107 protein-coding genes (1 of these 107 only partly in view) are annotated in these 113,247 nt (G+C 66.9%); 72 read left to right on the forward strand and 35 right to left on the reverse strand.

What is annotated here, in order from left to right; all coding sequences use genetic code 11:
• Positions 1-15 precede the first annotated feature (15 nt).
• The gene (locus E1832_RS09450) at positions 16-1,668 is read right to left on the reverse strand and encodes a class I adenylate-forming enzyme family protein (RefSeq protein WP_133359501.1); all 1,653 of its coding nucleotides are present in this window, start codon (positions 1,666-1,668) and stop codon (positions 16-18) included.
• Here E1832_RS09450 and E1832_RS09455 point away from each other — a divergent pair.
• Both E1832_RS09455 and E1832_RS09460 read left to right on the forward strand, forming a co-directional pair.
• A complete protein-coding gene (locus E1832_RS09455) occupies positions 1,662-2,468 on the forward strand; it encodes an alpha/beta fold hydrolase (RefSeq protein WP_133359502.1) in 807 nt (268 codons plus the stop codon). The two genes, E1832_RS09450 and E1832_RS09455, sit on opposite strands and share 7 nt — an antisense overlap.
• Positions 2,469-2,570: 102 nt before the next feature.
• On the forward strand, positions 2,571-3,722 hold the full coding sequence (locus E1832_RS09460) for an amidohydrolase (RefSeq protein ID WP_133359503.1): 1,152 nt from the start codon (positions 2,571-2,573) through the stop codon (positions 3,720-3,722).
• Positions 3,723-3,771: 49 nt separating this feature from the next.
• Here E1832_RS09460 and E1832_RS09465 read toward each other — a convergent pair whose 3' ends face one another.
• Positions 3,772-5,397 (reverse strand): class I adenylate-forming enzyme family protein, encoded by a 1,626-nt coding sequence (locus tag E1832_RS09465; RefSeq protein WP_165978847.1) that lies wholly within the window; start codon positions 5,395-5,397, stop codon positions 3,772-3,774.
• A gap of 164 nt (positions 5,398-5,561) precedes the next feature.
• On the opposite strand from E1832_RS09465, the gene E1832_RS09470 reads away from it, so the two are divergent.
• The 12 genes from E1832_RS09470 (at position 5,562) to E1832_RS09525 (ending at position 18,951) form a co-directional block, all read left to right on the forward strand.
• Positions 5,562-6,221: a TetR/AcrR family transcriptional regulator gene (locus E1832_RS09470; protein WP_133359505.1), complete on the forward strand. Its 660-nt coding sequence runs from the start codon at positions 5,562-5,564 to the stop codon at positions 6,219-6,221.
• 70 nt (positions 6,222-6,291) lie between these two features.
• The gene (locus tag E1832_RS09475; protein WP_133359506.1) at positions 6,292-7,335 is read left to right on the forward strand and encodes a TRAP transporter substrate-binding protein; all 1,044 of its coding nucleotides are present in this window, start codon (positions 6,292-6,294) and stop codon (positions 7,333-7,335) included.
• A 42-nt stretch (positions 7,336-7,377) separates the two neighbouring features.
• Positions 7,378-8,001: a TRAP transporter small permease subunit gene (locus tag E1832_RS09480; RefSeq protein ID WP_133359507.1), complete on the forward strand. Its 624-nt coding sequence runs from the start codon at positions 7,378-7,380 to the stop codon at positions 7,999-8,001.
• Entirely contained in the window at positions 7,998-9,287 is a 1,290-nt protein-coding gene (locus tag E1832_RS09485) for a TRAP transporter large permease (protein ID WP_133359508.1), read from the forward strand. The genes E1832_RS09480 and E1832_RS09485 overlap by 4 nt, the downstream gene beginning before the upstream one ends.
• Before the next feature lie 10 nt (positions 9,288-9,297).
• Positions 9,298-9,807, forward strand: a complete 510-nt coding sequence (locus tag E1832_RS09490) for a MaoC/PaaZ C-terminal domain-containing protein (protein WP_165978848.1) — start codon at positions 9,298-9,300, stop codon at positions 9,805-9,807.
• Positions 9,804-10,430 (forward strand): DJ-1/PfpI family protein, encoded by a 627-nt coding sequence (locus tag E1832_RS09495; RefSeq protein ID WP_133359510.1) that lies wholly within the window; start codon positions 9,804-9,806, stop codon positions 10,428-10,430. The genes E1832_RS09490 and E1832_RS09495 overlap by 4 nt, the downstream gene beginning before the upstream one ends.
• 7 nt (positions 10,431-10,437) lie before the next feature.
• Positions 10,438-12,636 (forward strand): N,N-dimethylformamidase beta subunit family domain-containing protein, encoded by a 2,199-nt coding sequence (locus E1832_RS09500; protein WP_133359511.1) that lies wholly within the window; start codon positions 10,438-10,440, stop codon positions 12,634-12,636.
• 65 nt (positions 12,637-12,701) lie between these two features.
• Positions 12,702-14,252: an ABC transporter substrate-binding protein gene (locus tag E1832_RS09505; protein WP_133359512.1), complete on the forward strand. Its 1,551-nt coding sequence runs from the start codon at positions 12,702-12,704 to the stop codon at positions 14,250-14,252.
• A 62-nt stretch (positions 14,253-14,314) separates the two neighbouring features.
• Complete coding sequence (locus tag E1832_RS09510) at positions 14,315-15,283, forward strand: ABC transporter permease (RefSeq protein WP_206021033.1); 969 nt, start codon at positions 14,315-14,317, stop codon at positions 15,281-15,283.
• Positions 15,284-15,293: 10 nt separating this feature from the next.
• Complete coding sequence (locus tag E1832_RS09515) at positions 15,294-16,133, forward strand: ABC transporter permease (protein WP_133359513.1); 840 nt, start codon at positions 15,294-15,296, stop codon at positions 16,131-16,133.
• A complete protein-coding gene (locus E1832_RS09520; RefSeq protein WP_133359514.1) occupies positions 16,133-17,746 on the forward strand; it encodes a dipeptide ABC transporter ATP-binding protein in 1,614 nt (537 codons plus the stop codon). The genes E1832_RS09515 and E1832_RS09520 overlap by 1 nt, the downstream gene beginning before the upstream one ends.
• A 17-nt stretch (positions 17,747-17,763) precedes the next feature.
• A complete protein-coding gene (locus E1832_RS09525; protein ID WP_133359515.1) occupies positions 17,764-18,951 on the forward strand; it encodes a M20 aminoacylase family protein in 1,188 nt (395 codons plus the stop codon).
• 36 nt (positions 18,952-18,987) lie between these two features.
• On the opposite strand, the gene E1832_RS09530 is transcribed toward E1832_RS09525, so the two are convergent.
• The 5 genes from E1832_RS09530 to E1832_RS09550 are packed head-to-tail and all read right to left on the reverse strand — an operon-like array spanning position 18,988 to position 24,536.
• Positions 18,988-20,649: an amidohydrolase gene (locus E1832_RS09530; RefSeq protein WP_206021034.1), complete on the reverse strand. Its 1,662-nt coding sequence runs from the start codon at positions 20,647-20,649 to the stop codon at positions 18,988-18,990.
• Positions 20,650-20,708: 59 nt separating this feature from the next.
• Positions 20,709-21,737: an ABC transporter substrate-binding protein gene (locus E1832_RS09535; protein ID WP_133359517.1), complete on the reverse strand. Its 1,029-nt coding sequence runs from the start codon at positions 21,735-21,737 to the stop codon at positions 20,709-20,711.
• Positions 21,738-21,765: 28 nt separating this feature from the next.
• Positions 21,766-22,566: an ABC transporter permease gene (locus E1832_RS09540; RefSeq protein WP_133359518.1), complete on the reverse strand. Its 801-nt coding sequence runs from the start codon at positions 22,564-22,566 to the stop codon at positions 21,766-21,768.
• Entirely contained in the window at positions 22,559-23,458 is a 900-nt protein-coding gene (locus E1832_RS09545; RefSeq protein WP_133359519.1) for an ABC transporter permease, read from the reverse strand. The genes E1832_RS09540 and E1832_RS09545 overlap by 8 nt, the downstream gene beginning before the upstream one ends.
• 4 nt (positions 23,459-23,462) lie before the next feature.
• A complete protein-coding gene (locus E1832_RS09550) occupies positions 23,463-24,536 on the reverse strand; it encodes an ABC transporter ATP-binding protein (RefSeq protein WP_133359520.1) in 1,074 nt (357 codons plus the stop codon).
• A gap of 346 nt (positions 24,537-24,882) precedes the next feature.
• Here E1832_RS09550 and E1832_RS09555 point away from each other — a divergent pair, with 346 nt between their 5' ends.
• The 4 genes from E1832_RS09555 (at position 24,883) to E1832_RS09570 (ending at position 28,608) form a co-directional block, all read left to right on the forward strand.
• Entirely contained in the window at positions 24,883-25,875 is a 993-nt protein-coding gene (locus E1832_RS09555) for a TRAP transporter substrate-binding protein (RefSeq protein WP_133359521.1), read from the forward strand.
• A 78-nt stretch (positions 25,876-25,953) separates the two neighbouring features.
• A complete protein-coding gene (locus E1832_RS09560; RefSeq protein WP_133359522.1) occupies positions 25,954-26,451 on the forward strand; it encodes a TRAP transporter small permease in 498 nt (165 codons plus the stop codon).
• Positions 26,448-27,722: a TRAP transporter large permease gene (locus E1832_RS09565; RefSeq protein WP_133359523.1), complete on the forward strand. Its 1,275-nt coding sequence runs from the start codon at positions 26,448-26,450 to the stop codon at positions 27,720-27,722. Before E1832_RS09560 ends, E1832_RS09565 begins: the two co-directional genes overlap by 4 nt.
• Positions 27,723-27,732: 10 nt before the next feature.
• The gene (locus E1832_RS09570) at positions 27,733-28,608 is read left to right on the forward strand and encodes an isocitrate lyase/PEP mutase family protein (protein WP_133359524.1); all 876 of its coding nucleotides are present in this window, start codon (positions 27,733-27,735) and stop codon (positions 28,606-28,608) included.
• A gap of 63 nt (positions 28,609-28,671) precedes the next feature.
• On the opposite strand, the gene E1832_RS09575 is transcribed toward E1832_RS09570, so the two are convergent.
• Genes E1832_RS09575 through E1832_RS09585 form a run of 3 tightly spaced genes read right to left on the reverse strand, consistent with a single transcriptional unit; the run spans position 28,672 to position 31,910 of the window.
• On the reverse strand, positions 28,672-29,379 hold the full coding sequence (locus tag E1832_RS09575; RefSeq protein ID WP_133359525.1) for a DUF1028 domain-containing protein: 708 nt from the start codon (positions 29,377-29,379) through the stop codon (positions 28,672-28,674).
• Between the two features lie 12 nt (positions 29,380-29,391).
• The gene (locus E1832_RS09580) at positions 29,392-31,185 is read right to left on the reverse strand and encodes a gamma-glutamyltransferase family protein (protein ID WP_133359526.1); all 1,794 of its coding nucleotides are present in this window, start codon (positions 31,183-31,185) and stop codon (positions 29,392-29,394) included.
• A 17-nt stretch (positions 31,186-31,202) separates the two neighbouring features.
• Complete coding sequence (locus tag E1832_RS09585) at positions 31,203-31,910, reverse strand: GntR family transcriptional regulator (RefSeq protein WP_165978849.1); 708 nt, start codon at positions 31,908-31,910, stop codon at positions 31,203-31,205.
• Between the two features lie 118 nt (positions 31,911-32,028).
• Between E1832_RS09585 and E1832_RS09590 the strand changes: the two genes are divergently transcribed.
• From E1832_RS09590 to E1832_RS09645, 12 genes are all read left to right on the forward strand, one after another.
• Positions 32,029-33,021: an ABC transporter ATP-binding protein gene (locus E1832_RS09590; RefSeq protein ID WP_133359528.1), complete on the forward strand. Its 993-nt coding sequence runs from the start codon at positions 32,029-32,031 to the stop codon at positions 33,019-33,021.
• Positions 33,018-34,016 (forward strand): ABC transporter ATP-binding protein, encoded by a 999-nt coding sequence (locus E1832_RS09595; RefSeq protein ID WP_133359529.1) that lies wholly within the window; start codon positions 33,018-33,020, stop codon positions 34,014-34,016. The genes E1832_RS09590 and E1832_RS09595 overlap by 4 nt, the downstream gene beginning before the upstream one ends.
• Before the next feature lie 39 nt (positions 34,017-34,055).
• Positions 34,056-35,828, forward strand: coding sequence for an ABC transporter substrate-binding protein (locus tag E1832_RS09600; RefSeq protein WP_133359530.1), 1,773 nt, complete (start codon positions 34,056-34,058; stop codon positions 35,826-35,828).
• 69 nt (positions 35,829-35,897) lie between these two features.
• The gene (locus E1832_RS09605) at positions 35,898-36,845 is read left to right on the forward strand and encodes an ABC transporter permease (RefSeq protein ID WP_133359531.1); all 948 of its coding nucleotides are present in this window, start codon (positions 35,898-35,900) and stop codon (positions 36,843-36,845) included.
• On the forward strand, positions 36,845-37,726 hold the full coding sequence (locus E1832_RS09610; RefSeq protein ID WP_133359532.1) for an ABC transporter permease: 882 nt from the start codon (positions 36,845-36,847) through the stop codon (positions 37,724-37,726). Before E1832_RS09605 ends, E1832_RS09610 begins: the two co-directional genes overlap by 1 nt.
• A 39-nt stretch (positions 37,727-37,765) precedes the next feature.
• Entirely contained in the window at positions 37,766-39,418 is a 1,653-nt protein-coding gene (locus tag E1832_RS09615) for an amidase (RefSeq protein ID WP_133359533.1), read from the forward strand.
• A gap of 84 nt (positions 39,419-39,502) precedes the next feature.
• On the forward strand, positions 39,503-41,044 hold the full coding sequence (locus tag E1832_RS09620; RefSeq protein ID WP_133359534.1) for an ABC transporter substrate-binding protein: 1,542 nt from the start codon (positions 39,503-39,505) through the stop codon (positions 41,042-41,044).
• Positions 41,045-41,147: 103 nt separating this feature from the next.
• Positions 41,148-42,089: an ABC transporter permease gene (locus E1832_RS09625; protein WP_206021035.1), complete on the forward strand. Its 942-nt coding sequence runs from the start codon at positions 41,148-41,150 to the stop codon at positions 42,087-42,089.
• Positions 42,086-42,919 (forward strand): ABC transporter permease, encoded by an 834-nt coding sequence (locus E1832_RS09630; RefSeq protein ID WP_133359535.1) that lies wholly within the window; start codon positions 42,086-42,088, stop codon positions 42,917-42,919. Before E1832_RS09625 ends, E1832_RS09630 begins: the two co-directional genes overlap by 4 nt.
• On the forward strand, positions 42,919-44,742 hold the full coding sequence (locus E1832_RS09635; protein WP_133359536.1) for an ABC transporter ATP-binding protein: 1,824 nt from the start codon (positions 42,919-42,921) through the stop codon (positions 44,740-44,742). Before E1832_RS09630 ends, E1832_RS09635 begins: the two co-directional genes overlap by 1 nt.
• 41 nt (positions 44,743-44,783) lie before the next feature.
• A complete protein-coding gene (locus E1832_RS09640) occupies positions 44,784-45,734 on the forward strand; it encodes an acetamidase/formamidase family protein (RefSeq protein ID WP_133359537.1) in 951 nt (316 codons plus the stop codon).
• 13 nt (positions 45,735-45,747) lie between these two features.
• Positions 45,748-46,710, forward strand: coding sequence for a Gfo/Idh/MocA family protein (locus tag E1832_RS09645; protein WP_133359538.1), 963 nt, complete (start codon positions 45,748-45,750; stop codon positions 46,708-46,710).
• Between the two features lie 267 nt (positions 46,711-46,977).
• Here E1832_RS09645 and E1832_RS09650 read toward each other — a convergent pair whose 3' ends face one another.
• A complete protein-coding gene (locus tag E1832_RS09650) occupies positions 46,978-47,844 on the reverse strand; it encodes a polysaccharide deacetylase family protein (protein ID WP_133359539.1) in 867 nt (288 codons plus the stop codon).
• A 33-nt stretch (positions 47,845-47,877) separates the two neighbouring features.
• Positions 47,878-48,492, reverse strand: coding sequence for a TetR/AcrR family transcriptional regulator (locus E1832_RS09655; protein ID WP_133359540.1), 615 nt, complete (start codon positions 48,490-48,492; stop codon positions 47,878-47,880).
• A 143-nt stretch (positions 48,493-48,635) separates the two neighbouring features.
• On the opposite strand from E1832_RS09655, the gene E1832_RS09660 reads away from it, so the two are divergent.
• The 8 genes from E1832_RS09660 (at position 48,636) to E1832_RS09695 (ending at position 56,110) form a co-directional block, all read left to right on the forward strand.
• Complete coding sequence (locus E1832_RS09660) at positions 48,636-49,694, forward strand: ABC transporter substrate-binding protein (RefSeq protein WP_133359541.1); 1,059 nt, start codon at positions 48,636-48,638, stop codon at positions 49,692-49,694.
• 61 nt (positions 49,695-49,755) lie between these two features.
• A complete protein-coding gene (locus E1832_RS09665) occupies positions 49,756-50,565 on the forward strand; it encodes an ABC transporter permease (RefSeq protein WP_133359542.1) in 810 nt (269 codons plus the stop codon).
• Positions 50,565-51,359: an ABC transporter ATP-binding protein gene (locus E1832_RS09670; RefSeq protein ID WP_133359543.1), complete on the forward strand. Its 795-nt coding sequence runs from the start codon at positions 50,565-50,567 to the stop codon at positions 51,357-51,359. Before E1832_RS09665 ends, E1832_RS09670 begins: the two co-directional genes overlap by 1 nt.
• Positions 51,356-52,123 (forward strand): SDR family NAD(P)-dependent oxidoreductase, encoded by a 768-nt coding sequence (locus E1832_RS09675; RefSeq protein WP_133359544.1) that lies wholly within the window; start codon positions 51,356-51,358, stop codon positions 52,121-52,123. The genes E1832_RS09670 and E1832_RS09675 overlap by 4 nt, the downstream gene beginning before the upstream one ends.
• Positions 52,120-52,851, forward strand: a complete 732-nt coding sequence (locus tag E1832_RS09680; RefSeq protein WP_133359545.1) for an SDR family NAD(P)-dependent oxidoreductase — start codon at positions 52,120-52,122, stop codon at positions 52,849-52,851. The genes E1832_RS09675 and E1832_RS09680 overlap by 4 nt, the downstream gene beginning before the upstream one ends.
• A 14-nt stretch (positions 52,852-52,865) precedes the next feature.
• Positions 52,866-53,831 carry an agmatinase gene (speB, locus tag E1832_RS09685; protein WP_133359546.1) on the forward strand — a complete coding sequence of 322 codons (966 nt, stop codon included), beginning with the start codon at positions 52,866-52,868 and terminating at the stop codon, positions 53,829-53,831.
• A gap of 262 nt (positions 53,832-54,093) precedes the next feature.
• A complete protein-coding gene (locus tag E1832_RS09690) occupies positions 54,094-54,891 on the forward strand; it encodes an HAD-IIB family hydrolase (protein ID WP_133359547.1) in 798 nt (265 codons plus the stop codon).
• Complete coding sequence (locus tag E1832_RS09695; protein WP_133359548.1) at positions 54,884-56,110, forward strand: glycosyltransferase family protein; 1,227 nt, start codon at positions 54,884-54,886, stop codon at positions 56,108-56,110. The genes E1832_RS09690 and E1832_RS09695 overlap by 8 nt, the downstream gene beginning before the upstream one ends.
• Positions 56,111-56,166: 56 nt before the next feature.
• On the opposite strand, the gene E1832_RS09700 is transcribed toward E1832_RS09695, so the two are convergent.
• The 9 genes from E1832_RS09700 to E1832_RS09740 all read right to left on the reverse strand — a co-directional run bounded on the left by E1832_RS09700 (position 56,167) and on the right by E1832_RS09740 (position 67,678).
• On the reverse strand, positions 56,167-57,915 hold the full coding sequence (locus E1832_RS09700; protein WP_133359549.1) for a sugar phosphorylase: 1,749 nt from the start codon (positions 57,913-57,915) through the stop codon (positions 56,167-56,169).
• 111 nt (positions 57,916-58,026) lie between these two features.
• A complete protein-coding gene (gene urtE / locus E1832_RS09705) occupies positions 58,027-58,722 on the reverse strand; it encodes an urea ABC transporter ATP-binding subunit UrtE (protein ID WP_133359550.1) in 696 nt (231 codons plus the stop codon).
• 1 nt (position 58,723) lies between these two features.
• Positions 58,724-59,464 carry an urea ABC transporter ATP-binding protein UrtD gene (gene urtD, locus E1832_RS09710; RefSeq protein ID WP_133359551.1) on the reverse strand — a complete coding sequence of 247 codons (741 nt, stop codon included), beginning with the start codon at positions 59,462-59,464 and terminating at the stop codon, positions 58,724-58,726.
• Positions 59,461-60,720, reverse strand: a complete 1,260-nt coding sequence (gene urtC / locus E1832_RS09715) for an urea ABC transporter permease subunit UrtC (RefSeq protein ID WP_133359552.1) — start codon at positions 60,718-60,720, stop codon at positions 59,461-59,463. Before urtC ends, urtD begins: the two co-directional genes overlap by 4 nt.
• A 1-nt stretch (position 60,721) precedes the next feature.
• Complete coding sequence (gene urtB / locus E1832_RS09720) at positions 60,722-62,686, reverse strand: urea ABC transporter permease subunit UrtB (protein ID WP_133359553.1); 1,965 nt, start codon at positions 62,684-62,686, stop codon at positions 60,722-60,724.
• A 60-nt stretch (positions 62,687-62,746) separates the two neighbouring features.
• A complete protein-coding gene (gene urtA, locus E1832_RS09725; RefSeq protein ID WP_425358965.1) occupies positions 62,747-64,027 on the reverse strand; it encodes an urea ABC transporter substrate-binding protein in 1,281 nt (426 codons plus the stop codon).
• 534 nt (positions 64,028-64,561) lie between these two features.
• Positions 64,562-65,413: an HTD2 family dehydratase gene (locus E1832_RS09730; RefSeq protein ID WP_133359554.1), complete on the reverse strand. Its 852-nt coding sequence runs from the start codon at positions 65,411-65,413 to the stop codon at positions 64,562-64,564.
• A 4-nt stretch (positions 65,414-65,417) separates the two neighbouring features.
• The gene (locus E1832_RS09735; protein WP_133359555.1) at positions 65,418-66,515 is read right to left on the reverse strand and encodes a CaiB/BaiF CoA transferase family protein; all 1,098 of its coding nucleotides are present in this window, start codon (positions 66,513-66,515) and stop codon (positions 65,418-65,420) included.
• Positions 66,515-67,678 carry an acyl-CoA dehydrogenase family protein gene (locus E1832_RS09740; protein WP_133359556.1) on the reverse strand — a complete coding sequence of 388 codons (1,164 nt, stop codon included), beginning with the start codon at positions 67,676-67,678 and terminating at the stop codon, positions 66,515-66,517. Before E1832_RS09740 ends, E1832_RS09735 begins: the two co-directional genes overlap by 1 nt.
• A gap of 214 nt (positions 67,679-67,892) precedes the next feature.
• Here E1832_RS09740 and E1832_RS09745 point away from each other — a divergent pair, with 214 nt between their 5' ends.
• From E1832_RS09745 to E1832_RS09760, 4 genes are all read left to right on the forward strand, one after another.
• A complete protein-coding gene (locus E1832_RS09745) occupies positions 67,893-68,285 on the forward strand; it encodes a LysR substrate-binding domain-containing protein (protein WP_245513928.1) in 393 nt (130 codons plus the stop codon).
• 108 nt (positions 68,286-68,393) lie between these two features.
• Positions 68,394-69,158: an energy-coupling factor ABC transporter ATP-binding protein gene (locus E1832_RS09750; RefSeq protein ID WP_425358966.1), complete on the forward strand. Its 765-nt coding sequence runs from the start codon at positions 68,394-68,396 to the stop codon at positions 69,156-69,158.
• Complete coding sequence (locus E1832_RS09755) at positions 69,133-69,747, forward strand: energy-coupling factor transporter transmembrane component T family protein (protein WP_133359558.1); 615 nt, start codon at positions 69,133-69,135, stop codon at positions 69,745-69,747. The genes E1832_RS09750 and E1832_RS09755 overlap by 26 nt, the downstream gene beginning before the upstream one ends.
• Before the next feature lie 27 nt (positions 69,748-69,774).
• Positions 69,775-70,320, forward strand: coding sequence for a biotin transporter BioY (locus E1832_RS09760; protein ID WP_133359559.1), 546 nt, complete (start codon positions 69,775-69,777; stop codon positions 70,318-70,320).
• A gap of 107 nt (positions 70,321-70,427) precedes the next feature.
• Here E1832_RS09760 and E1832_RS09765 read toward each other — a convergent pair whose 3' ends face one another.
• Positions 70,428-71,735: a Glu/Leu/Phe/Val family dehydrogenase gene (locus tag E1832_RS09765; RefSeq protein ID WP_206021037.1), complete on the reverse strand. Its 1,308-nt coding sequence runs from the start codon at positions 71,733-71,735 to the stop codon at positions 70,428-70,430.
• Positions 71,736-72,024: 289 nt separating this feature from the next.
• Between E1832_RS09765 and atpD the strand changes: the two genes are divergently transcribed.
• The 20 genes from atpD (at position 72,025) to E1832_RS09865 (ending at position 89,623) form a co-directional block, all read left to right on the forward strand.
• Positions 72,025-73,449: a F0F1 ATP synthase subunit beta gene (atpD, locus tag E1832_RS09770; RefSeq protein ID WP_133359560.1), complete on the forward strand. Its 1,425-nt coding sequence runs from the start codon at positions 72,025-72,027 to the stop codon at positions 73,447-73,449.
• Positions 73,446-73,850: an ATPase gene (locus tag E1832_RS09775; protein WP_206021038.1), complete on the forward strand. Its 405-nt coding sequence runs from the start codon at positions 73,446-73,448 to the stop codon at positions 73,848-73,850. The genes atpD and E1832_RS09775 overlap by 4 nt, the downstream gene beginning before the upstream one ends.
• Entirely contained in the window at positions 73,847-74,197 is a 351-nt protein-coding gene (locus tag E1832_RS09780) for an AtpZ/AtpI family protein (RefSeq protein WP_133359561.1), read from the forward strand. Before E1832_RS09775 ends, E1832_RS09780 begins: the two co-directional genes overlap by 4 nt.
• Positions 74,187-74,471 carry an N-ATPase subunit AtpR gene (locus E1832_RS09785; RefSeq protein WP_133359562.1) on the forward strand — a complete coding sequence of 95 codons (285 nt, stop codon included), beginning with the start codon at positions 74,187-74,189 and terminating at the stop codon, positions 74,469-74,471. Before E1832_RS09780 ends, E1832_RS09785 begins: the two co-directional genes overlap by 11 nt.
• Positions 74,472-74,475: 4 nt before the next feature.
• Positions 74,476-75,213: a F0F1 ATP synthase subunit A gene (locus E1832_RS09790; RefSeq protein ID WP_133359563.1), complete on the forward strand. Its 738-nt coding sequence runs from the start codon at positions 74,476-74,478 to the stop codon at positions 75,211-75,213.
• Positions 75,214-75,241: 28 nt separating this feature from the next.
• Positions 75,242-75,538 (forward strand): F0F1 ATP synthase subunit C, encoded by a 297-nt coding sequence (locus E1832_RS09795; RefSeq protein WP_133359564.1) that lies wholly within the window; start codon positions 75,242-75,244, stop codon positions 75,536-75,538.
• Between the two features lie 3 nt (positions 75,539-75,541).
• Positions 75,542-76,315 carry a F0F1 ATP synthase subunit B family protein gene (locus E1832_RS09800; RefSeq protein WP_133359565.1) on the forward strand — a complete coding sequence of 258 codons (774 nt, stop codon included), beginning with the start codon at positions 75,542-75,544 and terminating at the stop codon, positions 76,313-76,315.
• Positions 76,312-77,826, forward strand: coding sequence for a F0F1 ATP synthase subunit alpha (locus tag E1832_RS09805; RefSeq protein WP_133359566.1), 1,515 nt, complete (start codon positions 76,312-76,314; stop codon positions 77,824-77,826). The genes E1832_RS09800 and E1832_RS09805 overlap by 4 nt, the downstream gene beginning before the upstream one ends.
• Entirely contained in the window at positions 77,813-78,727 is a 915-nt protein-coding gene (locus tag E1832_RS09810; protein ID WP_133359567.1) for a F0F1 ATP synthase subunit gamma, read from the forward strand. The genes E1832_RS09805 and E1832_RS09810 overlap by 14 nt, the downstream gene beginning before the upstream one ends.
• 144 nt (positions 78,728-78,871) lie before the next feature.
• Positions 78,872-79,570 (forward strand): GntR family transcriptional regulator, encoded by a 699-nt coding sequence (locus E1832_RS09815; RefSeq protein WP_133359568.1) that lies wholly within the window; start codon positions 78,872-78,874, stop codon positions 79,568-79,570.
• A gap of 10 nt (positions 79,571-79,580) precedes the next feature.
• A complete protein-coding gene (locus E1832_RS09820; protein WP_165978851.1) occupies positions 79,581-80,600 on the forward strand; it encodes an ABC transporter substrate-binding protein in 1,020 nt (339 codons plus the stop codon).
• Positions 80,601-80,662: 62 nt separating this feature from the next.
• Positions 80,663-81,430, forward strand: coding sequence for an ABC transporter ATP-binding protein (locus tag E1832_RS09825; protein WP_133359569.1), 768 nt, complete (start codon positions 80,663-80,665; stop codon positions 81,428-81,430).
• The gene (locus E1832_RS09830) at positions 81,423-82,250 is read left to right on the forward strand and encodes an ABC transporter permease (protein ID WP_133359570.1); all 828 of its coding nucleotides are present in this window, start codon (positions 81,423-81,425) and stop codon (positions 82,248-82,250) included. The genes E1832_RS09825 and E1832_RS09830 overlap by 8 nt, the downstream gene beginning before the upstream one ends.
• Before the next feature lie 2 nt (positions 82,251-82,252).
• Positions 82,253-83,509, forward strand: coding sequence for an FAD-dependent oxidoreductase (locus E1832_RS09835; RefSeq protein ID WP_133359571.1), 1,257 nt, complete (start codon positions 82,253-82,255; stop codon positions 83,507-83,509).
• A gap of 97 nt (positions 83,510-83,606) precedes the next feature.
• A complete protein-coding gene (gene eutB, locus E1832_RS09840) occupies positions 83,607-84,614 on the forward strand; it encodes a hydroxyectoine utilization dehydratase EutB (RefSeq protein WP_133359572.1) in 1,008 nt (335 codons plus the stop codon).
• Positions 84,604-85,590 carry a cyclodeaminase gene (locus E1832_RS09845; RefSeq protein ID WP_133359573.1) on the forward strand — a complete coding sequence of 329 codons (987 nt, stop codon included), beginning with the start codon at positions 84,604-84,606 and terminating at the stop codon, positions 85,588-85,590. The genes eutB and E1832_RS09845 overlap by 11 nt, the downstream gene beginning before the upstream one ends.
• A gap of 103 nt (positions 85,591-85,693) precedes the next feature.
• Positions 85,694-86,179, forward strand: a complete 486-nt coding sequence (locus tag E1832_RS09850; protein WP_133359574.1) for an Lrp/AsnC family transcriptional regulator — start codon at positions 85,694-85,696, stop codon at positions 86,177-86,179.
• 109 nt (positions 86,180-86,288) lie between these two features.
• Positions 86,289-87,764, forward strand: a complete 1,476-nt coding sequence (locus tag E1832_RS09855; protein WP_133359575.1) for an NAD-dependent succinate-semialdehyde dehydrogenase — start codon at positions 86,289-86,291, stop codon at positions 87,762-87,764.
• Between the two features lie 36 nt (positions 87,765-87,800).
• Complete coding sequence (locus E1832_RS09860; protein WP_133359576.1) at positions 87,801-89,171, forward strand: aspartate aminotransferase family protein; 1,371 nt, start codon at positions 87,801-87,803, stop codon at positions 89,169-89,171.
• Between the two features lie 254 nt (positions 89,172-89,425).
• Positions 89,426-89,623: a hypothetical protein gene (locus E1832_RS09865; RefSeq protein WP_133359577.1), complete on the forward strand. Its 198-nt coding sequence runs from the start codon at positions 89,426-89,428 to the stop codon at positions 89,621-89,623.
• 104 nt (positions 89,624-89,727) lie between these two features.
• Here E1832_RS09865 and metG read toward each other — a convergent pair whose 3' ends face one another.
• From metG to E1832_RS09880, 3 genes are all read right to left on the reverse strand, one after another.
• Positions 89,728-91,440: a methionine--tRNA ligase gene (metG, locus tag E1832_RS09870; protein WP_133359578.1), complete on the reverse strand. Its 1,713-nt coding sequence runs from the start codon at positions 91,438-91,440 to the stop codon at positions 89,728-89,730.
• Between the two features lie 81 nt (positions 91,441-91,521).
• On the reverse strand, positions 91,522-92,763 hold the full coding sequence (locus tag E1832_RS09875) for an MFS transporter (protein WP_133359579.1): 1,242 nt from the start codon (positions 92,761-92,763) through the stop codon (positions 91,522-91,524).
• A gap of 108 nt (positions 92,764-92,871) precedes the next feature.
• Complete coding sequence (locus E1832_RS09880; RefSeq protein WP_133359580.1) at positions 92,872-93,516, reverse strand: ImuA family protein; 645 nt, start codon at positions 93,514-93,516, stop codon at positions 92,872-92,874.
• Positions 93,517-93,706: 190 nt separating this feature from the next.
• Between E1832_RS09880 and E1832_RS09885 the strand changes: the two genes are divergently transcribed.
• On the forward strand, positions 93,707-94,753 hold the full coding sequence (locus E1832_RS09885) for an aldo/keto reductase (RefSeq protein WP_133359581.1): 1,047 nt from the start codon (positions 93,707-93,709) through the stop codon (positions 94,751-94,753).
• Positions 94,754-94,805: 52 nt separating this feature from the next.
• Here E1832_RS09885 and E1832_RS09890 read toward each other — a convergent pair whose 3' ends face one another.
• On the reverse strand, positions 94,806-95,795 hold the full coding sequence (locus E1832_RS09890; protein ID WP_133359582.1) for a GlxA family transcriptional regulator: 990 nt from the start codon (positions 95,793-95,795) through the stop codon (positions 94,806-94,808).
• 77 nt (positions 95,796-95,872) lie between these two features.
• Here E1832_RS09890 and bcoG point away from each other — a divergent pair, with 77 nt between their 5' ends.
• The gene (bcoG, locus tag E1832_RS09895) at positions 95,873-96,790 is read left to right on the forward strand and encodes a 3-dehydrocarnitine:acetyl-CoA trimethylamine transferase BcoG (RefSeq protein ID WP_133359583.1); all 918 of its coding nucleotides are present in this window, start codon (positions 95,873-95,875) and stop codon (positions 96,788-96,790) included.
• A 34-nt stretch (positions 96,791-96,824) separates the two neighbouring features.
• Complete coding sequence (locus E1832_RS09900; RefSeq protein WP_133359584.1) at positions 96,825-98,300, forward strand: carnitine 3-dehydrogenase; 1,476 nt, start codon at positions 96,825-96,827, stop codon at positions 98,298-98,300.
• A gap of 172 nt (positions 98,301-98,472) precedes the next feature.
• Here E1832_RS09900 and E1832_RS09905 read toward each other — a convergent pair whose 3' ends face one another.
• On the reverse strand, positions 98,473-99,333 hold the full coding sequence (locus E1832_RS09905) for a helix-turn-helix domain-containing protein (RefSeq protein WP_133359585.1): 861 nt from the start codon (positions 99,331-99,333) through the stop codon (positions 98,473-98,475).
• A 105-nt stretch (positions 99,334-99,438) separates the two neighbouring features.
• Here E1832_RS09905 and E1832_RS09910 point away from each other — a divergent pair, with 105 nt between their 5' ends.
• The 3 genes from E1832_RS09910 to E1832_RS09920 are packed head-to-tail and all read left to right on the forward strand — an operon-like array spanning position 99,439 to position 101,445.
• Entirely contained in the window at positions 99,439-99,642 is a 204-nt protein-coding gene (locus E1832_RS09910; protein ID WP_133359586.1) for a DUF2061 domain-containing protein, read from the forward strand.
• The gene (locus tag E1832_RS09915) at positions 99,635-100,531 is read left to right on the forward strand and encodes a fatty acid desaturase (RefSeq protein ID WP_133359587.1); all 897 of its coding nucleotides are present in this window, start codon (positions 99,635-99,637) and stop codon (positions 100,529-100,531) included. The genes E1832_RS09910 and E1832_RS09915 overlap by 8 nt, the downstream gene beginning before the upstream one ends.
• A gap of 20 nt (positions 100,532-100,551) precedes the next feature.
• Positions 100,552-101,445 carry a DMT family transporter gene (locus E1832_RS09920; protein WP_133359588.1) on the forward strand — a complete coding sequence of 298 codons (894 nt, stop codon included), beginning with the start codon at positions 100,552-100,554 and terminating at the stop codon, positions 101,443-101,445.
• Positions 101,446-101,771: 326 nt separating this feature from the next.
• On the opposite strand, the gene E1832_RS09925 is transcribed toward E1832_RS09920, so the two are convergent.
• The gene (locus tag E1832_RS09925; protein ID WP_133359589.1) at positions 101,772-102,500 is read right to left on the reverse strand and encodes an NUDIX hydrolase; all 729 of its coding nucleotides are present in this window, start codon (positions 102,498-102,500) and stop codon (positions 101,772-101,774) included.
• 29 nt (positions 102,501-102,529) lie between these two features.
• Positions 102,530-102,928 (reverse strand): DUF983 domain-containing protein, encoded by a 399-nt coding sequence (locus E1832_RS09930; RefSeq protein ID WP_133359590.1) that lies wholly within the window; start codon positions 102,926-102,928, stop codon positions 102,530-102,532.
• Positions 102,929-103,126: 198 nt separating this feature from the next.
• Here E1832_RS09930 and E1832_RS09935 point away from each other — a divergent pair, with 198 nt between their 5' ends.
• The 4 genes from E1832_RS09935 to E1832_RS09950 all read left to right on the forward strand — a co-directional run bounded on the left by E1832_RS09935 (position 103,127) and on the right by E1832_RS09950 (position 105,283).
• Positions 103,127-103,756: an EF-hand domain-containing protein gene (locus E1832_RS09935; protein WP_165978852.1), complete on the forward strand. Its 630-nt coding sequence runs from the start codon at positions 103,127-103,129 to the stop codon at positions 103,754-103,756.
• 118 nt (positions 103,757-103,874) lie between these two features.
• Positions 103,875-104,438 carry an RNA polymerase sigma factor gene (locus E1832_RS09940; RefSeq protein WP_245513931.1) on the forward strand — a complete coding sequence of 188 codons (564 nt, stop codon included), beginning with the start codon at positions 103,875-103,877 and terminating at the stop codon, positions 104,436-104,438.
• Positions 104,431-104,799 (forward strand): hypothetical protein, encoded by a 369-nt coding sequence (locus E1832_RS09945; RefSeq protein WP_133359592.1) that lies wholly within the window; start codon positions 104,431-104,433, stop codon positions 104,797-104,799. Before E1832_RS09940 ends, E1832_RS09945 begins: the two co-directional genes overlap by 8 nt.
• Before the next feature lies 1 nt (position 104,800).
• Positions 104,801-105,283: a periplasmic heavy metal sensor gene (locus tag E1832_RS09950; RefSeq protein ID WP_133359593.1), complete on the forward strand. Its 483-nt coding sequence runs from the start codon at positions 104,801-104,803 to the stop codon at positions 105,281-105,283.
• 19 nt (positions 105,284-105,302) lie between these two features.
• On the opposite strand, the gene E1832_RS09955 is transcribed toward E1832_RS09950, so the two are convergent.
• The 6 genes from E1832_RS09955 to E1832_RS09980 form a co-directional block, all read right to left on the reverse strand.
• Entirely contained in the window at positions 105,303-106,712 is a 1,410-nt protein-coding gene (locus tag E1832_RS09955; protein WP_133359594.1) for a diguanylate cyclase domain-containing protein, read from the reverse strand.
• A gap of 177 nt (positions 106,713-106,889) precedes the next feature.
• On the reverse strand, positions 106,890-109,094 hold the full coding sequence (locus tag E1832_RS09960; RefSeq protein WP_133359595.1) for a 3-hydroxyacyl-CoA dehydrogenase NAD-binding domain-containing protein: 2,205 nt from the start codon (positions 109,092-109,094) through the stop codon (positions 106,890-106,892).
• Positions 109,095-109,117: 23 nt separating this feature from the next.
• Entirely contained in the window at positions 109,118-110,329 is a 1,212-nt protein-coding gene (locus E1832_RS09965; protein ID WP_133359596.1) for an acetyl-CoA C-acetyltransferase, read from the reverse strand.
• A gap of 11 nt (positions 110,330-110,340) precedes the next feature.
• Positions 110,341-110,979, reverse strand: coding sequence for a glutathione S-transferase family protein (locus tag E1832_RS09970; protein ID WP_133359597.1), 639 nt, complete (start codon positions 110,977-110,979; stop codon positions 110,341-110,343).
• A 318-nt stretch (positions 110,980-111,297) separates the two neighbouring features.
• Positions 111,298-111,510 carry a hypothetical protein gene (locus E1832_RS09975; RefSeq protein WP_133359598.1) on the reverse strand — a complete coding sequence of 71 codons (213 nt, stop codon included), beginning with the start codon at positions 111,508-111,510 and terminating at the stop codon, positions 111,298-111,300.
• A gap of 63 nt (positions 111,511-111,573) precedes the next feature.
• Positions 111,574-113,247: the 3' portion of an acyl-CoA dehydrogenase C-terminal domain-containing protein gene (locus tag E1832_RS09980; RefSeq protein WP_133359599.1), read on the reverse strand. 108 nt of this gene lie beyond the right edge of the window; only the last 1,674 of its 1,782 coding nucleotides appear in the window; its start codon lies off the right edge, out of view; it ends in the stop codon at positions 111,574-111,576.

Below are 113,247 nucleotides of genomic sequence, written 5' to 3' on the forward strand. Positions count from 1 at the left end.
CGCCGCCCGGCGCCGTCACGCCGCGCCCGCCGTCGTCGCGCCGCGCGTCCGGATCGCGGCGCGGTCAATCTTGCCGTTACCCAGGCGCGGCAGGGCGGCGGAGACGGCAAACACCTTTGGAATCTTGTAGTTCGCCAGCGATGCCGCGCAATGCGCCTTGAGCGCCTCGCCGGTTACCGTGGCGCCGGGCCGGCATTCGATGGCGCAATGCACCGCCTCGCCGAAAACCTCGTCCGGAATCCCGAAGACCACCACCTCGGCCACCGCGGGGTGGGTCTCGATCGTCGCCTCGACCTCGCGCGGGTAGACGTTGTAACCGCCGGATTTGATCATCTCGCGCAGGCGGCCCTTGATCGAGACATTTCCGTCGGGGCGCAGACAGGCGAGATCGCCGGTCCGCAGCCAGCCGTCCACGGTGAAGGCGTCGCGCGTCGCCTGCTCGTTCCCCCAGTAGCCGCGCAGCACGCAATCGCCGCGGGCCTGAATTTCGCCGATCTCGCCGGTGCCGCAGCTGCGCCCGGTCTGGTCCGCGATGCGGGTTTCGAAGCGGGGATCGAACCGGCCGATACTGTTGAGCAGCACCTCGTCCGGCGCGCCCGGGTCGGAATAGGACAGCGAACTCATCACCTCGGTCTGGCCGTACTCGACGAAGATCTCGGCGCCGGTTGACCGCAACCGCTCAAGGGTGGGCGCCGAAACCGCGCCGCCGCCGATGCAGATCGACCGCAGCGAGGACAGATCGCGGGTGTCGAAATCGGCATGGTTCACCGCCATGGTGAACATCGCGGGCACCTGGAGCCAGGTCTGTACCCTTTCGCGTTCGATCAGGTCCAGAACGCCGGCGGGGTTGAACCTGGCCTGGAATATCAGGGTGCCGCCGCCGATCAGGCAGCCCATCGTCGTGTTCATGATCGCGCCGACATGGTTGATCGGCAGGTTCGAAAGATAGCGCCGGGGTTCGCCGTCGAGGTGGTCGTGCTGGCCGTGCGACGCGCCGATCAGCCCCCCGTGATGCAGCGCGGCGCCCTTGGGCCTGCCGGTAGAGCCGGAGGTGAAGACGATCACCGCCACGTCCCTGGATGTGGCCGGGCTCCGGCGCGGCGTGGCGGGGCCTTCGGCAATCGCCGCCAAAGGCACCTGGTGCACCGGAATGGCGCCGGCGGCATCGGCCGCGCGGGTGGCCAGGTCGCCTTCGCCGGGGGCCGGGGCATGGAGCAGGATGGTCGGCTGCGTGGTCTCGATCACATGGGAAATCTCGTCACGGGAATAGCGCGGATTTACGCCCACGTAAATAGCGCCGAGGCGGGAGGCGGCCATCAGCGTCAGGACATAGGGAATCCCCGGCGCGGCGATCAGCGCGATGCGGTCCCCGGGCCGGACGCCATGCCGATCCATCCAGGCAGAATATCTGTCAACATATTGATTGGCGGTACTAAAAGTAAGGCGATTACGACCTTCCACCGCGAACTCTGCCTGCGGTGTTCGATTCGAAAAATACTCCAGTACGGCATCGAGCGTTTCGGGAAAGGGAGCGGGCGTGGGCATTGATTCGACCTTTGTTATCCGGGTTCGCCGAATTGGCGCATTGACTTCATGCAAAAAATTAACACAAATGTAAAAAACTTCAACCGTGATGATATGGACGAAATCGGGAGGGTCAGATGGCATTGATGACTGTGAACGGCGCGGATCTTTTCGTCGAGGAATTCGGGGCCGGGGAGGACGTGGTGATCTTTACCCACGCGCTGTTCTTCAGCGGCCAGATGTACGCGCGGCAGATCGCGCGGCTGTCCGGGCGCTATCGCTGCGTGACGGTCGACTGGCGCGGCATGGGCCGCAGCGGCAAGCCGCTGGGCGGGTATGACGTCGACAACCTGTGCCGCGATGTGATCGGTGTCGCCGATGCGCTGGGCATCGACCGGTTCCATTGGGTGGGCATGTCGGTGGGCGGCGTCGCCGGCATCCGTCTTGCGGCGCAGATGCCGGAGCGGTTCCGCTCGCTCGCCATCGGCGGGGCCTCGGCCGAGGCCGAACCGATCGAAAAGGTGGTGAAATACGAAAGCCTTTTGCTGCAAGGGTTCGCGCGCGATCCCGAAAGCGTGGTCGACGGTCTGTTGCCGATCCTCTACGGCGAGCCGTTCCGCACCGATCCGGCGCGTGCGGAGAGTCTTGCGCGCGAACGCGCGCTGATCGTGGCCAATGACGGACCGGCGGTGGCGCGCGCCTCGGCGCCGATTCTGCGCCGGGTCGATATTCGCCACATGCTGCCGCATGTCGCCTGCCCGACCTATATTTTCTGCGGCGCGCTCGACGGGGCGAATCCGCCGGAGAAATCGCGGACCATCGCGCAGGGCATACAGGGCTGCCGGCTGGAGGTGTTCGACGGCATCGGTCATCAGCCCAATGTGGAGGCGCCCGATCTGCTTGCCGAACGGCTGCTCGCCCATCTCGGGGACGCCGCAGCGTGACGGATGCCTGGCGGGCGCGGTGCCCGCCCGCCCGGTTCGCCCGGCATCGCGCCGGCGGCAGATATGAGGATGATACAGCATCAGCAAGGGGATAGTGGGCGGATGTTTCTGACCAATGAGGACATGATCGAACTGGTCGCGTGGCGGCGCAAGCTGCATGCGATGCCCGAGCTTTCGGGCGAAGAGGCCGAGACCGCGCGCGAGGTGAGGCGCGCGCTGTCGGCGACCGGCCCGGACCGCCTGATCGGCGATCTGGGCGGGCATGGTCTCGCGGCGGTCTACGAGGGCGCCGAGCCCGGCCCGACGGTGATGTTCCGCGCCGAGCTGGACGGGCTTGCCATCGAGGAGGTCTCTGATCTGCCCTATCGCTCGCAGGTGCCGGGCAGGGGCCACCAGTGCGGCCATGACGGGCATATGGCGACGCTGATGGCGCTGGCGCGCGGCCTGTCCCGCAAACGGCCGCGCCGCGGCCGCGCTGTTCTGATGTTCCAGCCCGCCGAGGAAAACGGCGCGGGCGCCGCCGCGGTCGTGGCCGACCCGGCCTTTGCCGCGATCAAGCCGGACTACGCCTTCGCCTACCACAACATGCCGGGCATGCCGCTGGGGCACGTCGCGGTGGCGGAAGGGCCGATCACCTGCGCCTCGCGCGGCATGAGGATCATCCTGACCGGGCGCACCGCCCACGCCTCGATGCCCGAAACCGGGGTCTCGCCGGTGCCCGCGGTGCTGAAACTTCTGCCCGCGCTCGGCACCCTGAACGGCGGCATGCTGCCGTCGCCGGATTTTGCGATGACCACGATCACCCACGTCGGGATCGGTGAACCCGCCTTTGGCATTTCGCCGGGCAACGGCGCGGTCTGGCTGACGCTGCGCAGCCTGACCGACAGCCGGATGGAGGCGCTGTGCCTGGATGCCGAGCGGCTGGCGGCCGAGGTGGCAGCCGAGACCGGCCTTGGCGTCGAGATCGAGTACGACAACGTGTTCGCCGACTGCTCGAACGATCCCGAGGCGGTCGCCTACGTCCGCCGCGCGCTGGAGGCCGAGGCCATTCCCTTCGATACCGGCGACCTGCCGTTGCGCGGATCGGAGGATTTCGGCGGCTTCGGCAAGGACGGCAGCCGGATCGCGCTGTTCCTGCTGGGATCCGGCGAGAACCGCCCGCACCTGCACAACCCCGACTATGATTTCCCCGACGACCTGATCGGCATCGGCGCGCGGGTGTTCAACCGCACCCTGCGGGACATTCTTGGCTAACGGGACGGGGGCTGCCCGCCGCGCCGCAGGGCCGGCCGGGCGGCGGCGCTCAGCGCCAGATCCCGTCCTCGGCGTCAAAGGCGCCGAGGCGCAGGTCTTCGACGCCCGCCACCAGCGTCTTTTTCTCGATCTTGTTCGACGCGGTGCGCGGGAAGTCGTCGACGTAGGCGATGTAGCGCGGCACCTTGAATTTCGCCAGGTGTTGGCGGGCGTGGTCCAGGATCGCCTCGACCGGCACCGCTTCGCGGGCGACACTGTTCTTGAGCTGGACGTAGATCTTGACCTCTTCGCCGCGCACCGGGTCGGGCACCGCCACGGCGGCGGCGTCCTCGATGCCGGGCAGGGCGCAGACCGCCGCCTCGACCTCGCGGGCCGCGATGTTTTCCTGCGAGCGGCGGATCATGTCCTTCAGCCGGCCGACGAGGTAGAGAGCCCCATCCTCGTCGGCGCGGAAAAGGTCGCCGGTGCGGAACCAGCCGCCGTCGCGGAACACCTCGGCGTTGGCCTCGGGGCGGTTCCAGTACCCCTGGAAGATCGAGCGTCCGCGCACCCAGAGTTCGCCGGTTTCGCCGGGTTTGACCGGCTGCCCGGCCTCGTCGCGGATCGTCGTTTCGCGGCAGGGCGCGGCGAAACCGACGCTGCCGGAATCGTACATGTCATTCAGTTCGGGCGGCATCCATGTGCCAAGCCCGATCTCGGTCATCCCGAAAGCCTCGCGCGCGGTGACGCCGAACCGGCGGCGGAACGCGCGGCAGGTCTCGGGCGGCCAGCCGAATGTGGCCACCTGTTTCAGCGCGGTCTGCGCCTCCTCGGGGCGCGGCGGCTGGCGCGTCATCAGAAGCGGGAACATGCACCACTCGATCCGGTGGTCCAGAATCCAGTCCAGGAACCGCGACGACGACAGCCCCGGCGCGATCACCAGCGTCGCGCCGGTCAGCAGCGCCTTCAGCGTGATCCACTGCGGGTCCATGTAGAAATAGGGCTGCGCCGAGAGGATCCGGCGGGCGGGCTGCGCATCCCAGGCGATGGCGGCGCGGGCGAGAACCAGCCAGTAGTCATGGGTCAGCATGCAGCCCTTGGGAAAGCCGGTGGTGCCCGAGGTGTACTGGATGTTGGCCAGATCGTCGGGGGTGGCGGTGCTGTCCAGGGGGGTGTCCGGGGCGTCCGCCGCGATCCGGTCGAAGGCGCCGCCGCCCTCGGCCACGTCGGCGATGGTGATCTGCGCGCGCAGGTCGTCCGGCAGGCCGGCGATCACCTGTGAATACTCCGCATCGTGCAGCAGCAGCCGGGCGCCGGAATCCTCCAGCACATAGGCGATCTCGCCGGGGGTATAGCGGGTGTTGACCGGAACATGCACCGCGCCCAGCCGCGCCAGCGCGATGAACAGGGCCGGATAGGCCAGCCGGTTGGGCAGCATCAGGCCGACGCGGTCGCCCTTGCCGATGTCCATCGCCGAAAGCGCATGGGCATAGCGATGGGTCAGCGCCCCGAACCCGGCATAGGTGGCGCGTTCGCCCCGCTCGAAGACCTCGATGGCGATCCGGTCGCCGAAACGGGCGCAGGCCGCGGTGACGGCATCGCCGATCGACTGGCGGACAAAACCGTCACCAAGCCGGCGCGTGCGTTCGAGCGCGCCGGCGATTCGGTCCGGGGTGGGGCGGGGATGGGTCGACATCAGCGGATTTCCCGACAGGCGTGTAAAAGTTATCTTTGAATTCGCCATAAAGTGACAGATATGTCAATACTGGGCCTCTCCGCTGTGCCTTGGTGTGCCGGTTGTCATTCACGGTTCGGGGCCGGATAACGGAGAGAAGACCGAAACGGGTAAGGAGTAGAGTTATGGCGGCGGAAGCCAAGCAGTCGAAGCGATATTCGAAGCGCCGGGAGTCGATCCTGGTCGAGGCGTTGCGCGTGTTCTCGGAGCGCGGGCTGGAATCGACCGGCATCAAGGAAATCGCGACCAGTCTCGGGCTCACGCATCCGGCGCTCTATCATTACTTCGCGTCCAAGGAGCAGCTTGTCTACGAGGCGGTGAGCAAGGCGATCCAGGATGAGATCGCGGCGATGGAAAGGGCCATTGAATCGCTGCCCGCGCATCCTGGGTTGCAGTTGTATACCCTTGCAAAGGCACAGGTTTTTCATGAACTGGACGGGCGAATATATGTGCCGTTCGTGAATGCCTTTCTCTACGGGCCGCTGCGCAATGCCGCCAAGCTGTCGGACGAGCAGCGCGACGACATCCTGCGGCTGCAGCGCCGGATCGTCGGCCTGTACCGCGATGTCATCGCGGCGGGCCAGAAGACCGGGGAGTTCGCCGCCGGCTCGCCGACGATGTCGGCCTTTGGGGTGCTCGGGATTCTGTCCTACGCGGTGTTCTGGTTCCGCCCGGACGGGCAGATGGACGCCGAGTCGGTTGCCAGCGCCATGGCGGCGCAGGCGGTGCGGTCGGTCAGCAAGCTGGTAGAGGTCGGCGAAGAGGTGCCGCCCGGCCCCGTCTGATAAATATTGACAAACTTGTAAAACAAATTAATGCTGAGCCTCACGTGGAGTGACACAGGGGAGGTTCACCATGAAACGAGTCAGGTCCGCCATTGGTGCGGTTTGTCTGGCCGCAGGCATCGCATCGGCCGCGTCGGCAGATGAACATTTCAAGGTCGTCGGGACCTGGGGCACGGGGGCGATGTTCCCCGAGCATGAGGCCCCGTTGTGGCGCACCGCCTTGCCCGAGGCCTCCGGCGGGAAGATCACCGCCGACATTCAGGCGATGACCGATCTCGGCCTAAAGGGGTTCGAGACGATCAAGCTGCTTCAGACCGGGGTCTATGACGCCGGCTTCGGGGCCTATACCTATATCGCCTCGGGCAACCCGGTGTTCGAGGGCATCGACCTGGCCCTGGTTTCGGGTTCGACTGCGGAGAACCGCAAGCTTGTCGCGGCCTATGAGCCGGTGGTCGCCGAGGCTTTTGACACGATCCACGGCGTCAAGCTACTGGGAAGCTATCCGTTCCCGGCGCAGATCCTGGTCTGCCGCGACGCCTTTGCCGGATTGGATGATCTCAAGGGGCGCAAGATCCGGGTCTATTCGACTACGCTGGGCGACATGGCCGAGGGGCTTGGCGGCGTCAGCGTCACGATCCCGCTGGGCGATGTGGTTCCGGCGCTTCAGCGCGGCGTGATCGACTGCGGCGTGTCCAGCGGCATCAGCATGTATACGGCGAAATGGCAGGATGTTGTGAAATACGTCTATGAGACGCCGGTGTCCGCCGGCATCGCCTTTCTGGCCATGAACAAGGCCCGCTGGGAGGCGCTGGACGCGGATACCCGGGCACTGATCGAGACCGAGGTCGATACCTTTGTCGACAAGGCCTGGGCGGCGCTGGCCGACTCCGAAGAGCAGGGCGTCGCCTGCCTTACCGGGGAGGGGACCGAATGCCGCTATGGCGCGCCGGCCGACATGACGCTGGTGCGCGCGGGCGAGGGCGACGCCGCCGTTCGCAAGCAACTGCTCGCCGATTTCGTGCTCAAACGCTATGCCGATCGCTGCGGTGACGACTGTACCGCGCGCTGGAACGAAACCGCCGGCGCGGTGATCGGAGCCGAGGCGCGCCGCTAAGGCGCGCCGACCCTCACAACCTCACATCAGGGAAACACGGTGATGATGAACCGAAACCTGCTTTGCGGGCACGGCACGATTGTGCGCATGGCCCAAGTCCTGGTCTGGATCTGCGGTGGCGCGCTGATCGTGATGTCGGTCGTCATCACCGTCGAGGCGCTGATGCGGAAGTTTCTCAGCCATTCCTTTGGCGGCGTCGATGAGATCACAGCCTATGTCTTTGCCGTCACCACCACCTTTGCGTTTCCCTTCGCGATCCTGCAGCGCGCGAACATCCGCATCGACATCCTGCGCAACCTGTTCGGGGTCCGTGTCCGGCTGTTGCTGGATGTGATGGCCTGGGCGGCCTTCACGCTGGTCTTTGCGCTGATCGCCTACAGGGCCTGCGCGCTGGCGCTGCAATCCTATGCCGAGGGCGCCCGCTCGATCACGCCGCTGCGCAGCTATCTTGCCATCCCGCAGGGGGCCTGGGCGGCCGGTCTGGTCGCCAGCGTGCTGGCCTCGCTGTCGCTGGCGCTGCGCGCTGTGGCGCTTTGGCGCAGCGGCCGGGCCGCCGCCGCCGCCGCGCTGCTGTCGCCCTCTGATGAGGTGGCGCAGGAGTTGTCCCACATCGCACCCGCATCCGGCGCCCCGTCCGATGCCCGCCTGTCCGGAGATATGTCATGATACCGACGACGATCCTGCTGTTGCTCGGCGCGCTGGCCCTGTCGGTCTCGGTCGCCGCCTCGCTCGGCATCCTCGCCTATGCCCTGATCTGGTTCTTCACCGAGGTGCCGCTGGACCGGATGATCGGAGAGATCGCCTGGCAGTCGATGTCCTCCGACACGCTGGTGGCCATCCCGTTCTTCATCCTTCTGGGCGAGATCCTGCTGCGCGCCGGCATTGCCGAGCGGATGTATGCCGCGCTGGTCGAGTGGCTGTCCTGGCTGCCGGGCGGCACCATGCACGCCAATATCGGCGCCTGCGCTCTGTTCGCGGCCTCCTCCGGGTCCAGCGTGGCGACGGCGGCGACCATCGGCACCGTCTCGGCCCCCGAGATCGAAAAGCACGGCTACAGCCCGCGTCTGTTCCTGGGCTCGCTCGCGGCGGGCGGCACACTGGGCATCCTGATCCCGCCCTCGGTGTCGCTGATCGTCTACGGCGCGCTCACCGAAACCTCGATCCCGCGGCTCTACATGGCCGGGATGCTGCCCGGCATCGTTCTGGCGGTGATGTTCATGGCGCTGATCGCCGGCGGCTGCCTGATCCGCCCCGAGGCGGGCGGCACCCCGGTCAAGACCACATGGGGCCGGCGCATCCGGGCGGTGCCCGACCTGTTCCCGCCGCTGCTGATCTTCGCGCTGGTGGTGATCACGATCTATGTGGGCATCGCCACCCCGACCGAGGCCGCCGCCTTTGGCGTGGTCGGCGCGCTGGGCCTGGCGGCCACGCATCGCAGGCTGACCGTTGCGATGCTGGCCGAGGCGATCGAGGGCACCATGCGCACAACCGCCATGGTCACCGCGATCATCATGACCGCGCTGCTGCTGAATTTCGTGATGACCTTTCTCGGCATCTCGCGCCAGATCGTCGACGTGGTGGTCGGCCTCGACCTCAGCCCGGCGGCGCTGATCATCGCGATCGTGCTTTTCTACCTGGTGCTCGGCTGTTTCATGGAAGGGTTCTCGATCCTTCTGGTGACGGTGCCGATCATCGTGCCGATCGTGGTGTCGCTGGGCTACGACCCGATCTGGTTCGGCGTGGTTCTGACGCTGCTTCTCGAGGCGGCGTTGATCACCCCGCCGATCGGCATGAACCTCTATGTCGTCCAGGGCGTGCGGCCGGGCGGCGAGCTCAGCGACGTGATCCTCGGCTCGATCCCCTTCGTCGTCGTCATCTTCCTGATGATCCTGATCCTTCTGGCTTTCCCGGACCTCGCTCTGTGGTTGCCGTCCCTTGCCTTTGATTCCTAGGAGAACACCCGTGAGTATCGACCTTTCCGACCGCCAGTCCCTGCAACATCACATCGGCCAGCAGATTGGCGTGTCGAGCTGGCATCCGATCAGCCAGGCGGATATCGACACCTTTGGCCGTCTCACCCGCGACGAGGACGCCATGCATATGGACCCCGCGTGGGCTAGGCAGCACAGCCCGTTCGGCGTGACCATCGTCTACGGGTTCCAGACCCTTTCCATGCTGACCGCGATGATCAACGAGATTCTCGACCGGGGATCGCAGGAGGCCTACAAGCTCAACTACGGGTTCGACCGGGTCCGGCTGATGGCGCCGGTCGCCGTCGATACGCCGATCCGCGGTGTCGCCAAGCTGAGCAAGATCGAAGACCGCGGCCCGGACCGCTTTCTAGTCACCATCGGAATGACCGTCGAGATCCAGGGGCAGGAGAAGCCGGCGGTGGTCGCCGACTGGCTGTTCATGGTCGTGAACGGCGCAGAGCAGGAGCGCCGGCCGCAGATGGCCGGCAGCTCGACATGAGGACGCGGATCGGATTCCTGGCGTTTTCAGGGGTCGAGGAGCTCGACCTCGTCGGGCCATGGGAAATGGCCACGATGTGGCGCGACTATGCCGCCGGGCCCGAATGCCTGGTGGTCGCGCAGCAGAAGGGTCCGGTGCGCTGCGCCAAGGGGCTGGAGATCACCGCCGAGGAGGATTTCGAGAGCTGCCCGGCGCTGGATGCGCTGGTTGTGCCTGGCGGGTTCGCGGCCTTTGACGAGGCGCAGAACCAGACCCTTCTCGACTTCGTGCGTGCCGCCGCCGCCGGGGGGCGCAACGTGCTGTCGGTCTGTTCCGGCAGCTTCATCCTGCTTGCAGCCGGGCTGCTGGGCGGGCGGCGCGCCACCACGCACTGGAAGGTTCTGGGACAGTTGCGGCAGGCCGGCGTCGAGGTGGTCGAAGAGCGTTTCGTGCGTGACGGCAACATCTGGTCCAGCGGCGGGGTCTCTGCCGGCATCGACCTGATGCTGCATTTCATCGCCGAGACCGCCGGCGCCGAGGCCGCCGCCTCGGTTCAGCACAACGCGGAATATTACCCGGCGCGGCAGGTCTATGGCCGGGCGCATCAGGCGCCGGACATGCCCGCCTACATGAAGAGGTTGTGAGATCGCCATGAGCAATACGCATTTCAAGGATGTCGTCGGCTATACCGACCCGATGTCGGTCCAGCCGGGCGAAACGCTGCACCTGAAGGCGTCCACCACCGCGGATCAGGTCCGGGTCGGCGTCCGCCATGTTGCGGCTGCCGGCTGGTCTGACGGGACCGGGCCGGACGTGACGCTGGAGGCTGTGGAGGGGTTCGAGGATCGCGTCCTTGCCGGGCGGCTTTTGCCGGTACCGCTGGGATCCTGGGCGCAGGCCCCTGTGCCCGAGGCGTTCCGCAGGGCCGAGGCGCGCGCCGTCGGTCTGTTGCTGATGCCCACGGCCAGGCGCCCGCGGCCGCAGGCGCTGGTCCAGTTCTGCGGCGTGGCGGGGCGGCCTCTGGGGGGACTCATGCTTGACGGCGAGGGTCATGTGGTCCTCGCCGATGCCTCCGGCGCGCCGCTGCTGCGCAGTGCCCGGCCGCTCGAACGGGGCAGGTGGGTGGCCATCGGCGCGGCGCTGGCCGCGGCCGGCGGCGGTCTCGAGCTGGCGGTTGCGCCGCTGTTCGGGGCGGCGGATGTGTCCCGCGCCGATGGCGCGCTGGAGGGTTTGGAGACGGCCGAGACGCTGACGCTGGCCGCCGTGGTCGCGGCGGGCGTGCCGTCCCGGGTGGCAGATGCGCGCTTTGCCGAGCCGCTGCTCGCCACGGCTCCGGCCGGTGAGATCGCCACGGCGCTGGCCAGCGGGTCGCAGGGCTGGCGCCATCTGACCCGCGCCCATGGCGCCGGTGCGATCCTGTCGCGCTGGGATTTCTCGCACGCGCCCGAAAGCGTCCGGGTCGCCGATGCCGGCCCCGCCCGCTGCGACGCCACGCTGTTCAACACCCCCTCGCGCGCGGTCACCGGCCCGTTCTGGGACGGCAGCGCCTTTGACTGGCGGCAGCGGCCCGGACACTACAACGCGGTGCATTTCCATGCCGACGACCTGTCCGATTGCGGCTGGCCGGATGCCATTGCGCTGGAGATCCCGGACGATTGCCCCTCCGGCCTTTATGGGGCGGAGCTGAAGACCGACAAGGGCGTCGATGTGGTGCCCTTCGTGGTGCGGGCGCGGCCCGCCGAACGGGCGCCGATCGCCTTGCTGCTGCCCACCTTCACCTATCTGTCCTACGGCAACGCCCCGCCGGAGATGCGCGGGCCGGACCACGGCATCGCCTGCTATCGCGACGAGACGCCGGTCGACGGCCACCCGGGGTTTGGCCGTTCGCATTACGACCGCCACGACGACGGCGCGCCGGTGATGCTGTCCTCGCGGTTGCGGCCGGTGACCTCGATGCGCTTTGGCAGCCAGCCCTGGGGGATCGTCCCCGATACCTGGCTGCTGACCTGGCTGCGCCAGAACTTTGGTCAGATCGACGTGCTGACCGACGAGGATCTGCACCGCGACGGGCTGGATGCGCTGACCGGGCACCGGCTGGTGATCACCGGCAACCACCCCGAATACTACTCGACCGGGATGCTGGATGCGCTCGACGCCTTTTGCGACGGGGGCGGGCGTTTGATGTATCTGGGCGGAAACGGTTTCTATTGGCGCGTCAGCGTGTCCGAGACCGTGCCCGGACAGATCGAGGTGCGCCGCACCGAGGACGGCACCCGCGCCTGGATCGCCGAGCCGGGCGAAGGGCATCACCAGATGGACGGGCTCTATGGCGGGCTGTGGCGCCGGCTGGGGCGGCCGCCGAACCGGCTGGCCGGCGTCGGATTCGCCGCGCAGGGCTTTGATGCCAGCGGGTATTTCCGGGTCTCGCCGGATGCGCGGTCCGGGCCGGGGGCCTTCGCGCTCGAAGGGATCGGCGACGAGTTTGGCCGCCATGGCTGGCTCGGCAACGGCGCCGCCGGGCAAGAGATCGACCGGGCCGATCCGCGGATCGCCCCCGATGCCGGGGTTCATGTTCTGGCCAGAAGCACCGGCCACCCGCCCTCGATGCTGCGCACCAAGGAAGAGATGCTGTCCTACGTGCTGCCCTTCGACGATCCCAAGGCGCGCGCCGACGTGGCGATCCGCCTTGCCGGGGCGTCCGGCGCGGTCTTTTCGGTCGGCTCGATGGCCTGGGTCGGGGCGCTGCTGGATGGCGGCGCCAGCGACGGGCGAAACGACGTCGCGCGGATGACCGGGAACGTCATCCGGCGGTTCCTCGATCCGGCCCCGTTCCGGGCCGCCGAAACCTGAAGTCCCAAGGCAACCAGCCGGTGGCCAGAACGGCTGCGGCGAACCCAACACAGGAGGTATGTAATATGCGATTGAGGACAGTGATCTGCGCGGTTTTCGCGGCGACCGTGGCGATGGCCGCGCCAATAAGTGCCCAGGAGAGGGGCGGCAGCCTGAAGGTCGCGTTGTTCCCCGAACCGCCGACGGTGGTGGCGGGGCTGTCCGGCCTGGGCTCGGCCAGCATCGTGTCGAGCAAGATCTACGAGGCGCTGGTCACCTATGACACCGACCTGAACCCGCTGCCCTGGCTGGCGACCTCCTGGGAGACCTCCGAGGACGGGCTGGTCTGGACCTTCAACCTTGCCGAGGATGCCAAATGGCATGACGGCACCCCCTTTACCGCCGCCGACGTGGTGACCTCCTATCAGGTCTTCTCGGTCGAGAACGACCGGCTGAAACTGATCTCGGCCAAGATCGACGGGGTCGAGGCGGTCACCGAGCATCAGGTGCGGTTCATCCTGAAGGAGAGCATCCCCTCGTTCATCTACATGATGAATTACGGCAACCTGCCGATCATTCCCGCGCATCTCTACGCCGCCGGCAATTTCCGCGAGAACCCGGCCAACGCCACGCCGATCGGCACCGGCGCGTTCAAAGTCGCCGACTGGGAAAAGGGCAGCTACATCCATCTGGTCCGGTTCGAGGACTACCGCGACGGCAGCCGGCCCTATCTCGACGACCTTTACTTCGTGACCATCCCCGATGCCCAGGGCGTCGCCGTCGCCTTTGAGGAAGGCAGCGTCGATGTCGCCTCGGCCTCGAACCTGGAAGGGTTCGACGTGGCGCGGCTGTCCGCGATGGACGGGGTGGAACGCACCAACCACGGCTGGGAAATGCTGGCGCCGCACGGCTTCATGTGGGTCAACACGCAAAAGGCCCCGCTCGACCGGGTCGAGCTGCGCCAGGCGCTGAACTATGCGCTCGACAAGGATTTCATCCGCGACGTGGTGTTCAACGGGCTGGCGACCCCGCCGCGCGGCGCCTTCGACTCGCGCACCAAGTTCTTTGATGCCGGCGTCAACGCCTATGCGTTCGATCCGGAAAAGGCGCGCGATCTGGTCGCCGCCTCGGGCTACGACGGCGCGGTGCTGAAACTGTCGACCGCGCCCGTCGGCTCGGCCTGGGCGCGTCTGGCCGAATACGAGGTTCAGGCCTGGAAAGAGGTCGGCATCAATGTCGAGCTCGATAACAACGATGTCGGCGGCTACCTGAAAAAGCTGGCCGAGCGCAGCTATGATCTGGGCAACATCTATCTCTATCAATACGGCGATCCCTCGGTCGGTGTGACCCGCAACTTCTATTCGTTCAACGATGTGCCCGGCTCGCCCTGGAACAACGTCGGCCGCTATGTGAACCCCGAACTGGACGCGCTGCTGACGCAGGCGGACGCGGTGAATGATCCGGCCGAGCGTGCCGCGCTCTATGCAAAGGCGCAGCAGATCATCGCCGATGACGCGGTGCAGGTCTGGACCGCCGAGCTGCAGTTCCCGACGCTCTACCGGTCGCGGGTCAGGAACCTGGTCACCACCGCATTGGGGCTGAGCGACAGCTTCGCCAACGTTTGGGTCGAGCAGTAATCGAGGCCCTGGCGGGCCGGCGCGAACATGCCGGCCCGCCCACCAACCCCGGAGAGAAATTGGTGTTGAAGACCGTCGTTTCCGAAACCGCCAAACGTCTGGTGGTGATCCTTTTCGTCGTGACCGGAGCCTTTCTTCTGGTGCGCGCCGCCCCCGGCGATCCGGCCGCCTTCATGGCCGGCGAAGCCGGCTCGGGCGATCCGGCCTTTATCGCGCATCTGCGGGCGCAGATGGGTCTGGACAGGCCGTTGCCGGTGCAGCTGGGCTATTACCTGCGCGATCTCGCGGCGCTGGATCTGGGGCAATCCTACCGCGAGGGGCGGCCGGTGTTCGACATGATCGCCGAACGGCTGCCCAATACGCTGGCGCTGGCCGGTGCGGCCTTTCTCCTGGCCCTTGTGATGGGCACAGCCGCCGGATTCCTCGCCGCGATCCATCGCGGCCGCCTGATCGACCGGCTGATCTCGATCGGCTCGGTGCTGTTCTTTTCCTCGCCCTATTACTGGGTCGCGCTGATGGCGATCCTGCTGTTCTCGGGCAAGCTCGGCTGGTTTCCCTCTCATGGGACCCAGACCATCGGCGCCGGCTATACCGGGATGCGCGCGCTGGCCGATTATCTGCACCATCTGGTGCTGCCGGCAACCGCCTCGGCGCTGTTCTCGATGGCGATCTATGCCCGGCTGGTGCGCGCCTCGATGATCGAGACGGCCAACGCGCTGTTCGTCAAGGCGGCCCATGCCAGGGGGATGGCGCCGGTGTGGATATGGCTGCGCCACGTTCTGCGCACGTCGCTGCTGCCGATCACGACGATGGCGGGCGTACAGGCCGGCCAGCTGGTGGCCGGCACCATCCTGACCGAGACGGTCTTCGCCTGGCCCGGCATCGGGCGGCTGATGTACGAGGCGCTGGGCGCGCGCGATTACAACGTGGTGATCGGCGTTTTCCTTGTCACCTCGATGATCGTGATCCTGTCCAACCTTGTGGTCGATCTGCTCTACCGCTTCGTCGATCCGCGCACCCGCGCCGCCTGAGGAACCCGCCATGCCGATCTGGAAATCCCTGTTGTCGCGGCCTGACGCGATCCTCGCCCTGATCCTGCTGGGGGCGGTTGTCCTCGCCGGCGTGCTGGCGCCGCTGATCTTTCCGGGCGGGCCGTGGCGGATGGTGGCCCGCCCGTTCATCGCGCCCTTTACCGATATGGGCCATCCGCTGGGCACCGATGCGCTGGGGCGCGATCTGGCGGTCGCGCTGATCTACGGCGCGCGCACCTCGCTGGAGATCGGCTTGGTCTCGACCTGCGCGGCGGTCCTGTTCGGCACCGCCATCGGCGGTATCGCCGGGTTTTTCGGCGGCCGCGTCGACAGCCTGCTGATGCGCAGCACCGAGATGTTCCAGACCGTCCCCAGCTTTGCGCTGGCGATCCTGCTGGTGGCGATCTATTCGCCCTCGCTGCTGTCCATCATGGCGGCGATCGCGGTGGTCAGCTGGCCGCCGGTCGCCCGGCTGGCGCGGGCCGAGTTCCTGTCGATGCGTCGGCGCGAATTCGTGCAGGCGGCGCTGTTGTCAGGGCAGTCGAACCTGCGCGTGGCCTGGTCGCAGATCCTGCCCAACGTGCTGTCACCGCTGATCGTGATGGCGGCGCTGATGATCTCGATGGCGATCCTGTTCGAAAGCGCGCTGTCCTTCGTCGGCCTCGGCGATCCGCAGGTGGTCAGCTGGGGCTATCTGATCAGCGCCGGGCGCGGGGTGATGGCGCGCAGCTGGTGGCTGACCTTTCTTCCGGGTTTCTCGATCATGCTCACCATCGTGTCGATCAGCATTCTGGGTGATGCGATCGGCGACAGCCAGGATCCCCATTTCGAGCGCAAGGAGACCGAATGATGACGGACCCAATTCTTGACGTCAGGGATCTTTGCGTCGATCTGCGGGGCGGATCGCGGATCGTCGAGGACATCTCGCTTTCGGTTACGCCGGGGCAGACCGTCTGCCTGGTGGGAGAGAGCGGATCGGGCAAATCCATGATCGCCAATGCGATCATGGACCTGCTGCCGGGATCGTTGCTGGCGGTGAGCCGCGGGCAAATCCGGTTTCATGGCGCCGATCTGCGCCTGTGCGGCCATCGGGCGCTGCGCGAGCTGCGCGGCCGGCGGATCAGCATGATCTTCCAGGATCCGATGTCGGCGCTGAACCCGGTGCGGCGGATCCGCACCCAGTTCGACGAGGTGTTCTCGGCCCACGGGGTGGAGCCCGAGGGCGGGCGCGAGGCGCGAATGCTGGAGCTGCTGGAGCTTGCGCATCTGCCGACCCCGCGCCGCATCCTCGACGCCTTTCCGTTCGAGCTGTCCGGCGGGCAGCGGCAGCGGGTGATGATCTCGATGGCGATGGCGCTGAACCCCGATCTGCTGATCGCGGACGAGCCGACCACCGCGCTCGATGTCACCACCCAGGCGCAGATCCTGCAATTGATTGCCGAGTTGCAGCGGGCCTTTGGCACCGGCGTTCTGTTCATCACCCATGATTTCGGCGTGGTGGCCGAGATCGCCGATCGGGTGGTGGTGCTGCGCCATGGCAAGATCGTCGAGCAGGGGCCGCTGGACGAGATCCTGCGCGCTCCGCGCGCGGCCTATACCCGGACGCTGATCGACGCGGTGCCCGCCTGGAACCCGCGCGCGGGGGGGCTTTCGACGCCGGCGCTGGTATCGGCGCGGGCACTGGGAAAGGTGTTCAAGGGGGGCGCCACCGCGCTGGACGAGGTATCGATGGATCTGCTGGCAGGCGAGACGCTGGGCATCGTCGGCGAAAGCGGGTCGGGCAAGTCGACCCTGGCCAAATGCCTGATCGGACTGGAGGAGCCGGACCACGGCGGGATCGTGATGGACGGCACCGACATCACCGCGCTGCCGGCGGCGCAGAAACGCCTCAGACGCCACAGGATGCAGATGGTGTTCCAGGATCCCACCGCGGCGCTGAACCCGCGCCACATGATCGGGCGCACGCTGGCCGACGTGCTGAAGGTGAACGGCTGCGCCCGCCCCGATCTGCGCGCGCGGGCGCTGGCGCTGCTCGACGACGTGAGGCTGGACCGCAGGCTGATCGACCGGTTTCCGCATGAGCTGTCCGGCGGTCAGCGCCAGCGGGTCTGCATCGCCCGCGCGCTGGCGGCAAACCCCGAGGTGCTGATCGCCGACGAGGCGCTCTCGGCGCTCGATGTCTCGGTGCAGAAACAGATGCTGGCGCTGTTCCAGGATCTGAAGGAGGCGCGGGATCTGGCGATCCTGTTCATCACCCACGATCTGCGGGTCGCCGCCGAGATCTGCGATCACGTGGTGGTCATGCGTCACGGCGGCGTCGTGGCCCGCGGCACGCCCGAGGCGGTACTCGCGGCCGGACGCCATCCCTACGTCGAGGAGCTGCTGGCGGCGATTCCCGGCCAGGACTGGTTCCCGGCGGGGGGCGCGGCGGCCGCCCGCGGCGCCGGGCGTTGTGCAATTTAACCGAGGAAATGCAGGAAATGAATGTAGCACCAAGACCCGCGATTGCGTCGATCCTTCCCGATGCGATCGACTGGCGGCGGGATTTTCACCGGCACCCCGAACTGATGTACGAGCTGCCGCGCACCGCCGGTATCGTCGCCGCGCGGTTGCGGGAGTTCGGATTTGACGAGGTGATCGAGGGCGTCGGCCGGACAGGGGTTCTGGGCCTTCTGCACGGCGCCAACGGCGCCGCCGCGACACCTGAGCGGCGCGTGTTGTTCCGCGCCGACATGGACGCGTTGCCGATCGAAGAGGCCAGCGGCGTGGCCCATGCCTCGGAGGCGCCGGGGCGGATGCACGCCTGCGGCCATGACGGGCACACCGCGATCCTGCTGGGCGCCGCCCGGCTGCTGGCGCAGACCCGCGCCTTCGACGGCACGCTGGTGTTCTGCTTCCAGCCCGCCGAAGAGGGGCAGGCCGGCGCCCAGGCGATGATCGACGACGGCATGCTGGAGCGGTTTCCGGTCAAGGGCGCCTATGCGCTGCACAACTGGCCGGGGATGCCGGTGGGGGAATTCGGCGTCATGCGCGGCGCGGCGATGGCCTCGGCCGACGGGGTGTTCATCACCGTGCGGGGCAAGGGCGGGCACGCCGCTGCGCCCAATACCGCGCGCGATCCGATCGTCGCCGCGGGCCATATCATCACCGCGGTGCAGACCATCGTCAGCCGCGTCGTCGATCCTTTCGAAAAGGCGGTGGTCTCGATCACCGCGATCAACGGCGGCGATGCCTTCAACGTGATCCCGGACACGGTCGAGATGAAATGCGGGTTCCGCTGTTTTTCCGAAGACGTGGGCAGGGTGATCGAGGAGGAGCTGTGGCGGATCTGCGAAAAGACCGGCGAGGCCTTTGGCGTCGCGGTCGAGGTGAAGCGTCCGCCGCTCACCCCCTATCCGCCGACGGTCAACCATCCCGCTGAGACCGAGATCGCGTTGGTGGCGATGCGCGCGGCGGTGGGCGGGGACAGGGTCAGCGACGATCTGCCCCCGGTCATGGGATCGGAGGATTTCGCCTTTGTCCTGCGCCAGGTGCCGGGCGCCTATGTGCTGATCGGCAATGGCGGGTCCGCCGCGCTGCACAATCCGGGCTATGATTTCGACGACGGCGCCATCGCGCCCGGAATCGCCTATTGGAGCGAGCTGGCCGCGCGCGTTCTGCCGCTCTGACCGGCTGGCAGGTCCGGGTCCGGGCCGGGCGGCGCCTCAGGCCTCGTAGGTGACGCGCCCGCCGGCGATGGTCACCTGCGCGCGGGCCTTGTCCAGATCGCCTGGCTCCAGCGCCTCCAGATCGTGGGACATCACCGCGATGTCGGCCATCATGCCGGGGGTCAGGCGCCCCTTGCGGTCCTCGTGAAATTCGACCCAGGCGTTGTCGGCGGTGTAGGATTTCAGCGTATCGTGCAGGCTCTGGCGCTGATCGCGCCAGGGCGGCGGCATCGGGACCGGCGCCACGGCGGCCTTGACGTTGGGCATCACGTCGACCGGGATCACCGGCCAGTCGGTCGAGAAGATCACCGGCGCGCCGGTTTCGCGGATGTCCTGCCAGGCATAGGCGGTGGGGATCTGGTGCGGGTGCAGCATCCGGCCCGCCCCATCGGGCGGAAAGACGCCGCCAAAGGGCGCATGGCCCGGCTGGATCGAGGCGACCACGTCCAGATCCCGGAACCGGGGCAGGTCGTCGGGATGCAGCACCTCGATATGTTCGATGCGATGCCGGCTGTCGCGTTTGCCGTTGGCGCGCTGGGCGGCCTCATAGGCGTCCAGTGTCTGACGCACACCCAGATCGCCGATGGCATGGACCGAGATCTGTAGCCCCATCGCATCGGCCTTGATACAGGCGGCCTCGAAATGGGGATAGTCGAAGACGGCATCGCCCACGGTGTCGAGGCCGGGGTAGGGCTCCAGCATCAGCGCGGTGGAGCTTTCGACCACGCCGTCGATGAACATCTTGACGCGATTGCACCAGACCCAGTCGCCCTGGTATCGCGCGCGCATCTCTTCGGCCTCGGCAAAGCGGTCGAGGCTGTCGAAACTCTTGAAATGGAACGGCACCTCGACCCGGCAGAGCAGCTCGCCCTCCGCCTCCAGTTCGGACAGCAGTTCGAGCGTGTAGAAATTGCCGTCCATATTGTGCAGTCCGGTGATCCCGTGGCTGGCGCAGTGTTTCAGCCCCTGGACAATGGCGGCCTTGTCGAGCGCGCGTTCGGCGGCGGTGGCCGGCGGCACCGGGTCGGCGCCGGTGACCATGCCCAGCAGGTCGCGGCCGCCGTGCCGGGTCAGTTTCAGCACCGGGGCAAAGGCGCTCGCCTCGCGCAGCTCTCCGGTGGCGGTTCCGTCCGCGGCCATGAGGATCTCGGCGCCCTGATCGACCTCGCCGCCATGCAGCAGCCCGGCCAGTTCCAGCGCCCTGGTATTGGCCCAGATCGTGTGGTGATCGGGGGCAAACATGGCAAAGGGGCGATCCGGCAGAACCCGGTCGAGATCCTGCCGCGTGGTGTAGTGGCCGGGGGCGATGATCGCGTAATCGGCCTGCACCGCAAAGACGACCTGATCGTCCGGGTGTCGGGCGGCCCAGTCGCGCACCGTCGCGGTGAGCGCGTCGAGCCCCTGCACTCCGTAGAGGTCGAGGCAGGCCAGTTCGACCGCGCCGCCGAACAGATGCACGTGGCTGTCGATGAAGCCGGGCAAGACCGTCGCGCCGCAGGCGTCGATCACCCGTGTGCCGGGTCCGGCCAGGGCGCGAATCCCGCCGCTGTCGCCGATGGCGGTGATCCTGCCGCCGGAGACGGCCAGCGCCTCGGCCGTCGGGCGCTCGGCGTCAAAGGTCATCAGGCGACCGTTCAGGATCACGATGTCGGGGGTCATGGGCAGGGCTCCGTCAGAGGGGGACGGGCGGCCCGGATGAGGGCCGCCCGAGAGGTCTTTTATTTCTGAAGTTCGGTCCAGATCGCGGTGTAGATCTTCTGCGCCTCGGGCGGGCAGGTTCTGGACAGGACGCCGGCCGCCTTCAGCTCGTCCGAGGGGTTCACCTCGGGCGCGGTCTTGAGCTCGTCATCCATGAAGGCGTCGGAGCCCTTGATGCCGTTGGCGTATTTGGCGAAGTTGGACAGCATCGCGGCGTTCTCGGGCGCCATGATGAAGTTCAGGAACAGCTTGGCGTTCTCGACGTTCTGGGCGTCGGCGAGGATGGCGGCGTTGTCCATCCACACCGGATAGCCGTCGATCGGATAGCCATAGGCGATATCGGGATTCTGCAGGCGGGCGCGCATCGAGGCGCCGTTCCAGTTCACGCCGGCCGCCAGATCGCCCTTGGCGTATTTCTCGATATTGCCGTAGTCCATCGACAGCCAGTGCTGCTTGGCCTCGACCAGTTTGTCGCGCACCTTTTTCAGCACCTCCTTGTCGGTGGTGCACTGCTCGCCGCCCATGTAGTAGATGGCGGTGGACATCACATCCATCATCTCGGGCACGACGTTGATCTTGCCCTTCAACTCGTCCGGGGGATCGAGATAGAGCCCGGCGGTATTGATATCGCCCTTGAAGACGCTGGTGTTGACGGTGATGCCGACGGTACCCCACTGCCACGGCACGGTATAGTTGCGGCCGGGATCGAAATCGACGTCGACCCACTGCGGGTCCATATGCTGGAAGTTCTCCATCTCGTTGGGCTTTGACTCCATCAACAGCCCTTCGGAGATGAAGATCGGGATGTAAGTGCCCGAGGGAACGACGATATCGAAGCCGTGACCGCCGGCCTTGATCTTGGCCAGCGCGGTGTCGTTGCTGTCGAAATCGGTGATCGTCACATCGATGTCATAGGCTTTTTCGAATTTCTCGATCAGCTCGGGGCTGGTGTAGTTGCCCCAGTTGAAGAGGTTGAGCTTGCCCTCGGCTGAGGCCGTGCCGGCGATGGCCAGCGCGGCTAGGGTTGCAAAGGATGTCGTCAGTTTCATGGTCTTGCTCTCCTGTTGGTTCTCTTGGTTATTTTCTTGTCCGGCTGAGAAAGAAGAAGGCGATCACCAAGATCACGGAAATGGCCAGTAGCGCCGTCGAGATGGCGTTGACCTCTGGCGTGACGACTCGGCGCAGCTGTCCCAGCATGTAGGTCGGCAGTGTATCCTGACCGGCGGATTTCACGAACTCGGTAATGACCACGTCATCCAGAGAAATGACGAAAGCCAGCATCGCGCCGGCCAGGATGCCGGGCCAGAGCTGGGGCAGGGTGACCCGGCGAAACACCTGCCAGGGCGTGGCGTAGAGATCCATCGCCGCCTGTTCCAGGCTCAGGTCCATCCCCTGAAGCCGGGCCCGGATCGGCATGTAGGCGAAGGGGATGCAAAAGGCGGAATGCGCGATGATGAGATAGAACAGGCCGGTATACCCTGTGCCCACCTTGATCATCGCGAAGAAGATCAGCAGTGCCACGGCGGTGACGATTTCCGGCACCATCAGCGGCTGATTGATCAGCGCAAAGGCGAAGGTATAGCCGCGAAAGCTGCCCTGCCGGGTCGTCGCCAGCGCCGCCAGGACCGCGCAGATGGTGGCGATGCCGGCCGCCCAGGCCGCAATCACCAGCGAGCGGATGGTCGCCGCCTGGACCTGATCGTTCTGCCAGGCGGTCTGATACCAGCGCCAGCTGAACCCCTCCCATATGGCGATCGAGGTGCCGGCGTTGAACGAATAGACCACCAGCAGGATGATCGGCAGGTAGAGCACCACGAAACAGGCCATGGCGATGGTGGAAAAGCCGGTCTGGCGGCGGATGTCGAACCCCTTAGCCATGCCGCACCTCATCGTCGCCGGCGGCCCGGACATAAAGGATCAGCGCCACCATCACGATGGCCAGCAGCGTCAGCGACAGCGCCGCCCCCAGCGGCCAGTTGCGGCCGGCGCCGAATTGCAGCTCGATCAGGTTGCCCAGCATCAGCTGCTTGCCGCCGCCCAGAACCCGCGGCGTGACATAGGCGCCCAGCGAGGGCACGAATACCAGGATCGAGCCCGCGATCACCCCCGGCTTGACCAGCGGAAAGATCACCCGGCGCAGCACCTGCCAGCGGGTCGCGTAAAGGTCATAGCCGGCCTCGACCAGGCTGAAGTCGAACCGCTCCATCGAGGCGTAGATCGGCAGCACCATCAGCGGCAGATAGACATAGGCCATCCCCAGCAGGATCGAAAATTCGGTGAACAGCATCTGGATCGGCTCGTCGATGATCCCCAGCGCCATCAGCGCGCTGTTCACGGTGCCCTCGGCGCGGATCAGCTCCATGATGGCGAAGGTCCGGATCAGCAGGTTGGTCCAGAACGGGATCATGATCAGGAGCATCCAGAAATCGCGCTTTTCCTTCGGTCGGGTGGCGATGAAATAGGCGGTGGGAAACCCGAAGATGAAGGTCAGCACCGCAGTCATGAAGGACAGTTTGATCGACCGCCAGAAGATCGACAGATGCGCATCGGCAAAGCCGAGCTGTTCGGTGAAGAAATCGCGTTCCAGCACCACGCTGAACCAGGCGTCGGGCGAAAAGTGCCAGACGACGCCGCCGTAATCCCCCGACGCGAGGAAGGAATAGATCACCACGATCAGCAGCGGGCCGGATGCGGCAAAGAGCAGCACCGCCAGGGCCGGGGACAGGAGCAGCCAGCGCGAGCGGGGAGTGAGATCGGTGCCGTCGCTCATCACCTCAATCCCTCAGAACCTGGCCGACGCCGGGGGACAGGATCACGCCCACGCGATCGCCGGTCCGGTGGGTCTGGGCCTGATCGGGCTGGTTCTGCTGGCGCAGCACGAACCGCGTCCCGTCGTCCAGCATTACATGAAAATGGGTATCGGTGCCGAAATAGACGATGTTCTCCAGCGCGCCGGCCAGGGTTGCCCCCTCGACAGGGCCCGGGCTGGCGTGTTCGGGGCGCACGGCCAGCGTGACCGACCCGGGGGCCATGCCGTCCTGCGGCGCGCGGACCTGGGCCTCGGCCCCCGACGCCAGCCGCACCCGGGCCTGATCGCCCTCGACCGACAAGAGCTCGACAGCGAGGAAATTGGTGTCACCGATGAAGTCGGCGACGAACCGTTCCGCCGGGTGGTCATAGATGTCGCGTGGCCCGCCGATCTGGCGGATCTTGCCGGCGTTCATCACCGCGATCCGGTCGGACATGGTCAGGGCCTCTTCCTGATCGTGGGTGACAAAGACAAAGGTGATCCCGGTTTCCGATTGCAGCCGCTTCAACTCCAGCTGCATGTCCTTGCGCAGTTTGAAATCCAGCGCCGAGAGCGGCTCGTCCAGCAGCAGAACCTTGGGGCGGGGCGCCAACGCCCGGGCCAGCGCAACCCGCTGCTGCTGGCCGCCGGAAATCTCCGAGGTCTTGCGGCCCGCCATCTCGGTCATCCGCACCAGCGCCAGCATCTCGTCGACGGTGGCCTTTACCTCGGCGCGCGGCTTGTTCAGCATTTCCAGCCCGAAGGCGATATTCTGCGCCACGGTCATGTGGGGAAACAGCGCGTAGGACTGGAACACCGTGTTCACCGGGCGCCTGTAGGGCGGCAGGCTGACCAGGTTCTGCCCCTCCAGCGTGAGCGTGCCGCTGGTGGGCGCGATAAAGCCGGCGATCACCCGCAGCAGCGTTGTCTTGCCGCATCCGGACGGCCCGAGAAGGGTAAAGAACTCGTTCTCGCGGATTGTGACCGAAACCTCGTCCAACGCGGTAAACGGGGCCCCGCGGCCGGTGAAGACCTTGCTGACGGTGTCGATTTCTATCATGCGTTGATCCCCGGTTTCGCAATTTGATCAAAACTCAGGTTCCATGTGAAATCAAGCGTTCAGAGCGGGGCGGCGCGCACCGGAGCAGTTAACCTGTTGTTGTGCAAGCAAACTAGGCAGGTCGAATTTATGCGGCGGCCCCGGCGCGGCGGGCATCGGGGCCGGGCGGTCGAATTCACTGGAGGGCAGGGGCGCCGCGCCCGGAGTCCCGCGGCACAGGGGCGGTTGTGCGGGCAGGGCGAGGGCGACGCCGAATGCTGCGATGCAGCAGCAAATCTTTGCTCAAGCGTCTTGTCTAAAGGGAAATTTTCCGCAAACGTCCGTGCAGGGAAATAGGGAGGAAATCATGAAAACCTTTGTGACCGGGCTCGCCTCGGCGGCATTTTTCGCGGCCAGCGCGCTGGCGCTTCAGGCCGCCGAGACCACGATGCGCATCTCGCTTCAATTGCCGATGAAGAGCCATCTCGGCCAGAACCTGAAGATGTTCAAGGATGAGGTCGAGGCGACATCGAACGGCGATATCGCGGTCGAGATCTACGACAGCGCCCAGCTTTACAAGGACAAGGAAGTGCCGCAGGCCGTCGGCTCCGGCGCGATCGAGGCGGGCGTCGCCTCGCTGACGCGTTTTGTCGGCGATGTCCCGATGGTCGATATCTTCTACCAGCCGTTCCTTTTCGACAGTGAGGAGAAGGTGCGCAAGGCGGTGGCCCCGGGCAGCCCGGTGCGCGGCCCGATCGACGAGGCGATCCAGGGCACCGGCTCGACCGTGCTGTGGTGGCAAGCCTATGGCGGCGCCATCATGCTGTCCAATGGCGGTCCGATTTCCAGCCCCGAGGCCATGCAGGGCAAGAAGGTGCGGGTGTTCGGCAAGACGCTGGGCGATTTCACCACCGCCGCCGGCGGCGCGCCGACCATCATCTCGGGGTCCGAGCAGTATCTGGCCTATCAGCGCGGCACCGTCGATATCGGCATGACCGGCGTGTCCGGGGTGCAGTCGCGGTCGCTGTGGGAGGTGATGGACACGATCACCGTGACCAATCATGCGGACATCGAATTCATCGTCGTGGTCAATACCGACTGGTGGAACGCTCTGCCCCAGGCGCATAAGGACATCATCGCGGCCGCCGCGCGCAATGCCGAGAACTCCGTGCGCGATGAGATGTCGGCCATCGAAGGGCGCGCCTATGCCGCCGCCAAAGAGAATGGCATGACCATCTACACCCCCACCGCCGACGAGCTTGCCCAGTGGCAGGCCGTGTCGCAGCCTGTCTACGACGCGTTCCTGGAAAAGACCGGCGATGCCGGCAAGGCGATGCTGGAGGCCGCGCGGGGGTTCTGATCCGCGCGATTTCACCGTCTGCCTGTTCACGCGGGCAGACGGGCCCCACAGACGGCCCCCTCTGACAGGACAGATCCAATGCGTCTGGTGACCGCGATCGAAACCGCCACCGCCTGGCTGGCGGCCAGCCTGCTGACCCTGAGCGGCGGTATGCTGACCTATGAGGTGGTGGCGCGCTATTTCTTCAATGCGCCGACGATCTGGGCGGCCGAGCTGAGCCAGCTGTGCCTGATCTGGGCCTGTCCGGTCGCGATGGGCTGGGCGCTGACACACCGGCGGCACATCCGCGTCACCGCGGTGACCGCGCAGTTGTCGCCGAGGCTGCGCCAATGGGCCGAGGTGCTGTCGATCCTTGTCATCCTGGTCTTTTCGCTGGTGGTTCTGGCCTATGGCTTCGAGATATTCTTTGACAGTTTCGAACGGCAGCGGACGACCGGCACGATGCTGGACATGCCGTCCTGGATCCCCGAGGCCTCGGTTCCGGCCGGTTTCGCCCTGCTGATCCTGTCCTGCCTGACCAATCTGTGGCGGGCGCTCAGCGGCACTCTGCCCGATGAGGAAGGGGTGATGGAATGACCGTCATCGTGATCCTGGTCGCGCTGTTCGCGCTGCTGCTGGTCGGTGTGCCGGTGGCCTATGCGCTGGGCATGCTGGGGCTGTCGATGCTGTATCTCGGCGGGTTCTCGCCGCTGATGGCGCCGCAGGCGATCCTGTCGACGATGGACGGTTTCATCCTGCTGGCGGTGCCGCTGTTCCTGCTGATGTCCAATATCCTGCTGAAGGGCGGGGTCGGGCGCGACCTGTTCGCCGCAGTGCAGGCCTGGGTCGGGCACTGGCCCGGCGGGCTGGCGGTGGCGACGATCATCTCCTGCGGCATCTTCGCCGCCATCTCGGGCAGTTCGGTGGCCACCGCCGCCACCATCGGCACCGTCGCGGCGCCGGAAATGATCTCGCGCGGGTACAACCGGCGGTTCGTTTACGGGCTGCTGGCGGCGGGCGGAACGCTGGGCATCCTGATCCCGCCCTCGATCCCGCTAATCATCTATGGCTTCGTCACCGAGGAATCCGTCATCGCGCTGTTCATGGCCGGCATCGGACCGGGCCTGGCGCTGATCGCGCTGTTCATCCTCTATTCCATCCTCTCGGCGCGGTTCCTGCAAAGCTATACCCCGGTCGAGCCGGTCAGCTGGCCCGAGCGCTGGCGCGCCACGCTGCGGGCGGCGCCCTCGGTCGTGCTGGCGGCGGTGATCCTGGGCGGTATCTATTCCGGCGCCTTTACCCCGACCGAGGCCGCCGCCATCGGCTTTTCTGTGGCGCTGTTCATCACCGGCGTGATCCTGCGCAGCCTGACCTGGGCCAAGCTGTGGGGGGCGATGGTGGATTCGATGTCGACCACCGTCTCCATCCTGCTGATCATCGCCGGGGCCAAGATCTTCGGCAAGGCGATCACGCTCTATCGCATCCCGCAGGACATCTCGGCGTTCCTGTCGGACTGGGTGGCCACGCCGCTGGGGCTGATCGTCGTGGTCTCGGTGGTGCTGCTGCTGATGGGGCTGGTGTTCGAGGCGCTGTCGATGGTGCTGATCATGACGCCGGTGTTGCTGCCGGCGGCGCTGGCGATGCATTTCGATCCGATCTGGTTCGGGATCTACATGGTCATCCTGGTGGAATGCGCGCTGATCACGCCGCCGGTCGGACTGAACCTCTATGTGATCCAGTCGGTGACGAAATCCTCGCTCGGCGAGGTGTCGCGCGGCACCCTGCCGTTCCTCGTGCTGATGCTGCTGACCGTGGCGCTGCTCTATCTTTGGCCCGACCTCGCCCTTTATATTCCCTTCAAACTGTGACCCTGACCCCATGACCCGATCCCAACCCGACAAGCTGCGCGCGCTGCTGGCGCGCCCCGGCCTGATCACCATGCCCTGCTGTTTCGATCCGCTTTCTGCCAAGCTGATCGAGCAGGAGGGGTTTGCGCTGACCTTCATGTCGGGCTTTGCCTCGGCCGCCGCCCGGCTGGGGGCGCCCGACACCGGGTTGATGTCCTATGCCGAGGTGCTGGACCAGGGGCGCAACATCTGCAACGCGGTGTCGGTCCCGGTGATCGGCGACGGCGACACCGGCTATGGCAATGCGATGAACGTGAAACGCACGGTGAAGGGGTTCGCGCAGGCGGGCTTTGCGGCGGTGATGATCGAGGATCAGGTCGCCCCCAAACGCTGCGGCCATACCGCCGGCAAATCGGTGGTCACGCGCGACGAGGCGTTCGAGCGCATCCGCGCCGCCGCCGATGCCCGCGCCGAGGGGCATGACATCCTGATCCTGGCACGCACCGATGCCCGGCACGAGCACGGCCTGGACGAAGCCATTGCGCGCGCCCGCGAATTCAGGCGTCTGGGCGCGGACATCCTGTTCGTCGAGGCGCCCCGCGACGAGGGCGAGATGCGGCGCGTCTGTTCCGAACTCGAGGGGCCGAAAATGGCCAATATCGTCGAGGGCGGGCTGACCCCGGCGCTGGCGCCGAAGGAACTGGAGGCGATGGGGTTCAAGATCGCGGCCTATCCGCTGACGGTGATGGCGGCGGCCATGAAGGCTATGGTGGCGGCGCTGGACGCCTTCAAGACTGGCACCCCGCCGGCGGAACTGCTGATGCCCTTTGACGAGATGAAGACCCGGATCGGGTTCGACGCCTATTTCGATGAGGAAAAGCGCTACGCCGTCGACCGGACCGGCTGAGGGCGAAGGGCAGGTCGCGGCCCGGCCCATCCGCTCCGCAGGCGTTGCGGTGCGGCTTCGGTGTCACCCGGCGCTGCCTTCACGCTCTGCGATCCTGCGGTCCAGGTTCGACCGATCGGTCACCCCGGCGAAGTTCTCCGCCGTGCCGAAGCCTTCGGCGAACAGCAGATAGCGCTCGCCGGCGACCTTCAGCAACCGCGCAAGATCGGCCAGCGGATCGGGGTGGTCGTCGGTGCGCAGGTCGAGCCAGGGGTAGTCCTGGCCGCGGTGAATGCGCAACGCGGCGGACTGGCGGCCGCGCTTGTCGCCGCCGGCATCCTCGCCTGCGGCCATCGCCAGAAGCAGACGCTCGGCAAAGGGCAGGCCGGGATTGTCCAGATAGCACGAAAGCGTATCCGCGATCACCCGCGGTCCGGCCAGCATGTTGCCCGCCACCGAAACGCCCGGTGCGCCGCAATGACCGGCCCAGTCGACGCAGTCGGCGCCGGTATGGGCGGCGATCTCGCCGCTGGTGTCGATCATATGGGCCTGGCGCTGGGGCGCGCCGGAATCGCGGGCGATGAAATCCGCCAGAACCTCCTGCGCGCCTTCTCCGCCCTGCAACCGAAGGGCCCCTTCGACCCCCCACATCGGATTGATGAAGGCCTGGGTGGCGACCGCAGCCCCGGTGCGGATATGCGGCACCAGCGCACCAACGGCGAAAAAGCGGCTGGCCACGGCGATTCCCAGATGGCCGGTCGCCGGGTCGCGGGCGACGATGGAATAGGTCATGTCACCGCCTCCCTATCTGCCGACCGCATAGGCCTGCATCAGCCGCGGGGTTGCGGCGGCGCGCAGCAGCCCGTCGGCATCCCGCGCGGCGGCGGTCAGCCGGCCGATGGCCCAGGGTTCGGACACGTTGACATCGTGACCGCGCCCGCGCAGCTCGGCGATCACCTCGGCGCCGGCCGAGGGTTCGATCATCATCCGGCCGGGGTTGGCGACGCGGGGATAGAACGAGCCGGTGAAATGCTCGGAATGGAACAGCGGGGCGTCGATCACCTCCTGCATGTTCTGCTGCCCGTGCACGAGGCGCAGGAAAAAGATCAACTGCCACTGGTCCTGCTGGTCGCCGCCGGGGGTGCCGAAGGCCAGGTGCGGCCTGCCGTCCCTGAGCGCCAGCGAGGGGGTCAGGGTGGTGCGCGGACGATGCCCCGGGGCCAGGCTGGTGGGCAGCCCCTCGTCGAGCCAGAACATCTGGGCGCGGGAGTTGAGCGCGAAGCCCAGGCCGGGGATGATCGGCGAGGATTGCAGCCAGCCGCCCGAAGGGGTGGCCGAGACCATGTTGCCCCAGCGGTCGATCACGTCGACATGCACGGTGTCGCCGCGCCGGTTCGACAGATGCGCCATGGTCGGCTCGCCCGCATCGGCGCCGACGGACACCCCGGCGCTGGCGCCTGCGCGGTCGATGGCGGCCCGGGCCAGATGCTCCAGCCCCGGAAGGACGCCCGGCCGCTGCTCCAGCGAGGCGGCTCCGGTGATCAGTTTGCTGCGCCCGGCTGCGTAATCGTCGGACAGCAGCCGCTCCATGGGGATGTCGAAGAAATCGGGGTCGCCGTAATAGGCCTCCCGGTCCGCGTAAGAGAGTTTCATCGCCTCGATGACGGTATGGATGAAATCCGCGCCCATCAGCGGCATATCCGCGATGCCGGCGTGTTTCAGCAATTGCAGGCTTTGCAGCAGGACCGGCCCCTGGCTCCAGGGCGCCGTCTTGCAGACGGCCCAGTCGCCATAGTCGAGGGTGAGCGGCTCTTCCCAATGGGCGTGCCAGCCGGCGAGGTCATCGGCGCTCAGTACGCCCTTGCGCCGTTCGCCGGTGCCATCCATGACGCAGGCGTCCTTGAGATAGCCGCCGATCGCCTCGGCGATGAAGCCGCGATAGAAGGCGTCGCGCGCCTTGTCGATCTGCGCCTCGCGGCCGGAAACCGTCTCGGCCTCGGTCAGCAGCCGTTCCCAGGTGTCGGCAAGGGCCGGATTGCGGAACAGGCGGCCGGTGGCGGGGGCCTTGCCGCCCGGCATCCAGGTTTCGGCCGAGGTCGGCCATTCCTGTTCGAACAGCTCGCCCAGGCTTTCGATGGCGAGCGAGACACGCTCAAGCACCGGATGGCCCTGGCGGGCATAGTAGATCGCCGGTTCCAGCACCTCGCGCAGCGACATCGTGCCCTGATCGCGGAGCATCAGCATCCAGCCGTCGAAGGCGCCGGGGATCACGGTGGCCAGCAGCCCGGAGCCGGGGATCAGGTCCAGCCCCTCGTCGCGGTATTTGGCGATGGTTGCGCCCTGCGGCGCGCTGCCCTGACCGCACAGAACCTTTACCTTGTCCTCTTTGGCGGAATAGACGATCGCGGGCACCTCGCCGCCGGGTCCGTTCAGATGCGGTTCGACAACCTGCAGCACAAAGCCCATCGCCACCGCGGCGTCGAAGGCGTTGCCGCCCTTTTCGAGCAGGCCGAATCCGACCGAGGAGGCCAGCCAGTGGGTGGATGTCGCGACGCCGAAGGTGCCGGTGATCTCGGGGCGGGTAGTGAAAGCGGCCATTTGGGCTCCGTCTTGCGTTATCGTTTTCGAAGGTCGTTGAAGACCGAGGGGCCCACCGCCTGATAGAGCGAGGGGGTCCAGCGGCTGAGGACATGGGCGAGGTGATCGGATATCGCGTGTTCGGCGTGATCGGGGTCGCCACAGGTCAGTTCCTCAAGCAGGGCGCGATGTTCGACATCAACGCCGGCCTCCTGATAGAACCGGCGTGGCACCTCGACGCTGCTGAGGGTAAAGCGGTGAATGTGCAGGGCACAGCGCAGCAGCAGCGGCGAGAGCAGGTCCATATCCGCGGCGGAGGCCAGCGAGCAATGGAAGGCGCGGTCCAGCTCGCTGCTCCGGTAGAGGTCATCCTGTTTGTGCGCCTCGGCCATTTGCCGGATCACGCCGTCGATCTTGTCCTGATGCTGCGAAAAGTCGGCGGTGGCAATCTTGCGCGCCACGCCGCGCTCGATCGACAGGCGGATGCGCACCATCTCGACCGCCTCCTCGAGGCTGGTCTCGGTGACCCGGGTGCCGCGATAGCCGGACCGCTTGACCAGGCCGTCATCGTCGAGGCGCAATAGCGCCTCGCGGATGGTGCCCTGGCTGCATCCGAACCGTCCTGCGAGATCCTGTTCCAGCAGTTGCTGGTCGGGGAGGAGTTGCCGGAACAGAATCGCCCGTTTCAGCGCGATGTAGATCAGATCCGACTTTTTCCCGCCCAGATTTGGGAGGTCTGCGGTCAATTCACTCAGGGCGGGCTTCGGGCCTGTTGACATGTTTTCGCGCCTCTTCATACTATCAATATCGATAATGATAACGGCGCTCGGTGTCCAGTCAATTGGGCGGGAAGGCAGAAAAAGAATGACGCTTCTGCGCGTTGAAAATCTGGCGATAGACGTGGCGCGCGATGGTCAGTCCTGCCGTTTGGTTCATGACGCTCATTTCTCGGTGGATCGTGGGGAAACCCTTGCGATCGTTGGGGAATCCGGTTCCGGTAAATCCCTGACCGCGCTCGCCGTGATGGGCCTTCTGGGCGAGGGGCTGTCGGTCAGCGGCGGGCATATCCTGTTCGACGGCGAGGATCTGACGACGATTTCGGCGCGGCGTCACAACGATCTGCGCGGCAGCGGAATCGCTATGATCTTTCAGGAGCCGATGACCTCTCTGAACCCGGTGCGGTCGATCGAACGTCAGCTAACCGAGGGGATGCGCCTAAAAAATAGGCTAAGCCGCCGGGCGGCGCGCGCCCGCGCGCTGGAGTTGCTGACCGAGGTGGGAATCTCGGACCCGGAGCGTCGGCTGAAGCAATATCCGCACCAGCTTTCAGGCGGAATGCGCCAGCGGGTGATGATCGCCATCGCGCTGTCCTGCGAGCCAGAGCTGATCCTGGCGGACGAGCCGACCACGGCGCTGGACGTGACCATTCAGGCGCAGATCCTCAGCCTGACATCGCGGCTGTGCCGCGATCACGGGGTCGGCCTTGTCCTGATCACGCACAACCTTGGCATCGTCGCGCGCCATGCCCAGAACGTCGCCGTGATGTATGGCGGCCGTGTGGTGGAGCGGGCCACCGCGCGGCAGCTCTATCGCGATCCGCAGCATCCCTACACCCAGGGGCTTCTGGCCTCGGTGCCGCGGCTCGACCTGCCGCGCGACACGCCGCTGCGCCCGGTGCCCGGGGCGCCGCCCGACCCGACCGTGGCACTTCCCGGCTGCCGGTTCCATCCCCGCTGCCCGAAGGCGAGCGACATTTGCGCCGAACAGGTTCCCGATTTCATCGCCGAGGGCGGGCATGAGGTCGCCTGCTGGAACTCCGGCATCCAGAAACTGAAGAGCAAGGGGGCCGCGGCATGACGACGACCCGTCCGCTGCTGGAGGTGAACGACCTCCATGTCGGCTTCCCGATCCGCAAGGGCTTCTTTCAGCGCACTGTCGGAGAGGTCCGCGCGGTGAGCGGGGTATCCTTCTCGGTTCCGCGCGGCACCTCTTTCGGGCTGGTCGGGGAATCTGGGTGCGGCAAGACCACCGTCGCCCGCGCCGTGCTGCAACTGCTCGAACCGACGTCCGGCGTGATCCGGTTCGACGGCGAGGATGTCGCCAAGATGGACGCGGTCGCCCTGAGCCGGTTCCGGGGCAGGGTGCAGGCGGTGTTCCAGGATCCGTTCTCCTCCCTCAACCCCCGCATGAGCACCGGGCGGATCATTTCCGAGCCTCTGCGGGTGCACCGGCTCAAGCCCGAGAGCGAGATCAAGGCCGAGGTCGCCCGCCTGCTGGACATCTGCGGGCTGCCGGCCCGGTTCGCCGATCTTTATCCGCATGAAATGTCGGGCGGACAGCGCCAGCGCGTCGGCATCGCCCGGGCGCTGGCGATGAACCCCGAACTGATCGTCTGCGACGAGGCGGTCTCGGCGCTCGACGTGTCGATCCAGGCGCAGATCATCAATCTGCTCGAGGGGCTCCAGAAAGAGCTGGGCCTGACCTATCTGTTCATCGGTCACGACCTGTCGGTGGTGCGCCATATCTGTGATCAGGTGGCGGTGATGTATCTGGGCCGGATCGCCGAGACGGCGCCGTCGGACCCGCTCTTTGCCAGCCCGAAACACCCCTATACCCAGGCGCTGATCGACGCCGTGCCCAATCCGGATCCCGACTACGAGGCCGGGCGCGAGATCGTGCCGCTGGAGGGCGAAGTGCCCAGCCCCGCCAATCCGCCGTCGGGCTGTTTCTTTCACCCGCGCTGTCCGCGCGCAACCGACCGCTGCCGGCGCGAGGTGCCGCGCCTCGACCCGGTCGAACCCGGCCATATGGCGGCCTGCTGGGAGACCGGCACGCTTGTTCCGGCCGGCTGACGTCACTTTCGCAACAATAAAATCAACAGGGAGCCACTCATGACCAAGATCAAGAACCTGACCAAAGAGATGCGCAAATTGTGGGACGACGCCCACGACTATGACCCAAGCGATCCGATGCTGGGCCTGACCGGCAAGGATCTGTCCGGGCCGAAACTGTCGCGCCGCGCCACGCTGCGTCTGCTGGCCGCCGGCGGCGCGCTGACCGCGGCGCAACTGACGCCGGGGTTTTCCGGCATGGCCCGCGCGGCCGGCCATGGCGGCGGCACGCTGACCTGCGGCTGGGCCGGGGTGGCCGAGGTCCAGACCCTCGATCCGGCGCGGATCGATCAGGTGCTGCAATTCCAGATCGCCTCGAACGTACTGTCCGGGCTGATGCATATCGACGCCTCGCTGGTGGCCCAGGGCGATCTGGCCGAGACCTGGACGGTTTCGGATGATGGCCTTGAGTACATCTTCAAGCTGCGCGAGGGCGTTACCTTTCACAACGGCGATGCCTTCAATGCCGATGACGTCCTGTTCACCTTCGACCGCTCGTCCAACCCGGAAAAGTCGATCCACTCCAAGAACCTCGCCAATGTCGAAAAGCTTGAAAAGATGGGCAATTACGAGGTGAAGTTCACGCTGAAGCAACCGCAGGCCTCGTTCCTGACCAAGACGCTGGAACGCGCCTCGGGACGGGCGATGACCATCGTGTCCAGGGGCGCGCTGGAGCAGATGGGCGAGGCCCAGTATGGCCTGACCCCGGTCGGCACCGGCCCGTTCAAGGTGACCGAACATGTGCTGGGCCAGGGCGTGGTGCTGGAGAAATTCGCCGATTACTACGACCCCGAGCGGCCCAAGCTCGACAAGGTGATCATCAAGCCGATCGACGGGGTGGAGCCGATCGCCGCCGCGCTGGAGGCGGGCGATATCCAGTATATCGGCGGCAACCCGTTGGCGGCGCAGCTGATCGACCGGTTCAAGTCCAACTCCGATCTGGTGGTCGACATCAAGCCGGCCCCGGGGTTCCAGTCGGTCTGGATGAACCCCTGGCGCGAGCCGATGAAGGTCACCGATTTCGACAAGCCGATGGACGAGCTGATGAAGGACAAGGGCTTCATGGTCCGTCTGGCGCTGGCCAAGGCGCTGGACCGCGACACCTATGTCAAACAGGCGCATTTCGGCTATGCGGTGCCCGGTTACGGCACCATCAACCCGGCGATGGCCTTTTACTATGACGAGGGGATCGCGGATAAATCCATGCAGGCCTTCGACCCCGACGGCGCCCGCGCGCTGCTGGCCGAGGCCGGATTCCCCGGCGGCGAGGGCTTTCCCGAGCTGGAGCTGATCACCACCCCCGGTCAGAAACGCAACGGTCTGGTGCTGGCCAACATCTACAAGCAGGTGCTGGGCATCACCATCAAGGTCGTGCCCAAGGAATTCTCGGTCGGTATCCAGGATTTCAACAACTGCGAATTCGACATGCGGCTGGGCGGCTCGGGCGGCGACTATGACCCCGATGACGGCATCGTCGACTGGATGAAGACCACGTCGAAGTTCAACGGCCGGACCCGCGACACCGCGAAATACGCCTTTGGCTATTTCAGCAATGCCGAGGCGGATCAGCTGATCGACGATCAGTCGGTGACCGCCGATCTGGAAAAGCGCCGCGAGATGGTGCGCAAGGCCAACCAGATCACCTCCGACCGGGTCGCCTGCGGCTTTCTCTACCATCCGGTCGACGTTCAGGTGCGCCACAAGTCGGTGACTTTCCCCGAAGAGAGCCGCATTCCCGGGCTGCACGACTTTGACCGCGTGACCCTCGGCTGAGGCGACATATCCCGTTCCGGGCCGGCCTGCCGCCGGCCCGGTTCCCCCAGTTCAGAAAGGACGGTTCCGGTGGCAAGCTATATGCTGCGCAGATTGATCGGCTCGGTCATCGTGATGTGGGCGGTGGCCACGCTGGTGTTCTTCATGCTGCGCTTCGTGCCCGGCGATCCGGTCGCCGCCATGCTCGCGGATGCGGGCGGCCCGGACGAGATCGCCGCGATGAAACGGCAGCTCGGACTCGACCGCTCGCTCTTCGTGCAATATGCGATCTGGTTCCAGAACATGCTTCACGGCGATCTGGGCGCGTCGATCTATGGCAGCCGTGCGGCGGTCACCGACGTTCTGGCCGAGGCGATCCCGCGCACCCTGTCGCTGTCGCTGCTGGCCTTTGTCATCGCGCTGATCATCGCCGTTCCGGCCGGCATCCTGTCGGCGACGCGCCGCAACAGCGCGACCGATACCACGGTGTCGCTGCTGGCCTTTCTGGGGTTGTCGATGCCGGATTTCTGGCTGGCGATCCTGCTGATCATCGTCTTTGCCGCCAATCTGCAATGGCTGCCCGCCATCGGCTATGCGCCGCTGGCCGACGGGCTCTGGCCCTGGCTTAGTCACCTCATCCTGCCGGCGGTCGCCATCGGCACGGCGTTTTCGGCGATCATCGCGCGGATGATCCGTTCCTCGCTGCTCGAGGTGCTGAAATCCGACTATATGCGCACGGCGCGGGCCAAGGGGCTGACGCCCTGGATGATCATGTTCGGCCATGCGCTGCCCAATGCGATGATCCCGGTGATTACCGTGATCGGGATCGCCTTCGCGCTGCTGATCTCTGGTGCCGTGGTGGTCGAGAATGTCTTTGCGATCAAGGGTCTGGGCCGCGTTCTGATCGAAGGCATCCTGAACCGCGATTACCCGGTGGTGCAGGGGGCGGTGCTGGTTGTCTCTGCCATCTTCGTCTTTTCCAATCTCATCGTCGATCTGCTCTACGGGGTGATCGACCCGCGCATTCGGCTGAACTGATGACAGATACCACCCAAAACCCGGAGACGGACCCGCTGCCCAGGCGCCGGTCGCGGTTCCGCGCGACGCTGGTCCGGGACCGCAAGGCGCAGGCCGGGCTGGCCGTCCTGATCCTGTTCGTGATCGGCGCGGTGTTCGCGCCGCTGCTCTCGCCCTTCGACCCCAACGCGATGACGCTCGACATGATGTCGGGGCTCAGCTGGACGCATCCGCTGGGGACCGACGATCTGGGCCGCGACCTGCTCAGCCGGATCCTGCACGGCACCCGGGTGTCGCTGTTCATCGGCATTTCCACCGTGGGCATCGCGCTGGCGATCGGCATCGCGCTGGGGCTGGTCGCGGGCTATTTCGGCGGCTGGCTCGATCTGCTGATCATGCGCTATATCGACCTGCAGTGGGCGTTCCCGAACTTCATCATCGCGGTCTATCTGGTCGCGGTGTTCGGCACCGGCCTGTTGAACGTGATCGTGGCGCTGTCGCTGGCCTTCATCGACGATTTCGCCCGTGTCGCCCGCTCCATGACCCTGTCGCTGCGCGAAGAGCAATATGTCGATGCCGCCCGCACGCTGGGCTTTTCCAAGGGGCGCACGCTGTTCATCCACATCCTGCCCAATGCGGTGGCGCCGATCATCGTGCAGGCCACCGTCAGCGTGTCCTATGCTATTCTGGGCGAGGCAAGCCTGTCGTTCCTCGGCCTCGGCGTCGATGCCTATACGCCGACCTGGGGGCTGATCCTGGCGGACGGGCGCGGCTTTATCACCCAGGCGTGGTGGCTGGGCGTGTTTCCGGGGCTGGCGATCATGCTGGTGGTTCTGGCGATCAATTTTGTCGGCGACTGGCTGCGCGATGCGCTGGATGTACGCCAGGCGGTGGGCGACTGACCGCCGCATTTCGAAACAACCTGCCTGTGAGGTGAGAGCATGGAAGACCAAACCATTACCGAGGCCGATATCGAGGCCGCCGAGCGGCTGATGGGCATCGCCTATACCGCGCGCGAGAGGGCGCAGATGGTGGGCAACCTCGACGGCCAGATCGCCTCCTCCGTGGCGCGGCGGGGCGTCGAGATGCCCAATACGGTGCCGATGGCACTGCGCTTCGATCCGCGGCTGCCGGGGTTCCAGATGCCGGTCGCGGTGGGCGTGAGCGCCAGCGAACCGGCGGCGCCGCTGCCCGACGATGACGCCGACATCGCCTTTGCCTGCCTGCCCGAGCTTGGTGCCTGGATCCGCTCCGGCGCGCTCAGCAGCCGGCGGCTCACGCAGATCTATCTGGACCGGATCGAACAGCTCAATCCGCATCTGTTCTGCTTTGCAACCGTCACCGCCGATCTGGCGCTGGCCGAGGCCGACGCGATGGACGCGCTGCTGGCCAAGGGCACCTGTCTGGGGCCGCTGCATGGCATCCCCTACGGCGTAAAGGATCTGTTCGACACCAAGGGCATTGTCACCGGCTGGGGCGCCGAGCCGTTTCAGGACCGGGTGCCGGAGGCGGACGCGCGCATCGTCACCCTGCTGCGGCAGGCGGGCGCGGTGTTGCTGGGCAAGACCACGCTGGGCGCGCTGGCCTATAACGACATCTGGTACGGCGGCCGCACCCGCAACCCGTTCAATATCGAAGAGGGCGCCTCGGGGTCCAGCGCCGGCTCGGCCTCGGCCACCGCCGCCGGGCTTTGCGGGTTCTCCATCGGGACCGAGACGCTGGGCTCGATCACCTCGCCCAGCCAGCGCTGCGGCACCACCGGGCTGCGCCCCACCTTCGGGCGGGTCAGCCGGGCCGGGGCGATGGCGCTGTGCTGGTCGCTGGACAAGGTCGGGCCAATCTGCCGCGGGGTCGAGGACACCGCGCTGGTGCTCGACGCGCTGAACGGGGCCGATCCGGCCGACCGCTGCACGATCCAGGCGCCGCTGGCCTTCGATGCCGCCAAGGGGATCGAGGGGCTGAAGCTCGGCTATCTGCCCGACGCCTTCGGCGAAGGTGCGACGGACATCGATCGCGCGGCGCTGGCGGCGGCGAAGGAGCTGGGCATTGAGGTGGTCGAGGTCTCGCTGCCCGATCTGCCCTATGGCGCGCTGATGAACATCCTCTATGCCGAGGCGGCGGCGGCGTTCGAACACCTGACGCTCTCGGATCTCGACGACACGCTGACCTGGCAGGGTGACGGGGCGTGGCCCAACACCTTTCGCAAGGCGCGGTTCCTGTCGGCGGTCGACCACGTGCAGCTCGACCGGCTGCGTTATCTGGTGATGCAGGCGCTGGACGGGCTGTTCGACGAGGTCGACGCGCTGATCGGCCCGTTCATGACCGGACCGATGCTGGTCGCCTCGAACTTCACCGGCCATCCCTGCCTGCATCTGCGGGCGGGCTTCGACCAGCTCGGCACCCGCAGCCCGGCCTCGCTGGGCGCCGGCAAGCTGACCACCGGCGAGGCGGACGAGAGCGGCGAAACCCACCGGGTGCCGCAGGGCATCTCGCTCTGGGGGCGGCTGTTCGAGGAGGGGACGATCCTCAACATCGGACAGGCGCTGGAGGCCCGGCTGGCCGTCGCCGCCGAGCGTCCGGTCCTGCCAGCCTGAACCGATACATAACGACCCCGAACGGGGCGCTTGCAGAACGTAGTCCGGGCCGATGCCGCCCATTCACCCAACAAGGAGACGACCATGAAACGCAGAGACTTCCTGAAATCCACATCGGCCCTGATGGGGGGCACGATCCTCTATGCGACCGGGATTCCGGCCATGGCGCAGGCCGAGCCGGTCAGCGGCGGCACCCTGATCTGGGGCCATTCCGAGACCACCCAGAACCTCGACATGCACCAGACCGGCACCGCCTCGACCGGCCGGGTTCTTCAGAACGTGCACGACTCGATCGTCACCGTCGACAAGGATCTGAACGTGATCCCGAACCTCGCCGAGAGCTTCGAGATCAGCGCCGACGGCCTGGTCTATACCTTCAAGCTGCGCCCCGGCGTGGTCTTTCACAACGGGCAGAAGATGACCTCGGCCGACGTGAAATTCTCCTTCGAGCGCTGCAAGGATCCGGCCACCGGCGCGGTCAACTTCGAGGTGTTCAACAGCGTCGCCAGCATCGATACGCCCGACGATCTGACCGTCGTCATCACGCTCGGCCAGGTCAACGCGCCGTTCCTGTCGCGCCTGGCCGAAAACGGTGCCGGTGTGATCATGCCGACCGGCACCGGCGATGTGCAGGGCACCACGCCGATCGGCTGCGGCCCGTTCAAGTTCGTGCGCCGCGAGTTCGGCAACGAGGTCGAGCTGGCCCGCTTTGACGACTACTGGGGCGGCCCGGCCTATCTGGACAAGATCATCGCGCGCGAGATTACCGAACCCACCGTGCGCCTGACCGGGTTGCGCACCGGCGAGCTGCACATGATCAACGACATCCCGGCCGACCGGATCGCCGAGATCGAGGGCGACGACAAGTTCCAGGTCGTCTCCTGGTTCCCGCTGAACTGGGATTTCGTCAACTTCAACCACGACTTCGAGCCGTTCAAGAACCCCAAGGTGCGCGAGGCCTTCGATTACATGATCGACAAGGAGGCGCTGCTGGAGGGGGCGCTCTGGGGCCAGGGCGCGGTGACCGCATCGCCCAGCTACCCGACCTCGGCCTCCTACAATCATGACCTGAAGCAACGCCCGCAAGACTTTGAAAAGGCAAAGGCATTGCTGGCCGAGGCCGGCTATGGCGAGGGCGAGCTGTCGGTGGTGTTCAAAGCCACCACCAACTATCCCTACCACATCGAGGCCGCCCAGATCATGCTGGAGTGGTTCCGCATGGCCGGGGTCGACGCGACCATCGAACAGCTCACATGGTCGGACTGGCTGAGCCAGTGCTGGGTCGACAAGGATTTCCAGATCACCATGATGAACTTCTTCACTCTGTGGGAGCCGGATTTCCTCTACTACTCGCTGTGGAACACCGAGGGGGCCTTCAACTACCGCAAGATCTCCAACGCCAAGGTGGATGAACTGACCGCCAAGGCGCGGGTCACCGTCGATCCGCAGGCGCGCGCGGACATCTACAAGCAGGTGCAGACCGTCGTCCATGACGAGACGCTGGACGTGATCCTGTGGTTCCGCAACGGCACCATCGGCGCCCAGACCGGCGTGATGGGGCTGGACACCATCGTGCATCCCAACGGGTCGAACCTGAACTTCCACAAGGTCTGGCTGCAAAGCTGACCCGCAGACCGGGGCGCGCGCGATGGGGAGGCGCGCCCCGGTCCTTTTCTGACATCCGGCGGCGGCACCCGAGGGCGCGCGCCAGCAAAGGGCAGGGCAGGCCGTGAGCTATATTCTCAACCGCATCCTCTCGATGCTTCTGACGCTGTTTCTGATCTCGGCGATCACCTTTGCGGTGACCAATATCCTGCCGGGCGACGTGGCGATGATGATCATGGGCACCCAGTCCAACCCCGAGGCGCTGGCGGGCCTGCGCGAGTCGCTGGGGCTGAACGATCCGCTGCTGGTGCAATACGGCCGCTGGATCGGCGGCATGCTCACGGGCGACTGGGGCACCTCGCTGGTGTTCAAGGAGCCGATCGCGCCGCTGTTGCTGCAAAAGATGACGGCGAGCGGGCTGATCGTCCTGTTCTCCATGAGCATCGCGCTGATCTGCGCGGTGCCGCTGGGGGTCTGGGCGGCGGTGCATCCCAACCGCTGGCAGGACACCGCGTCGAGCTCGGCCGCGCTGCTGGGCGTCAGCCTGCCGGATTTCTTCTGGGGGATCATGATGATCCTGCTGTTCGCCCGCGGGCTGCACTGGCTGCCCTCCTCGGGCTTTGTCGATCCGGGCGAGGATCTGCTGCTGGCCTTCCGCCATGCGCTGCTGCCGTCGCTGGCGCTGGGGCTGGGGCTGATGGCGCATCTGACGCGGATGACGCGGGCCACCATGACCGGCATTCTCAACCAGGAATTCATCCGCGTCGCCCGTGCCAAGGGGCTGGGCGAGCGTACCGTGGTCTGGCGCTATGGGCTGGCCAACGCGGTGGGGCCGGTGATGACCGTGGCCGGGCTTCAGGTCGGCTATCTCTTCGGCTCGATCATCGTGATCGAGAGCCTGTTCAACTATACCGGCATGGGCTGGCTGACCTATCAGGCGCTGCTCAACCGCGACATCCCGCTGATCCAGGCCAGCGTCTTTGTCATCGCCGCCGTTGTCATGCTCGCCAACCTGATCGTGGACCTGCTTTACGTTCTGGTCGACCCGAGGATCCGTCTGTCATGAAGCTGCCTGCCTCTTTCCGAACCTCCAAGGGGATGCTCGGCATCGGTCTGGTGCTGGCGATCCTGCTGATCGCGGTGATCGCGCCGGTGCTGATCCCCGCCGACTGGGCCACCAAGATGGACATGCGCGCGCGTCTGTCGCCGCCCACCTGGGCGCATCCGCTGGGCACCGACCAACTGGGGCGCGATCTGATGTACCGTGTGCTGCTGGGCGCGCGAACCTCGATCGCCATCGCCAGCGCGGCGGTGCTGATGTCGATCGTGATCGGCCTGCCGCTGGGGCTGATCTCGGGCTATGCCGGGCGCACGACCGACAACGTGTTGATGCGTCTGGTCGACACGCTGCTGGCCTTTCCGGCGCTGCTACTGGCGCTGACCATCAGCGCGGTGCTGGGCCCCAACCTGCAAAACACCATCATCGCCATCGGCATCGCCTTCACCCCCTTTCTCGCCCGCATCATCCGGGGCGAGGCGCTGCGGGTGGCGCAGATGCCTTATGTCGAGGCCGCGCGCACCGCCGGCAACTCCGACGCGCGGCTGATCGTGCGGCATATTCTGCCCAACATCATGCCGGCGGTGATCGTGCAGTCCACCATCAGCCTGGCCTTCGCCATCCTGGCCGAGGCGGGGCTGAGTTTTCTTGGCCTCGGCACCCAGCCGCCGGATGCCTCCTGGGGGCTGATGATCCAGGCCTCGCGCGATTACCTCGACCGCGCCCCCTGGACCGCGCTGGTGCCGGGGGCGGCGGTGGCGCTGACCGTGCTTGGCCTCAATATGTTCGGAGACGCGCTGCGCGACGCGCTCGACCCCAGATCGAAGGGAGCCTCGTGATGCTGGACGATGTCAGGCCGCTGGTCGCGATCGACAATCTGCGGGTCGAGTTCCAGGGCGAGGAGGGCCCCATCGTCGGGGTCGAGGATGTCAGTTTCACCATCGCGCCGGGCGAGACCCTCTGCGTCGTGGGTGAAAGCGGATCGGGCAAATCGGTGACCTCGCTGTCGCTGATGCGACTGGTCGAGTTCGGCGGCGGGCGGATCACCGGCGGACGGCTGGAGTTTGCCAGCGCCGCGGGCGTGATTGATGTGGCCGGCGCCGACGACGCGACCATGCGCGCCATTCGCGGCAAAGAGATCGGGATGATCTTTCAGGAGCCGATGACCTCGCTCAACCCGGTCTTTACCATCGAGAGGCAGATGACCGATGGGCTGAGGATGCATATGGGGCTATCGGGCGAGGCGGCCCGCGCCCGCGCGCTGGAATTGCTCAAGCAGGTCCGCATCCCCGAGCCGGAGCGGCGGCTGAAGCAATATCCGCATGAGCTGTCCGGCGGCATGCGCCAGCGGGTGGTGATCGCCATGGCGATGGCCTGCAAGCCGCGCCTGCTGATCGCGGACGAGCCGACGACGGCGCTGGATGTGACCATTCAGGCCGAGATCCTGTCGCTGATCAACCGGCTGAAACGCGAAACCGGCATGGCGGTGCTGTTCATCACCCATGACATGGCGGTGGTGGCGCAGGTGGCCGACCGGGTCGTGGTGATGTGCCAGGGCAAGCTGGTCGAGGAGGGGCCGGTCGAGCAGATCTTCGCCAGCCCGAAACAGGACTACACCCGCGCGCTGCTGGCGGCGGTGCCGCGGCTGGGCGAGATGCGCGGCAAATCCGCGCCCGAACCGATGCGCCTGATCGGGGACGAAGCCGATGTGCGGGCGCCGCTGCTGCCGCAGGCGCCCGAGCCGCTGCTGGAGGTGTCGAACCTGACCACGCGCTACCCGGTCAAGGGCGGGCTGATCCGCCGCACCGTGGCGAATGTGCATGCGGTCGAGGACGTCAGCTTTACCATCAACAAGGGCGAGACGCTGGCCCTTGTGGGCGAATCCGGTTGCGGCAAATCGAGCTGCGGCCGCTCGATCCTGCGGCTGTCCGAGCCGACCTCGGGCACGGTGCTGCTGGACAAGTGCGACATCATCGGGCTGAGCGCGCGCGACCTGCGCCGCGCCTGGCGCGACATGCAGATGGTGTTCCAGGATCCCTTTGCCTCGCTCAACCCCTATATGCGGCTGCGCGAACAGGTGGCCGAACCGCTGCGCAACTTCGGCCTGGCCAAGGGCAGCGAGGTTGAGGACCGCGTCGCCGGTCTCTTCGACCGGGTGCACCTGCCGCGCAGCTTCATGTCGCGCTTTCCGCACGAGCTCTCGGGCGGTCAGCGCCAGCGGGTGGCGATCGCCCGGGCGCTGGCGGTGCGGCCCAAGCTGATCATCGCCGACGAGTCGGTCAGCGCGCTGGATGTCTCGGTGCAGGCGCAGGTGCTGAACCTGATGATGGAGCTTCAGGCCGAGCTTGGCGTCTCCTTCCTCTTCATCAGCCATGACATGGCGGTGGTCGAACGGGTCTCGCACCGGGTCGGCGTGATGTACCGCGGCCGGCTGGTGGAAATCGGCAGCCGTGCGCAGGTGTTCGAGACGCCGCGGCACGAGTATACCCGCACTCTGCTCAGCGCGGTGCCGATCGCCGATCCGACCCGGCGCACCATCGGCGACGATCTGAACTTTCGCCCGATCCCCTCGCCAGTGTTCCCGCTGGGGCATGAACCGGGCCCCTCCGAATATGACGAGGTGGCGCCCGGCCATCTCGTGCTGAAGGACACCATGACCTGAAACCGGGGCCTTGCGCCCGAACCGAGAGACCTGAGATCGCCATGACCCATCTTGTGAAAGCCAGCCCGGAAACCTGCGCCTGGGGCTATTTCGACGCCACGCTGGAACCGGCGCTCGAAATTCAAAGCGGCGAGACCGTGACCATCGAAACCGTCTCTGGCGGGCCGGACCATCTGCCGGCCGAAGGCTCCGGAATGTACATTCCACCCGAGCTTTTGGATATTCACGCCCACTCCCCCCGGCAGGAGCCGGGGCATATCCTGACCGGTCCGGTGGCGGTGAAGGGGGCGCGGCCCGGCCATGTGCTGGAGGTTCAGATCCTCGACGTCAAGCTGCGCCAGGATTGGGGCTGGAACATCATCCGCCCGCTCGCCGGCACGCTGCCCGACGACTTTCAGACCGGGCGCACCGAGATTATCCCGCTCGATCTCGACGCGATGACCGGGCGGATGTCCTGGGGGCTGGAACTGCCGCTGAAGCCGTTCTTCGGCGTGATGGGCGTGGCGCCGCCGCCGAACTGGGGCCGCATCTCGACCATCCAGCCCAGGGTGCATGGCGGCAATCTGGATAACAAGGAACTGGTGGCGGGCAGCACGCTTTTCCTGCCGGTGCAGGCCGAGGGGGCGCTGTTCTCCTGCGGCGACGGACACGGGGTGCAGGGCGATGGCGAGGTCTGCGTCACCGCGATCGAGACCGCGTTGGAGGGCAGCTTCCGCCTAACGGTCCGCGAGGATCTGACGTTCACCTATCCCCGCGCCGAGACGCCGACGCATCTGATCACCATGGGGATGCATGAGGATCTGGACCGCTGCGCCGAGATGGCGCTGCGCGACATGATCGCCTGGATCACCGACCGCACCGCGCTGAGCCGGGAAGACGCTTATATGCTTTGCTCTCTTGCGGGCGATCTGCGGATCACGCAAACCGTCAATGGCAACAAGGGCGTCCATATGATGATGGAAACCGCTCTGGTGCCGGAAAAACAGGGCTGAGGAGGGGGCGGACATGACTGTAAAGACAGCGATTATCGGGCTGGGGATCATGGGGCGGCGGATGCTGGAGCATATGGAGCTGCATGAAGGGTACGCCCCGGTCGCCCTGTGGGATCCCGATCCGGCGGCCTGCGCGGAGGCGCAACGCATCGCGCCCGGCGCGCAGATCGCGGCATCGGCGGAGGACGCAATGAAAGCCGCCGATCTGGTCTATCTCGCCTGTCCGCCGGTGCCGCGCAAAGCCTATGCGCTGGCGGCGGCCGGGGCCGGTAAGGCGGTGTTCCTGGAAAAGCCGCTGGGCGTCGATGTCGCCGAGAGCGAGGCGCTGGTCGCGGGGCTGAAGGCGGCGGCGGTTCCGGCGGCGGTGAATTTCACCCAGGCCGCCGGCGCCGCGCTGAGCGGGGTGGCCGAGGCCGCGCGCACCGGCGCGCTGGGGGATCTGGCGGGGGCCGACATGGTGGTGACCTATGCCGCCTGGCCGCGCGCCTGGCAAAGGGGCGCGGACTGGCTGCGCTTTCGCGCCGAGGGCGGCATGACGCGCGAGGTGATCTCGCATTTCCTGTTCTTCTCCGAACGCATCCTCGGGCCGCTGTCGGTGGTCTGGGCGCGCCCGTCCTATCCCGACGATCCGGCGCTGTGCGAAACCCATATGCTTGCGCGGCTGGAGAATGCGGACGGCCTCCCGGTCACCATCATGGCAAGCGTCGGCGGGGCGCAGCCCGACCGGCAGGAACTGATCATCAAGGGGGGCAAGACCAGCCGCCGGATCACGGAATTCCACATCGACGCGGTGTCGGACGGTGGGGATTTTTCCGAGCTTGGCGAGCGGCCAGCCGATCCGCGTGCGGTCAGCCTCAAGGCGCAGCTTGACGATCTGGCGCTCTGCATCGCCGGCGAGCCCCATAGGCTCGCTACCCCACAAGAGGCGCTGCGGGTGCAGAAGCTGGTCGAACAGATGCTGGCGGGGAAGGGGTGACAGCCTTCCTTTGAGCGAAGCCCTGGCGCGGAACAAGCCTTTGGGGCGCCACGCAAGCGCCGGACTGTCTCCACGGTCTGGCGCTTGGCCGACGTGGGCGCGCCGCTTGGGTTTCGTCCGGATTTGGCTGGGACAAAGCGCACCGAACTGCCGTTGCAGCGTCAGCCGCCGGTCCGGTGCTTGCGCAGCTTGTTCTGTGGGACGGGCGATGACAACAGGGGCGGCCGCTGCGCCGGTTCAGCGTCGCTGCGTCCTGCTTTGGCGCCTTCACTCGCCCTCCGGCACTCCGATCGTCTCGCGCCGCAGCTCGTCCTTCACCGAAACCGCATGCGCCGCGATTTCTTCCATCGGCGCGAACCAGACTTCGTCGGTGGACAGCGCCCGTTCGATTAGCCGCTCCATCTCGCGCCAGCGGGCCAGGCGCCCGGTCAGGAACGGGTGCAGCACCGGCATCCAGAAGCCGCCCTCATCCAGCATCGCCTCGAATTCCTCGGCAAAGGCGCGGATGCCGTCCGACGGCGCCCGCACCGGCATCAGATAGTCGATCTCGCCGAAATGGGCGAAGGGCGGCCAGTCGTCGGTGCCCCAGTGCGGCGGCAGTTCGATCAGGCTGCCCCGGGGCGTTTCCACCAGATAGGGCAGATCGTCGGCCATCATCGAGCTGTCGTAGAGAAACTCGTGCTCGATCAGCCGCGCGACCATCTTCGGCGTCAGGCTGTAGACCGGCGCGCGATAGCCGCGCGGTGCCCGCCCGGTCATCCGCACATGCACCTCCAGCGCGCGTTCGAACAGCTCCGCCTCGCGGTCGTCGGAATGCTCCATCGGATCCTCGTGGCACCAGGAATGATGGCCGATTTCATGGCCGTCCCTGAGAATTGCCTCGACCGTGGCGGGATAGGTTTCCATCACCCAGGCCGGCATGAAAAACGTTTGCCGCAGCCCCAGTCGCCGATAGCTTTCCAGAATGCGCGGCATCGCCACCGTCGGCCCGTAGCGTCCCATCGAGATCGGCTGCAACCGCAGCTCTGCGTCCTCCGGTCGGGCCGAGCGGATCAGCGAATCGGCGTCGATGTCGAAGGTGACCGAGGCGGCGCAGCGTTTGCCTTTGGGCCAGGTGATCGGGTGCAAGAACATGAAAAACTCCTGTGACTGTCGGCGACGTGCGGCTCAGACGGATCCGACCGCGAAAAGCGCGGCCAGATCGTTGCGCAACCGCTGTTCAATCTCGTCCCGGCTAAGCTCGTCGGCTGAGATGAACTGGATGAATCGTGCGTTCTGAAGGTGAAACAGCGCCTTGCCGAGGTGGGAGGCGTCGATGTCGGGCGAAAGTTTTCCGGCCTGCTGCAACCGTTCGATCCGGCGCACCAGAACAAAGGCAAGCTGCTGGTCGAGCTTGAAATACGCGCGGGTGAGCTGGGTCACGCCGCCGGTGGTCACCGCGGCGATCACCTGCCGCCAGATCACCTTGTCGAGGTTGGCGATGGCGTGATCCATGATGTCGCGGGCGAATTGCAGCATCAGATCGGTCAGCGAGGCCGGCTCCTTGGGCAGGGTGGATTCCAGCTTTTCGATCAACAGCTTGTCGCTTTCGATCACCAGCGCCAGCAGCACGCCGGCCTTGGTGCCGTAATAGTTGTGGACGGTCACGCCCGACACGCCCGCCGCCTCGGCGATGCCCTCGATGGTGGTCTTTTCGAACCCCTGCTGACGAAACAGCGTCTTTGCCGAGGTTACGATCCGATTCCGGCGGTCTTCTTTCTGGCGGGCTCTGAGGCTGGACACGGGGTTCCTCCGGGTTCGGCGGGCTGATGGGGCCTGTGGCGTTGACTGACTTTATCTCAACAAAATTTTTTATTGAATAAAAAAATTTATCGAGTACGATTTTTTGTCAAGGAACGAATCCAACTTCGCAGTGAGGTCTGAACATGCGTAAATGTCTGAACATTGCCGCCGCGGCGGCTGTTGCAATCGGGGCGGGGGCGGGCGTGGCCTCGGCCGATACCGTCAATGTAGGGGTCTGCGTGTCCTGGCCCGGCTATGCGATGCTCGAGGTCGCGCGTCAAAAGGGGCTGATCCCCGACCACGATCTGAACATCACCATCTTCGAGGATCCGCTGGGCGGGCACTCGGCGCTGGCCGCCGGTCAGCTCGACGTTTACGGTTGCACCGCCGATTACACGCCGCTGATCGTGGATCGCGGCACCGAAGTGGTCAACGTGGCGTTCCTGAACCCGTCCTACGGGGTCGATCATATAATCCTGGCACCGGACACCGAAACCGCCGACCTGAAGGGCAAGAAGGTCTCCGCGCCGCAGGCCTATATCGGTCATCTGCTGATGGGGATCTGGCTGGACTCGGTCGGCATCGCGCCGGAAGAGGTCGAATGGGTCAACCTCAACGCCGACGAGGCAGTCGGTCCGATGCTGTCGGGCGACATCTCGGCCGCCTATATGTACGAGCCGTGGATCTCCAAGGTGCTGGAGGCCAACCCCGGTTCGAAAAGCGTCGTCAATACCGCCGATCCTGAGGTGCTCAAGAGCGGCATCTTCATGGATGCGCTCTATATGAACAAATCCTTCATCGAGGAAAAGCGCGACGTGGCGCTGGCGGTGCTCAAGGCGCGCTGGGATGGTCTGGGGTACTGGAACCAGCACACCGAAGAGACCAACGCGCTGATGGCCGAGTTCCTGCAGTGGCCGGCAGAGGATATTGGCTATGTCATCGGCACCGACGGCAAGAGCTTCGAGGGCGGCATCTACATGCTCGACTTTGACGAAAGCGCCCGCCTCTGCGGCGTGCTGGAGGGCGACGGCCCGCTCGGGATGGCCAACGGCTCGATGACCGGCTCGATCGCGCTGACCAACGAATGGTGGGTCAAGCTGGGCCTGATGGACAAGACCATCGATGCGGCCAAGGGCGTCGACTGCTCGTTGATGGGCGATCTGGTGGCCTCCGGCTACCGCCAGGCGCTGACGGCGCACTGAACCCGGGACGGGGGCGCCGCGCGAGGCGTCCCCTTTCCCCATTTTGCCAAGGAGGTGGGCCTTGTCCTCTGACACGCGTTCCAAACCGTTTTTCAGGCTCAGGCAGCCTGCGGGCCGAAAACAGCGCCTGTTTTCCGCCCTTGGGATCTGGGCGATCTTTTTCGGCGTCTGGGTGTTCGCCTCGTCCACCGGCATGGTGAACGAATTGCTGGTTCCCGCGCCGCAAAAGGTGTTCGCCTCCACCTATGACCTGTTCGCCGCGCGCGGTTTTGCCGGCGACGTGCTGATCTCGATCAGCCGCGTTCTGGGCGCCTTTGCCATGGCCTGCCTGGTGGCGGTGCCGCTTGGGGTGATGATGGGCAGCTTTCCCGCCGTCGAGGCGATCTTTGCCCCCTTCGTCTCGGCCTGGCGCTATCTTCCGGCGCCGTCCTTCATCCCGATCCTGCTGATGTGGTTCGGCACCGGCGAGGCGCCGAAACTGGCGCTGCTGTTCATCGGGGTGATCTTCTTTCTGATCACGCTGGTGATGGACCACACCAAGAACGTGCGCGAGGAGCTGGTGGAAACCGCCCTGACGCTGGGTGCGCGCCGCTCGACCGTGGTGATGAAGGTGATCTTTCCCGCCGTTCTGCCCGATATTGTCATCGCCATGCGGCAGATGCTGGCGATGGCCTGGACCTATCTGGTGATCGCCGAGATCGTCGCCTCGACCACGGGCATCGGCGCCATGATGATGCGCGCGCGGCGGTTCCTGAAGACCGATGAGATATTGTCCGGCATCATCGTGATCGGCGCGCTGGGGCTGCTGTTCGATCTCGCGTTCGCCGCGTTGCACCGCTGGATGTTCCCCTATCTGAGGAAGACACGCTGATGACCGCCGACAGCATTCTGGAAATCCGCAACGTTTCCAAATCCTTCGACATCGCCGGCGGGAAAAAGCTGCTGGCGGTGGACGACATCTCGTTCGATGTGGAGCGCAATTCCATCTGCGTGCTGCTCGGCCCCTCGGGCTGCGGCAAGTCCACCGTGCTGCGGATGATGGCGGGGCTCGAAACCCCGACCTCCGGCGCGGTGATGATCGGCGGCCATGCGGTGGACGGTCCGGGGCAGGACCGCGGCATGGTGTTCCAGGCCTATACCTCCTTCGACTGGCTGTCGGTGCAGAAGAACGTCGAATTCGGGATGAAGATCAACGGCGTGCCCGCCGCCGAGCGGCGCGAGCGGGCGGCCCATTTCACCGAGCTGGTGGGGCTGGGAAAATTTTCCGAGGCCTATCCGTCGCAACTGTCGGGCGGCATGCGCCAGCGCGTGGCCATCGCGCGCACGCTCGCCAACGGGCCCGAGGTGCTGCTGATGGACGAACCCTTCGGGGCGCTCGACGCCGAGACCCGCTGGCTGATGCAGGAGCTTATGATCGACGTGGCCGAAAAGACCAACACCACCATGGTCGTCGTCACCCACGATCTGGAAGAGGCGATCTTTCTGGCCGACAAGATCGTCTTTCTGTCCAGCCACCCGGGCCGCCTGAAGGAAGAGATCGTGCCGGACTTCAAACAGGGCCGGCGCATCGGCGACAAGGAACATGTGGTCAAACTGGACGGCTATGGCAATCTTGAGGCGCATCTGATGCGTCTGATGCGCGAAGAGGGGCGGCACGCGGCATGAGTGTAAGTTTCGATTTCACCGGCAAATCGGTTCTGGTCACCGGCGCCAGCAGCGGCATCGGCTACGGCGTGGCCATGGGCTTTGCCCGCGCCGGCGCCGATCTGACCATCTTGTCCTCGACGCCGGAAATCCATGCGGCAGCGCGGCAGATGCCCGGAACCGTGAAAGCCATCGAATGCGACATCGCCGATGCCGCCATGGTGACCGAGCGGCTGAGCGGGATCGAGCATGTCGACGTGCTGATCAACAATGCGGGGCTGGAGCGGCCGACGCCGCTGACCGGCAAGAACCCCGATGGCAACGAGACCTTCGAACGGATCGTGGCGATCAACATCACCGGCACCCAGAACGTGACCGACACGCTGGTCACCCGCATCGCCGACGGCGGGCGGATCATCCTGACCGCCTCGATCTGGGCGCGCACGGCGGTGCCGGGCTTTTCGGCCTATGTCGCCAGCAAACACGCCAATCTGGGCCTGATGCGCGCCTGGGCTCAGGAGCTCGGGCCGCGCGGCATCCGGGTGAACGCGGTCTGCCCCGGCTGGGTCAAGACCGGCCCGGCGATGAACTCGCTGCGCGAACTGGCGCAAACCAGCGGCCGCAGCGAGGATGAGGTCGCGCGGGAAATCATGTCGGCCCAGGCGATCGACGGGCTGATGGAGCCGGCGGACATGGCCGATATCTACATGTTCCTGGCCTCCTCCGGCGGCGCCAATATCACCGGGCAGGCGATCAACGTGGATCGCGGCGAGGTGATGTCGTGAGCCTGACGGGCAAGGTGGCCCTCGTCACCGGCGGATCGCGCGGCATCGGCCGGGCCATCGCGCTGGCGCTGGCGGGGCAGGGCGCGCGGGTGGCGATCTGTCATTACCGCGATCCGAAGGCGGCGGAAACGCTGGCCGAGATCGCGGCGCTGTCGGGCGGCATCGCCGTCGAGGCCGATGTCTCGGACGAGGGGCAGGTGCAGGCGCTGTTCGATACGGTGGGCGATCAGCTCGGCCCGGTGGATATTCTGGTCAACAATGCCGGGATTCTGTACGAAAGCCCGCTGACCGAAACCGATGTGGCCGATTTCGACCGGGTGATCGCCGTCAACCTGCGCGGCACCTTCCTGAACGCGCGCGAATTCATCCGCCGCAGCCGGTCGGGCCGCATCATCAACATCGCCAGCGATCTCGGCGTTATCGGGCGCGAGGATATGGCCGGCTATACCGCGTCGAAGGGCGGCATCATCGCCCTGACCCGGACGCTGGCGCGGGAGCTGGCGCCCGATGTGCTGGTCAACGCCATCGCGCCGGGATCGATCGAGACGGACATGACCAGCCCGGCCAGCATGAGCCCCGAACAGATCGCCAAGGATCTGGACACCCCCCTTGCCCGCTTCGGCCAGCCGCAGGAGATCGCCGCCATGGCGTTGTTCCTTGCCGGTCCCGACAGCGGTTTCATCACCGGTCAATGCTTCGGCGTGAACGGTGGCAGCGTGATGCAGTGACCAAGGATAGCGACATGAGCACCGATCCCTTTTTCCACCCCGTCTCCGGTTTCGATCTGCCCCGTTATGCCGGCGTGCCGACCTTCATGCGGCTGCCGCATGTGGGCTTGGATGATCCGCGCCTGGCCGATGTGCAGATCGGCCTGATCGGCACGCCCTGGGACAGCGGCACCACCAACCGCCCCGGCCCCCGCCACGGGCCGCGGCAGCTGCGCGACATGTCCACCATGATGCGCGCCCAGAACGGCGCCACTGGTGTGCGCCCGTTCGAGATGGTGAACTGCGCCGATCTGGGCGACGTGGCCCCCAACCCGGCCGATCTGCACGACAGCATGACCCGCATCACCGCCTTCTACGACAGGGTGCGCGACGCGGGGATCGTGCCGCTGACCGCCGGCGGCGATCACCTGAATTCGCTGCCGATCCTGCGCGCGTTAGGAAGGTCCGAGCCGGTGGGAATGATCCATTTCGACAGCCACACCGACCTGTTCAAGAGTTACTTTGGCGGCACGCAATACACTCACGGAACGCCCTTTCGCCGAGCGATCGAGGAAGGGCTGCTCGACCCCACCCGTGTCGTCCAGATCGGGATCCGCGGCACCACCTATGACAGCGAGGACCGCGATTTCGCGGACAGCGTCGGTGTCCGCGTGATCCCGATCGAAGAATTCCATGCCCGCGGCCCCGAGGACGTGATGGTGGAGGCAAAGGAGATCGCCGGCGACCGGCCGACCTACGTGTCCTACGACATCGACTTCGTCGATCCGGCCTTTGCCCCCGGCACCGGCACGCCGGAGGTGGGCGGGCCGAATTCCTACCAGGCGATCCAGGTTGCGCGGATGCTCGACGGCGTCAACATCATCGGCGCCGATCTGGTCGAGGTCTCGCCGCCCTTCGACGCCTCCGGCGCGACCGCCTATCTGGGCGCGTCGATCATGTTCGAGATGCTCTGCAATATGGCGCTGCGGGTCAAAGGCTGAGCCGCCGCCCGCGACCCCCGGCGCCGGCACCGGGCAGGGCGGTCGCCCTGCAACACACCGGGGCCGGGCGCGGGCCGGCGGTTCCAACCCCCCGGCATATCCCCTAAGCTGAACCTCCAAGCCGGGGGACAGGCCATGCCGGATCACCGAGACAGCAACCGCGACACCACCCTTTTGGGGGGTGGTTGCGCCGGGGCGGTTTGCCGGGCGCAGTCGGCCTGTGACGGGCGGTTCCGCGGCCGGTGGCGGGGGAAATGAGCGCGTGACCGCCAGCCGCCGCCCCTTGATTGTTTTCTCCGACCTTGACGGGACGCTGTTGGGCCACGGCGATTATTCCTGGGCGCCCGCCGCGCCGGCGCTGCGGCAGTTGCGGCGGATCGGGGCGGGGCTGGTGCTGGCCTCCAGCAAGACGGCGGCCGAGGTCGCCCCGCTGCGGGCCGAAATCGGTTTTGACGACTGGCCGGCCATCGTCGAGAACGGCTGCGGCCTGCTGCCGCCGGGACAGGCGGACAGCGACGGCACCGAAACCTACTGCAAGATCCGAGCCCTGTTGCCGGACCTGCCGCGGGGCTTCCGTGGTTTCGGTGACCTGTCGGTGGAAGAGGTGACCGAGGCGACCGGCCTGCCGCTGGCCGAGGCCGCGCGCGCCAAGACCCGGCAGTCCAGCGAGCCGGGGATCTGGACCGGCACCGGACAGGGGCTGGAGGAGTTCCTCGCCGCCGCCTCGGCACTCGGCCTGACCGCCCGGCGCGGCGGCCGGTTCCTGACGCTCTCGATGGGCGGGACCAAGGCCGACCGGATGGACGAGATCCTCCGCGCCCATGGCCCGCGCCATTCGATCGCCCTGGGCGATGCGCCGAACGATGTGGAAATGCTGCAACGGGCAGAGTTTGGCGTGATCGTCAGCAACGATCATGCCCCGCCGCTGCCCGCCTTGCCGGGCGAGGCGACCGGGCACATCCTGCGCACGCGCCAGCAAGGCCCGCAGGGCTGGGCAGAGGGCATTTCACGCCTCTTGCTGGAACTGGACCTGATCAGGGAGCCGATTGCCGATGGCTGACTTTCACCAGAACGGAAACATTGCGACGCTGCACAATCTGCGCACGCGCGACCTGGACGATCTGACCTATGAGCTCTCGGCCTTTGCCGAGACGCGCAAGATCACCCTGATCCTGCCCTCCCTCTATTCCGAGCTTGAGGGCGAGGCGCTGCCGCATATCCTCGACGAGCTTGCCCAGGTGCCCTATCTGCACCGCATCGTGATCGGGCTGGACCAGGCGGACGAGGCGCAGTTCCGCCATGCGCAGCGGTTCTTTTCCCGCCTGCCGCAGACCCATATGGTGATCTGGAACGACAGCCCGCGGATGCAGGCGCTTGTGCAGCGGCTGGAGCGTCTGGGGCTGGCCCCGCAGGAGCCGGGCAAGGGCAGGAACGTCTGGACCTGCATCGGTTATCTGATCGCCTGCGCCGACAGCGCGGTGATGGCGCTGCATGATTGCGATATCCTGACCTATGACCGCGAGATGCTGGCGCGGCTGATCTATCCGGTGGCGAACCCCGGCTTTCCCTACCAGATGGCCAAGGGCTATTACCCGCGCATCGGCGATGGCAAGCTGAACGGCCGGGTGACGCGGCTGCTGGTCAGCCCGCTGCTGATCGCGCTGAAACGGGTCGTGGGGGATCGCGATTACCTCGATTACCTGCGCAGCTTCCGCTATCCGCTGTCGGGTGAGTTCGCCATGCGCACGCCGACGCTGCCGGACCTTCGCATCCCCTCGGACTGGGGGCTGGAGATCGGCGTGCTGTCCGAGGCCTGGCGCAACCTGGCGCCGCAGTCGGTCTGCCAGGTGGAAATATCCGACGCCTATGACCACAAACATCAGGAGCTGTCGCCCGAGGATGCCAGCCGCGGCCTCAGCCGCATGTCCACCGATATCTGCAAGGCGATCTTCCGCAAGCTGGCCGCCGACGGCACGGTGTTCACCCCGAACGTGTTCCGCACGCTGAAGGCCACCTATTACCGCTGCGCGCTGGACCTGCTGGAAAGCTTCTATGCCGACGCGCGGATGAACGGGCTGGCGGTGGACCGCCACAAGGAAGAGAAATCCATCGAGCTTTTCGCCGAGAACATCATCCGCGCCGGCCAGGTGTTCCTCGACAACCCGCACGAAAGCCCGTTCATCCCCACATGGAACCGGGTGCATTCCGCCGATCCGGAGTTTCTGGCGGACATGCGCCGGGCGGCGGCGGCGGATCTTGAGGAGTATGCAGCGGGCTGAAAGAGGTCGGCCTGCGGCCCTGTTCCGCACAGGTGGGGCAAATCCACAGGCCTCGTTCAGCTCCGGTTCGAGATCCAGCGGCACTGGTAGGGGCTGAAGGGGATCTCGGGGCCGGTCGGAATGACCGCCTCTTCGGACAGCAGATCGACCCAGTGGTCGTCCTCGATCAGGTTGATCTCCGACGGGCTGATCAGAACCGTCTCGTCGCTGACATTGTGGATGGCAAAGACCGACTGGGTGCGATCCAGGCTCTGACGCCAGACCCCGAACAGCCGCTCGTCCAGCCGCAGGGTGAACTGGGTGGCGTTGGGGTGGAACGCCTTTTGCCGGGCGCGCAGGCGCAGCCGATGCGACAGCCCGTGCAACACCTGTGCCTGCTCCGAGGCGGGATCGGCCAGACGCCTGAGCAATTCGGGATAATCCCAGCGGTGGCGGTTGATGGCGCGGTTCATGCCGCGCCGTTCGACGCCCTCGTGATCGTTCGGGGTGGCCAGCATCGAATGGATGTAGAACGCCGGGATCCCCTCCAGCGACATCACGATGGTCTGCGAGCAAAGGAACCGGGCGATGTGATGAGCGGCATCCTCGCCCCTGAAGGTATGCCGCATCGCATCGAAGAGCGATGAGTTCAGCTCATAGGGTTCCTCGCCGCCGCCGGGCGTGGCCCGCATCGACACCAGCCCGCCGGCCTGCCGCACGGTGTCGATCATCCGCGCCTTTTCCTCGGGCGGCAGCACCCCCTCGGCGGGGCGCATGCCGATGCCGTCGTGGCTGGCGGTGAAGTTGAGATAGGCACACCCCAGTTGCGCCGGCGGCATCGCCGATTGCCAGCGGTGCAGGTATTTCGCGGTGCCCGACTGCATCGCATGCAGGATCAGCGGCGGCAGCGGAAAGTTGTAGACCGCGTGCGCCTCGTTTCCGTTGCCGAAATACGAAAGGTTTTCCGTGCGCGGCACGTTGGTTTCGGTCAGCAGCACCACCGGTTCGACCGCATAGTCGCAGAGCAGCCGGATCAGCTGCACGATGGCGTGGGTCTGCGGCAGGTGGATGCAGGGCGTGCCCACCTCTTTCCACAGAAAGGCGACCGCATCCAGCCGCAGGGTGCGCACCCCCTTGTCGATGTGCATCCGGATGATGCGCAGCATCTCCAGCAGCACCTCGGGGTTGCGGAAATCCAGATCGATCTGGTCATGGCTGAAGGTGCACCAGACATGGCGCGGCCCGTCCCTGGTTCCGACCTTCTGCAACAGCGGCGTCGTGCGGGGGCGCACCACGTCGGACAGATCGTCCGCGGGGCTGGCCTCGAAAAAGAACCGGTCATAGGGCGGCAGGCGCTGGCGATAGGCGTTGAACCACGGCCCCTGGCTGGAGACGTGGTTCAGCACCAGATCCGACATCAGGTGGAACCGCTCGGCGATGCGGCCGATGTCGGACCATTCGCCCAGTTGCGGGTTGACCGCGCGGTAATCCGTCACCGCGAACCCGTCGTCCGAGGTGTAGGGAAAGAACGGCAGGATATGCACGCCGTTGACCACCCCCTCCATATGGCGGGTCAGGAAATCGTGCAGCAGATCCAGCGGTTTATGACTGCCGTCGACGATCGAATTGCCATAGGTGATCAGCAGACTGTCGTGCTCGGACCATAGCCGGTTGCCGGGCGAGCGCGCCCGCTGGCGGCGGTGGGTGTCCCCGGGCCAGAAGGCCTCGACAATCTGGCTGATCACGATGTCGGCGTCGAACTCCGGATAGACATGGCGGACCAGCCCGGTCAGGCGCGCGTGGAAGGCATTGATCGTCGTGGACACCTTGGGTCGGCTCCTCGCGTACAGGGCGGCCGGAGGGCTGCCGGGTGGGGATAAGTCTGGCGCGTCCGGGCCCGGAGTCAAACCGGCCGCCGGGCGCCCGGGGATGGGGCGTCAGACCGAGACGCTGCTCATCAGTGCGTCGCGCGCGACCGCGCCCTTGCGGCCGCTCAGCTTCACCGCGCCGCGCTCGACCACATAAAAGCTGTCTCCAAGGTCGTAGGCAAAGCTGAAATACTGCTCGACCAGCACGATGGCCATTTCGCCCTTTTCCCGCAGCCGCTCGATCACCCGGCCGATCTGCTGGATGATATTCGGCTGAATGCCCTCGGTCGGCTCGTCCAGCAGCAGCAGCTTGGGCTTGGCGATCAGCGCCCGCGCGATGGCAAGCTGCTGTTGCTGCCCGCCCGACAGGTCGCCGCCGCGACGATGCAGGAAATCCTTCAGGATCGGGAACAGCTCGAAAATCTCATCGGGGACGACGTGCTCGCTGCGCGGCAGGCAGGCAAAGCCGGTCTCAAGGTTCTCGCGCACCGTCAGCAGCGGAAAGATGTCACGCCCCTGCGGGACGTAACCGACACCCTTTCGGGCGAGGACATGCGCCGGTGCCCGGCCGATGGTCTCTCCGTCCAGAACATAGCTGCCGCCCGAGCGCGGGTGGGTGCCCGAGATCGCCTTCATCAGGCTGGTCTTGCCGACCCCGTTTGTGCCCATCACGCAGGTCACTTCGCCCTGCTTCGCGGTCAGATCGATTCCGTTCAGGATCCGGCTGCCGCCGTAATGCAGGGTCAGCCCCTCGATTTTCAGCATGTCAGCGTCCAAGATAGACCTCGATGACCTGTTCGTTCCGGGTGACGTGATCGAGCGAGCCTTCGGCCAGAACCGCCCCCTCGTGCAGCACGGTGACCTTGCAGTCGAGACGGCGCACGAATTCCATGTCGTGCTCCACCACGACGACGGCGCGGGTCTTGGCGGCCTCTTTCAGAAGATCGGTGGTGTGCTCCCGCTCGGCCAGGGTCATGCCGGCGGCCGGTTCGTCCACCAGCAGCAGGCGCGGCTCCTGCGCCAGCAGCATGCCGATCTCCAGCCATTGCTTCTGGCCGTGGCTCAGCTCGCCCGCCTTGCGATGCAGCGCGGCGGAAAGGCCAATTTCGTCGGCCAGCTCCGCCACCCGGTCCCGGTCGGCGGCGACGGGGCGGAACATCAACACGGCAAAAGGATTGCGGTCCTTCTTCAGCGCCATCATCAGGTTGTCTGCGACGCTCTGATCCTCGAACACGGTGGGGCGCTGGAACTTGCGCCCGATGCCCATCTGCGCGATCCGGCTTTCGGAGAGCGACAGCAGCGAGACGCTCTTTTCGCCATAGGTGACGCGGCCCTCGTCGGGCCGGGTCTTGCCGGTGACGATGTCCATGAACGTCGTCTTGCCGGCCCCGTTCGGGCCGATCACCGCGCGCAGCTCGGCCTCGCCTATCTGGAACGACAGGTTGTTGATCGCCCTGAACCCGTCGAAAGAGACGGAGACGCCGGAGACCTCAAGCAGTGTTGTCATTGATCCGCCTCCCGTTCGCGCAGCGCGCCTGCGTCGGGGCCAAGGTCGGCGCCATGGCGGTCCGGGCTCTTGATCCGCGCGGCCAGATCGACCAGCCCGCCGATGCCCTTGGGCGCGAACAGCGTCACCGCGACAAAGGACAGGCCCAGCAGCACCGTCCACCAGTCGACCCATTGGATGCGCAGCGGCCCGAGCACCAGATCGGGCGCCTGCCCGCCGGTGAACCAGGTCGACAGCAGCGAAACGAAACCGGCCCCGATCACCGCGCCGTAAAGCCGGCCGCGCCCGCCGATGGCGACCCAGACGGCGAGGTAGATCGAGGCGATGGGCGCGATCTCGGCGGGGTTGATGATGCCGGCCTGCGGGTAATAGAGCGCTCCGGCGATGCTGGCGATCACCGCGGTCAGGGTAAAGACCACCAGTTTGAACCCCTCGACCGGATAGCCGAGGAAGCGCACCCGCGTCTCGTCGTCGCGGATGGCCCGGATGACCGAGCCGAACTTGCCCGAGACCAGCCAGGCGCAGAACAGGTATCCCACCCCCAGCGCCAGCGCCGAGGCCCAGAAGAACCACAGCGAGACCGCCGATTGCGGGATGTCATCCAGTCCCGGCAGGTTCTGCAGCCCCGACAACCCGTTGTTGCCCCTCAGCCCGCTGTCGTTCTGGAACAGGTACAGCGACAGCGCCAGCGTCATCGCCTGGGTCAGGATCGAGAGATACACCCCGGTCACCCGGCTGCGGAACGCCAGCCAGCCGAACACCAGCGCCAGCAGCCCCGGCACCACCACCACGGCGGCCAGTTGCAGCGGCAGCGAATGGGCAAAGGCCCAGACGGGCGGAAACTCAGACGCGCCGACGACGCCAAAGATCTGGGTGGCGATGCCGTCGGAAATCTCCTGTGCGGTGGGCGGCAGCTCGGCTGCGGCGAGGCTGTCGGCGACGATCATGCGGGTACGCTCGTACATCAGCCACATGCCGACGGCATAGCCGCCGAGGCCAAAGAACGCCATGTGCCCCAGCGACAGGATCCCGCAATAGCCCCAGACCAGATCCATCGCCAAAGCGACGAGGCAGAAGCACAGCGTCTTGCCCAGCGTCTTGACAAAACTGGTCGAGATCGCGCCGATCCCGGCGCCCTCGGACAGCAGCGTCACGCCAAGCGTGAACAGCGCCAGGATGGTGAGGAACACCAGCACCGAGGGATGTCGCAGCACCAGCGGCCGGCGCGCGGGGGCGGAGAGGGTCATATCGCTCATCTCACGCCTCCGCCGCGCGGCCCTTGAGGGCGATGATGCCCCGCGGCCGGACCTGGATAAAGAGGATGATGAACAGGATCATATAGGTCTGCGCCGCCAGCGTGTTGGACGGGTTGAACCACTCGATCCCCTTTTGCATCGTGCCCACCAGAGTGGCGCCGACCAGCGCGCCCCAGATATTGCCGACACCGCCCACCACCACGGTCATGAAGGACTGCACGATATAATCCTGCCCCATCTCCGAGGTGACCTTGGCGTAAAGCCCGATGGCGACACCGGCGATCCCGGCGATGCCGGAGCCGAGGCCGAAGGTCAGCATGTTGATGCGGTCTGGGTTGATCCCCATCGATCCCGCCATGCGCGGGTTCTGCGTCACCGCCCGCACCTCCAGCCCGATCCGCGTGCGGTTCATCACAAAAAGGAACAGCCCGAGGAACAGCAGCGCCAGCACGAAGATCGCGATGCGGATATAGCTGATCGAGACGATGTCGTTCAGCACCAGCGATCCGTCCAGCCAATCGGGCGAGGTGAGCGGCCGGGCCTGGGTGCCAAAGATGTTCTTGGCGATCTGCTGCAAGGCGATCGAGATGCCGAAGGTCGCCAGCAGCGTCTCCAGCGGCCGGTGGCGCAACCAGCGGATCACCAGCCGCTCCATCGCCACCCCGGCGCCGAAGGTCACCGCAAAGGCCAGCGGGATCGCGACCAGGATCGAAATCGTATAGTCGGGAATGATCTGCTGGACCACGTATCCGGTATAGGCGCCCATCATGATGAATTCGCCATGGGCCATGTTGATCACCCCCATCACGCCGAAGGTGATGGCCAGCCCGATGGCGGCGAGGAAATAGATCGAGGCGAGCGACAGCGCATCGAGCACCAGATCGGCGGCCCGGTTCAGGTTGACCTTGGTCTCGATGGCGTCCAGCGCGCCCCGCGCGGCCAGCGCGACGGCGGGCGGCGCGCCGATGAACCGCTCGAAAATCACATGCGCGGCCAGCGCCGCGTCGATCTCGGCGTCGGTCGCAACGGCGGCGACCCTGCCGGCCTCGGCCAGCCTGGCATAGGCGGCATCGCGGGCCGCCTCGGTATCCAGCTGGGCCACCCGGTAGCCGCCCACCGTGCCATCGCGCAGCTGGGCGACGAGCGCGTCGCGCTTGTCCGCCCGGGTGATCGCGGGGGGCGCGACCCCTGCGGCCACCAGCAGCGCATAGGCGTCTGCGCGGGGCAGGGCGCCGCCGCCCGGTTTCAGGGTGCGGGCGATGTCGTCGCCCTGCGGGGCCTCGGCGGCGAATTCGATCCTTGTGGCGATCAGCGGGTTGAGCGTGGCGCGCACATCGACGGCGGGATCGCCGGCAAAGCTTTCGATCGCGGCGATCCGGGCTGCGTCGTCTTCGTCAAAGCGGATGGTCAGCAGCCGTTCCAGCCGCGCCTTGCGGGTCCTGAGCGCGGCATCGTCCTCGGCCCCGGCGGCCTTGCGCAGCGCCGCCAGATGCGAGGCCTCCGGGTCGCGTTCGATGGCGTCGAGCGCGGTGGCCCGGGTGGCCGGATCGGGCGCGCTGAGCTGGAACTGCACCAGCGCCGCGCCGATCATGCCGCGAATGCCGGAGTTCGGCTTGAGCTGTTTATAGCCGTCGTCCGCCACCGCACCGATTTCGGTGTCGCCGGCGGGATCGAAGATGCGGATGGTGTCGCGGTCGATCTCTTCGGCAAAGACGAACAGACCGCTTTCCTCGTCGCGCCACATTTCCTTGGCCTGCCAGCGTTCCAGCACCCGCTGCGCCGCGGACAGCCCGCTGGCGGCCAGCGCGTCGATCGCCGGGCCGATGGTCTTGCGCGAGCTTTTGGCTATCACATCGCCATGCGCCTGCAAAAGCTCCTGGATCGGTGCCCCGGCATCCTGCGCCAGTGCGGGCGCGGCCAGCAGGCAGTTCAGGCAGAATAAAATATGTCTGATGATTTTGCTCATGCGTCACCCTGGGGAAGGCCGGGGGCGAAGGGCCGCCCCCGGTAGAACTCAGGTGTCACATCAGTAGTTCGACTTGATCTGGACGCAGGATTTGGTCTCGGTGTTGTACATCCCGCAGCCCAGATCCTTCCAGTCCGAGATCAGAACCGCCGATTCCGGCAGATAATCGGTCCAGGCGTCGCCCGGCACCTCGGTGGTCTGGCTGATGATGTCGAACTGGCCATCGTCCTGGATTTCGCCGATCAGCACCGGCTTGGCCAGGTGATGGTTCACGCCCATGACGGCGGTGCCGCCGGTCAGGTTCGGATACTCCTGCCCCCACATCGCCGCGCGCACCGCGTCCACATCGGTGGTGCCGGCCTCGGTCGCCGCGTTCACCCACATGTTGAAGCCGATGAAATGGGCCTCCATCGGGTCATTGGTCACACGCTCTTCGCCCATCTTCGCCTTCCAGGCGGCGATGAAGGCGTCATTTGCCTCGGATTCCGCCGACTGGAAATAGTTCCAGGCGGCCAGGTGCCCGACCAGGTTGGAGGTGTCGAGACCCGAAAGCTCCTCCTCGCCGACCGAAAAGGCGACCACGGGGATGTCATCGGCCGAAATGGCGGCGGCGGCCAGTTCCTTGTAAAAGCCGACGTTGGCATCGCCGTTGATGGTGCTGATCACGCCCACCTTCTTGCCATCGGCCCCCAGCGCCACCACGTCGGCGACGATCTTGGACCAGTCGGAATGGCCGAACGGGGTATAGTTGACAAAGATGTCCTCGGCCGGGATGCCCTTGGACTTCAGATAACTTTCCAGAATGTTGTTCGTAGTGCGCGGATAGACATAGTCGGTGCCCAGCAGCGCGAATTTCTCCACTCCCAGTTCCTCAAGGAAATAGTCGGTCGCCGGGATCGCCTGCTGGTTCGGCGCGGCACCGGTGTAAAAGACGTTCTTGGAGCTTTCCTCGCCCTCGTACTGCACCGGGTAGAACAGCAGACCGTTCAATTCCTCGATCACCGGCAGGACCGATTTGCGGCTGACACTGGTCCAGTTGCCGAACATCACATCGACATCATGCACGGTCAGCAGCTCGCGCGCCTTTTCGGCGAACAGCGGCCAGTCCGAGGCCGGATCGACCACCACCGCCTCGATCTGGCAGCCCAGCAGGCCGCCCTTTGCGTTCTGCTCGTCGATCAGCATCAGCATGGTGTCTTTGAGCGTGGTTTCCGAGATCGCCATGGTCCCCGAGAGCGAGTGCAGCACCCCCACCTTGATCGGGCAATCCTGAGCCAGCGCAGGCAGGCCCGCAGCGACGAGCGCGGCCGCCGCGGTCGTCATGAACAGTTTATTGGTCATCGCAGTGTCCCTCATTGTTGACGTGGGATAACCGTTGCCAGGGCGCCCAATGGCGCCATGATGCCCCCACGCATCCAGTCTGCGTAGTGCGGTGGTGCGATGCTTGACCGGCAGCATCACCGCACGCCACATGCCGTGCGGACAGCCCGCCGGCAGGGAATTGGTGGCACAGAATGTCGCAGTCTCAGGAGCAAGACTCGCGCAGTCGGCGCCTGGCTTCGTGAGGTGTGATTGATTATTGGGCGGTCGAGCCGTGACTGCCTGATTTCAAGTCATTCTGCGAGTGCGAAATGGGCGTCGTCGCCCCCTCTCTGTCATTCGCCCCACAGGGTAAGCCGCGCAAGCGCCGGACCGTGGGCTGGCGCTTGCGCGGCGCCCTTTGGGCTTGTTCCGCGCGGGGGCTTGGCTCAGAGGCTCGCCTCGGTCGGCGTCGGAGGTCTTGAGGGCGCTTCTCCAGACATACGAGGATGGCCTCTTGTGAGACCGGCGGTTACGGCTTTCACCTCCTGGCCGCGTTGCCCGCGCGGGTTGTCCCTACCACTTTGCGACGGCCCGCATTGCCACCGGCCCGGCCAGACTTGCGGTCCAGAGCGTCATCTCCGTGCCCTCGTCCTCGGCGTTGAGGGTGAAATCGCCGGTGTCGAAGATCGGTGACAGGCTGCGGAAATCGAAGGTCGCGGGCGCGGCCCCGCGCAGGTCGGCGGCGTATTGCGCCAGCAGGGTCGCCTGCATCGGCCCATGCACGATCAGCCCCGGATACCCCTCCTCGTCGCGTACATAGGGCGCGTCGTAGTGGATGCGGTGGCCGTTGAAGGTCAGCGCCGAGTAGCGGAACAGCAGCGCCGCGCTGGGAACGATCCGGCGCGAGGAGGCCCCCTGGGGTGCGGGCTCCGGCTCGGACGTCGGCCCGGACGTCGGCTGTTTGCCCGGGGCCTCGGCGGCGCGATAGACGATATCCTGCCGTTCGGTCAGGGCGGGGCGACCGTCGCTCTCCACGTGGTGGGTCACGGTGACGAAACACAGCGTGCCGCTGCGCCCCTCTTTCACCCGCACGTCCCCGATGACCGAACGGCGGCTGACCGTCTCGCCGATGCGGATCGGCCCGTGAAAGTCAAAGGCGCCACCCGCCCACATCCGTCGCGGCAGCGGAACGGGGGGCAGAAAACCGCCCCGCGCCGGGTGGCCGTCGGGGCCCAGTTCGGCGGTCGGCGCCGCCGGCTGGCCGAGGCAGAGGTGGATCAGCCGCGGCGCCTCCGCCCCATCCTCCAGCGGCGAGCTGCGGTCGAAGGTGGCGTTGAACCGTTGCACCAGCGCGCCGGTCAGCAGCTCCGACTGGCTTTCTTCCCGGCCGATCCAGCCGCGCAGGTGGTCAATGTCGATCTGCATGGGCTCAGCCCTCCCGTTTCTCAAGCGCCGGCACCGGGCCGTAGTCGCGCGCCTCATCCTGCCACAACGGGGCCGGGGCAGGGTAGGCCACCGGTCCCATCGGCGTCTCGACGGTGATGCGGCGCAGATGCGGATGCGCCGACAGCCCGGCCATGTCGTTGACCGTGGCCAGCGCCACATTGGCCTGAAGCAGGGCGTCGATGGCCGCGTCGCTGTCGCGGCGGGCAAAGCCTTCGGCCACCAGCGCATCGGTCTCGGCACGGTTGGCGACCCGGTCCACATTGGTGGCAAAGCGCGGGTCGCTGCCCAGCTCGGGCTGGCCGAGGAACCCGGAGCAGAGGGCCCGCCACTCCCGGTCGCTCTGGACCGAGATCAGGATCTGCCGCTCGTCGCGGGCGCTGAACACGCCATAGGGCGCGATCGAGGGGTGCGCCATGCCCACCCGTTTCGGGCTCTTGCCGCCCTCGTGGTTCAGCAGCGGCACGGTCAGCCAGTCCGCCATCACGTCGAACATCGAGACCGAGATATTGGCGCCGCTGCCGGTGATCCCGCGCCGGATCAGCGCCTCCAGGATCGCCGAATGGGCGGTCGCCCCGGTGGCGATATCGACGATGGAGAGCCCCACGCGCGCGGGTTCCGTCGGGCCGCCGGTGATCGAACAGAGGCCGGATTCGGCCTGGATCAGCAGGTCATAGGCCTTGCGGTCGGCCATCGGGCCGCCCTCGCCATAGCCCGAGATCGAACAGGTGATGAGGCGTGGAAACGCCTCCTGCAGCCGCTCGAACGAAAACCCCAGCCGCGCCAGTGCGCCGCGCTTGAGGTTCTGCACCAGCACGTCGGCCTCGCCCAGCAGCCGCTCCAGCTCTGCCTTGCCCTCTGGCGAGGTCAGGTCCAGCGCGGTGGAGGTCTTGCCGCGGTTCAGCCAGACGAAATAGCTCGATTGCCCGGCGGCCACGTCGTCGTAACCGCGGGCGAAATCGCCCTCCGGCCGCTCGATCTTGATCACCTCGGCGCCGGCATCGGCCAGCCGCGAGGTGGCAAAGGGCGCCGCCACCGCCTGTTCGATGGCCACCACCTTGAGCCCCTCCAGCGGCAGGGCCATCAGAACGACCTCGGCAGGTCGAGGATATGTTCGGCCACATAGGACAGGATCAGGTTGGTCGAGATCGGCGCCACCTGATAGAGGCGGGTTTCGCGGAACTTGCGCTCCACATCGTATTCGCAGGCGAAGCCGAACCCGCCGTGGAACTGGATGCAGGCGTTCGCCGCCTCCCAGCTTGCCTTGGCGGCCAGGTATTTGGCCATGTTCGCCTCTGCCCCGCAGGGCAGGCCGGCGTCGAACAGCGCGCAGGCCTTGTCGCGCATCAGCCCTGCCGCCTCGACCTCGATATGCGCCTCTGCGATGGGGAACTGCACCCCCTGGTTCTGGCCGATCGGACGGCCGAAAACCACGCGTTCGCGGACGTAATTGCTGACCCGGTCGATGAACCAATGACCGTCGCCGATGCATTCGGCGGCGATAAGCGTGCGCTCGGCGTTCAGCCCGGTCAGGATGTATTTGAACCCCTTGCCCTCTTCGCCGATCAGGTTCTCCTCGGGGATCTCCAGATTGTCGAAGAACAGCTCGTTGGTCTCGTGGTTGACCATGTTGAGGATCGGCCGCACGGTCATCCCCGATTTCATCGCCTCCTTGATATCGACCAGAAAGATCGACAGCCCCTCGGATTTCTTCTTCACCTCGGCCAGCGGCGTGGTCCGCGCCAGCAGGATCATCAGGTCGGAATGCTGCACCCGGCTGATCCAGACCTTCTGACCGTTGATGACGTATTTGCCGCCCTTCTTCACCGCCGTGGTCTTGATCTTGGTGGTGTCGGTGCCGGTGGTGGGCTCGGTCACGCCCATCGACTGCAGCCGCAGCTCGCCGCTGGCGATCTTGGGCAGGTATTTCTGCCGCTGCGCTTCCGAGCCGTGCCGCACCAGCGTGTTCATGTTGTACATCTGGCCGTGACAGGCGCCCGAATTGCCGCCCGAGCGGTTGATCTCCTCCATGATGACCGAGGCCTCGGCCAGCCCGAGGCCGGAGCCGCCGTATTCCTCGGGGATCAGCGCCGCCATCCAGCCAGCCTGGGTCAGCGCCTCGACGAACTCTTCCGGGTAACCGCGCGCCTCGTCCACCTTGCGGTGGTATTCGTCCGGAAACTGGGCGCAAAGTGCGCGCACCGCGTCGCGGATATCCTGGTAGGGATCGGTCTGGGTCTGCTGCATGTCGTCCTCCTGGCGGTCGCCTTGTGCGCGGGGCGCGGTTCGTTTTGCTATGGCGGAGAAGGCGGACATAATGCAAATATCCAATTCCCCTAAGAGATATAACATTCCAGTATAAGTGTGCCGCGCGGATCGGAGGGCACGCTGGATCTCGGGCAGATGCGGTATTTCCTCGCCATCGTGGAAGAGGGGTCGTTCTCACGCGCGGCGGTCCGGGTTGGGGTCGCGCAGCCGGGCGCATGGGCTGCGCAAGATGCTCGAGGCCCGGCTGAGGGTGCAGCGAATCGCGCCGCACCCTGCGATCGAGGTGGACAGCTATGGCAGCATCAAGCGGCTGATCGAAAGCGGCTATGGCTGCTCGGTCCTGCCGTTCCACTCGGTGGCCGAAGAGGCCCGGGACGGACGCCTCACCGTGCGCCGCTTTGCCCGGCCGCGGCTGTGGCGCGGCGCCTATCTCGCCCAGGCCACCGCGCGCCGTAAAGCCCGTGCCGCCAGCGTGGTGGGCGCGATTTTGAAGGATCTGGTGCAGGAGCTGATCGACGCGCGCATCTGGGCCGGAGCCCGCCGCCCGGGGGCCACGGGCAAGGGCGGTCAGGCCGGCCAAAGGTGACGTAAGGTAAAGTGGTGGCAGGCGACCCCGCTCTGCGGTATAGAGCGCGCCACCGCGGGGCCTGCGTCCGGCGGTTCCGACAGCGATAGGGTATGACCCGCCATGAACATGCGACCCCGGACCCGCTCCGCCGCTCTGGCCGTTCCTGCGCCGGCAGGTGGGCTGATCCTGCAGCAGATCTCGCTGCGGCTGGGCGGCCGGCAGGTGCTGGACGGCGTGAGCCTGACCGCCGCCGAGAGGCGCATCGGCATCGTCGGGCGCAACGGGTCGGGCAAGACCACGCTGGCTCGCGTGATGGCCGGGCTGATCGCGCCGGACGATGGCCGGGCCGAGGTCTGCGGCATCGACGTGGCCAGGGACCGGCGCGGCGCGCTGGGCGCGGTGGGCATCCTGTTCCAGAACCCGGATCACCAGATCATCTTTCCGACGGTGGAGGAGGAGATCGCCTTTGGCTTGACCCAGATGGGCCGCTCCCGGGCCGAGGCGGCGGCGGCCACCCGCGCCATGCTCGACCGCTTCGGCAAGGGGCACTGGGCCGGGGCGGCGACCCATAGCCTGTCGCAAGGGCAAAAACAGCTGGTCTGCCTGATGGCGATCCTGGTGATGGAGCCGGGGCTGATCGTGCTGGACGAGCCGTTTTCCGGTCTCGACATCGCCACGCGGATGCAGCTCATGCGCTGTCTCGATGCGGTCGAGGCCACGGTTGCGCTGATCACCCATGACCCGGAGCCGCTGACCGGGTTCGACCGGGTGATCTGGCTCGAGGGCGGCAAGGTGATCGGTGACGGCCCGCCGGACCAGGTGCTGGACCGGTTCGGGCGGCAAATGCGGATCTGGGGGGGACAGGATGATCTCTCTGACCTGCCCGGTTGAGACCTGGGCCCACCGGCGGCCCGCCGGGTTGAAGCTGGCGGCGTTGTCGCTGGCCACCGCGCTGCTGTTCGCGACCGACCGCCCGGCGATCCTGGGTGCTGCCGTTCTCGGCGTGGCGGCGCTCTATCTCAGCGGCGGCGCCGGATTCTTTCGCGCCGGGCTGAGCAACCTGCGCCTTTTGTGGCCGTTCCTCGTGCTGATCGCGCTCTGGCACGGGCTGTCAGGCCAGATCGCGGCGGGGCTGGCGGTGGCGCTGCGGCTGGTGGCGGCGCTGGCGCTGGCCAATTTCGTGACGATGACAACGCGGCTGTCGGACATGATCGAGGTGCTGAGCCTGCTGCTCGCCCCGTTTCGTCGCCTCGGCCTCTCGACCCGGGCGCTGGAGCTGTCGATTGCGCTGGTCATCCGCTTTACCCCCTCGATCGCCGACAAGGGGCGGCTGCTCGGCCTCTCGTGGCGCGCCCGCTCGCCGCGGCGTCCGGGCTGGCGCATCGTCATGCCGATGGCCGCGCTTGCCATCGACGACGCCGAACAGGTGGCCGAGGCCCTTCGTGCGCGCGGCGGGCTGGAGCCGCCCGGCGCCAGATAATCACCAACCAAAGGGAACACTGTACAAATGGAACGCAATATTACCCTGATCGCGCTGTTCGCCGCGCTGATCGCCGGTCTCGGGCTGATCCCGAAACTGACCCTCGCCTTCGGCGTGCCGATCTCGGCGCAGAGCATGGGCGTCATGCTCTGCGGCACCATCCTTGGTGCCCGGCGCGGCGCGCTGGCGGTGCTTCTGTTCCTGGCGCTGGTCGCCCTCGGCCTGCCGCTTCTGGCCGGCGGGCGCGGCGGGCTCGGCGTCTTTGCCGGACCGACGGTCGGCTTTCTCGTCGGCTGGCCGGTCGCCGCCTTTGTCACCGGGCTGATCGTCGAGCGCTGGCGCGCCGGCGCGCTGGCGCTGACGGCCTCGGTCGCCTCGGTCATCGGCGGGATCGCGGTGCTCTATGCCTTCGGGGTGGCCGGAATGGCGATCATGCTCGACAAGACGCTGGTCGAGTCCGCCCTGCTGGTGACCATCTTCATCCCCGGCGACGTGATCAAGGCGGTTCTGGCCGGGCTTATCACCGCCACGCTGGCCAGAACGCGCCCGGCCAGCGTGCTGTCGCGCGGCTGAACCTCATCCGGTCACGCCGGGCCGGCCGCCCGGCGTGACCGCTCTGTCCTTTTTTGCGGCTGCGGTGCGACCCGGCCGAGGCGCGGCCGGCGATCGGTCCCGACGCCTCAGGTGCCCTTGAAATAGGCCTGGGTGCCGCGCGCCTCGACGGATTCGGCGATCCGGCGCAGCCCGTGGATATAGGCCGCCTCGCGCATCGATATATCCATCTCGTTGTGCAGCGCCCAGACCGCCTGGGTCTCGGTGGCCATGGTGGCTTTGAGATGATCGCGCACCCGCGAGCCGTCCCAGTAGAAGCCCGAGCGGTTCTGCACCCATTCCAGATGCGACACCGTCACGCCGCCCGAATTGGCCAGGATGTCGGGCACGATGATATGCCCCTCCGCGGTCAGGGCGGCGTCGGCGTCCGGCGTAACCGGGCCGTTGGCCATCTCCAGGATGATCCGCGCCTTGATCCGGCCGGCGTTCTCCATGGTGATCTGCCGTTCCAGCGCGGCGGGCACCAGCACGTCGCAGTCAAGCTCCAGCAGCTCCGCATTGCTGATCTCTCGGGTCTCGCCGTGGCCCTTGGCGCCCAGAATGCTGCCGTTCTGCTGCTTGTGCTCCATCACCGCCAGCGGGTCGATCCCCTCGGGGTCGTGGATCGCACCGCCGGAATCGCTGACCGCGATGATGCGGTAGCCGTCCGCGTGCAGCAGCTTGGCGCAGTGAAAGCCGACGTTGCCGAACCCCTGGATCGCCACCGTTGCCTTGGCCGGATCGAGGGTCAGCGAGGCCTCCAGATGGCGCAGCGCGAAATAGCCGCCGCGCGCGGTCGCGTCGATGCGCCCGGCGGTGCCGCCAAAGGCGATCGGCTTGCCGGTGATCGCGGTCGGCAGCGGCTCTCCGGTGATCGAGGCGTATTCGTCCGACATCCAGGCCATGACGATGCCGTTTGTGTACATATCGGGCGCCATAATGTCCCGATCCGGTCCGATGAAGGCCGAGAACGCCTCGATATAGGCGCGGCTCAGGCGCTCCAGCTCGGTCGGCGACAGCGCCTTGGTATCGACGCAGACGCCGCCCTTGCCACCGCCAAAGGGCAGGTTGGCCACCGCGCATTTGAAGGTCATCCAGAACGCCAGCGTCTGGATCTCGTCCAGCGAGACATTGGGGTGAAACCGCACGCCGCCCTTGGTCGGCCCGCGCCGGTCGTTATAGCGGCAGCGCCAGGCCGGAAAGGCGCGGCGGCAGCCGTCGTCCATCCGGATCAGCAGGGTGACCGCGAGCGTCTCGCGCGGCGATTTCAGCTCTTCGAAGACATCGGGGTGGATGTTGAGCTGCTCGCAGGCCAGACGCAGGTTGGCGCGCGCCTTGTCCAGCATCGCGCCGTTGGTTGCCACGGGGGTCTGCGGGACTGCCACTTCGGTCGTCATCGCCTGTCGCTCCTTTGTCCGATCCTGCGCCTGCGTCTCTCCGCGCCAGTGTTAGGCGAGTTTTCCGTTCCGGTCCATCGCGCGCTTTGTCCCGCACCGCCGCCGCGAGGCTCCCGGGCGGCCGGTGCGGATCCTGGAGGCAGGCCCCGCATCGGCAGGGCGGGCGGGTTTTCCGCACTGCGGCAATCCGGGGCTGGATTCCCGGGCCGATCCCTGATTGACTTGGCAGGACCGCGGGGCGCCGGACAGGCACGGACCCCGGCACCTGCGGGACCCTGGCGGAGCGTGCATGAACACAGATCTGCGACAATCCGAGCCTGCGCAAGACGCCGACAGCCGGCCGGGCGTCCGCGCCCGGGTCATCCGTATCTCCGGTCAGGTGATCGAGCTGGCGCTGGACGGCCCGCCGCCCCGGTCGCAGGATCTGTTCATCGGCATCGACGATCCGCAACTGCGGGTCGAACTGGCCGCCTTTCCCTCCGAAGGGGTGGCGCGCGCGCTGATCCTGTCGGCGGGTGAGCCGGTCAGGCTGGGCGCGCGGCTGCGCGGCACCGGCGGCGGGATGCAGGTGCCGGTCGGGCGGGCGACGCTGGGGCGGATGCTCAACCTCTTCGGCGAGGTGATCGACGGCGGTGCGCCGCTCGACTCCGCGCCGCGCCGTCCGATCCGCAACGCGCCGCCGCCGCTGAAGCACCGGCGCACCCATTCGGAGATCTTCGAGACCGGGATCAAGGCCATCGACCTGCTGTGTCCCATCGAGCGGGGCGGCAAGGCCGGGCTGTTCGGCGGCGCCGGGGTGGGCAAGACCGTGCTGATCGCCGAGATGATCTATAACATGTCGGGCGCCTATCAGGGGGTCAGCCTGTTCATCGGCATCGGCGAACGCTCGCGCGAGGCCGAGGAGTTCCACCGCGAGATGGACGAGGCCGGGGTGCTGGACAACACCGTGATGGTGTTCGGCCAGATGAACGAACGCCCGGCGGTGCGGTTCCGGGTTGGTCATGCGGCGATGTCGATCGCCGAGCATTTCCGCGACGAGCTGAACACCGACGTGCTGGTGCTGATCGACAATATCTATCGTTTCGTCCAGGCCGGGGCCGAGGTTTCGGGCCTCCTGGGGCAGCTCCCCTCGCGGGTGGGTTACCAGCCCTCGCTCGGCACCGATATCGCCGAGCTTGAGGAGCGGATCTGTTCCACCGCCTCGGGCGCGCTGACCTCGATCCAGGCGGTTTACGTTCCGGCCGACGATTTCACCGACCCGGCGGCGACCCATGTGTTCGGGCATCTGTCCTCCTCCATCGTGCTGTCGCGCAAGCGCGCGGCGCAGGGGCTCTACCCGGCGGTCGATCCGCTTGAATCGGCGTCCAAGATGCTGACCCCCTCGGTTGCCTCTGGCCGCCACCTGGGGGTGGCGCGGGCGGTGCGCCGGACGCTGGCCGATTACGAGGGGCTCAAGGACGTGATCGCCATGCTGGGGCTGGAACAGCTTTCGGTCGAGGACCGCCGCACCGTCGCCATCGCCCGGCGGCTGGAGCGGTTCCTGACCCAGCCGTTCCGCGCCACCGAACGGTTCACCACCGCCAAGGGGCGCCGGGTGACGCTGGACGACACGCTGGAGGGCTGCGAGCAGATCCTCGCCGGTGCCTTCAACGACCGTCCCGAGCGGGCGCTTTATATGATCGGGGCCATCGATGAGGCGGAGGAGGGATCATGACGATGCCGCCGGACAGCATGGCGCTGGAGCTCTCCGTTCCGGGGAGCGACCTGGTCAACGCCACGGTGCGCAAACTGGCCGCAGAGGGGGCGCAGGGCGCCTTCGTGCTGCTGCCGCGCCATATCGACATGGTCGCCGCGCTGAAGCCGGGGCTACTGTCCTATGTGGACATGCAGGGTCAGGAGCATTTCCTCGGCATCGACGAGGGCACGCTGGTCAAATGCGGCCGCGATGTGCGGGTGGCGGTGCTGGGCGCCTTCGTCAGCGACGATCTGGCCAGCCTGCGGGACGAGGTGGCGCGCCAGTTCCTGACGCTGGACGACAGCGAACGCGCGGCGCGCACCGCGCTGGCGCGGCTGGAGGCCGGGGCGATCCGCGGCATGATGGAGTTCGAGCGATGACGCGCGGCGAGGGGGGCGCCGACGGGCTGGAGCGGACCATCGCCCGCAAGGCCCGGCAGCATGTCCGCGCCCGGCGCGAGGGGCGGCACACGGTCTGGTTCGGGGTCGGCATGTTCGGGCTGGTGGGCTGGGCCGTCGCGGTGCCGACGCTGGCCGGCGTGGCGTTGGGCCGCTGGCTGGATGCCCGGTTCGCCGATGGCCCGTCCTGGACCATCATGGGGCTGCTGGCGGGGGTGGCGCTGGGCTCGCTGAATGCCTGGTGGTGGGTGCGCCGAACCGGGTTGCGGCAGGACTATGCGGCGGATGATGTGGAAAACGATGTAAAGGAGACCGGGGATGACGGCTGACAATTTGCTCGACCTTGCGCTGGGCGCGATCACCGGCGCGGCGCTGGGCGCGCTGCACATGATCTGGCTGTGGCGCGCCTCAAGGCAGTTGCGCCCGGACGGGACCGGGGCGCTGACATTGGTCGGCGGCGCGGTGCTGCGGCTGGCTCTGGTGCTGGCGGGGTTCGCCGGGCTCCTGGCGCTGGCGACGCAGCCGGCGCTGGCGCTGGCGGGCGCGCTTGCCGGTTTCACGCTGGTCCGCGCGGCCGCGGTGCGCCGGGCGCGGCGGGGATAGGGCCATGCAGATCACACCGGACAGCCAGATCGTCTTTTCCCTGCCGCTGGGCGCGCTGGGCGTCTGGGACATCCCTGCCACCATCGTCAACACCTGGATCGTGATGGCGGTGCTGGTGATCGGCGGGCGCATCGCCACCTGGCGCACCGACCGGCCCGGCCCGGCGGCGACGCCGCTGTCGCGCTGGCGCATCGGGGTCGAGATGGTGATCGAGATGATCCGCGCCCAGATCCGCGAGATCGGCGGCGGCGACCCGGGCCGCTACCTGCCATTCATCGGCACGCTGTTCCTGTTCTCGCTGGTGTCCAACCTGATGGGGGTGATCCCGGGCTTTCTGTCACCCACAGGCTCGCTCTCGACCACCGTGGCGCTGGCGCTTTGCGTGCTGGTGGCGGTGCCGATCTATGGCATCGCCGACAACGGGCTGCTGGGCTATCTGCGCCGCTATTTCGAACCCACGCCGCTGATGGCCCCCTTCAACGTCATCGGCGAGCTGTCGCGCACCATCGCGCTGGCTGTGCGGCTTTACGGCAATGTCATGAGCGGGACGGTCGTCGTCGCCGTTCTGCTTGCGGTGGTGCCGTTCTTTTTTCCAGTCCTGCTGCAGCTTCTGGGGCTGCTGACCGGGGTCGTGCAGGCCTATATCATCGCGGTGCTGGCGATGGTCTATATCGCCTCGGCCAGCGGCGAAGAGCCGGGCGCGGCCGAGAACCAGATACACCGCAAGGAAACCGGCGCGTGACGCGCCCGAACCCGAAAGGACGGATCGCATGGATGCACTGACCCTGATCGCCACCGTTTCGATCATCACCGCCGGGCTGACCATCGCCATCGGCTCGATCGGCCCCGCGCTGGGCGAGGCGCGCGCGGCGGCGCAGGCGCTGCAGGCCATCGCGCAGCAACCCGACGAGGCCAATACCATCACCCGGACGCTGTTCGTCAGCCTCGCGATGATCGAGTCGACGGCGATCTACTGTTTCGTGGTGGCGATGATCCTGCTTTTCGCCAACCCGTTCTGGACCTGGGCGATCGAGGCGGCGGCACAGGCAGCGGGCGCGGGGGGCTGACCGGTGCAGATCGACTGGCTGACGGTCGCGGCGCAGATCGTGAACTTTCTGGCGCTGGTGCTGCTGTTGCGCTGGGCGCTCTACCGGCCGCTGGCGCGCGCGCTCGCGGCGCGGGCCGAGGCGGTGCGCCAGCGCCTGGACGAGGCCGAGGCGGCGCGGGCCGGGGCCGAGGCCGCCGCCATCGCCCATACCGAGGCGGTGCTGGCGCTGGAACAGTCGCGCGAGGTCCGGCTGGAGCGCGCCGAGCAGGAGGCCGAGGCGAAACGCGCCGAACTGGTCGAGGCCGCCAAGGCCGAGCTGGCGGCGCGCCGGGCCGCCTGGCAGGCGCAGCTGGAGGATGAGAGAGCCGCCTTTCTCGACCGGTTGCGGCTCCGCGCCGGCGCCGGCTTTGTCCGCATGGCGCGCAATATCCTGGCCGAGATGGCCGATCAGGATCTGGTCGACCGCATGGCGCAGACCTTTGCCGGCCGCCTTGCCGGGCTGGAGGCGGCCGACCGCGCCCGATTGCGGGCCGCCGCCGATGCCGGCAAGCGGCCTGAGATCCTGTCGTCGCTGCCGCTGTCCGATGCCGCCCGGCGCAAGGTCGCGGCGGCGGTGGGCGGTCTGTTGGGCGGTCCGGCCGAGCCGGTCTTTGCCGAGGATGCCGATCTGTCCTGCGGGCTGGTGCTGCGGCTCGGATCGCAGCGGGTGGGCTGGACCATCGCCGAGCATCTGGACCGCTTTGCGCAGGACGTCGAGCAACTGCTCGACGCTAGCGGCGGCAAGGGGGACGGATGACGCTGAAGGATCTGGCAGACAACCTGTTCGACCGGCTTGACCACGCGGCCGGGCGTCCCGTCGATCTGTCGCGTCAGGAGCGGGGCGCGGTCAGCCGCGTGCTGCACGGGGTGGTGGAGGTCACGGGGTTCCACGAGGCGCTGTCGGACGAGGTGATCGAATTCGACGGCGGCGCCAGCGGTCTCGCGCTGGATCTGGTGCCGGGGAAGGCCGGGGTGGTTCTGTTGCGCGATCCGCAGGGGCTGCGCCCGGGGCAGGGGGCGCGGCGCACCGGGCGGGTGGCCTCGGTCCCGGTGGGCGAGGCGCTGCTGGGCCGGGTGGTGGATCCGCTCGGCGTGCCGCTGGACGACGGGCCGCCGCCGGCCGCCGCGCGGCTGTCCCCGATCGAGGCGCCGGCGCCCCGGATCATGGACCGCGCGCCGGTGACCCGGCCGCTCCAGACCGGCATCAAGGCGGTCGATGCGCTGGTGCCGATCGGCCGCGGCCAGCGCGAGCTGATCGTCGGCGACCGCCAGACCGGCAAGACCGCGGTGGCGGTGGACACCATCCTCAACCAGATCGGCAGCGGCGTGATCTCGGTCTATTGCGCCATCGGTCAGCGCGGCGACGCCACCGCGCGGGTGATCGCCCGGCTGCGGGCGGCGGGGGCGATGGAAAACTGCGTCGTCGTGGTCGCCGGCGGCGAAGAGCCTGCCGGGCTGCAATATATCGCCCCGTTTGCCGCCACCGCCATCGCCGAGGGGTTCATGCGCGCCGGCCGCGATGTGCTGATCGTCTTTGACGACCTGACCCGCCATGCCCGCGCCTATCGCGAGCTGTCGCTGCTGTTGCGCCGCCCGCCGGGCCGCGAGGCCTATCCGGGCGATATCTTCTATCTGCATTCGCGGCTGCTGGAGCGCGCCACGCAGCTGCGCGAAAGCGCCGGCGGCGGCTCGCTCACCGCGCTGCCGATCATCGAGACCCAGGCGCAGAACCTCTCGGCCTATATCCCCACCAATCTGATCTCGATCACCGACGGGCAGATCTATCTTTCGCCGATGCTGGTCCGGCGCGGCCAGATGCCGGCGGTCGATGTGGGCCGCTCGGTGTCGCGCGTCGGGGGTAAGGCGCAACTGGCCGGCTACCGCGCCGTGGCGGGACCGCTGAAACTGGCCTATGCGCAGTTCGAGGAACTGGAATCCTTCGCCCGCTTCGGTGCCAAGCTCGACGAGGACACCCGCGCCCAGCTCGCCCGCGGCCGCGCCGTGCGCGAGGCCCTCAAGCAGGACGAGGGCGAGCCGATCGGAGTGGCGAGCCAGATCGCGCTGCTGCTGGCGGTGTCCGAGGGGCTGCTCGACGGCTTTGCGCTGTCCTATTTCGGCCCCGTGGCCGAGGCGGTGATGGCGGCAGTCGCGGAATCGCCGGCCGCACAGGACGTCGCCCGCGGCCTGCCGCTGGAAGGGGCGCGGCGGGCGGAATTGCTGGCGGTGATCCGCGCCGCGCTGCAAGAGGTGCAGGATGGACACGCTTGAGGATCTGGGCCGCCACATCGAGGTGGCGGAAGACCTGCAATCGGTGGTCCGCACCATGAAGGCGATCTCGGCCGTCGGCATCCGCCGGCACGAGGCCGCCGAATGGGCGATGCGGCAGTATCTGGAAACGGTCGAGATGGGCCTGCAGGTGGCCCTGCGTGCGGGGCCTGCGGCAACGCTCACGCCTGAGGGTGGCGGCGGCGATGGCGAGGTCGGCGTGGTTCTGATCGGATCGGAAATCGGTCTTTGCGGCGGCTTCAATGAACGGCTTGTCTCTTTCGCGCTGGACCGGCTGTCCGCCGCCGGGATCGCGGTCGGGCGGCGGCGGCTGCTGATCGTCGGCAGCCGCGCCGAGGCCAGTTGGGGTGCGGCGGGCGGCGAGCCGCCGGCGCATCTGCAGCAGGCCCCCGCCACGGTCGAGGCGCTGGCGGGCACGGTCAACTCCGTGCTGACCCGGCTCGATCATTGGCGTGCGGGCGGTGTGGCGCGCCTGGGGCTGTTTCACCAGCAGATGGGCGGCCCCGAGGGCAGCGCGCCGGTCGAGGTGCGGCTGTTGCCAATCGACCCGGACTGGCTGAAACGTCTGGGTGCGCGCCGCTGGCCGTCGCGGCGGCTGCCGGTTTGCCAGGGGCCGGTCGGCGCGGTGACGCGCGGCCTGATCCGGCAATTGCTGTTCGCCCGCGTCTTTGGCGCGGTCCTGCAATCGCGCGCCGCCGAACATGCCGAGCGTCTGACCGCCATGCAGGCCGCCGAGCGCAGCATCGGCGACAAGATCGACGAGCTGCGCAAGACCCACCAGCTGCTGCGCCAGCAGGTCATCACCGCCGAGCTTCTGGACATCATCGGCGGTTACGAGGCCGCCGCGCGGCGCCCCGGGGACGAGGGTTTCGCCGGGGCGTGAGGCCGCAACCTCCGCCGCGCCGCAGCAGGGATGCCGCGGGCCGGAGCCGGCGGATGCCAGGGCCGGCCAGGAAATTTTCTTGCGCGCATTTTTAAATGATGAAACAAATGGCAAAATGTCCAATATTTTTGCGCAAGGATAACGATGGTCTTCGGACGGGACGCCAGAGAGGATGAAACCGTTGTGGCCATGCTGGCCTCGGCGGTGCGGCGCGATATATCCTTCGGCGCGTTGCAGCCGAACCAGAAGCTCAAGATCGAGGAACTGCGCCAGCGCTATGGCGGGTCGAACCATTCGATGCGCGAAACCCTGCGGATGCTCAGCGCCGAGGGGCTGGTGGAGGCCACCGCGCAGCGCGGCTTTCGCGTCACCTCGGCGACCGAGGACGATCTGCGCGACATCCTCATGGTCCGTGCCGAGATCGAGAAACTGGCGCTGGGCCTGGCCATCGCCCATGGCACCGTCGCCTGGGAGGGACGCGTGATCGCCGCCCACCATGCCCTGCGCAAGGCCGAAGAGGCGGTGCAGACCACCCCCGACGATCTGACCGCGCTGGAATGGGACGAGGCCTGCCGCGCCTTTTCGGCCACTCTGATCGAGGCCTGCGGCAGCCCGCGCCTGACCGATCTGCAGCGCAAGTTCTTTGACCAGAGCCGGCGGTTCCGGCTGGCGCTGCTGCGCGAGGGGATGCTGGATTTCGGCGCCCGCGAGACGCGGCAAAAGGCGCTGCTGGATGCCGTTCTGGCCCGGGACGCGGGAACCGCGATCGCGGCGCTGGAGCAGGAAATCGAAGCCGAACTCAGATCCGGGGGCGAGTCCCCTGAAACTGCGACCGATCAATAGGGAGGAAACCATGATCACACTGAACCGCCGCAAGGCACTGGCCCTGATGGGGGGCACCGTCGCCGCATCGGCCCTGGCCGCCCCGGCCATCGCCGCCAACCGCAAGATCAAGGTGGGCGCGCTGCGCTTCACCTCGCATTCGGGCAGCTTCATCGCCGTCGAGCGCGGCTATTTCGCCGAGGCCGGGCTGGATGTGGAACTGACCTTCTTCCAGGCCGCGCAGCCGATGGCGGTGGCCATCGCCAGCGGCGACATCGACTATGCCGTCACCGCGATCTCGGGGGGGCTGATCTCGCTGGCGCAGAAGGGCGCGATCAAGGTGATCGGCGGCGCGCTGGCCGAGGAAGAGGGCATCGACGGCCAGCAGATCCTGGTCTCCGACGCCGCGTTCCAGGCCGGGATCGACCACCCGTCGAAACTGAACGGCAAGAGCTACGGCGTCACCCAGACCGGCTCGTCGTTCCATTACGTCGGCTCGCAGATCGCCAAGGCCGAGGGGATCGAGCTGTCGTTCAAGCCGCTGCAAAAGGTCGGCGCGGTGATCGGCGCGCTGAAGTCGGGCCAGATCGACGCCTGGAACATCGTGCCCCATATCGCCAAGCCGCTGGCCGGCTCGGGCGCGGTGCACATCATCGGCGCGGTGCAGGATTATATCCCGAACTATCAGGTCACCACCGTCTTTACCTCGGCCAAGAACGCCGCCGACGAGCGGGCGACGACGGAAAACTTCCTCGCCGGGTTCTCCAGGGGCGTCGATGACTACAACAGCGCGATGATCGACAAATCCGGTGGCGAGGCCGGCGTGAACGAGATGGTCGATCTGATTCACAAATATGTCTACACCGACCGCCCGCGCGAAAAGGCGGCACCGTCGATCATCAACGGCACCATGCGCCTGAACAAGAACGCCGCGCTGAACATCACCTCGGTCAAGGATCAGCTCGACTGGTTCAAGGCCGAGGGGCTGGTCGACGGCTCGGTCACCATGGAGACGCTGGTCGATCCCTCCTACGTCGAGACCATCGGCTGAACCATGCCCATTTTCCGGGGCGCGGCGCGATCCGCGCCCCGGATCTGATTTCGGAGACTGCAATGGACATCAGGCTGGAGGCGATCAGCCATTCCTACAAGGAATTTGAGGTGTTGCGCGACATCACCCTCGACATTCCGGCGGGAAAGATCGTGTGTATCGTCGGCCCCTCGGGCTGCGGAAAATCCACGTTGCTAAGGCTGATCGGCGGGCTTGAACGGCCCGGATCGGGCCGCATCCTTCAGGTTGGCGCACCGCCCGAGAACTGTCTCAATCCTCTGACCTACATATTCCAGGATTTCGCCCTGCTGCCCTGGCGCAGCGTGCGCGGCAATATCTCGCTGGTGCTCGAGGATCACCGTATCCGGGGCGCTGAGGCGCAACGCATCATCGACGACGTGCTGGCGCGCACCAAGCTGACCGATTTCGCCGCCGCGCTGCCGAAACAGCTGTCCGGCGGCATGAAGCAGCGGGTGGCCATCGCCCGCGCGCTGGCAGTGAACCCCGCCGTCATGCTGATGGACGAGCCGCTCTCGGCGCTGGACAGCCAGACGCGCGAGCTGTTGATGGACGATCTGGTCAGCCTGTGGACCCGCCAGCCGTTCACCGCGGTCTATGTCACCCACAACCTGCACGAGGCGGTGCGGCTGGGCCATTCCATCGTCGTGCTGTCCCGCCGCCCGGGCCGAATCTGCGAGATCGTGCAGATCGACACCCCGCTGGAGGCGCGCCAGATGGGCGATCCCGACCTCGACATGAAACAGAAATACCTGTGGCAACTGATGCGCGACGAGGCCCGCGCGGCGGATGCGGAGCTGCTCAATGTCTGATGTCTCGCTGACTCCGCCGGCCGCCGGCGCCGCCCCGACCCGGACCATCGCCTTTCGCGGCGGCGGTTTTGCCCCCCGCTCGCACCGCTGGATCGGCATGGCGGTCTTCGTGGTGCTGATCCTGATCGCCGAATGGGGCACGCGGACCGGCTGGATCACCGCCCTGACGCTGCCGCGCCCGTCGGATGTGCTGAAAACATTCGGCGAGCTTTACAGCTCGGGCCTGCTCTTAAAACATCTGGGTCCGTCGCTGTCGCGGCTTGCCGTGGGCGCGGCGCTGGGCGCCAGCGTGGGCGTCTGCGTTGGCATCCTGATCGGGCTCTTCTCCTACATCCGTTCGGGTCTCGTGCCGCTGGTCGCGGCGCTGTTCCCGATCCCCAAGATCGCGCTGCTGCCGCTGTTCGTGATCTGGTTCGGCATCGGCGAGGGATCGAAATACGCGCTGATCGCTTTTGGCACGTTTACCCCCACGGTGGTCGCCACCTATGGTGCCGTGGACAACGTCGACCGCACGCTGATCCGCATGGGCCAAAGCTTCGGGCTGTCCTGGTTCTCGATCGTGCGCAAGATCGTGCTGCCGGGGGCGATGCCCGGCATTCTGTCGGGGCTGCGCATCAGCCTGGCGATCGCCATCATCCTGCTGGTCGCCGCCGAGATGCTGGGCGCCGAGTACGGCATCGGCGCCTATATCCTTCAGGCCGGCTCGCTCTATGATCTCGAGCGTCTGTTCGCCGGGGTGGTGATCCTGTCGCTGCTGGGGGTGCTGGTCAGTACCGTGATCGGCGCCATCGAACGCCGCGTGCTGGGGTGGAGAACATGAGCATGGGCGATTACGACGTGATCGTCGCGGGCGGCGGCACCGCCGGCACCGCCGCCGCCATCGCCAGCGCCCGCGCCGGGGCGAAGACCCTGCTGCTGGAGCGGCACGGCTGCCTGGGCGGCGCGGCGACGATGCGCAACGTGCTGACCTTCTGCGGGCTCTACACCCTGGGCGAGACGCCGCAGATGGCGGTGGGCGGCATCGGGGCCGAGGTGATCGCGCGGTTGCGCGCCCGTGGCGCGGTGACCCCGCCGCAGCGTTTTCGCGGCGTTTTCGCCGTGTTCGATCCCGAGGCGTTGAAGCGCGTCTTTGACGAGATGGCGACAGAGGCAGGGGTCGATCTGCGCTTTGGCGCCCTTGTCACCGGCGCGGCGCGTGACGGCGACCGGATGTCCGGGCTGACTGTTGCCGATCATGGCGGCTCGCACCAGGTTGCCGCGCGCGCCTTTGTCGATTGCACGGGCGAGGGCGACCTGGCCGCCCTTGGCGGTGCCGCCACCCGGTATGGCAACGACGGCGCGGTCAATCTCGGCACGCTGGGCACACGGTTCGGCGGCATCCCCGCGGGGGTCACCATCACCGCCGACCAGATCGCCGCGGCGGTGGCGGCGCAGGGGTTTGCCCCCGGCAGGGTGACCAAGGACCGCTGCGTCATCGTGCGGGTGCCGGTGTCGGGCGACATGGTGCTCTATCTCGCCTCGGCCGACTACGACCCGCGCGACGCCCTGTCGCTCAGCCGGGCCGAGGTCGACGCGCGGCGGCAGGCCTGGGCCTATCTCGACGCGATCCGCACCATTCCCGGCTGCGAAACCGCCTATCTCGCCTCGACCGGCCCGGAGATCGGCACGCGGGAGTCGCGGCATCTGACCTGCCGCCACCATCTGACCTGGGACGAGATCGCCGCGCGCAAGGACTTCGACGACTGCATCGCGCTGGGTGCCTGGGGGGCGGAGTGGCATGATCGCGCCGACTTCAAGAGCAGCTTCGACTACCCGCCGGGGAAGTCGGCCTATGAGATCCCGCTGGGCTGCCTGCACTCGGTCGATACCCCCAACCTGTTTTGCGCCGGGCGGCTGGCCGACGGCGACCGCAAGGCGGGGGCGGCGATCCGGGTGATGGGCACCGCCATGGCCACCGGCCAGGCCGCCGGCATCGCCGCCGCGCTCACGGCGCACGGTCGGTTCGCGCCGGAGGCTGTGCGCGACACCCTGCGCGCATCGGGCGCGCTGCTGGAGGTCGAGGCGTTGCAGCCGGCCTGAGGCCCCCTTGACAGCAGGGGGGGCAAATCGGTGTTCTGCGCAGGCGGGCCCTCCGGGCGCGGACACCGGACCACCCACCAGCAACAAGGCGGACGCGATGCCTCTCACCCTTTCCGACATCCTCGCCGCCCGGCAGGTCATTCACGGCGTGGCCGATGCCACGCCTTTCGTGCCGTCGCCCTTCATGACGGCGCAGGCCGGGCAGGAGGTTCTGCTCAAGCTGGAGAACATGCAGCCGATCGGCGCCTTCAAGCTGCGCGGCGCGATGAACGCGGTGATGGCGCTGCCCGGGGACGCCCCCGGCGTGACCTGCTGTTCCACCGGCAATCACGGGCGCGGCGTGGCCTATGCGGCGGCGCGGCGCGGGCTGCGGGCGGTGATCTGCATGTCGGCGCTGGTGCCGCAGGCCAAGGTCGACGGCATCCGCGCGCTGGGGGCCGAGGTGCGGATCTGCGGCACCAGCCAGGACGAGGCGCAGCAAGAGTGCCTGCGGCTGGTGGCGGCGGAGGGGCTGGTCGAGATTTCCCCGTTCGACGACGCCCGCGTGATCGCCGGGCAGGGCACCATCGGGCTTGAGATGATGGCGGCGCGGCCCGATCTGGACATGATCCTGGTGCCGCTGTCGGGCGGCGGGCTGGCCGCCGGGGTGGCGTTGGCGGCGAAATCGGTGAACCCGGGCGTCCGGGTGATCGGCATCACCATGGACCGGGGCGCCGCGATGCACCTGTCGCTGGCCGCCGGCCACCCGGTCGAGGTCGATGAGGTGCCCAGCCTCGCCGACAGTCTGGGCGGCGGTATCGGCCTGGAGAACCGGCTCAGCTTTGCGCTCTGCCGCGCGCATCTCGACGGCACCGTTCTGGTGAGCGAGGAGGAGATCCGCGACGCCATGCAGGTGCTGTTCTACGAGGACAGGATCGTTGCCGAGGGGGGCAGTGTCGTGGGCCAGGCGGCGATGCTGGCGGGCAAGCTGCCGGCGCCAAAGGGGCCGGTCGGCACCATCGTCACCGGGCGCAACCTGGACATGGCCCTGTTCCACCGGCTGATGGCGGGCGAAGACGTGACGCTGGGCGATCTGGTGCTGAAGGGGAAACGCTATGGCGCATGATATCCGTATCGTCACCGAGACCGAGCTGCGCGGCGCGGTCCGGCTGGACCTGACCGCCGTCAACGTGATCGAGCGCGCCTTTGCCGCGCTGGCCTCGGGGCGCGTGGTGATGCCGCCGATCCTGTCGATGGAGCTGGCCGAGGCGAATGGCGAGGTGGACGTCAAGACCGCCTATATCCCCGGTTTCGACGGCTTCGCGATCAAGGTCAGCCCGGGGTTCTTCGACAACCCGAAACTCGGCCTGCCCAGCCTCAACGGGCTGATGATCCTGTTCTCGGCGAAAACCGGGCTGGTGCAGGCGGTGTTCCTCGACAACGGCTATCTGACCGACATCCGCACCGCCGCCGCCGGGGCGGTCGCCGCGCGTCATCTCGCCCCCGAGGTCGTCGAGACGGCGGGGGTGATCGGCACCGGGGTGCAGGCGCGGCTGCAGATGCAGGCGGCGCATCTGGTGCGCCCGTTCAAACGGGTCTTGGTGCATGGCCGCGATGCGGAAAAGGCGGCGGCCTGCGCCGGGGATCTGGCGCGCAGCCTGGGCATTCCCGCCGAGGTCGCCCCGGACGCCGCCGGGATGGTGGCGCAAAGCCAGCTTGTCGTGACCACCACGCCGGCGCGAGAGCCGGTGCTGATGGCCGACTGGCTGCATCCCGGGCTGCATGTCACCGCCATGGGGTCCGACCAGATCGGCAAGACCGAGATCGAGCCCGAAGCGCTGGTACGGGCCGACGCCTATGTCTGCGACCGGGTCAGCCAGTGCGAGGTTTCGGGCGAGCTGGAGGCGGCACTGGCCGCCGGCCTCTGGACCCGCGGCACGCCCGCCGAACTGGGCGAGGTGATCGCGGGCAAAAGGTCCGGGCGGCAGGCGCCGGAGGATATCACCATCGCCGATCTGACCGGCACCGGGGCGCAGGACACCGCCATCGCCAGCCACGTGATGCAGACCATCGGTGATATGGGCACGCTGATCCGCGCCTGATACAAGGCGCGGAGGAGATGTTTTGTCTCCCCGCCCGCATTCTGATAGGGGCGGGGGGCCCCGGGTCCGGGGCGCGGCGATCCCTTCGGAGAGGCGAGGCGACATGACACGACCCGACGCGCGCGACATCGAGATCCTCAAGGTGCTGTCCGAACAGGGGCGCATCACCAAGGCGGCGCTGGCCGACCGCGTCGGCCTGTCGCCAACGCCCTGCTGGAACCGGCAGAAGAAAATGGAGAAATCCGGTTTAATCGAAAGCTACAACGCGAGGATAGATCTGAAAAAACTGGCGCCGCATGTCACCGTCTTCGTGGCTGCGGAACTTTCCGATCATACCGCCGCCAGTTTCCGGGCCTTCGAGGCATCGGTGGCCGGATATGACGAGGTGGTCGGCTGCTGGGCGCTGGGCGGCGGCTATGACTACCTGCTCCAGATCGTCACCCGCGACATCAACGCCTATCAGCGCCTGATCGACGAGATGCTCGAGGCGCGGATCGGGCTGGCGCGGTACTTCACCTATGTGGTGACCAAACCGGTGAAGTCGGGCGGCATGCCGCCGCTCGATCTGCTGATGCGCGAAGAGGAATAGTCTCTTCCGGGCGCGCGCGGAGAGGAATCGTCTGCCCCCGGCGCCATATTCGGTCTCGATCATTTGCTTGCCCATGCCATCGTTCCCGGGAAACAAGGGAGTCACTGGCATGTCCGACACGGCAATCTCCGCGCGCAGGGACATTACCGACAAACGTCTGCTGCGCAGCTTTTCCTATATCGGCGGCAAATGGTGCGCCGCCGCCTCCGGCGAGACCTTTGCCGTCACCGACCCGGCCAGCGGCGATTTCCTTGCCGACGTGGCCAGCCTGTCGGCCGAGGAGAGCGCCGGCGCGGTCGAGGCCGCACAGGCCGCCTTTGCCGAATGGTCCGGCCTGCTGCCGCAGCAGCGCTCCGAGATCCTGCGCCGCTGGTTCGACCTGATGATCGCGCACAAGGAGGATCTGGCCCGCATCATGGTGTTGGAGCAGGGCAAACCGCTGTCCGAGGCGCGGGGCGAGATCGACTATGCCGCCGCCTTCGTCGAGTATTACGCCGAAGAGAGCAAACGCCCGAATATCGAAGGCGTGACCAGCCATTTGCCCGACGCCGAGGTCGAACTGTGGCTGGAGCCGATGGGCGTCGTCGCGCTGATCACACCGTGGAACTTTCCCGCCGCCATGCTCACCCGCAAGGCCGCCGCGGCGCTGGCCGCGGGCTGCACCGTGGTGGCGCATCCGGCCTCGGAAACGCCGTTGTCGGCGATCGCGCTGGCCGAACTGGCGGAACGCGCGGGGATGCCTGCGGGCGTGTTCAACATCGTGACCGGGCGCGCCAGCACGGTGGTACCGCCCTGGACCTCCAGCGCGCGTGTGCGGGCGCTCTCCTTCACCGGCTCGACCGAGGTCGGGCGCATCCTCTACCGTGACTCGGCCGCGACCATCAAGAAACTGGTGCTGGAACTGGGCGGCCACGCCCCGGTGATCGTGTTCAAGGGCGCCGATCTCGACGAGGCGGTGGCCGAGACCATCAAGGCGAAATTCGCCACCTCGGGTCAGGACTGCCTGGGCGCAAACCGCATCTATGTCGAACGTCCGATTTACGCCGAATTCTGTGCGAAATTCACCGAAGCCACCCGTGCCCTGACCCTTGGGCGGGGCATGGACGACCCCGACATCGGCCCGCTGATGAATGAAAATGCGGTGATGAAGCAGGAGGCCCATGTGGCCGACGCGCTGGAAAAGGGCGCAACGCTCGCCTGCGGCGGCAAACGCCATGCGCTGGGGCCGCTGTTCTACGAGCCCACCGTGCTGGCCGACGTGCCCGACAACGCCGCAATCATGCGCGAAGAGACCTTTGGCCCGGTCGCCCCCATCACGCCCTTCGACAGCGAGGAGGAGGTGATCGCGCGCGCCAATGACACCGAATACGGTCTGGTCGCCTATGTCCATTCGATGGACCCGCGCCGGATCTATCGGGTCAGCCGGGCGCTGCAATACGGCATGGTGGCGGTGAACCGCACCAAGGTCACCGGCGCGCCGATCCCGTTCGGCGGCACCAAGCAATCGGGGCTGGGCCGCGAGGGGGCGCGGTTGGGCATGCAGGAATTCATGGAGATCAAATACGTCTGCCGCGACTGGGCCTGAGCCGGCGGTGCGCTGAAACAGAAGAAAGGGAAAGACATGCTGAAAAACGATCAACTGGAACAGTGGGACCGCGAGAACTTCTTTCACCCCTCGACCCATCTGGCCGAATTTGCCCGGGGCAACGTGGCCCAGCGGGTGATCACCGGCGGCTCCGGCTGCCATATCGAGGATCGGGACGGCAACCGGCTGCTGGATGCCTTTGCCGGTCTCTATTGCGTCAACGTCGGCTACGGCCGGCAGGAGATCGCCGAGGCCATCGCGGCGCAGGCCCGCGAGTTGGCCTATTACCACGCCTATGTCGGCCATGGCACCGAGGCCAGCATCACCCTGGCCAAGATGGTGCTGGACCGCGCCCCCGATAACATGAGCAAGGTCTATTTCGGCCAGTCCGGCTCGGACGCGAACGAGACCAACATCAAGCTGGTCTGGTACTACAACAACATCCTCGGGCGGCCCGAGAAGAAAAAGATCATCAGCCGCTGGCGCGGCTATCACGGCTCGGGGCTGATGACCGGCTCGCTGACCGGGCTGGAGCTGTTCCACAAGAAATTCGACCTGCCGCTGAGTCAGGTGATCCACACCGAGGCGCCCTATTATTTCCGCCGTGACAACCTCGATCAGACCGAGGCGCAGTTCACCGCCCATTGCGTGGCCGAGCTTGAGGCGCTGATCGAACGCGAGGGCGCCGACACCATCGCCGCCTTTATCGGCGAGCCGGCGCTGGGCACCGGCGGGCTGGTGCCGCCGCCCGAGGGCTACTGGCCGGCGATCCAGGCGGTGCTGGACAAACACGACATCCTGCTGATCGCCGACGAGGTGGTGACCGGCTTTGGCCGCCTGGGCAGCATGTTCGGGTCGGACCACTACGGCATCCGCCCCGACATCATCACCATCGCCAAGGGGCTGACCAGCGCCTATGCGCCGCTGTCCGGCTCGATCGTGTCGGACAAGGTCTGGAAGGTGCTGGAGGACGGGACCGATGAATACGGGCCCATCGGCCATGGCTGGACCTATTCGGCGCATCCCATCGGGGCGGCGGCCGGGGTGGCCAACCTCAAGCTGATCGACGAGCTGAACCTGATTCGGAACGCGGGCGAGACCGGCGCCTATCTCAAGCGGGTGCTGACCGACGCGCTGGGCGATCACGCCCATGTGGGCGAGATCCGCGGCGAGGGGCTGCTCTGCGCGGTGGAGTTCGTCAAGGACCGGGGCAGCCGCAGCTTCTTTGAGGCCGGCGACAAGGTCGGCCCGACCGTGGCCGCCAAGCTGCTGGACGAGGGGGTGATCGGCCGCGCCATGCCGCAGGGCGATATCATCGGCTTCGCGCCGCCGTTCTGCCTGACCCGCGCGGAGGCCGACGAGATCGCCGGCAAGCTGATCAAGGCGGTGGCCGCTGCCGGGCTATAGGCCAAAGGGATCGCGCCGCATCGCGGCGCGGTCCGGTTCCGCGACCGGCGGGGGGCTGTCTTTCTGATCAGAAATCCCCGCCAGTTGCCTGGAGATGCTGGGTTTTTCCATTTATCCACAGGGCTGTTCGTGGTTTCGCGCCAAAGCTGAAATCAACCTTTGTCGTTTCCGCCAAAATCCTGCAGAATAAATAAAAAGCAATTTTTCGGTTGTCGGGCCAGGGGGCCGGTGAAATGAAAACAGGAATTGTTGTGATGGTTTTGTCACTTGCTGTCGCGGGATGCGGGCAGCGCTATGCCGACGCGTGGTATGCGCGCAAGGCGCAATGCTCGAATGGCGATTTCACCGCCTGTTCCGAGATCGGCCATCAGGCCCGTGCCGCGCAGGGCGGCACCACGCTGGAGCAGTCGCCCGCGTTTCAGGGTCCGCTGTCCACCCCGATCATCGACTGAGACCGCTGTCACCGGCGTGACGGAAAAACCTGTCACCGGCACGACAGAAAAAAGGGGCGCGCCGCAGCACGCCCCTTATCCGGGTTGGTCCGTCGCAATGGCCCTCAGTCGCGCACCCCGGCAAAGCGGGTCTGCCAGTCCTCGCGCTCGTCGTCGGTGATCTTGCGAAAGAGGTTGTCGGGTACGGTAAAGACGTGGCCGGCGGGCAGGGCAGAGAGGGCCTCGGCGACATCGCCGGGCCAAGCCGCGTCCTGCGCCCCCATCGCCTCCAGCATTTGCGTTGCCGCACCGGGGATGAAGGGCATCGACAGCACCGCGTAAAGCCGGATCAGGTTCAGCCCCAGCCGCACCTGTGCCGCCGCCTGCTCGGGATCCTCCTTGAAGGTGGCCCAGGGCGCGGCGGATTGCAGGTATTCGTTGCCGGCGACCCAGATCGCCCGCAGCTCCTGCGCCGATTTGCGCACCTCCATCGCCTCCATATGCCCCTCATAGGCGCGGATGCGGGTGGAAAGCTCTTCGATCAGGGTCTGTTCCCGGTCGCCGTATTCCCCGCCTTCCGGCACCGCCTCGCCGAACTTGGAGCGGCAGAATTTGGTGATCCGGCTGACGAAATTGCCCAGCACATCGGCCAGATCCTTGTTGACCGAGGTCTGGAAGTTTTCCCAGGTGAACTCGGCGTCCGAGCTTTCGGGCGCATGGCTCAGCAGCCACCAGCGCCAGTAGTCCGCCGGCAGGATCTCCAACGCCTGATCCATGAACACCCCGCGTCCGCGCGAGGTGCTGAACTGTCCGCCGTCATAGTTCAGATAGTTGAACGACTTGATGAAATCGACCAGCTTCCACGGCTCGCCCGAACCCAGCATGGTGCAGGGGAAGCTGAGCGTATGGAACGGCACGTTGTCCTTGCCCATGAACTGCACATAGCTCACGTCATCGGCGCCCTTGTCGGTGCGCCACCAGCGTTCCCAGTCCGCGCCCTTGCCGGCCTCGACCCATTCCTTGCCGCAGGCAATGTATTCGATGGGCGCGTCGAACCAGACGTAAAAGACCTTGCCGTCCATGCCGCTCCAGGGGGCGCCGTCGAATTGCACCGGAATGCCCCAGTTCAGATCGCGGGTGATGCCGCGATCCTGCAACCCGTCGCCGTCGGTCAGCCATTTCTTGGCGATCGAGGTGGTCAGCAGGGGCCAGCCTTCGCGGGTGTCGATCCATTCCTCAAGCTGATCCTTCATCTTCGATTGCAGCAGATAGAGGTGCTTGGTCTCGCGCATTTCCAGGTCGGTGGCGCCCGAGACGGTTGAGCGCGGGTTGATCAGGTCGACCGGATCGAGTTGCTTGGTGCAGTTGTCGCATTGATCGCCGCGGGCGTTTTCAAAACCGCAATTGGGGCAGGTGCCCTCGATATAGCGATCCGGCAGAAACCGCCCGTCGGTGGGCGAATACATCTGGGTTTCGCTGCGTTCCTCGATCAGGCCGTTCTCGTACAGCTTCACGGCGAGATGCTGGGTCAGGACGTGGTTCTGCGGGCTGGACGAGCGGCCGAAATGATCGAAGGACAGATGGAACCCCTTGGCGATCCCGGCCTGCACCTCGTGCATCTCGGCGCAATAGTCGGCGACCGGCTTGCCGGCCTTGGCGGCGGCCAGTTCGGCGGGCGTGCCATGCTCGTCGGTGGCGCAGAGGAACAACACCTCATTGCCGCGGCCGCGCTGGTAGCGGGCATAGAGATCGGCGGGCAGCTGCGAGCCGACCAGATTGCCCAGATGCTTGATCCCGTTGATGTAAGGGATTGCCGAGGTGATGAGAATTCGTGCCATTTCGTTCGTCGCCTTGCTGACTGCGCGGCGTGTGTACCTCAGGCATGCGGGGGCGTCACCCCCTGTCGTCATCGGCTTTCGTCACCCGGCGTCGTCCTTGTCGTCGCCGGTGTCGCGCTGGCGCCCGGTCAGCCGCCCGATCAGGAACGAGGTGCGCGGGCTGTAGACATAGGGGGTCCGCCGCGCCGTCGGCCGTGCCCGCATGCGCCACAGGCCAAAGCCGACCAGCAGCAGATGCGCGATCGAGATCAGCGTGAACATCGCCGACGGCCCGTAGGCGTCGATCAGCAGCGAGGCGACATAGGGTGCGGCGATGGCGCCGAGCGCAAAGTAGAACATCAGTGCGGCCGACAGCTCCACCCGCTCGGTCACCTCGGTGAAATCATGGGCATGGGCGGCCGAGACCGAGTAGATCGGAAAACTCATCAACCCGAAGAGGAAGGCCGCCCCCATCACCCCCCAGGTGCCGCTGTTCTCGGCCAGGATGGTGACCGCCGACGTGCCTATGGTCGCGGCCGACAGCCAGATCAGCACCCAGCGGCGGTCGAACTTGTCCGCCAGCCAGCCGACCGGGTATTGCGCCAGCGCGCCGCCCAGAACCCAGGCGGCGAGAAAGGTGGCGATCTGATCGGTGCTCAGCCCGACCTCGCGGCCATAGACCGGCCCGACCATGCGGAAACTCGAGGAGGACAGCGCGGCGACCAGCACCCCGGCCACCGCCAGCGGCGAGCGCCGGATCGGCAGCCCGGGCCGCAGCCGCGGCGCGGCGGGGGTGTCGGGCTGCTGGACCCGCGTCAGCGTCAGCGGCAGCAGCGCGGCACAGCACAGAATGGCCAGGAAATTGTACGAAATATAGCTTGCCGGTTCGAGCACGCCAATCAGCAGCTGCGCCACCAGCGAGCCGGTCATGTCCACCACCCGGTAGACGGCCATGGTGCGCCCGCGGCTCTCGTTGGTGACCTTGGCCTGAAGCCAGGCCTCGATGATGGTGTAGCAGCCGGCGATGCACAGGCCCGTCGCCACCCGCATGATTGCCCAGGCGGTGGGGCTGACCACCAGCATATGCGCCAGCAGACCGATGGCGCCGGTGGCGGTAAAGGCGGCAAAGGCGCGCGAATGGCCGACCGTGCCCATCAGCCGCGGCGCCCACCAGCAGCCGATGAAGAAGCCCAGGAAATGCGACGAGCCGAGGATCCCGATCTGCGCGGTGGAGAATCCCAGCGTCAGCCCCGAGAGCGCGTCGAGCGGGCTGACCCCGCCCGATGACAGCTGCAGCAGAAGAACCGAGAGGAACAGGGCAGAGAAGGATATGATCAGGCGCATGACAGGGCCACAATGCCGCACCCCTCCGCGGTGTCGAGTGGTTTTTCGGATTTCCTGTCGCGGACGGGCGGCGCGGACGGGCGGCGCGTACGGGTTTCCGGGGGCGGGTCAGCCGCCCGCGTGCTCCCCGTGTCCTCCGTGCTCCCCGTGTCCCTCATGCCGGATCGCGTCCAGCCCGTCGCGGCCCGGGGCCAGCGTCCAGGCCCCGGGGGGGGCGGTGCGGGCACGCCGCCGCTCCAGGCGCCAGCGGCGCGCGGCGTCCGCATGGGCCGGGGCCATGTGCCAGCGGCTCTCGATTCCCTGCGCGCCGCCATTGCCGGGGGTCAGCAGCAGTCCCAGCGGCGCCGTGCCCCGCTCTGCTCCGGCCCCGGTCTCTGCCGCCAGATGCAGCCGCCGCACCGGGGTCAGCGCCGGCGGCGCGGGCAGCTCGGTCACCACCAGCGGCGCCGCGCCCGCGCGCAGCGCCTCCTCGGCGCACCACAGCAGATCCTGCGCCCGGCGCGGATGCACGAAGAGGAACCGGCCCGGATCGGCCCATTCCGCCATGCCGTCGGGGTTCAGCGCCGCGCGTTCCCAGCCCGGGGCGATCCACAGCACCGGGCCGGTGCTGTGGCCGGCCAGCCACAGGGCAAAGGTCCAGCGCGCGGGGCCGCAGACCTCATGCGCCCGGGCGCGCGACAGCGCGATCCCGTCCCGCAGCACGAGTTGCGGGCGCTTGCGCTCGGGCGCGCGGGTGAGCAGGTGAGTCGGCATGGGGAAAGTATAAAATGTTCACCCAATGTTCTCAATCCGTCCTGTGCGCTGGCGCCCGGCCGTCAATCCCGCGGCCGGGTTTGCCGAACAGATGAACAGTCGGCCTGCCGCGCGGGCGTTCGGTCCCGCTTCGGGTTGCTCCCGGCGCCCCAGCCGTTAGGGTCCGTCCGAGCCAAACCGAGGACACCCCATGAAGATGAACCCGCTGGGCCGCACCGGCCTGACCGTATCCGAACTGTGCCTGGGCACCATGACCTTCGGCACCCAGACCTCTGAGGCAGAGGGGCACGCCCAGATCGACCGGGCGCTGGCCGACGGCATCAACTTCATCGACACCGCCGAGATGTACCCGGTGAACCCGGTCAGCAAGGAGACCGTCGGCCGCACCGAAGAGATCATCGGCACCTGGAACGCCGCCAATCCCGCCCGGCGGGGCGATTTCATCCTGGCCACCAAGCATTCGGGCGAGGGGATGCAGCACGTCCGCGACGGCGCACCGATCAGCGCCGCAACGATCCCGCAGACGATCGAAGCCTCGCTGCGGCGGCTGCGGACCGAATATATCGACCTCTACCAGTTCCACTGGCCGAACCGTGGCAGCTACATGTTCCGCAGGAACTGGAGCTATGACCCCTCCGGCCAGAACCGGGAGGAGACTCTGGCCAATATGGAGGCCTGTCTGGACGCCCTGCAAACCCAGGTGGACAAGGGAAATATCCGCCACTTCGGCCTGTCGAACGAGAGTGCCTGGGGCACCGCGCAATGGTTGCGGCTGGCCGAGCGGACGGGTGGTCCCCGCGTCGCCTCGATCCAGAACGAATATTCGCTGATGTGCCGGCTCTATGACACCGATCTGGCCGAGCTGAGCGTCAACGAGGATGTCGGCCTGCTGGCATTCTCGCCGCTGGCCGCCGGACTGCTGACCGGGAAATACCAGGCCGGCGCGGTGCCCGAAGGCTCGCGCATGTCGCTGGTGCCGGAGTTGGGCGGGCGCAAGGGGCCGCGCGCCTTTGCGGCGGTCGCGGCCTATCTTGAGATCGCCGAACGCCACGGGCTGGACCCGGTGCATATGGCGCTGGCCTGGTGCCGCACCCGGCCGTTCATGGCCTCGGCCATTTTCGGCGCGACGCGGATGGAGCAGCTGGACCGCGCGCTGGGGTCGGTCGAGGTGGTGCTGAGCGATGCGGTTCTGGCCGAGATCGACGCCGCGCACCGGGCGCATCCGATGCCCTATTGAAGCCCGCCGCCGCGGCCTGTCGCCGGCGCGCATTGTCGAAGAGCAGAACGGATCAGGGCGCGATCCCGAGCTGTCCGCGGGCGGCGCGCAGGGCGCGCGCCGACTGGCCGTGGGCGGCGCGAAAGGCGCGGGAAAAGCTGGATTGCGCGCCGAACCCGGTGGCCAGCGCCACATCCATCAGCGTCATGTCGGTATCGGTGACCAGCCGCAGCGCCTCGGTCAGGCGAAGCCCGAGGAAATGGGCCTGCGGCGTCGTGTTCAGCCGGGCGCGGAACTGCGCCTCAAGCGTGCGGGGGCTGGTGCCACAGCGGTGGGCGATCGCGGCGATCGGCAGCGGCGCGTCGAGCGTCTGTTCCATCAGCGCGCTGGCCCGCTGGGTCAGCGGCGAATGGCGCGGATCGCCGCCGGCGCGGCGCTGAGCACGGGCCGGATCGGCCGGGCTGTCGTGGATGAAAAGTCCGGCGACCCGGGCCGAGAGCGCCGCGCCGTGGCGGGCGCGGATCAGGTGCAGCATCATGTCGATGGCCGGCAAGGCGCCGCCGCAGGTCATCCGGGGGCCGTCGATATGGAAGCGGTCCTGCAGCACGCGGACCTCGGGGAAACGGGTGGCGAGGCGCTCCAGATCCTCCCAATGGGTGGTGGCGCCGCGGAAGTCGAGCAGCCCGGCGGAGGCCAGCAGCCAGGGGCCGCCGTCGATGCCGCCGACGGTGGCGCCGGTGGCGGCGATCCGGCGCAGGCTGGCGCGCAGCGCCGGGGTGTCGTGGCGGTCGATGCCGAAGCCCGCGACCACCAGCAACAGATCGCAGCGGTCGAGCCGCGACAGTGCCTCGCCCGGCACGTCGATGCCGCTGGTTAGCCGTGCGGGCGGGCCCTCGGCGGTGATATAGCGCCAGTCGAACAGCCGCCGCCCGGCCAGCCGGTTGGCCGCGCGCATCGGATCGACCGCGGCGGCAAGCGCCAGCATGTTGCTGTCCTCCAGCACCAGGATCGCGGTTTTCAGCGGCGCATCGGCGGGGGCAAAGATGTTTTTTGCGGATTTCATCAATTTTTCTGCGTATCACGTAAATATTCAGGGGCCAAGCCGCGTCATGCTTGCCCCGAACCAAAGGAGGGCGCGAAATGCCGCTTGCCATGAACCGCGAGGTTTTCATCACCTGTGCCGTCACCGGATCGGGTGGCAGCCAGGACCGCAGCCCGCATGTGCCGCGCAGCCCCGCCCAGATCGCCGAGAGCGCAATCGATGCGGCGCGCGCGGGCGCGGCGGTGGTGCATTGCCATGTGCGAGACCCGGAGACCGGGGCGCCGAGCCGGAAACTCGAATATTATCGCGAGGTTACCGAGCGCATCCGCGAGGCGGAGGTGGATGTGGTCCTCAACCTCACCGCCGGGATGGGCGGCGATATCGTCTTCGGCAGCCCCGAGCGGCCGTTGCCGCTGAACGAGGCCGGCACAGACATGGCCGGCGCGGCGGAGCGGGTCGAGCATATCGCCCAATGCCTGCCGGAGATCTGCACGCTGGATTGCGGCACGATGAATTTCGCCGAGGCGGACTATGTGATGACCAACACGCCGGGCATGTTGCAGGCGATGGGCCGGATGATGACCGCGCTGGGGGTGAAGCCGGAGATCGAGGCCTTTGACACCGGGCACCTTTGGTATGCGAAACAGCTCGTCAAGGACGGTATCCTCGACAGCCCCGCGCTGGTGCAGCTTTGTATGGGAGTGCCCTGGGGCGCGCCGGACGACCTCAATACCTTCATGGCGATGGTCAACAACGTGCCCGACGACTGGACCTTTTCCGCCTTCGGGCTGGGGCGCAACCAGATGGCCTATGTCGCCGCCAGCGTGCTGGCGGGCGGCAATGTGCGCGTCGGGCTGGAGGATAACCTTTGGCTGGGCAAGGGGGTGCTGGCGACCAATGCGCAGCTGGTTGAACGCGCGGTCGGGATCATCGAGAACATGGGGGCGCGGGTGATCGGACCGCAAGCGGTGCGCGACAAGCTGGGGCTGGTGAAACGGGCACCGGCGGCGCTGTGACGCGGCTGGATCGAACGGGACAGGGAGAACCGGCATGAGCAAGGTGGCAACCATCCTCGGCGGGGGCGTGATCGGCGGCGGATGGGCCGCGCGCTTCCTTTTGAACGGCTGGGACGTGCGGGTCTTCGATCCCGATCCGGAAGCAGAGCGCAAGATCGGCGAGGTGCTGGCCAATGCGCGCCGCTCCTTGCCGGGGTTGAGCGATGTGGCGCTGCCGCCGGAGGGGGCGTTGAGCTTTCATTCCGACATGGCCGAGGCGGTCGCCGGGGCCTCCTGGATTCAGGAGAGCGTGCCGGAGCGGCTGGAGCTGAAGCATAAGGTGCTCACGCAGGTGCAGGCGGTCTGCGATCCGACCGCCGTGATCGGCTCCTCCACCTCGGGGTTCAAGCCCAGCGAATTGCAGCAGGGCGCGGCGCGACCGGAACAGATCGTCGTCACCCATCCGTTCAATCCGGTCTATCTGCTGCCGCTGGTGGAACTGGTGGCGAGCCCGGCCAACCCCGCCGACAGGGTGGCGGGCGCCAAGGCCACGCTCGAATCCCTCGGCATGTTCCCGCTGCATGTCCGCAAGGAGATCGACGCCCATATCGCCGACCGGCTGCTGGAGGCGGTCTGGCGCGAGTCGCTCTGGCTGGTGAAGGACGGCGTCGCCACAACGGCGGAGATCGACGAGGCGATCCGCATGGGCTTTGGCCTGCGTTGGGCGCAGATGGGGTTGTTCGAGACCTACCGCGTGGCCGGCGGCGAGGCCGGGATGAAACATTTCATGGCCCAATTCGGCCCCTGCCTGCAATGGCCCTGGACCAAGCTGATGGATGTGCCGGAGTTCACCGAGGAGCTGGTCGATCTGATCGCCGGGCAGTCCGACGCGCAATCGGGGCATATGAGCATTCGCGAACTGGAGCGGCAACGCGACGACAACCTTGTCGGCATCCTGCGGGCGCTGAAGGCGCAGGGCTGGGGCGCGGGCGCCGTGCTGGGCGCGCAGGATGTGCGGCTGAAGGCAGGCAGCGACCTGACCGGCTATGCCGAGGAGATGGGCGATGTGTCCCAACCCATCGTCACCCTGCGCCGGGCGGTGCCGCTCGACTGGACCGATTACAACGGCCACATGAACGAGAGCCGGTATCTGCAGGCCTTTTGCGATGCCTCCGACCGGTTCATGGAGCTGGTGGGTTGCGATGCCGACTATATCGCCTCCGGCGGCAGCTATTTCACCGCCGAGACGCACATCCGCCATCTGGCCGAGGCCCATGCGGGCGATGTGATCGAGGTGCGTACGCATCTGCTGATGGGGCAGGGCAAGAAAATGCACCTCTTCCACACCATGTATCGCGGCGACGAAGCGGTGGCGACCGGCGAGCATATGCTGATCCATGTCAGCCTTGAGACCCGCCGCTCATCGCCGCCCTCGGCGCGGATCGAGGCCAATATGGCGCGGATCGCAGCGGCGCATGGCGCGTTGCCGCTGCCCGAGGGGGCGGGCCGCTTTATCGGGGCGCCGCGGTAGGGGGCAGGTTCACCGGAACGGACGCCTCTGTTTCGGAACCGTTCAAGTCTGTTCCGGCGCTTGCGCGTCTCTCGGCGATAGCATGGCAATCGCCTGCCGACAGTACATTTCTTTGCAATGCACGTGAGGCGGCCTGCGGCCTTGATTCCGCGCACTGGGGGGCGGGGCTCCCTTAGCCGATCTCGGCGCGCAGGCGCCGCAGGTGGGCGGGCAGGTCGCGGGTGGTGAATACCGCCTCGCGCACCAGACGGTCGAAATGGCGGGTGAAGACCTCGATCCGATCGCGGTCGCGGAAGGCGAGGTAATGGCTGCCGGCGTAGAAAACGCAAAGCAGCGGGCCGAAGATCGTCACCGGCGCCGAGTAGAGGCGGCGGGAGTCGAACAGATAGAGGCGCAAGCGCGGGTAAAGCTGTTCGGCGAGATCGAGAAAGCGGTCGATCTGCGCGCGGCGCAGGGCCGCCGGGATGCCGCTGTAATAGCCGGCGGCCCGGGCGAAACACTCCAACTCGTAGAGCGGCAGCGCGATCTCGTAGTCCGATTGCGAACTGCGCATCCAGTTGAGCCGGTCCTCCGAGGCGCCGATGGCCTGATCGGCGGTGCGGCCCAGATGCGGGGCGTATTCCCATTCCAGCATGGCGCGGGTCTTAAGCATGTCGGGCAGGGCGGCGGGGACGTGGCGGATCTTGTAGCCCGCCGCCTCCCGGTGCCAGTCAAAGATCTGCTGGTCCACCAGCGCGCGGGGCGCTTCGCTGAGCGACAGGCTGGCCGAGAGCAGTTGCGCGGCGCTTTCGGGGCGATCCGAAAGGCTGAGCAGCCAGTCGGCGGAGACCCCGAGGGCGGCGGCGCAGGCGCCGACCACATGGGCATTGGGCAGCCGCGCGCCGGAGTCGGTGAGAAGCTGCGAAATGGTCGAGCGGTCGACGCCCACGGTGCGGGCCAGCGCGCTCTGGCTCAGGTCCGCCTGGCGCATGGCCTGGGCCAGACGATCACGGAATTGGCGCGCGCGCAGGCGCTTGTCGACTTTTACCGGCATATGGTGATAAATAACGCAATATGTGAGTTTTGTTAATCAAATTCCGAATGGTCACATGCCGCGCCGCAGCGTTACCTGTTCCCATCACGAACAGACGGAGACGGCATGGAAACGCGCAAGCGATCGTTGATCAAGGCGGTGATCTGGAACCTGATCGGGCTGGCGATGATGGCGGCGGTTGGGCTCGCCGCCACCGGGTCGGTCGCGGTGGGCGGCACCGTGGCGGTGATCAATACCGCGCTGGGGCTGGTCCTCTATCTGGTCTATGAACGGGTCTGGGCCAATATCGGCTGGGGCCGCCATGTCTGAGCCGCGCCTGCCTGGTCCGACGACGCCCGAATGGGGCACCTTCGCGCTGATCCTGGGCTGTTACACGCTCTGGCTGGCGCTGCTTTTTGTGCCGCTGCCGTTCTGGCTGACCGGGCCGCTTCTGGCGTTGGTGCTGGCGCTGCATTCCTCGCTGACCCATGAGGTGCTGCACGGGCACCCGTTCCGCGCGCGCGCCCTGAACGAGGCGCTGATGGCGCTGCCGCTGACGCTTCTGATCCCCTATGGCCGGTTCCGCGATCTGCACCTGGCCCATCATCTGGATGCGCGGCTGACCGACCCCTATGACGACCCGGAATCGAACTATCTCGATCCGGGCGTCTGGGCCGGGCTGCCGCGCTGGCAGCGGGCCGTTTACGCGGCGAACAACACCCTGTTGGGCCGGATCCTGCTGGGTCCGGCGATCGGCCAGTTGCAATTCATGGCCGAGGATTGGCGGCGGCGGGATGAACGGGCGGTGTGGGGCGCCTGGGCGCTGCATCTGGCGGGGCTGGCGGCGGTGCTGTGGGTCGTGGCGCGCTCGCCGCTGCCGCTCTGGATCTATCTGGCGGCCGCCTATGGCGCGCTGGGGGTGCTGAAGATCCGCACCTTTCTGGAACACCGCGCGCATGAGCATGCCCGCGCCCGCACGGTGATCGTCGAGGATCGCGGCCCGCTGGCGTTTCTGTTTCTGAACAACAACCTGCATGTTGTTCACCATATGCATCCCAAGGCGCCCTGGTATCGGCTGCCGGCGCTCTACCGGGCGGGCAGGGCGCGCTATCTGGCCTGCAACGGGCAGTATGTCTATCGCTCCTACGGCGAGGTGCTGCGCCGCTATCTGCTGCGGCCCAAGGATCCGGTGGCGCATCCGCTCTTCCGCGCGCGCTGAGCCCGTGCCATAGGGGAGCGATGACCTGGGTCTTCATCTCCATCGCGGCGGCGGCGTTCCAGACGCTGCGCTTCATGCTGCAAAAGGCGCTGAGCATGGGCACGCTCTCGGCGGGCGGCGCGACGCTGGCGCGGTTTTTCTATTCCGCGCCCTTCGTGGTGGCGCTGGCGGCGGGATACTGGCGCTGGGGCGGAGCGCCCTGGCCGGGCTATTCGGGGGCCTTCTGGGCCTATGCGCTGGTCGGCGGGCTGACGCAGATCCTGGCGACCTGGTGCGTGGTGGCGCTGTTCGCGCATCGCAATTTCGCCGTCGGCATCACCTTCAAGAAGACCGAGGTGGTGCAGACCGCCGCCGTCGGCTTCGTGCTGCTGGGCGATACCGTGTCGGCCCCGGGACTGACGGCGATCGTGCTGGGGCTGATTGGCGTGCTGGTGCTGTCGGATGGCTCCGGCGGGGCCGGGATCAAACGGTTTTTCAACCGCGCGGCGGGGCTGGGGCTGGTGTCGGGGGCGTTCTTTGCCGTGTCCGCCGTCTGTTATCGCGGCGCCACGCTGGAGGTGGCCAGCGCGGATGCCTTTCTGCGCGCGCTGCTGGCGCTGGCGGCGGTGACGCTGAGCCAGGCCGTCGGCCTGTCGCTCTGGCTGATGTGGCGCGAGCCGGGCGAGGTCACCCGGGTGATCGCCGCGCGGAAAACCGCCGTCTGGATGGGGATCACCGGCATGGCCGGATCGCTATGCTGGTTCACCGCCTTCACGTTGCAGAACGCCGCCTATGTCTTTGCCGTCGGGCAGATCGAGGTGATCTTTTCCATCGCCGCCTCGGTGCTGTTCTTCAGCGAAAAGATGGCGCGCAAGGAACTGGCCGGGATCGGGCTTCTGACCCTCAGCATCCTGGGGCTGGTGCTGATCGGGTAGGGGCGGAGAGGGGGCGCGGGCCATCGGGCGGCGTCTCGAAAACCTGAAGCGATGGCGCGTTGCCGGCCGTCCGAGCTATGCACGCCAGCACGGAACAGGCCCGAAGGGCGCCGCGCAAGCGCCGGACCGTCCCCGCGGTCAGGCGCTTGGTCAAAGCTTGCGTACCATTCGTATGTCGTCCGGATTCGGCTGGGATAAAGCGCGCCGATCAGAGGTCGCAGCGCCAGCCCACGGTCCGGCGCTTGCGCAGCTCGCTCTGCTGGTTGAATGGCGGATGTGGCCAGCGATATCCCATCGTTTCGGGTTTCTGGATGCCGCCTTAGATCTCAGCCGTCGTGACGGATCGCATTGCCCGAGACGGGTCCGCGGCCCCCCAGCTGCAGAAACAGGCTTTCTTCCTCGCCGTTGCGGAAAAAGGGCACCGTGGCGGGCGGGTCGAAATCATGCGCCCGCGCCGCGACCTCGGCCAGAACCACCTCGGTGATGAAGGGCAGGTCGAATTTCCGCACCTCGTTCAGCGGGATCCACTGCAGATGCGAAAGCTCGTCGCAGGCATGGGTGAAATCGTCCGGATCGCCTTGGATCGCGCCGGCATCCACCAGAAAGAACCGCGCATCGAACCTGCGCGGCCGGCCCGGAGGGGTCAGCGCGCGGAACACGAATTGCAGCGCCTCGGCCGAGGGCACGTGGCCGGTTCCGGCAAAGCTCTGCCAGTCGGCGGGCACCTGGCCGGGCCAGCTGCCGGGACGGCCGAGCACCAGGCCGGTCTCTTCCCACAGCTCGCGCACGGCGGCGGCGGCCAGCGCGTTCTGCATGCCGGATGGGGCGTTGTCCGCCAGCCGGTCGTGGCACACCGGCGGCAGCGGCGCGGCCAGCGGGATCCGGGCATCGTCGGGATCGACGGCGCCGCCGGGAAAGACGAACTTGTTCGGCATGAACGCCGCCTGTGCGCCGCGCTGGCCCATCAGGATGGCGGGTTTATCCAGCCGGTCGCGCAGCACGATGACCGTGGCGGCGTTGCGGATCGCGGTCTTGTCCTGTGTCTTGGTGCTCATGTCCCGTCCTGTGTGTTGTGTCGGAAGGGTCAGGCGGATTCGTCGAACCCGTGCATCCGCCGGGCCCATTGGAAGGCCACGACCGCGCCCTTCAGTCTGGGCAGAAGGTAAAGCGAGAGGGCGAGGCAGCCAACCGCAAAGATCGAGAACAGCACCATCGGGCTGGGGCGGAAGGCTTCGAACACGATCAGCAGCAGCGGCGCCATCAGGTGGCCGACGATCAGGATGGTCAGATAGGCCGGGCCGTCGTCAGCGCGGTGGTTGCTCATATCCAGTCCGCAGACAGAGCAGCTGTCGTTGACCTTGAGATAGCTGTGCAGCACCGCGCCCTCGCCGCAGTTGGGGCATTTCCCGCGATAGCCGCGGAACAGCGCGTTCCCCAGCGGGCGGTCGGTTTCGGCAGGTGCGGCGATGGTCTGATCGGTCATGGGTCTCTCTCGGTGATTGCGGTCAATCTGGGGTTTCTGCGGGCAAAGAAAAAGAGCGATGCGATATATTGCGTCCGGATGTCGCAAATTTCGGACGATAAGAAAATGACAAAATTCTGCGACGGATTTTGCTCGGGGCGGCGTTTGAAGGGTATGAACGGCGGCGAAGGGCCGTCGCGCAGCGGAAGGAAGACAGATATGAAACATCGCCATTTCATCGCAGGGGCGGTTCTCGCAGTGGCCGCATTGGGCACCGGGGCCGTTCTGGCGCAGGGTCAGGGACAGATGCCCGGTCCGATGGGCGGCATGGGTATGCATCAGCGTCCCACCTTCGAAGAGCTGGACACCGACCAGAACGGCACCGTCACCGCAGAAGAGATGATGGCCCATGCCAAAGGCAGGTTCGATGCCGTCGATACCGATGGCGACGGCAAGCTGAGCCTGGAAGAGATGCAGGCCCAGGCGCGCCAGCGGGCCGATGCCATGGCCGCGCAGATGCTCACGCGGATGGACCAGAACGGCGACGGCGTGGTCACCTTTGACGAAATGCCGGGCCAGCGCCGCGAAAGCCAGATGGAGCGGATGTTCTCGCGCGCCGATGCGGACGATGACGGCGGCCTCAGCAAGACCGAGTTCGATCGGGCCCACGCCCGCATGAGTGAGCGGATGGGGGGCCGGATGGGTCATCACAAAGGCAATCACATGGGCATGCGCGACGGCAGGATGATGGGCGAATGCGGCATGAAAGGTCAGATGGGCGGCATGCAGAAGGGCCAGATGGGCGATTGCGACGGCTCCGGTCGCCAGCGGATGCAGGGTAACAACTGATCCGGTGGCCCGCGCCGGGACCATAACCGGCCCCGGCGGCCTGCGCGGCGGATCTGCCGCGGCGCCCGGTGACCTCGCACCCGGTGACCTCGCGCCCGGGGAGGATGCGGAGGCCGCGCTGTCCGATGACGCGCTGGTGGCGCTGTTCGCCAATGGCGACGAGCGGGCGGCGCGGAGGTTGACCGCGCGGCTGGGTCCGCGAACCTTTTCGGTCGCCCTTCGGGTTCTGGGCGACCGCGATGAGGCCGAGGACGTGGCGCAGGAGGCGATGATGCGGCTATGGCGCATGGCGCCGGACTGGCAGCCGGGGCAGGCCCGGGTGTCGACCTGGCTTTACCGGGTGACGCTGAACCTGTGCATCGACCGCAAAAGGCGCAGCAGGCGGGCCGGTGCGTTGCGGCTGGACGATGTGCCCGATCCGCCCGATCCGGGCCGGAGCGCACCGGAACGGATGCAGGATGGCGCGCGGGCGGATGCCTTGCAATCGGCGCTGATGAGCCTGCCCGAGCGGCAGCGTCAGGCGGTGGTGCTGCGCCATATCGAAGAGCTCTCGAACCCCGAGATCGCGGGGATCATGGAAATCAGCGTCGAGGCGGTCGAAAGTCTGACCGCCCGGGGCCGGCGGGCGCTGGCTGCGGCCCTGGCCGGGCGGCGCGACGAACTGGGGTATAGCGATGGCTGAGACAGATACAGAAGACGCCATTCTGGCGGCCCATTTCGCCGCGGCGCGGCGCATGGTCGGGGCGATGCCGGCGGAGCTGGAGGCACGGATCCTTGCCGATGCGGCGCAGGTGCAGGCCGGGCGCACCGCGCCCGGCCCGGCCCGATCCGCCGGGGCCGGGCTGATGCAGCAGTTCCTGCGGGTGCTGGGCGGCTGGCCGGCGATGGGCGGACTGGCGGCGGCTTGTGCTGCCGGGGTCTGGATCGGCGTCGCGCCGCCCGACTTTCTGCCCGATCCGGTCGGGCTGATGGTTCAGGGCGACACGGATGTGAATCTGCTGGACAGTTACGCGCTGTCCTCGGTGCTGCCGGAGGAAGGGTAAGATGACCGATATGACCGATCGCAAACCGCCCCGGATGCGGCCTTGGCTGCGGGTCCTGCTGGGGATCTCTCTGGCGCTGAACCTGGCGGTGGCGGGGCTGGCCATCGGGGCGGCGATCCGTTTCGGCGGGGCGCCCGAGGGCGCCCGCCCGCCGCTGCCGCTGGGGGCCATGCTGTATCGTGAATTGCCGCGCGAGGACCGCCGCGCCCTGCGCGACAGCAGCTTCGGTCCGCGAGAAGAGCGGGCCGAGCGTCGGCGCGCGGATGCCGCCGAACTGGACGCGGCGCTGCGCGCGGTGCCGTTCGACAGCGCCCGCGTCGAGGCGTTCCTGGCCGGGCAGGCCCGGCGGCATTCCGACCTGGAACAGGCGATGCGGGCGGCCTGGCTGCGCCAGGTCGCGGGGATGAGCGACGCCGCGCGCGCCGCCTTTGCCGACAGGCTCTCCGAGGCGATGGTGCATCACGACCGCCACCACAGTCGCTAAGCGGCTCTGTCCCCGGTCCTCAGACCAGTGCCGGGGCGACAGCGATCCGGTTGCGCCCGGCGCTCTTGGCCGCGTAGAGCGCCCGGTCGGCGCGGCGGATCAGGGCCTCGGCCGGCTCGTCGCCCGGCGCCGCGGCGGGGCCGATCGCCAGGCCGATGCTCAGCGTCACCGACACCGGCGCGGCAAGGCCCGGCGCGCGGACCGGCTGTTCCCCCAACTGGCGGCACAGCCGCGCGGCGAGATCTGCCGCCGCTTCTGCCGCCGCCTCCCGCGCGGTGCCGGGCAGTACGATCAGAAACTCGTCGCCGCCATAGCGCGCGATCATCGCGCCCGCCGGCAACGCGGCGCGCAACCGCTGTGCCGCTGCGGTCAGCACCGCATCTCCGGCCGGGTGGCCGTGGTGGTCGTTGACCCGTTTGAACCGGTCCAGGTCGGCCAGCATCACCGCCACCCCCTCCGTCCGCCCCGCCGCCGCGCGCAGCGCCCCGGCCAGATAGGGTAGCGCATGGCGGCGGTTGTAGAGCCCGGTCATCGGATCGTGCAGCGCCGCCCGCAACCCGTCCTGCACGGTGGCGCGCTGCCGGTCGGCGCGGGCCCTGCGCCGGAGTTGCGCGGCCAGCCGCAGGGCCAGTTCGGCACCGTCAAAACCCGGGGCGGTGACGTCATGCGCGCCGCGGTCCAGCGCCTCGGCGGCGAGCCGCGCGTCGCCCGCCGGCGGCACCGCGATCACGGCCATGTCGCGCGTCGCCCCGGCGGCGCGCAGGCCGGCCAGCAGATGCAGCATTCCGGTCGCACGGGGCGCCGACAGCTCGATCACCGCCGCGTCGGCGCAGGGCCGCTGCGGCAACAGCCGCCCGCCGGCGTCGATTGTATGGCAGACGATCCGGTGCGCCGGCGCATGCCGGGCCAGTGCCCTGTGCCAACTGCGGGCGGTGTCCGCCGTCCCGGTGATGAGGGTGACGCGGGCCCCGGAGGGGCGCGCCGTATAGCTGGCGGCGGCCTCCGACAGCCCGGCCACAGCCGCCGCGCCGCCGCCCAGGTCCAGCCCCTCGGAGCTGTAGCCGGCGCGGATCAGGCTGCGGATCCGGGCCTGCATCAGCCGGTCGTCGACCGATGGGCAGAGCGCATCGTCGATCCCCGCCGCCAGCGCGCGCAGCCGTGCGGCGCGGTCGTTCTGGGCGGTGAGCGCGATCATCGGCACCCGCGCCAGTGCCGGGTCGTCCCGCAGCCGCGCCCGCAGGTCCGGCGCGTCGCCGCCCGGCAGGGTCATCGCCGCCAGGATCAGGTCGGGCCGGAGCCGCCGGGCCATCGCCATCGCGTCGGTCATCCGCGTGGCCATCACCACCCGGTACCAGGCGGCGCCGAGCTGAAACTCCAGCATCAGGCGCCTTGTGGCGTCGGCATCCGCGATCAGAATGGTTGCGTGCAAGGGCGGGCCGCCTTTCGTCCGGTCCCGGCATCCCGCGCCGGGGCGTAATCATGGCAGAATTGTGGCGACGGATGGTTAACATCCGGTTTCGCGCGGCCGGCGCACTGGTGGGCTCCGCGCATGAAAAAGCCCGGCGCCACAGGGGCGCCGGGCCGGATGTCGCAGGGACGGGCCGGATCAGGCGGCGGCCTTGGCCTCCGGGTTGAAGCGGCCATAGAAGGTCTGGCCCTTTTCCGCCATCTCGCGCAGCAACGGCGGGCAGGCGAAACGCTCGCCATAGGCTTCGGTCAACTGATCGCAGCGTTCGGCGGCATAGGGCGTACCGATGATGTCGATCCAGCTCAGCGGGCCGCCGGACCAGGGGGCAAAGCCCCAGGCCAGGATGGCGCCGACATCGCCCTCGCGGATGTCCATCAGAACGCCTTCCTCCAGCGCGCGGACCGCTTCCAGAACCTGCGCGAACATCAGACGCTCCTGCACCTCGATCAGGTCGGGCTGCGGATCGGCCAGCGGGTATTTGTCCGCCATGCCTTTCCAATAGCCCAGCCGCTTGCCCTTCTCGTCATAGTCAAAGAAACCGGCCTTGGACTTGCGCCCCAGACGTCCTTCCTCCTCCATCCAGAAGATCAGATCGTCCGACGGGCTGTCGGGATAGGCATCGCCCATCGCCGCCTTGGTCGCCCGGGCGATCTTGGCCCCCAGATCGATCGAGGTCTCATCCGTCAGCTGGATCGGCCCCACCGGGAAACCGAGCTGCTGCGCCGCATGGTCGATCAGCACCGGGGACACGCCCTCGGTCACCATCCGCATCGCTTCGTTCATGTAGGGAATGATGCAACGGTTGCAGTAGAAGAAGCGCGCATCGTTGACCACGATCGGCGTCTTGCGGATCTGGCGCACGTAATCCAGCGCCTTGGCCACCGCCCGGTCACCGGTTTCCTTGCCCTTGATGATCTCGACCAGCAGCATCTTTTCCACCGGCGAGAAGAAGTGGATGCCGATGAACTGCTCGGCCCGCTTCGACGCCTTGGCAAGCTCGGTGATCGGCAGGGTCGAGGTGTTGGAGGCAAAGATGCAGTCCTCGGGGATGATCGCCTCGACCTTTTGGGTCATCTCTGCCTTGACGCCGGGATCCTCGAACACCGCCTCGATGATCAGATCGCAGCCCTTGAGCGCGTCCAGATCCGGGGTGGCGGTGATCAGCGACAGCATCGCCTCTTTCTTCTCGGTCGTCACCTTCTTGCGGGCGATACCCTTGTCCAGATAGGCCTCGGTATAGGCCTTGCCGCGGTCGGCGGCCTCCTGGTCGCGGTCGATCAGCACGACCTCCAGCCCCGCCTGGGCCGAGACCAGCGCGATGCCCGCGCCCATCATGCCGGCGCCCAGCACGCCCAGTTTCTTGACCCGCTGATCGGGGATGTCCTTGGGCCGCACCGCGCCCTTCTCCAGCGCTTCCTTGTTCAGGAACAGCGACCGGATCATCGCGCCCGAGGAGGGGTTCATCAGCACATGGGTGAACCATCGGGCCTCGATGCGAAGGGCGGTGTCGAAGTCGACCAGCGCGCCCTCATAGACCGCCGACAGCAGCGCCTTGGGCGCGGGAAAGGCGCCCTTGGTCTTGGCCGAAACCATGGCGTTGGCGCCGACAAAGGTCATGAAGCCCGCCGGGTGATAGGGCGCGCCGCCGGGCATCTTGTAGCCCTTTGCATCCCATGGCTTGACGATGTCGGCGTCCTTGGCGGACAGCACCCATGCCTTGGCGGCGGCGAGCGGATCGGCGACCACCTCGTCGATCAGGCCGGCGGATTTCGCCTTGGCGGGCTCCACCATCTTGCCCTCGAGCAGGAAGGGGGAGGCGCCCATCGCGCCCAGCTTGCGCACCAGACGGGTTGTGCCGCCGGCACCGGGGAAAATGCCGACCATGATCTCCGGCAGGCCGATGCGGGCCTTGGGGTTGTCGGCGACAAAGATGCGGTGGGTCGCCAGCGGCAGCTCCAGCCCGATGCCGGCGGCGGTTCCGGGCAGGGCGGCGGCGATCGGCTTGCCGCCCTTCTTGGTCTTGGGGTCCATGCCGGCCAGTTCGATCTTCCGCAGCAGCGCGTGCATCTGCATGATGCCGTCGAAGAGGCCGCGCGCCGGATCGTCGCCAGCGTCATCCTTCATCTTGGCGAGGATGTTCAAGTCCATGCCGCCTGCGAACGACCCCTCCTTGCCCGAGGTGATGACGATGCCCTTGACTGCCTCGTCGGCCAGGGCGTCGTCGATGCAGGCCTCAAGCTGCTGGAGCCCCTCGATCGACATCACGTTCATCGACTTGCCCGGCACGTCCCAGGTGAGGGTGGCGACGCCGTCGGCGTCCTTGGTCAGGGTGAATTCTGCCATTGTCCTGTCTCCTGTTCCGGCGCTCACACGCGCTCGATGATGGTGGCTGCGCCCATGCCCGACGCGATGCAGAGGGTGGCCAGGCCCACCTCTTTGTCCTGACGCTCCAGCTCGTCCAACACGGTGCCGATGATCATCGCCCCGGTGGCGCCCAGCGGGTGGCCCATGGCGATGGCACCGCCGTTGACGTTGACTTTGTCGGCATCGACGTCGAAGGCCTGCATGAAGCGCAGGACGACGGCGGCGAAGGCTTCGTTCACCTCGAACAGGTCAATGTCGGAGATGCTCATGCCGTTATCGGCAAGGATCTTTTCGGTCACCGGCACCGGGCCGGTCAGCATGATGGTCGGATCGGTGCCGATCTTGGCGGTGGCCCGGATGCGCGCGCGCGGCTTCAGACCGTATTTCTCGCCGAATTCCTTGTTGCCGATCAGCACCGCGGCGGCGCCGTCGACGATGCCTGAGGAGTTGCCGGCATGGTGCACGTGGCTGATCCGCTCCAGATGCGGGTATTTCAGCATCGCAACCTTGTCGAAACCCGGCATCTGCTCGCCCATCATCTGGAACGAGGGGTTGAGCGCGCCCAGGGACTGCATGTCGGTCTGCGGCCGCATGTATTCGTCGCGGTCGAGGATCGCCAACCCGTTCTGGTCGCGCACCGTGATCACCGATTTGGCGAAGCGGCCCGCGTCCCAGGCCGCCTTGGCGCGGCGCTGGGATTCGACCGCCAGCGCGTCCACATCCTCGCGGCTAAAGCCGTATTCGGTGGCGATGATGTCGGCCGAGATGCCCTGCGGCACGAAATAGGTGTCCATCGCCAGCGTCGGGTCGACGGCGATGGCGGCGCCGTCGCTGCCCATGGCGACGCGGCCCATCATCTCGACCCCGCCGGCGATATAGGCCTCGCCCGCGCCGCCCCTGATCTGGTTGGCGGCCAGGTTCACCGCCTCCATTCCGCTGGCGCAGAAGCGGTTGATGGCGAGCCCGGGGATGGACTCGTCCAGATCCGAGGCCAGCACGGCGGAGCGGGCCAGACAGCCGCCCTGTTCCATCACCTGGGTGACGTTGCCCCAGATCACATCCTCGACCGCGTGACCGTCGAGGTTGTTGCGCTCCTTCACCGCGTTCAGGGTCAGCGCGGAAAGCCGCAGGCTGGTCACCTCGTGCAGGGCGCCGTCCTTGCGGCCCTTGCCACGCGGGGTGCGCAGCGCGTCATAGATATAAGCGTCTGTCATGGGTGGTCTCCTTATGCGCGGTCCGACGGGGTGCCGGGCATCAGATCATAGGGGTGTTTCCAGCCGGGCTGTTCGGAAAGCCGGGTCAGCCAGGCGTCGATATGGGGCCACTCGGCCCGCTCGAACCCGAAGGGTTCGGGGTAATAGAGATAGCCGCAGCAGCTCAGATCGGCATTGGTCACGCCGTCGCCGACGATCCAGTCGCGGCCCTCCAGATGGTTGTTCAACACCGCATAGGCCGCCTTCAGACGGCCCTGCGAAAAGGCGATCACATCCGGGTTGCGGTGCTTTTCCGGCAGGAAGTTCATCAGGAATCGGGTCATCCCCGCCTGGCTGCTGAGTTTGTGGTTGTCCCACAGCACCCAGCGCAGCACGTCGTATTTCTCTGCCTGGGTGGCACCGCCGAACTTGCCGGATTTGTCGGTCACATATTGCTGGATCGCGCCCGACTGGCTGAGGCGGAAATCGCCGTCCACCAGCGCCGGAGCCTCACCCATTTCGTTGACTTCGGTGCGGTATTCCGGCGTGCGGTTGGCGCCGTTGAAGAAGTCGACGAACACCGGCTCCCAGTCCAGCCCGCTCAGCTGCAGCGCCAGCGCCGCCTTGTAGGAATTGCCGCTTTCTCCGAAGCAGTAGAGTTTGATGGTCATCTTCTATGCCCTCCCCAGGCGCGTTTGGACGGTGTTGGATTTGAGTATTTGGAACGAGAAGAAGCAGCGGCCGCCAGCGCCGGGTAACCCGTGGTTAACCCTGATCGGCGCATCCTGCCTCCGCGGTACAGGCTGGAGAGCCGATGACCGCACGAGGAGAAGCCCCGCCGTCCCGCCCGGCCGCCCCTCGGTGCGGTCAGCGCCGGATGGCGGGGTGGACCCGCGGGATTCTTCTTGTTCGAAATACTCCCGCCGGAGGCATCCGCGATCGGTCTCCGGGCGGCGCGTTGCAGGATCATTTCCCCTTCCGTCATCCCGTCACCGTTTCCGCGCGTCCAGCTCGGCGTTGAACTGCCGCAGCCGGTGGGCCAGACGCTCCTCGTCGGTGACGGCGTCGAAATTCTCGAACAGAAAGGACAGCGCCTCACCTTCGTCCAGCCCCGCCTCGGCGGCAAAGGATTTGAGCCGCCGGTATCCGTCCTCGGTCATGGCGACCGGGAAGCGGCGGGTCAGGCGGAATCGTTTTGCCATCGGCTCTCCTCTCTGCTGTCGGTCTGGGGGGCCGGGACACTCGCCCGGCCCCCCCCGAATGGGTCAGAAGCTGGTGGCGTCGAGGCCCATCACCGTCTCGGCGCCGCTTTCGATGCGGGTCAGGTGCAGGGCGGTGGCGGGCAGGCGGCGCGCCATGTAATAGCGCCCGGTCATCAGCTTGGTCTCATAGAATGCCGCGTCCGTGGCGCCGCCGGCCAGCGCGGCGCGCGCCGCCTTGGCCATCCGGGCCCACATCAGGCCGAGGCAGACATGGCCGAACATATGCATGAAATCATAGGAGCCGGAGAGCGCGTTGTTGGGATTCTTCATGCCGTTCTGCATGAAATACATCCCCGCCGCCTGCAGATCCTTGGAGGCCTTTTTCAGTGGCTCGATGAAGTCGCGGTCGTAGGCCTCGTCGCTGCCGGAGTTCTCTTTGCAGAAGCTTTTGACCAGATCGAAGAAGGCCATCACATGCTTGCCGCCGTCCTGGGCCAGCTTGCGGCCGACCAGATCCAGCGCCTGCACGCCGTTGGCGCCTTCGTAGATCATCGCGATGCGGGCGTCGCGGGTGTACTGCGACATGCCCCATTCCTCGATATAGCCATGGCCGCCATAGACCTGTTGCGCCTGCACGGTCATGTCATAGCCCTGATCGGTGAGGAATCCCTTGATGACGGGCGTCATCAGCGATACCAGCCCGTCGGCCGCCGCGTCGCCGCCGCGATGGGCCTGGTCGATCAGCGTCGCGCCCCAGAGGATGAAGGCGCGGGCGCCCTCGGTAAAGCTTTTCTGATCCATCAGGTTGCGGCGGATATCGGGGTGCACGATCAGCGGATCGGCCGGGCCGTCGGGATTCTTGGTGCCGGTGACGTCGCGGCCCTGCAGCCGGTCCTTGGCGTAGATCACCGCGTTCTGATAGGCGGCTTCGGCCTGGGCCAGGCCCTGCATGCCGACGCCGATCCGGGCCTCGTTCATCATGGTGAACATGGCGCGCATGCCCTTGTGCGCCTCGCCCAGCAGATAGCCCACCGCGCCGTCGTAGTTCATCACGCAGGTGGAGTTGCCGTGGATGCCCATCTTCTCCTCGATCTTGCCGACCGAGACGGCGTTGCGCTCGCCGAGGCTGCCATCCTCTTTCACGATGAACTTGGGCACGATGAACAGCGACACGCCCTTGATCCCCTCGGGGCCGCCGGGGATCTTGGCCAGCACCAGGTGGACGATGTTCTCGGCCAGGTCGTGGTCGCCGGCGGAGATGAAGATCTTCTGACCCGTCACCTTGTAGCTGCCGTCGTCCTGCGGTTCGGCCTTGGTGCGCATCAGGCCCAGATCGGTGCCGCAATGGGGCTCGGTCAGGTTCATCGTGCCGGTCCATTCGCAGGACACCATTTTCGGCAGATAGGTCTGCTTCTGCTCGTCCGAGCCATGCGCAAGGATGGCGCTGGCGGCGCCGTGGGTCAGGCCCTGGTACATGGTAAAGGCCTGGTTGGCGGAGGAAAACATCTCGCCCACCGCGGTGCCGATCACATAGGGCATGTTCTGCCCGCCATATTCCTCGGGCATGTCGAGGCCGGGCCAGCCGCCCTCCTTGACCTGTTCGAAGGCGGCCTTGAACCCGGTGGGGGTATAGACCACGCCGTTTTCCAGCCGGCAGCCCTCGGTGTCGCCGACCACGTTCAGCGGGTGCAGCACGCCGGTGCTGATCTTGCCGGCCTCCTCCAGGATGGCGCGGGT

It is taken from the genome of Antarcticimicrobium luteum (assembly GCF_004358185.1).
Classification (GTDB): domain Bacteria; phylum Pseudomonadota; class Alphaproteobacteria; order Rhodobacterales; family Rhodobacteraceae; genus Antarcticimicrobium; species Antarcticimicrobium luteum.

Coding starts and splice junctions, on each gene's coding strand:
- E1832_RS09470 (WP_133359505.1), top strand. CDS start 5,562: ATGGCGGCGGAAGCCAAGCAGTCGAAGCGATATTCGAAGCGCCGGGAG.
- urtB (WP_133359553.1), bottom strand. CDS start 62,686: ATGAGCAAAATCATCAGACATATTTTATTCTGCCTGAACTGCCTGCTG.
- E1832_RS09675 (WP_133359544.1), top strand. CDS start 51,356: ATGAGTGTAAGTTTCGATTTCACCGGCAAATCGGTTCTGGTCACCGGC.
- E1832_RS09760 (WP_133359559.1), top strand. CDS start 69,775: ATGGAACGCAATATTACCCTGATCGCGCTGTTCGCCGCGCTGATCGCC.
- E1832_RS09750 (WP_425358966.1), top strand. CDS start 68,394: ATGCGACCCCGGACCCGCTCCGCCGCTCTGGCCGTTCCTGCGCCGGCA.
- E1832_RS09560 (WP_133359522.1), top strand. CDS start 25,954: ATGCGTCTGGTGACCGCGATCGAAACCGCCACCGCCTGGCTGGCGGCC.
- E1832_RS09580 (WP_133359526.1), bottom strand. CDS start 31,185: ATGGCCGCTTTCACTACCCGCCCCGAGATCACCGGCACCTTCGGCGTC.
- E1832_RS09730 (WP_133359554.1), bottom strand. CDS start 65,413: ATGCAGATCGACATTGACCACCTGCGCGGCTGGATCGGCCGGGAAGAA.
- E1832_RS09590 (WP_133359528.1), top strand. CDS start 32,029: ATGACGCTTCTGCGCGTTGAAAATCTGGCGATAGACGTGGCGCGCGAT.
- E1832_RS09460 (WP_133359503.1), top strand. CDS start 2,571: ATGTTTCTGACCAATGAGGACATGATCGAACTGGTCGCGTGGCGGCGC.
- E1832_RS09565 (WP_133359523.1), top strand. CDS start 26,448: ATGACCGTCATCGTGATCCTGGTCGCGCTGTTCGCGCTGCTGCTGGTC.
- E1832_RS09875 (WP_133359579.1), bottom strand. CDS start 92,763: ATGCGCCTGATCATATCCTTCTCTGCCCTGTTCCTCTCGGTTCTTCTG.
- E1832_RS09950 (WP_133359593.1), top strand. CDS start 104,801: ATGACCGATATGACCGATCGCAAACCGCCCCGGATGCGGCCTTGGCTG.
- speB (WP_133359546.1), top strand. CDS start 52,866: ATGAGCACCGATCCCTTTTTCCACCCCGTCTCCGGTTTCGATCTGCCC.
- atpD (WP_133359560.1), top strand. CDS start 72,025: ATGAACACAGATCTGCGACAATCCGAGCCTGCGCAAGACGCCGACAGC.
- bcoG (WP_133359583.1), top strand. CDS start 95,873: ATGCCGCTTGCCATGAACCGCGAGGTTTTCATCACCTGTGCCGTCACC.
- E1832_RS09740 (WP_133359556.1), bottom strand. CDS start 67,678: ATGCAGCAGACCCAGACCGATCCCTACCAGGATATCCGCGACGCGGTG.
- E1832_RS09615 (WP_133359533.1), top strand. CDS start 37,766: ATGGAAGACCAAACCATTACCGAGGCCGATATCGAGGCCGCCGAGCGG.
- E1832_RS09780 (WP_133359561.1), top strand. CDS start 73,847: ATGACGCGCGGCGAGGGGGGCGCCGACGGGCTGGAGCGGACCATCGCC.
- E1832_RS09815 (WP_133359568.1), top strand. CDS start 78,872: ATGGTCTTCGGACGGGACGCCAGAGAGGATGAAACCGTTGTGGCCATG.
- urtA (WP_425358965.1), bottom strand. CDS start 64,027: ATGACCAATAAACTGTTCATGACGACCGCGGCGGCCGCGCTCGTCGCT.
- E1832_RS09695 (WP_133359548.1), top strand. CDS start 54,884: ATGGCTGACTTTCACCAGAACGGAAACATTGCGACGCTGCACAATCTG.
- E1832_RS09545 (WP_133359519.1), bottom strand. CDS start 23,458: ATGAGCGACGGCACCGATCTCACTCCCCGCTCGCGCTGGCTGCTCCTG.
- E1832_RS09975 (WP_133359598.1), bottom strand. CDS start 111,510: ATGGCAAAACGATTCCGCCTGACCCGCCGCTTCCCGGTCGCCATGACC.
- urtC (WP_133359552.1), bottom strand. CDS start 60,720: ATGAGCGATATGACCCTCTCCGCCCCCGCGCGCCGGCCGCTGGTGCTG.
- E1832_RS09495 (WP_133359510.1), top strand. CDS start 9,804: ATGAGGACGCGGATCGGATTCCTGGCGTTTTCAGGGGTCGAGGAGCTC.
- metG (WP_133359578.1), bottom strand. CDS start 91,440: ATGGCACGAATTCTCATCACCTCGGCAATCCCTTACATCAACGGGATC.
- E1832_RS09595 (WP_133359529.1), top strand. CDS start 33,018: ATGACGACGACCCGTCCGCTGCTGGAGGTGAACGACCTCCATGTCGGC.
- E1832_RS09465 (WP_165978847.1), bottom strand. CDS start 5,397: ATGTCGACCCATCCCCGCCCCACCCCGGACCGAATCGCCGGCGCGCTC.
- E1832_RS09965 (WP_133359596.1), bottom strand. CDS start 110,329: ATGACAGACGCTTATATCTATGACGCGCTGCGCACCCCGCGTGGCAAG.
- E1832_RS09890 (WP_133359582.1), bottom strand. CDS start 95,795: ATGAAATCCGCAAAAAACATCTTTGCCCCCGCCGATGCGCCGCTGAAA.
- E1832_RS09660 (WP_133359541.1), top strand. CDS start 48,636: ATGCGTAAATGTCTGAACATTGCCGCCGCGGCGGCTGTTGCAATCGGG.
- E1832_RS09485 (WP_133359508.1), top strand. CDS start 7,998: ATGATACCGACGACGATCCTGCTGTTGCTCGGCGCGCTGGCCCTGTCG.
- urtE (WP_133359550.1), bottom strand. CDS start 58,722: ATGCTGAAAATCGAGGGGCTGACCCTGCATTACGGCGGCAGCCGGATC.
- E1832_RS09645 (WP_133359538.1), top strand. CDS start 45,748: ATGACTGTAAAGACAGCGATTATCGGGCTGGGGATCATGGGGCGGCGG.
- E1832_RS09610 (WP_133359532.1), top strand. CDS start 36,845: ATGACAGATACCACCCAAAACCCGGAGACGGACCCGCTGCCCAGGCGC.
- E1832_RS09805 (WP_133359566.1), top strand. CDS start 76,312: ATGACGCTGAAGGATCTGGCAGACAACCTGTTCGACCGGCTTGACCAC.
- E1832_RS09650 (WP_133359539.1), bottom strand. CDS start 47,844: ATGTTCTTGCACCCGATCACCTGGCCCAAAGGCAAACGCTGCGCCGCC.
- E1832_RS09845 (WP_133359573.1), top strand. CDS start 84,604: ATGGCGCATGATATCCGTATCGTCACCGAGACCGAGCTGCGCGGCGCG.
- E1832_RS09520 (WP_133359514.1), top strand. CDS start 16,133: ATGACGGACCCAATTCTTGACGTCAGGGATCTTTGCGTCGATCTGCGG.
- E1832_RS09825 (WP_133359569.1), top strand. CDS start 80,663: ATGGACATCAGGCTGGAGGCGATCAGCCATTCCTACAAGGAATTTGAG.
- E1832_RS09885 (WP_133359581.1), top strand. CDS start 93,707: ATGAAGATGAACCCGCTGGGCCGCACCGGCCTGACCGTATCCGAACTG.
- E1832_RS09905 (WP_133359585.1), bottom strand. CDS start 99,333: ATGCCGGTAAAAGTCGACAAGCGCCTGCGCGCGCGCCAATTCCGTGAT.
- E1832_RS09945 (WP_133359592.1), top strand. CDS start 104,431: ATGGCTGAGACAGATACAGAAGACGCCATTCTGGCGGCCCATTTCGCC.
- eutB (WP_133359572.1), top strand. CDS start 83,607: ATGCCTCTCACCCTTTCCGACATCCTCGCCGCCCGGCAGGTCATTCAC.
- E1832_RS09765 (WP_206021037.1), bottom strand. CDS start 71,735: ATGACGACCGAAGTGGCAGTCCCGCAGACCCCCGTGGCAACCAACGGC.
- urtD (WP_133359551.1), bottom strand. CDS start 59,464: ATGACAACACTGCTTGAGGTCTCCGGCGTCTCCGTCTCTTTCGACGGG.
- E1832_RS09530 (WP_206021034.1), bottom strand. CDS start 20,649: ATGACCCCCGACATCGTGATCCTGAACGGTCGCCTGATGACCTTTGAC.
- E1832_RS09570 (WP_133359524.1), top strand. CDS start 27,733: ATGACCCGATCCCAACCCGACAAGCTGCGCGCGCTGCTGGCGCGCCCC.
- E1832_RS09865 (WP_133359577.1), top strand. CDS start 89,426: ATGGTTTTGTCACTTGCTGTCGCGGGATGCGGGCAGCGCTATGCCGAC.
- E1832_RS09475 (WP_133359506.1), top strand. CDS start 6,292: ATGAAACGAGTCAGGTCCGCCATTGGTGCGGTTTGTCTGGCCGCAGGC.
- E1832_RS09515 (WP_133359513.1), top strand. CDS start 15,294: ATGCCGATCTGGAAATCCCTGTTGTCGCGGCCTGACGCGATCCTCGCC.
- E1832_RS09835 (WP_133359571.1), top strand. CDS start 82,253: ATGGGCGATTACGACGTGATCGTCGCGGGCGGCGGCACCGCCGGCACC.
- E1832_RS09880 (WP_133359580.1), bottom strand. CDS start 93,516: ATGCCGACTCACCTGCTCACCCGCGCGCCCGAGCGCAAGCGCCCGCAA.
- E1832_RS09555 (WP_133359521.1), top strand. CDS start 24,883: ATGAAAACCTTTGTGACCGGGCTCGCCTCGGCGGCATTTTTCGCGGCC.
- E1832_RS09785 (WP_133359562.1), top strand. CDS start 74,187: ATGACGGCTGACAATTTGCTCGACCTTGCGCTGGGCGCGATCACCGGC.
- E1832_RS09455 (WP_133359502.1), top strand. CDS start 1,662: ATGGCATTGATGACTGTGAACGGCGCGGATCTTTTCGTCGAGGAATTC.
- E1832_RS09450 (WP_133359501.1), bottom strand. CDS start 1,668: ATGCCATCTGACCCTCCCGATTTCGTCCATATCATCACGGTTGAAGTT.
- E1832_RS09795 (WP_133359564.1), top strand. CDS start 75,242: ATGGATGCACTGACCCTGATCGCCACCGTTTCGATCATCACCGCCGGG.
- E1832_RS09535 (WP_133359517.1), bottom strand. CDS start 21,737: ATGAAACTGACGACATCCTTTGCAACCCTAGCCGCGCTGGCCATCGCC.
- E1832_RS09550 (WP_133359520.1), bottom strand. CDS start 24,536: ATGATAGAAATCGACACCGTCAGCAAGGTCTTCACCGGCCGCGGGGCC.
- E1832_RS09670 (WP_133359543.1), top strand. CDS start 50,565: ATGACCGCCGACAGCATTCTGGAAATCCGCAACGTTTCCAAATCCTTC.
- E1832_RS09600 (WP_133359530.1), top strand. CDS start 34,056: ATGACCAAGATCAAGAACCTGACCAAAGAGATGCGCAAATTGTGGGAC.
- E1832_RS09480 (WP_133359507.1), top strand. CDS start 7,378: ATGATGAACCGAAACCTGCTTTGCGGGCACGGCACGATTGTGCGCATG.
- E1832_RS09790 (WP_133359563.1), top strand. CDS start 74,476: ATGCAGATCACACCGGACAGCCAGATCGTCTTTTCCCTGCCGCTGGGC.
- E1832_RS09500 (WP_133359511.1), top strand. CDS start 10,438: ATGAGCAATACGCATTTCAAGGATGTCGTCGGCTATACCGACCCGATG.
- E1832_RS09910 (WP_133359586.1), top strand. CDS start 99,439: ATGGAAACGCGCAAGCGATCGTTGATCAAGGCGGTGATCTGGAACCTG.
- E1832_RS09915 (WP_133359587.1), top strand. CDS start 99,635: ATGTCTGAGCCGCGCCTGCCTGGTCCGACGACGCCCGAATGGGGCACC.
- E1832_RS09820 (WP_165978851.1), top strand. CDS start 79,581: ATGATCACACTGAACCGCCGCAAGGCACTGGCCCTGATGGGGGGCACC.
- E1832_RS09505 (WP_133359512.1), top strand. CDS start 12,702: ATGCGATTGAGGACAGTGATCTGCGCGGTTTTCGCGGCGACCGTGGCG.
- E1832_RS09925 (WP_133359589.1), bottom strand. CDS start 102,500: ATGAGCACCAAGACACAGGACAAGACCGCGATCCGCAACGCCGCCACG.
- E1832_RS09775 (WP_206021038.1), top strand. CDS start 73,446: ATGACGATGCCGCCGGACAGCATGGCGCTGGAGCTCTCCGTTCCGGGG.
- E1832_RS09930 (WP_133359590.1), bottom strand. CDS start 102,928: ATGACCGATCAGACCATCGCCGCACCTGCCGAAACCGACCGCCCGCTG.
- E1832_RS09635 (WP_133359536.1), top strand. CDS start 42,919: ATGCTGGACGATGTCAGGCCGCTGGTCGCGATCGACAATCTGCGGGTC.
- E1832_RS09970 (WP_133359597.1), bottom strand. CDS start 110,979: ATGACCATCAAACTCTACTGCTTCGGAGAAAGCGGCAATTCCTACAAG.
- E1832_RS09850 (WP_133359574.1), top strand. CDS start 85,694: ATGACACGACCCGACGCGCGCGACATCGAGATCCTCAAGGTGCTGTCC.
- E1832_RS09630 (WP_133359535.1), top strand. CDS start 42,086: ATGAAGCTGCCTGCCTCTTTCCGAACCTCCAAGGGGATGCTCGGCATC.
- E1832_RS09830 (WP_133359570.1), top strand. CDS start 81,423: ATGTCTGATGTCTCGCTGACTCCGCCGGCCGCCGGCGCCGCCCCGACC.
- E1832_RS09540 (WP_133359518.1), bottom strand. CDS start 22,566: ATGGCTAAGGGGTTCGACATCCGCCGCCAGACCGGCTTTTCCACCATC.
- E1832_RS09735 (WP_133359555.1), bottom strand. CDS start 66,515: ATGGCCCTGCCGCTGGAGGGGCTCAAGGTGGTGGCCATCGAACAGGCG.
- E1832_RS09855 (WP_133359575.1), top strand. CDS start 86,289: ATGTCCGACACGGCAATCTCCGCGCGCAGGGACATTACCGACAAACGT.
- E1832_RS09960 (WP_133359595.1), bottom strand. CDS start 109,094: ATGGCAGAATTCACCCTGACCAAGGACGCCGACGGCGTCGCCACCCTC.
- E1832_RS09525 (WP_133359515.1), top strand. CDS start 17,764: ATGAATGTAGCACCAAGACCCGCGATTGCGTCGATCCTTCCCGATGCG.
- E1832_RS09755 (WP_133359558.1), top strand. CDS start 69,133: ATGATCTCTCTGACCTGCCCGGTTGAGACCTGGGCCCACCGGCGGCCC.
- E1832_RS09920 (WP_133359588.1), top strand. CDS start 100,552: ATGACCTGGGTCTTCATCTCCATCGCGGCGGCGGCGTTCCAGACGCTG.
- E1832_RS09900 (WP_133359584.1), top strand. CDS start 96,825: ATGAGCAAGGTGGCAACCATCCTCGGCGGGGGCGTGATCGGCGGCGGA.
- E1832_RS09810 (WP_133359567.1), top strand. CDS start 77,813: ATGGACACGCTTGAGGATCTGGGCCGCCACATCGAGGTGGCGGAAGAC.
- E1832_RS09620 (WP_133359534.1), top strand. CDS start 39,503: ATGAAACGCAGAGACTTCCTGAAATCCACATCGGCCCTGATGGGGGGC.
- E1832_RS09860 (WP_133359576.1), top strand. CDS start 87,801: ATGCTGAAAAACGATCAACTGGAACAGTGGGACCGCGAGAACTTCTTT.
- E1832_RS09640 (WP_133359537.1), top strand. CDS start 44,784: ATGACCCATCTTGTGAAAGCCAGCCCGGAAACCTGCGCCTGGGGCTAT.
- E1832_RS09575 (WP_133359525.1), bottom strand. CDS start 29,379: ATGACCTATTCCATCGTCGCCCGCGACCCGGCGACCGGCCATCTGGGA.
- E1832_RS09935 (WP_165978852.1), top strand. CDS start 103,127: ATGAAACATCGCCATTTCATCGCAGGGGCGGTTCTCGCAGTGGCCGCA.